This is a genomic window from Promicromonospora kroppenstedtii (genome assembly GCF_044389675.1).
GTDB classification, from domain to species: domain Bacteria; phylum Actinomycetota; class Actinomycetes; order Actinomycetales; family Cellulomonadaceae; genus Promicromonospora; species Promicromonospora kroppenstedtii.
The window spans coordinates 1-95007 of sequence record NZ_JBIRYI010000011.1; the positions used below are offsets into that span (position 1 = coordinate 1).

Annotated in this window: 91 protein-coding genes and 1 tRNA gene; 44 read left to right on the plus strand and 48 right to left on the minus strand. The window is 72.3% G+C overall.

The annotated features are described in order from the left end of the window. Positions 1-171 precede the first annotated feature (171 nt). The gene (locus ACH47X_RS17795; protein WP_397405863.1) at positions 172-1209 is read right to left on the minus strand and encodes a 4-hydroxy-3-methylbut-2-enyl diphosphate reductase; all 1038 of its coding nucleotides are present in this window, start codon (positions 1207-1209) and stop codon (positions 172-174) included. A gap of 63 nt (positions 1210-1272) precedes the next feature. Between ACH47X_RS17795 and xseA the strand changes: the two genes are divergently transcribed. After that, positions 1273-2535, plus strand: a complete 1263-nt coding sequence (gene xseA, locus ACH47X_RS17800; RefSeq protein WP_397405864.1) for an exodeoxyribonuclease VII large subunit — start codon at positions 1273-1275, stop codon at positions 2533-2535. On the opposite strand, the gene ACH47X_RS17805 is transcribed toward xseA, so the two are convergent. Beyond that, positions 2516-3499 (minus strand): helix-turn-helix transcriptional regulator, encoded by a 984-nt coding sequence (locus ACH47X_RS17805; protein WP_397405865.1) that lies wholly within the window; start codon positions 3497-3499, stop codon positions 2516-2518. The two genes, xseA and ACH47X_RS17805, sit on opposite strands and share 20 nt — an antisense overlap. Positions 3500-3556: 57 nt before the next feature. Between ACH47X_RS17805 and ACH47X_RS17810 the strand changes: the two genes are divergently transcribed. Together ACH47X_RS17810 and ACH47X_RS17815 are read left to right on the plus strand one after the other, a co-directional pair. Continuing rightward, on the plus strand, positions 3557-4693 hold the full coding sequence (locus ACH47X_RS17810; protein ID WP_397405866.1) for an epoxide hydrolase family protein: 1137 nt from the start codon (positions 3557-3559) through the stop codon (positions 4691-4693). Positions 4694-4763: 70 nt separating this feature from the next. Beyond that, a complete protein-coding gene (locus tag ACH47X_RS17815) occupies positions 4764-5906 on the plus strand; it encodes an epoxide hydrolase family protein (RefSeq protein ID WP_397405867.1) in 1143 nt (380 codons plus the stop codon). 2 nt (positions 5907-5908) lie between these two features. Here the strand turns inward: ACH47X_RS17815 and ACH47X_RS17820 are convergent, their stop codons facing one another. Continuing rightward, entirely contained in the window at positions 5909-6658 is a 750-nt protein-coding gene (locus tag ACH47X_RS17820) for a methyltransferase domain-containing protein (protein WP_397405868.1), read from the minus strand. 151 nt (positions 6659-6809) lie between these two features. On the opposite strand from ACH47X_RS17820, the gene sigJ reads away from it, so the two are divergent. Further along, a complete protein-coding gene (gene sigJ, locus ACH47X_RS17825; RefSeq protein ID WP_397405869.1) occupies positions 6810-7769 on the plus strand; it encodes an RNA polymerase sigma factor SigJ in 960 nt (319 codons plus the stop codon). Here the strand turns inward: sigJ and ACH47X_RS17830 are convergent. After that, a complete protein-coding gene (locus ACH47X_RS17830; RefSeq protein ID WP_397405870.1) occupies positions 7735-8481 on the minus strand; it encodes an SDR family oxidoreductase in 747 nt (248 codons plus the stop codon). The genes sigJ and ACH47X_RS17830 overlap by 35 nt on opposite strands. Before the next feature lie 131 nt (positions 8482-8612). Here ACH47X_RS17830 and ACH47X_RS17835 point away from each other — a divergent pair, with 131 nt between their 5' ends. Next, a complete protein-coding gene (locus ACH47X_RS17835) occupies positions 8613-9254 on the plus strand; it encodes an HAD family hydrolase (RefSeq protein WP_397405871.1) in 642 nt (213 codons plus the stop codon). Here the strand turns inward: ACH47X_RS17835 and ACH47X_RS17840 are convergent. Continuing rightward, complete coding sequence (locus ACH47X_RS17840; protein ID WP_036970338.1) at positions 9251-10870, minus strand: ABC-F family ATP-binding cassette domain-containing protein; 1620 nt, start codon at positions 10868-10870, stop codon at positions 9251-9253. The genes ACH47X_RS17835 and ACH47X_RS17840 overlap by 4 nt on opposite strands. A gap of 126 nt (positions 10871-10996) precedes the next feature. On the opposite strand from ACH47X_RS17840, the gene ACH47X_RS17845 reads away from it, so the two are divergent. From ACH47X_RS17845 to ACH47X_RS17860, 4 genes are all read left to right on the plus strand, one after another. After that, entirely contained in the window at positions 10997-11260 is a 264-nt protein-coding gene (locus ACH47X_RS17845) for an exodeoxyribonuclease VII small subunit (protein ID WP_377250284.1), read from the plus strand. Next, entirely contained in the window at positions 11257-12189 is a 933-nt protein-coding gene (locus ACH47X_RS17850) for a PfkB family carbohydrate kinase (protein ID WP_397405872.1), read from the plus strand. The genes ACH47X_RS17845 and ACH47X_RS17850 overlap by 4 nt, the downstream gene beginning before the upstream one ends. Further along, complete coding sequence (locus ACH47X_RS17855; protein ID WP_397405873.1) at positions 12186-12848, plus strand: carbonic anhydrase; 663 nt, start codon at positions 12186-12188, stop codon at positions 12846-12848. Before ACH47X_RS17850 ends, ACH47X_RS17855 begins: the two co-directional genes overlap by 4 nt. Positions 12849-12937: 89 nt before the next feature. Beyond that, on the plus strand, positions 12938-14383 hold the full coding sequence (locus ACH47X_RS17860; protein WP_397405874.1) for a class II fumarate hydratase: 1446 nt from the start codon (positions 12938-12940) through the stop codon (positions 14381-14383). Positions 14384-14467: 84 nt separating this feature from the next. Here ACH47X_RS17860 and ACH47X_RS17865 read toward each other — a convergent pair whose 3' ends face one another. Next, positions 14468-15235, minus strand: coding sequence for a GOLPH3/VPS74 family protein (locus ACH47X_RS17865; RefSeq protein ID WP_397405875.1), 768 nt, complete (start codon positions 15233-15235; stop codon positions 14468-14470). Positions 15236-15506: 271 nt separating this feature from the next. Then, positions 15507-16766 carry a PhoH family protein gene (locus ACH47X_RS17870; RefSeq protein ID WP_397406051.1) on the minus strand — a complete coding sequence of 420 codons (1260 nt, stop codon included), beginning with the start codon at positions 16764-16766 and terminating at the stop codon, positions 15507-15509. A 504-nt stretch (positions 16767-17270) separates the two neighbouring features. On the opposite strand from ACH47X_RS17870, the gene ACH47X_RS17875 reads away from it, so the two are divergent. Together ACH47X_RS17875 and nhaA are read left to right on the plus strand one after the other, a co-directional pair. Continuing rightward, complete coding sequence (locus tag ACH47X_RS17875; RefSeq protein ID WP_397405876.1) at positions 17271-17828, plus strand: DUF1697 domain-containing protein; 558 nt, start codon at positions 17271-17273, stop codon at positions 17826-17828. A gap of 312 nt (positions 17829-18140) precedes the next feature. Next, complete coding sequence (nhaA, locus tag ACH47X_RS17880; protein WP_397405877.1) at positions 18141-19436, plus strand: Na+/H+ antiporter NhaA; 1296 nt, start codon at positions 18141-18143, stop codon at positions 19434-19436. 68 nt (positions 19437-19504) lie between these two features. Here nhaA and ACH47X_RS17885 read toward each other — a convergent pair whose 3' ends face one another. The 5 genes from ACH47X_RS17885 to ACH47X_RS17905 all read right to left on the minus strand — a co-directional run bounded on the left by ACH47X_RS17885 (position 19505) and on the right by ACH47X_RS17905 (position 24534). Then, the gene (locus ACH47X_RS17885; protein WP_397405878.1) at positions 19505-20770 is read right to left on the minus strand and encodes an acetyl-CoA C-acyltransferase; all 1266 of its coding nucleotides are present in this window, start codon (positions 20768-20770) and stop codon (positions 19505-19507) included. A gap of 86 nt (positions 20771-20856) precedes the next feature. Continuing rightward, on the minus strand, positions 20857-21507 hold the full coding sequence (locus ACH47X_RS17890; protein WP_397405879.1) for a CoA transferase subunit B: 651 nt from the start codon (positions 21505-21507) through the stop codon (positions 20857-20859). Positions 21508-21510: 3 nt separating this feature from the next. Then, the gene (locus ACH47X_RS17895; protein ID WP_397405880.1) at positions 21511-22323 is read right to left on the minus strand and encodes a CoA transferase subunit A; all 813 of its coding nucleotides are present in this window, start codon (positions 22321-22323) and stop codon (positions 21511-21513) included. Between the two features lie 82 nt (positions 22324-22405). After that, positions 22406-23173 carry a 3-hydroxybutyrate dehydrogenase gene (locus ACH47X_RS17900; protein WP_397405881.1) on the minus strand — a complete coding sequence of 256 codons (768 nt, stop codon included), beginning with the start codon at positions 23171-23173 and terminating at the stop codon, positions 22406-22408. After that, on the minus strand, positions 23170-24534 hold the full coding sequence (locus tag ACH47X_RS17905) for an MFS transporter (RefSeq protein ID WP_397405882.1): 1365 nt from the start codon (positions 24532-24534) through the stop codon (positions 23170-23172). The genes ACH47X_RS17900 and ACH47X_RS17905 overlap by 4 nt, the downstream gene beginning before the upstream one ends. Positions 24535-24700: 166 nt before the next feature. Between ACH47X_RS17905 and ACH47X_RS17910 the strand changes: the two genes are divergently transcribed. Then, positions 24701-25630: a LysR family transcriptional regulator gene (locus tag ACH47X_RS17910; RefSeq protein WP_397405883.1), complete on the plus strand. Its 930-nt coding sequence runs from the start codon at positions 24701-24703 to the stop codon at positions 25628-25630. A gap of 24 nt (positions 25631-25654) precedes the next feature. Here the strand turns inward: ACH47X_RS17910 and ACH47X_RS17915 are convergent, their stop codons facing one another. Genes ACH47X_RS17915 through ACH47X_RS17950 form a run of 8 tightly spaced genes read right to left on the minus strand, consistent with a single transcriptional unit; the run spans position 25655 to position 33489 of the window. Next, on the minus strand, positions 25655-26623 hold the full coding sequence (locus ACH47X_RS17915; RefSeq protein WP_397405884.1) for an alpha/beta fold hydrolase: 969 nt from the start codon (positions 26621-26623) through the stop codon (positions 25655-25657). Beyond that, a complete protein-coding gene (locus ACH47X_RS17920) occupies positions 26620-27237 on the minus strand; it encodes a TetR/AcrR family transcriptional regulator (RefSeq protein ID WP_397406052.1) in 618 nt (205 codons plus the stop codon). Before ACH47X_RS17920 ends, ACH47X_RS17915 begins: the two co-directional genes overlap by 4 nt. Positions 27238-27254: 17 nt before the next feature. After that, complete coding sequence (locus ACH47X_RS17925; RefSeq protein WP_397405885.1) at positions 27255-28805, minus strand: class I adenylate-forming enzyme family protein; 1551 nt, start codon at positions 28803-28805, stop codon at positions 27255-27257. Beyond that, positions 28802-29893, minus strand: a complete 1092-nt coding sequence (locus ACH47X_RS17930) for a branched-chain amino acid ABC transporter permease (RefSeq protein WP_397405886.1) — start codon at positions 29891-29893, stop codon at positions 28802-28804. The genes ACH47X_RS17925 and ACH47X_RS17930 overlap by 4 nt, the downstream gene beginning before the upstream one ends. After that, entirely contained in the window at positions 29890-30765 is an 876-nt protein-coding gene (locus ACH47X_RS17935; RefSeq protein WP_397405887.1) for a branched-chain amino acid ABC transporter permease, read from the minus strand. The genes ACH47X_RS17930 and ACH47X_RS17935 overlap by 4 nt, the downstream gene beginning before the upstream one ends. After that, complete coding sequence (locus ACH47X_RS17940) at positions 30762-31517, minus strand: ABC transporter ATP-binding protein (protein ID WP_397405888.1); 756 nt, start codon at positions 31515-31517, stop codon at positions 30762-30764. Before ACH47X_RS17940 ends, ACH47X_RS17935 begins: the two co-directional genes overlap by 4 nt. After that, a complete protein-coding gene (locus ACH47X_RS17945; RefSeq protein ID WP_397405889.1) occupies positions 31514-32287 on the minus strand; it encodes an ABC transporter ATP-binding protein in 774 nt (257 codons plus the stop codon). The genes ACH47X_RS17940 and ACH47X_RS17945 overlap by 4 nt, the downstream gene beginning before the upstream one ends. Then, positions 32287-33489, minus strand: a complete 1203-nt coding sequence (locus ACH47X_RS17950) for a substrate-binding domain-containing protein (protein ID WP_397405890.1) — start codon at positions 33487-33489, stop codon at positions 32287-32289. Before ACH47X_RS17950 ends, ACH47X_RS17945 begins: the two co-directional genes overlap by 1 nt. A gap of 247 nt (positions 33490-33736) precedes the next feature. Between ACH47X_RS17950 and ACH47X_RS17955 the strand changes: the two genes are divergently transcribed. Beyond that, positions 33737-34981 carry an extracellular catalytic domain type 1 short-chain-length polyhydroxyalkanoate depolymerase gene (locus ACH47X_RS17955; RefSeq protein WP_397405891.1) on the plus strand — a complete coding sequence of 415 codons (1245 nt, stop codon included), beginning with the start codon at positions 33737-33739 and terminating at the stop codon, positions 34979-34981. A 31-nt stretch (positions 34982-35012) separates the two neighbouring features. Here ACH47X_RS17955 and ACH47X_RS17960 read toward each other — a convergent pair whose 3' ends face one another. Then, the gene (locus ACH47X_RS17960) at positions 35013-36545 is read right to left on the minus strand and encodes a helix-turn-helix domain-containing protein (protein WP_397405892.1); all 1533 of its coding nucleotides are present in this window, start codon (positions 36543-36545) and stop codon (positions 35013-35015) included. A gap of 156 nt (positions 36546-36701) precedes the next feature. On the opposite strand from ACH47X_RS17960, the gene aceA reads away from it, so the two are divergent. The 4 genes from aceA (at position 36702) to ACH47X_RS17980 (ending at position 42795) form a co-directional block, all read left to right on the plus strand. Then, positions 36702-38060, plus strand: a complete 1359-nt coding sequence (gene aceA / locus ACH47X_RS17965) for an isocitrate lyase (RefSeq protein WP_397405893.1) — start codon at positions 36702-36704, stop codon at positions 38058-38060. Beyond that, entirely contained in the window at positions 38060-39937 is a 1878-nt protein-coding gene (gene aceB, locus ACH47X_RS17970; protein ID WP_397405894.1) for a malate synthase A, read from the plus strand. The genes aceA and aceB overlap by 1 nt, the downstream gene beginning before the upstream one ends. 331 nt (positions 39938-40268) lie before the next feature. After that, positions 40269-41984 carry a D-alanyl-D-alanine carboxypeptidase family protein gene (locus ACH47X_RS17975; protein ID WP_397405895.1) on the plus strand — a complete coding sequence of 572 codons (1716 nt, stop codon included), beginning with the start codon at positions 40269-40271 and terminating at the stop codon, positions 41982-41984. Between the two features lie 61 nt (positions 41985-42045). Continuing rightward, positions 42046-42795 (plus strand): hypothetical protein, encoded by a 750-nt coding sequence (locus ACH47X_RS17980; RefSeq protein WP_397405896.1) that lies wholly within the window; start codon positions 42046-42048, stop codon positions 42793-42795. A 58-nt stretch (positions 42796-42853) separates the two neighbouring features. Here the strand turns inward: ACH47X_RS17980 and lysA are convergent, their stop codons facing one another. Together lysA and argS are read right to left on the minus strand one after the other, a co-directional pair. After that, on the minus strand, positions 42854-44215 hold the full coding sequence (lysA, locus tag ACH47X_RS17985; protein ID WP_397405897.1) for a diaminopimelate decarboxylase: 1362 nt from the start codon (positions 44213-44215) through the stop codon (positions 42854-42856). Then, positions 44212-45873 (minus strand): arginine--tRNA ligase, encoded by a 1662-nt coding sequence (gene argS / locus ACH47X_RS17990; RefSeq protein WP_397405898.1) that lies wholly within the window; start codon positions 45871-45873, stop codon positions 44212-44214. The genes lysA and argS overlap by 4 nt, the downstream gene beginning before the upstream one ends. Positions 45874-46178: 305 nt before the next feature. On the opposite strand from argS, the gene ACH47X_RS17995 reads away from it, so the two are divergent. Further along, positions 46179-46251 (plus strand) — tRNA-Arg (locus ACH47X_RS17995). 94 nt (positions 46252-46345) lie between these two features. On the opposite strand, the gene ACH47X_RS18000 is transcribed toward ACH47X_RS17995, so the two are convergent. The 3 genes from ACH47X_RS18000 to ACH47X_RS18010 form a co-directional block, all read right to left on the minus strand. After that, positions 46346-46549, minus strand: a complete 204-nt coding sequence (locus ACH47X_RS18000) for a site-specific integrase (protein ID WP_397405899.1) — start codon at positions 46547-46549, stop codon at positions 46346-46348. A gap of 790 nt (positions 46550-47339) precedes the next feature. Then, a complete protein-coding gene (locus tag ACH47X_RS18005) occupies positions 47340-48176 on the minus strand; it encodes an SDR family NAD(P)-dependent oxidoreductase (protein WP_397405900.1) in 837 nt (278 codons plus the stop codon). 53 nt (positions 48177-48229) lie between these two features. Continuing rightward, the gene (locus tag ACH47X_RS18010; RefSeq protein ID WP_397405901.1) at positions 48230-49681 is read right to left on the minus strand and encodes an MFS transporter; all 1452 of its coding nucleotides are present in this window, start codon (positions 49679-49681) and stop codon (positions 48230-48232) included. A gap of 104 nt (positions 49682-49785) precedes the next feature. Here ACH47X_RS18010 and ACH47X_RS18015 point away from each other — a divergent pair, with 104 nt between their 5' ends. From ACH47X_RS18015 to ACH47X_RS18035, 5 genes are all read left to right on the plus strand, one after another. After that, positions 49786-50352, plus strand: a complete 567-nt coding sequence (locus tag ACH47X_RS18015) for a TetR family transcriptional regulator (protein ID WP_397405902.1) — start codon at positions 49786-49788, stop codon at positions 50350-50352. 259 nt (positions 50353-50611) lie between these two features. Beyond that, positions 50612-51682, plus strand: coding sequence for a TerC/Alx family metal homeostasis membrane protein (locus ACH47X_RS18020; RefSeq protein ID WP_397405903.1), 1071 nt, complete (start codon positions 50612-50614; stop codon positions 51680-51682). A gap of 137 nt (positions 51683-51819) precedes the next feature. Beyond that, a complete protein-coding gene (locus tag ACH47X_RS18025; protein WP_397405904.1) occupies positions 51820-52635 on the plus strand; it encodes a TSUP family transporter in 816 nt (271 codons plus the stop codon). 50 nt (positions 52636-52685) lie between these two features. Next, positions 52686-53246 carry an STM3941 family protein gene (locus ACH47X_RS18030; protein ID WP_397405905.1) on the plus strand — a complete coding sequence of 187 codons (561 nt, stop codon included), beginning with the start codon at positions 52686-52688 and terminating at the stop codon, positions 53244-53246. A gap of 53 nt (positions 53247-53299) precedes the next feature. Further along, positions 53300-53965 (plus strand): CYTH domain-containing protein, encoded by a 666-nt coding sequence (locus ACH47X_RS18035; protein WP_397405906.1) that lies wholly within the window; start codon positions 53300-53302, stop codon positions 53963-53965. Here ACH47X_RS18035 and ACH47X_RS18040 read toward each other — a convergent pair. From ACH47X_RS18040 to ACH47X_RS18050, 3 genes are all read right to left on the minus strand, one after another. Continuing rightward, positions 53962-54828 (minus strand): M15 family metallopeptidase, encoded by an 867-nt coding sequence (locus tag ACH47X_RS18040; protein WP_397405907.1) that lies wholly within the window; start codon positions 54826-54828, stop codon positions 53962-53964. The genes ACH47X_RS18035 and ACH47X_RS18040 overlap by 4 nt on opposite strands. Before the next feature lie 131 nt (positions 54829-54959). Further along, positions 54960-56006: a hemolysin family protein gene (locus tag ACH47X_RS18045; RefSeq protein ID WP_397405908.1), complete on the minus strand. Its 1047-nt coding sequence runs from the start codon at positions 56004-56006 to the stop codon at positions 54960-54962. Beyond that, positions 56003-57484, minus strand: a complete 1482-nt coding sequence (locus ACH47X_RS18050) for a hemolysin family protein (protein WP_397405909.1) — start codon at positions 57482-57484, stop codon at positions 56003-56005. The genes ACH47X_RS18045 and ACH47X_RS18050 overlap by 4 nt, the downstream gene beginning before the upstream one ends. Positions 57485-57657: 173 nt before the next feature. On the opposite strand from ACH47X_RS18050, the gene ACH47X_RS18055 reads away from it, so the two are divergent. The 4 genes from ACH47X_RS18055 to ACH47X_RS18070 all read left to right on the plus strand — a co-directional run bounded on the left by ACH47X_RS18055 (position 57658) and on the right by ACH47X_RS18070 (position 64688). After that, a complete protein-coding gene (locus ACH47X_RS18055; protein WP_084468210.1) occupies positions 57658-58431 on the plus strand; it encodes a response regulator transcription factor in 774 nt (257 codons plus the stop codon). 13 nt (positions 58432-58444) lie between these two features. Then, complete coding sequence (locus ACH47X_RS18060; protein ID WP_397405910.1) at positions 58445-59680, plus strand: sensor histidine kinase; 1236 nt, start codon at positions 58445-58447, stop codon at positions 59678-59680. Between the two features lie 386 nt (positions 59681-60066). After that, entirely contained in the window at positions 60067-63891 is a 3825-nt protein-coding gene (locus ACH47X_RS18065; RefSeq protein WP_397405911.1) for a multifunctional oxoglutarate decarboxylase/oxoglutarate dehydrogenase thiamine pyrophosphate-binding subunit/dihydrolipoyllysine-residue succinyltransferase subunit, read from the plus strand. 89 nt (positions 63892-63980) lie between these two features. Continuing rightward, positions 63981-64688 (plus strand): VOC family protein, encoded by a 708-nt coding sequence (locus tag ACH47X_RS18070; RefSeq protein ID WP_397405912.1) that lies wholly within the window; start codon positions 63981-63983, stop codon positions 64686-64688. 19 nt (positions 64689-64707) lie between these two features. On the opposite strand, the gene ACH47X_RS18075 is transcribed toward ACH47X_RS18070, so the two are convergent. Next, complete coding sequence (locus tag ACH47X_RS18075; protein ID WP_397405913.1) at positions 64708-65703, minus strand: aldo/keto reductase; 996 nt, start codon at positions 65701-65703, stop codon at positions 64708-64710. A 174-nt stretch (positions 65704-65877) separates the two neighbouring features. Between ACH47X_RS18075 and ACH47X_RS18080 the strand changes: the two genes are divergently transcribed. Next, positions 65878-66816, plus strand: a complete 939-nt coding sequence (locus ACH47X_RS18080; RefSeq protein ID WP_397405914.1) for an aldose 1-epimerase family protein — start codon at positions 65878-65880, stop codon at positions 66814-66816. A 141-nt stretch (positions 66817-66957) separates the two neighbouring features. Further along, positions 66958-67551: a GDSL-type esterase/lipase family protein gene (locus tag ACH47X_RS18085; RefSeq protein WP_084800748.1), complete on the plus strand. Its 594-nt coding sequence runs from the start codon at positions 66958-66960 to the stop codon at positions 67549-67551. A 248-nt stretch (positions 67552-67799) separates the two neighbouring features. On the opposite strand, the gene ACH47X_RS18090 is transcribed toward ACH47X_RS18085, so the two are convergent. From ACH47X_RS18090 to ACH47X_RS18100, 3 genes are read right to left on the minus strand one after another with little or no spacing between them, the layout of a single operon-like run. Next, the gene (locus tag ACH47X_RS18090; protein WP_051433448.1) at positions 67800-68597 is read right to left on the minus strand and encodes a DUF4097 family beta strand repeat-containing protein; all 798 of its coding nucleotides are present in this window, start codon (positions 68595-68597) and stop codon (positions 67800-67802) included. A 56-nt stretch (positions 68598-68653) separates the two neighbouring features. Continuing rightward, complete coding sequence (locus ACH47X_RS18095; protein WP_397405915.1) at positions 68654-69316, minus strand: PadR family transcriptional regulator; 663 nt, start codon at positions 69314-69316, stop codon at positions 68654-68656. Then, positions 69316-70185 carry a DUF4097 family beta strand repeat-containing protein gene (locus tag ACH47X_RS18100; protein WP_397405916.1) on the minus strand — a complete coding sequence of 290 codons (870 nt, stop codon included), beginning with the start codon at positions 70183-70185 and terminating at the stop codon, positions 69316-69318. The genes ACH47X_RS18095 and ACH47X_RS18100 overlap by 1 nt, the downstream gene beginning before the upstream one ends. 158 nt (positions 70186-70343) lie before the next feature. Between ACH47X_RS18100 and ACH47X_RS18105 the strand changes: the two genes are divergently transcribed. Further along, complete coding sequence (locus tag ACH47X_RS18105; RefSeq protein ID WP_156968370.1) at positions 70344-70418, plus strand: 50S ribosomal protein bL37; 75 nt, start codon at positions 70344-70346, stop codon at positions 70416-70418. Positions 70419-70497: 79 nt separating this feature from the next. Here the strand turns inward: ACH47X_RS18105 and rsrA are convergent, their stop codons facing one another. Then, complete coding sequence (gene rsrA, locus ACH47X_RS18110; RefSeq protein WP_020016497.1) at positions 70498-70779, minus strand: mycothiol system anti-sigma-R factor; 282 nt, start codon at positions 70777-70779, stop codon at positions 70498-70500. Next, positions 70776-71510, minus strand: a complete 735-nt coding sequence (locus ACH47X_RS18115) for a sigma-70 family RNA polymerase sigma factor (RefSeq protein ID WP_397406053.1) — start codon at positions 71508-71510, stop codon at positions 70776-70778. The genes rsrA and ACH47X_RS18115 overlap by 4 nt, the downstream gene beginning before the upstream one ends. A 399-nt stretch (positions 71511-71909) precedes the next feature. Between ACH47X_RS18115 and ACH47X_RS18120 the strand changes: the two genes are divergently transcribed. The 4 genes from ACH47X_RS18120 to ACH47X_RS18135 all read left to right on the plus strand — a co-directional run bounded on the left by ACH47X_RS18120 (position 71910) and on the right by ACH47X_RS18135 (position 75450). After that, positions 71910-72383, plus strand: coding sequence for a DoxX family membrane protein (locus ACH47X_RS18120; RefSeq protein ID WP_036970428.1), 474 nt, complete (start codon positions 71910-71912; stop codon positions 72381-72383). A gap of 93 nt (positions 72384-72476) precedes the next feature. Further along, entirely contained in the window at positions 72477-73802 is a 1326-nt protein-coding gene (gene aroA, locus ACH47X_RS18125) for a 3-phosphoshikimate 1-carboxyvinyltransferase (RefSeq protein ID WP_397405917.1), read from the plus strand. Beyond that, positions 73802-74932, plus strand: a complete 1131-nt coding sequence (locus ACH47X_RS18130) for a ribosome small subunit-dependent GTPase A (RefSeq protein ID WP_397405918.1) — start codon at positions 73802-73804, stop codon at positions 74930-74932. Before aroA ends, ACH47X_RS18130 begins: the two co-directional genes overlap by 1 nt. A gap of 2 nt (positions 74933-74934) precedes the next feature. Then, positions 74935-75450, plus strand: a complete 516-nt coding sequence (locus ACH47X_RS18135) for an endonuclease V (RefSeq protein ID WP_397405919.1) — start codon at positions 74935-74937, stop codon at positions 75448-75450. A 22-nt stretch (positions 75451-75472) separates the two neighbouring features. Here ACH47X_RS18135 and ACH47X_RS18140 read toward each other — a convergent pair whose 3' ends face one another. Next, on the minus strand, positions 75473-75901 hold the full coding sequence (locus ACH47X_RS18140) for a VOC family protein (RefSeq protein WP_397405920.1): 429 nt from the start codon (positions 75899-75901) through the stop codon (positions 75473-75475). Between the two features lie 65 nt (positions 75902-75966). Further along, the gene (locus ACH47X_RS18145; RefSeq protein WP_397405921.1) at positions 75967-76599 is read right to left on the minus strand and encodes a DUF6928 family protein; all 633 of its coding nucleotides are present in this window, start codon (positions 76597-76599) and stop codon (positions 75967-75969) included. A gap of 128 nt (positions 76600-76727) precedes the next feature. Here ACH47X_RS18145 and ACH47X_RS18150 point away from each other — a divergent pair, with 128 nt between their 5' ends. Further along, a complete protein-coding gene (locus ACH47X_RS18150; protein ID WP_397405922.1) occupies positions 76728-77282 on the plus strand; it encodes a DUF6912 family protein in 555 nt (184 codons plus the stop codon). A gap of 86 nt (positions 77283-77368) precedes the next feature. Here the strand turns inward: ACH47X_RS18150 and hisN are convergent, their stop codons facing one another. The 3 genes from hisN to ACH47X_RS18165 all read right to left on the minus strand — a co-directional run bounded on the left by hisN (position 77369) and on the right by ACH47X_RS18165 (position 80263). Next, entirely contained in the window at positions 77369-78169 is an 801-nt protein-coding gene (gene hisN / locus ACH47X_RS18155; RefSeq protein WP_397405923.1) for a histidinol-phosphatase, read from the minus strand. Positions 78170-78287: 118 nt separating this feature from the next. Further along, complete coding sequence (locus ACH47X_RS18160; protein ID WP_397405924.1) at positions 78288-79577, minus strand: hypothetical protein; 1290 nt, start codon at positions 79575-79577, stop codon at positions 78288-78290. Then, positions 79574-80263: a hypothetical protein gene (locus ACH47X_RS18165; protein WP_397405925.1), complete on the minus strand. Its 690-nt coding sequence runs from the start codon at positions 80261-80263 to the stop codon at positions 79574-79576. Before ACH47X_RS18165 ends, ACH47X_RS18160 begins: the two co-directional genes overlap by 4 nt. Before the next feature lie 195 nt (positions 80264-80458). Here ACH47X_RS18165 and ACH47X_RS18170 point away from each other — a divergent pair, with 195 nt between their 5' ends. After that, positions 80459-80677 carry a helix-turn-helix transcriptional regulator gene (locus ACH47X_RS18170; RefSeq protein ID WP_020016485.1) on the plus strand — a complete coding sequence of 73 codons (219 nt, stop codon included), beginning with the start codon at positions 80459-80461 and terminating at the stop codon, positions 80675-80677. 86 nt (positions 80678-80763) lie between these two features. Here ACH47X_RS18170 and ACH47X_RS18175 read toward each other — a convergent pair whose 3' ends face one another. Continuing rightward, positions 80764-81318: a hypothetical protein gene (locus tag ACH47X_RS18175; protein WP_397405926.1), complete on the minus strand. Its 555-nt coding sequence runs from the start codon at positions 81316-81318 to the stop codon at positions 80764-80766. Between the two features lie 270 nt (positions 81319-81588). Between ACH47X_RS18175 and ACH47X_RS18180 the strand changes: the two genes are divergently transcribed. Together ACH47X_RS18180 and ACH47X_RS18185 are read left to right on the plus strand one after the other, a co-directional pair. After that, complete coding sequence (locus tag ACH47X_RS18180) at positions 81589-82323, plus strand: hypothetical protein (protein WP_397405927.1); 735 nt, start codon at positions 81589-81591, stop codon at positions 82321-82323. A gap of 92 nt (positions 82324-82415) precedes the next feature. Then, the gene (locus ACH47X_RS18185) at positions 82416-83084 is read left to right on the plus strand and encodes an Rv3235 family protein (protein ID WP_397405928.1); all 669 of its coding nucleotides are present in this window, start codon (positions 82416-82418) and stop codon (positions 83082-83084) included. A gap of 9 nt (positions 83085-83093) precedes the next feature. Here ACH47X_RS18185 and ACH47X_RS18190 read toward each other — a convergent pair whose 3' ends face one another. Then, a complete protein-coding gene (locus ACH47X_RS18190) occupies positions 83094-83732 on the minus strand; it encodes a nucleoside/nucleotide kinase family protein (protein WP_397405929.1) in 639 nt (212 codons plus the stop codon). Then, a complete protein-coding gene (locus ACH47X_RS18195) occupies positions 83723-84607 on the minus strand; it encodes a PfkB family carbohydrate kinase (protein ID WP_397405930.1) in 885 nt (294 codons plus the stop codon). The genes ACH47X_RS18190 and ACH47X_RS18195 overlap by 10 nt, the downstream gene beginning before the upstream one ends. 54 nt (positions 84608-84661) lie before the next feature. Between ACH47X_RS18195 and ACH47X_RS18200 the strand changes: the two genes are divergently transcribed. Then, entirely contained in the window at positions 84662-85279 is a 618-nt protein-coding gene (locus ACH47X_RS18200) for a DinB family protein (protein WP_397405931.1), read from the plus strand. Here ACH47X_RS18200 and ACH47X_RS18205 read toward each other — a convergent pair. Then, positions 85243-86046: a MerR family transcriptional regulator gene (locus ACH47X_RS18205; RefSeq protein ID WP_397405932.1), complete on the minus strand. Its 804-nt coding sequence runs from the start codon at positions 86044-86046 to the stop codon at positions 85243-85245. The genes ACH47X_RS18200 and ACH47X_RS18205 overlap by 37 nt on opposite strands. Before the next feature lie 117 nt (positions 86047-86163). Here ACH47X_RS18205 and ACH47X_RS18210 point away from each other — a divergent pair, with 117 nt between their 5' ends. Further along, entirely contained in the window at positions 86164-86577 is a 414-nt protein-coding gene (locus tag ACH47X_RS18210; RefSeq protein WP_397405933.1) for a hypothetical protein, read from the plus strand. Positions 86578-86594: 17 nt separating this feature from the next. Here the strand turns inward: ACH47X_RS18210 and ACH47X_RS18215 are convergent, their stop codons facing one another. Beyond that, a complete protein-coding gene (locus tag ACH47X_RS18215) occupies positions 86595-87002 on the minus strand; it encodes a DUF779 domain-containing protein (RefSeq protein ID WP_397405934.1) in 408 nt (135 codons plus the stop codon). 95 nt (positions 87003-87097) lie between these two features. Next, complete coding sequence (exaC, locus tag ACH47X_RS18220) at positions 87098-88621, minus strand: acetaldehyde dehydrogenase ExaC (RefSeq protein ID WP_397405935.1); 1524 nt, start codon at positions 88619-88621, stop codon at positions 87098-87100. A 236-nt stretch (positions 88622-88857) separates the two neighbouring features. Here exaC and ACH47X_RS18225 point away from each other — a divergent pair, with 236 nt between their 5' ends. Continuing rightward, positions 88858-90474 carry a vWA domain-containing protein gene (locus ACH47X_RS18225; RefSeq protein ID WP_397405936.1) on the plus strand — a complete coding sequence of 539 codons (1617 nt, stop codon included), beginning with the start codon at positions 88858-88860 and terminating at the stop codon, positions 90472-90474. 272 nt (positions 90475-90746) lie between these two features. Here the strand turns inward: ACH47X_RS18225 and ACH47X_RS18230 are convergent, their stop codons facing one another. Next, complete coding sequence (locus ACH47X_RS18230) at positions 90747-91376, minus strand: hypothetical protein (RefSeq protein ID WP_397405937.1); 630 nt, start codon at positions 91374-91376, stop codon at positions 90747-90749. A 289-nt stretch (positions 91377-91665) separates the two neighbouring features. Between ACH47X_RS18230 and ACH47X_RS18235 the strand changes: the two genes are divergently transcribed. Continuing rightward, positions 91666-92967, plus strand: coding sequence for a transcriptional regulator (locus ACH47X_RS18235; RefSeq protein ID WP_397405938.1), 1302 nt, complete (start codon positions 91666-91668; stop codon positions 92965-92967). 75 nt (positions 92968-93042) lie between these two features. Then, entirely contained in the window at positions 93043-93936 is an 894-nt protein-coding gene (locus ACH47X_RS18240) for a sulfurtransferase (RefSeq protein ID WP_397405939.1), read from the plus strand. 74 nt (positions 93937-94010) lie between these two features. On the opposite strand, the gene ACH47X_RS18245 is transcribed toward ACH47X_RS18240, so the two are convergent. Further along, positions 94011-94322, minus strand: coding sequence for a DUF3175 domain-containing protein (locus tag ACH47X_RS18245; protein WP_397405940.1), 312 nt, complete (start codon positions 94320-94322; stop codon positions 94011-94013). A gap of 102 nt (positions 94323-94424) precedes the next feature. Between ACH47X_RS18245 and ACH47X_RS18250 the strand changes: the two genes are divergently transcribed. Then, positions 94425-94880, plus strand: coding sequence for a SufE family protein (locus tag ACH47X_RS18250; protein ID WP_397405941.1), 456 nt, complete (start codon positions 94425-94427; stop codon positions 94878-94880). Positions 94881-95007 lie beyond the last annotated feature (127 nt).

Consider the following 95007-nt stretch of genomic DNA (forward strand, 5'->3'; position numbering starts at 1 on the left):
AGTACTAGACACGGGGGCAGTGATCTCCCCGCGCCGCGGCGGGGCGGACCGGGCCCGGGCCCAGCGGGTGGGGTCCCAGGTCAGGCGGTCGGCAACCCGGGTTGCCGACCACCTGACGTTCTACCGACCACCCGACGTGCCGACCACCCGCACACAGCCGGGCAGCACCCCTCAGGCCTGCGGGAGCTCCTTGCGGGACTCGCGGCGGGGGCGCTTGGGCTCCTCGCCCGCGGCCTTGAGGCCGGCGCGCAGCTCGCGGGGCAGCGAGAACATGAGGTCCTCGGTCGCCGTCCGCACCTCGTGGACGGTGCCGAAGCCGTGGTCGGCGAGGTGCGCGATGACGTCCTGCACCAGGATCTCGGGCACGGACGCACCGGAGGTCACGCCGACCGTGGTGACGCCCTCCAGCCACTCGTCCTTGATCTCGACCTTGCGGTCCACGCGGTAGGACGCCTTGGCGCCGGCCTGCAGCGCGACCTCGACCAGCCGCACCGAGTTGGACGAGTTGGCGGAGCCGACCACGATGACGAGGTCGCACTCGGGCGCCAGCTTCTTCACCGCGACCTGGCGGTTCTGGGTGGCGTAGCAGATGTCGTCGCTGGGCGGGTCCTGCAGGGACGGGAACTTCTCGCGCAGCCGGCGGACGGTCTCCATGGTCTCGTCGACCGAGAGCGTGGTCTGCGAGATCCACACGACCTTGTCGGGGTCACGGACCACGACCTGGTCGACCTCGTCGGGCGAGTTGACGATCTGCACGTGCTCGGGCGCCTCACCGGCGGTGCCCTCGACCTCCTCGTGACCGGTGTGCCCGATCAGCAGGATGTCGTAGTCGTCCTTGGCGAACCGCACGGCCTCCTTGTGCACCTTGGTGACCAGGGGGCAGGTCGCGTCGATCGTGTCGAGGCTGCGCGCCACGGCCGAGGCGCGCACGGCGGGCGACACACCGTGCGCGGAGAACACGAGCCGGCTGCCCTCGGGCACCTCGTCGGTCTCGTTGACGAAGATGGCGCCGCGCTCGCGCAGCGTCTCCACCACGTGCTTGTTGTGGACGATCTCCTTGCGCACGTACACGGGTGCGCCGTAGGTCTCCAGTGCCTTCTCGACGGCGACCACCGCGCGGTCCACGCCGGCGCAATAACCGCGGGGTGCAGCCAGCAGGACGCGCTTCGTCTGGGTCCGGGCAGGGCGCTCAGGGCTCGTGACACTCACAGGTGCAGTCTAGGGGCGGTGTAAGGAGGGCTTGTGTCGGTGGTGGGTGGCAGGGTTGGACACGTGACGGAACCCACCCAGCAGACCCTCCCGGCCGAGCTGCCCGCCAAGGCGCTCGACACCACCCCCACGAGCCCCTGGCCGGTCCGGGTGCTGTCGGAGAAGATCAAGGGCTACATCGACCGGATGCCGCCGGTCTGGGTCGAGGGGCAGGTGGTGCAGTTCAACATGCGCCCCGGTTCCGGCATGCAGTGGCTGACCCTCCGGGACACCGACGCCGACGCGTCCCTGCCCGTGACGATCTTCTCGCGGGTCCTCGGCACCCTGGCGCAGCCCCCGGCCGAGGGCGACCACGTGGTGGTGCACGCCAAGCCCGTCTTCTGGACCAAGCGCGGCACGCTGCAGATGCAGGCCAACGAGATCAAGGCCGTCGGCGTGGGCGAGCTGCTGGCCCGGATCGAGGCCCTGAAGAAGGTGCTGGCGGCCGAGGGCCTGTTCGACGCCTCCCGCAAGCGGAGCCTCCCGTTCCTTCCCGCCGTGGTCGGGCTGGTCTGCGGGCGCGAGTCCAAGGCGGAGCACGACGTCGTCGTCAACGCCCGGGCCCGCTGGCCCCAGGTCCGGTTCGAGATCCGCGAGGTCGCGGTGCAGGGCGTCAACGCGGTGCGCGAGGTGTCGGCCGCCGTCGCCGAGCTCGACCAGGACCCGCGCGTCGAGGTCATCGTCGTGGCCCGCGGCGGCGGCTCGGTCGAGGACCTGCTGCCGTTCAGCAACGAGTCGCTGGTGCGCGCCGTCGCGCAGACCCGCACTCCCCTGGTCAGCGCGATCGGCCACGAGACGGACGCGCCGCTGCTCGACCTGGTCGCCGACTACCGCGCCTCGACCCCCACCGACGCCGCCAAGCGGATCGTCCCCGACGTCTCCGAGGAGCGGCTCCGCCTCACCCAGGCACGCAGCCGGATGCGCGGCGCCGTCGCCGCCATGCTGGACCGCGAGCAGCGAGGGCTCGACGGCGTCCGCTCCCGTCCCGTGCTCGCGATGCCGCAGACCATGCTGGAGTCGCGTGAGCGCGACGTCCGGCAGTCGATCCGGCACGGCCGGCACGCGCTGGACGCCCTGCTGCTGCGGGCCGGCGGCGAGATCGGCCGGCTCGCGGCCCAGGTACGGGCGCTGTCGCCGGCCTCGACACTGGAGCGCGGCTACGCCGTCGTGCAGCGCGCGGACGGCCACGTGGTCCGCCACCCCGACGACGTCGCGGTGGGCGACGGCCTGCACGTGCGCCTCGCCGAGGGTGCGTTGGACGCGGAAGTCACAGCGACGAGGCCCTAGGACCGGACGCACTGCCCGTGGCGCGGCGGAATCGCGTCGCGAGGCGGTCGAACGCGGTCGCGAGCTCGCGCCCCTCGATCACCTCGATGTCGACATCGAGCTGTGCCATCCACAGTGCGATCTGGTCCGGGTCGTCGAACCGCAGCCCGACTCGGCAGGTGGCCCCGTCGACCACCTCGATGTCCACCGGGACCGAAGCCTTTGCGGCAATCTCTGCGGCGGGAGCGTGCACGAGCACCTGGGCGCGCTTCGTCGCTGCACCCCTGGTCACCCGTCCGACGACGTACTCGACGGCCTCGGCCGCGGGGATCACGCGCGGGCGGAACCGCGCACCCGTGGGTCCGTGCGGAACCATGCGGTCGACACGGAAGACCCGCCAGTCGGCCCGATCGAGGTCCCATGCGAGCAGATACCAGAGCGGTCCCCAGCTGACCAGCCGCTGCGGTTCGGTGTGGCGCGCCGCTTCGCCGGACCCGGGCTTCGTGTATCCGAACCGGAGCCGTTCGTGGCCGCGGATCGCGGCGGCGACCGTACCGAGAACCGAGAGATCGAGCGGCGGTTCGGCCCCCGACACAGCGCTGGTGGCCTCGCGCACCGCCTCCACGCGTCGACGGAGGCGCGAGGGCAGCACCTGCTCCAGCTTTGCGAGCGCCGTGAGCGACGTCTCCTCGACACCGAGCCCCCGGGCCGCCACCGCACCCAGTCCGACTGCGACGGCGACGGCCTCCTCGTCATCGAGCAGCAGCGGGGGCATCGCCGTCCCCGCGACGAGCCGGTACCCACCAGCCACGCCGGGGCGAGCGTCCACGGGGTAACCGAGCGACCGCAGCTTGCCGATGTCAGCGCGAACGGTCCTCGTGCTGACACCGAGACGCCCGGCGAGCTGTGAACTCGTCCAGTCGCGCCTGAGCTGAAGCAAGGACAGCAGCTCGAGCAGGCGGGCCGAGGTCTCCAGCATGTTCATGATCATTCCAGCAATCGCGGAAGCTAACCTGCCGCATTATCAGGGAATCTGGGCGGCATGAACGAGAACACCGCCCTTGCACCGTTCCGCATCGCCATTCCTCAGGCCGACGTCGACGAGCTGCGCGACCGGCTGGCGCACACACGCTGGCCGGTCCCCGTGCCCGGCCGGGCCGACCACACCGACTTCGACCGGGGTACCCCCGTGGGCTACCTGCAGGAGCTCACGGAGTACTGGCGCGACGGGTTCGAGTGGCGTGCACAGGAAGCAAGGCTCAACGAGTTCGAACAGTTCACGACGGTCATCGATGGTCAGACGTTCCACCTGGTCCACGCGCGATCGGCGAATGACCGGGCCATACCGTTGATCCTGAGCAACGGCTGGCCAGGCTCGTTCGTCGAGTACCAGGAGCTCGTCCCGCTGCTGACCGACGAGTTCCACGTGGTCATCCCGTCGCTGCCCGGTCTCGGGTTCTCCACCCCGCTGTCAGGAACCGGCTGGCAGCTGGAACGAACGGCGGACGCCTATGCCGAGATCATGACGCGCCTCGGCTACGAGCGGTTCGCGGCCCACGGCACCGACATCGGCGCGGGCACCACCTCACGGCTCGCGGCGGTCTACCCGGAGCGTGTCCTCGGAATGCATCTGGGCGTTGACCGAGGGTGGCTCGGGTTGGTCGGCGACATGTTGCCCTACCCCGAGGGCCTGTCCGGGGACGAGAGCACCCAGCTCGAGGAACTGCGCGCGGAGAGCGCCGCCGACCGGGGGTACGTCGGGATGCACAACCACCGGCCGGACACGATCGGTGCGGTGCTCACCGACACGCCGGTCGGTCAGCTGGCGTGGATCGCGGAGAAGTTCAAGCGCCGGACCGCTGACGGCTACCGCAAGCCTGGCGTCGACCGGGACCAGCTCCTCACCAACATCAGCCTGTACTGGTTCACACGCAGTGGCGCGTCGATCGCGCAGTTCTACTACGAGTCGGAGCACTCCGGGGCGGGCATGTCCATGGCTCCCGGAGTACCGTCGGGATGGGCGCTGTTCGACGCCGATCCGCTCGTGCGCCGCGCGATGGACCCGCTGCGTGCGGTCGGTCACTGGAGCGAGTTCGCCGAGGGCGGTCACTTCCCGGCGATGGAGGAGCCGAAGCTGCTCGCAGACGACCTCCACGCCTTCTTCCGCGAGGTCTGCTGAACCGGGTCGGCAGCCGGCGGCCAACAGTAGAGGCCAGAACCTGTCCGCATCACCCGGAAAGGTGGATGTCATGACCGAGAACACCGCACTCACGCCGTTCCGTATCGACATCCCGCAGGCCGACCTCGACGACCTGCACGACCGGCTCGACCGCACGCGCCGGCCGCTTCCCGTCCCCGGCCGCGACGACCGGACGGACTTCAGCCGCGGCATCCCGCAGGCCTACCTGAACGAGCTCGCCGACTACTGGCGCCACGGGTTCGACTGGCGCGCCCAGGAGGCCGCGCTCAACACGTACGAGCAGGTCACCACGGTTGTGGACGGGCAGACGTTCCACGTGGTGCACGTGCGGTCGGCGAACCCGGAGGCCACGCCGATCATCCTGAGCCACGGCTGGCCCGGCTCGTTCGTCGAGTACCAGCGCCTGATCCCGCTGCTCACCGACCGGTTCCACGTGGTGGTCCCGTCCCTGCCGGGCTTCGGGTTCTCGACGCCGCTGTCGGGCACCGGCTGGGAGGTCGCCCGCACCACGGCGGCGTACGCCGAGATCATGACCCGGCTCGGCTACGAGCGGTTCGCCGCCCACGGCACCGACATCGGCGCGGGCACCACCGGCCGCCTCGCGGCGCTCTACCCCGAGCGGGTCATCGGCACCCACGTGGGCAGCGACGGCCGCTCGCTCGGCATGGTGGGCGACAAGTTCCCGTACCCCGAGGGCCTGACGGAGGACGAGATCGCGCAGATCGAGGCGGTCCGCGCCAAGGACACGGCCGAGCGCGGCTACTTCGAGATGCAGAACCACCGCCCCGACACCATCGGCGCGGCCCTGACCGACTCCCCCGTGGGCCAGCTCGCGTGGATCGCCGAGAAGTTCCAGACCTGGACCAACCCCGCCCGCGCCACGCCCGACGAGGCCGTGGACCGCGATCAGCTGCTGACCAACGTCAGCCTCTACTGGTTCACCCGCAGCGGCGCCTCCAGCGCGCAGTTCTACTACGAGGCCGAGCACTCGGGCCTGGACTGGGTCGCGCCCTCGGGCGTGCCCGCGGGCTGGGCCGTGTTCGACACCCACCCGCTCATGCGCCGCGCGCTGGACCCGTGGAACGCCATGAACCACTGGAGCGAGTTCACGGAGGGCGGGCACTTCCCGGCGATGGAGGAGCCGGAGCTCCTGGCCGGGGACATCCGCACCTTCTTCGACGGCCTCGCCTGAGCTCACACCCGGCGGGCCACGAACACCCACTCCAGCCCGGGCCGGTCCGGCGCGTCCAGCACCTCGTCGACCACGAACCCGGCGTCCGCCAGCGACGCCTCGATCTCGTCGCGCTCCCGGAACCGCAGCGTCGAGACCGAGGTGACCACGTCGCCGTCGGGCAGCAGGCCGGGCGGGAACCGGTAGGTCCCCTGGAAGGTGACCAGGGGGAGCGCTACCTCCAGCAGGTCGTTCCACGTCTCGACGCGTCCGATCCCGGGGATGTCGCGGGACGCCGACCGGCTCTCGCGGGTCCAGCCGAGCCAGGCCTGACGGGCCGGCACCCGGGTCTCGAACACGAGGACGCCGCCGGGCCGGAGCGCGTCGTGCACCGCCGCGAGCGCCCCGGCCCAGTCGTCGTCGCCGGTGAAGACCTGGGCGACGTTGCCGGTCATCGTCGCGAGGTCGGCGGCGAGGCCGAGCCCGGCGGCGGCGTCGGCCCCGCCCTCGACCCAGGTGACGGCGTCGGCCCCGGGCTTGCTGCGGGCCACCTCGAGCGACGCGGCGGCGGGGTCGATGCCGGTCACGTCCAGCCCGCGGGCGGCGAGCAGGAGGGCGAGCACCCCGGTGCCGCAGCCGACGTCGAGCACGGTGCGGGCGCCGAACCGCTCGGCGAGGCCGACGTAGAGGTCGAGGTCGCCGCGGTCGTCGTCGAAGGCGTCGTAGAGCCGCGCGAGCCGGGGGTCCACGAAGATCGGGTCGGGTGTGGTCATGGCAACATGTTCACCCGACTTCCGGGCCACCCCAAGGACATTTCGTCGCGTACGGTCAGGTGAGATCGGAAGGCGAGGCCGGACGAGTCAGCGGCCGCTCCGACGGCTCCGGCTCCTTCCGGGATCCTTGCACCACCCCAGGGAGAGCACCATGACAGGCGATGTGGACACCACGCTCGACGACGCCGCGGAGGTCTTCGCGACGGCCAGGAAACGGCTGTTCGGCATCGCCTACCGCATGCTCGGCTCCGCGGCGGAGGCCGAGGACGTGGTGCAGGAGACCTGGGTGCGGTGGCAGACGACGGACCGCTCGGTGGTGCTGAACCCGCAGGCCTTCCTGACGACGGCGGCGACCCGGCTGGCGATCAACGTGCTGCAGAGCGCGCGGTCGCGACGTGAGACGTACATCGGCCCGTGGCTGCCCGAGCCGGTGGACACGAGCGACGACCCGACGCTCGGCGCGGAGCGGGCCGAGGCGCTGGACGTCGCCGTGCTGGTGCTGCTCGAGAAGCTCACGCCGACCGAGCGCGCGGCGTACGTGCTGCGCGAGGCGTTCGACTACGGGTACCCGGAGATCGCGCAGATCGTGGGTGTCTCCCCCACGGCCACCCGGCAGCTCGTGAGCCGGGCCCGCAAGCACCTGGCCTCGGAGCGGCGCAACGAGGTGAGCACGACGGCGCGCCAGGACCTCCTGGCGGCGTTCCTCGCGGCGGCGCGGGCCGGCGACGTCGCCCGGCTGGAGCGCCTGTTCGCGGAGGACGTCGTGACGCGCGCGGACAGCAACGGCCGGGCCAAGCACGTCGCCCGGGTCGTGGTCCAGGGCCGGAACAAGGTGGCCCGCGTCCTGTCGTCGTTCGCGGAGACGTTCTGGGCGGGCATCACCACGCGCCCCGTCGAGGTCAACGGCGCGGAGGGCTTCGCGATGGAGCGGGACGGCGAGCTCGTCGGTGTCCTGTCCGTCGTGGTCTCCGACCAGGGCCTGCACGAGCTCATGTGGCAGATGAACCCGGAGAAGACGGAGCCGCTCCGGCGGGCCTGGGCGAACCAGGCCGCGCCGGAGGCCGGCGCCGGGGAGGCTACGCCTGAGCCGCCCGCCACTGCTCGTAGCTGACCTCGCCCAGCAGGGGCTCGCCGCCGCTGGGGACGAGCTCGGCGTCCTTGAGCGCCGCGCCGAAGTAGGTCGCGCTCGGGTCGGCGACCACCTCGCGGGTGTCGCCCTTCGAGGCGAGGTGCTTGCGCACGATCTCGTCGAAGCCGAAGGTCTCCGGCCCGGCGATCTCGATGGTCGTGCCGAGCGGCGTCCCGGCGGCGGTCCGGCCGACGAACCTGGCGACGTCCGCCGAGGCGATCGGCTGGAAGCGGACCGGGGCGATGTGCACGACGCCGTCGACGGTCGCCGTGTCGGCGATCGAGGCGAGGAACTCGAAGAACTGGGTGGACCGGACGATCGACCAGCCCGAGCCGGAGGCCTTGACCAGGTCCTCCTGCACGACCTTGGCGCGCATGTAGCCGGAGTCGATGCCGTCGGCGCCCACGATCGAGAGGATCACGTGGTGCTGCACGCCGGCCTTCTTCTCCGCCTCGAGCAGGTTCGTCGTCGAGGTCCGGAAGAAGTTGGTGACGTCCTCCTCCGCGAACGAGGGCGAGTTGCTGAGGTCGATGACGACCTGCGCGCCCTCGAGCACCTCGGCGAGACCCTCGCCGGTCAGGGTGTTCACGCCGGTCTGCGGCGCGGCGGCCACTGCCTCGTGCCCGTGCTCGGTCAGGTTGTGGACGACCTGGCTGCCGACGAGGCCGGTGCCGCCGATGACCACGATCTTCATGGTGTGCTCCTTTGGTTCGCATCGCACGCGCGACGGACCCGTTCGGCCCGTCATGCTCTCGACCGGGAGCACCCTCGATCTGTGACAACCCCGTGGGACGGCGCTCCGGGCGGGGTTGCTACGGTTCGCACGTGGCGACCATCCGACATCTCCTGTTCGATGCCGACGGCGTGCTCCAGCAGGTCCGCGGCGGCTTCTACACCGCGGCGGAGGCGCTGCTGGGCGAGCACGCGCGCGCCGTGCTGGACGAGGCGTCCCGACGCGAGCGGTCGTTCCTGGCCGGCGACGAGGACTTCCTGCCGGTGATCGCCGAGGTGCTGCGCGAGCAGGGTCTCGACGTCGCGGCGGCCGATCTGTACGCGGCGGTGTGGCAGAACACCGAGCCGTCGGCGGCGTCGTTCGACCTGGTCCGGAGGTTGCGCGCGGCCGGCTACGGGGTGCACCTCGGGACCAACCAGGTGCACCGGCGGGCCGAGCACATGCGCCGGACGCTCGGGTACGACGACGTGTTCGACGTGAGCCTGTACTCGTGCGAGCTCGGCGTCGCGAAGCCGGACCCGGCCTTCTTCGAGAAGGCGGCCACCCGGATCGGGGCCGAGCCCGCCGAGATCCTGTTCGTCGACGACCATCCCGCCAACGTGGCCGGCGCCCGGTCCACGGGCATGGCCGCCGTGCACTGGTGCCTCGACGAGGGCCACGAGGCGCTCGTGGAACGCCTCGCCGAGCACGGCGTGCGCGCGGCCGGCCAGCGCCCGGCCGGCGCGGCCGGTTAGCGCTCCCGCTCGACCCGGCGCTCGTCCCAGACGGGTTCCGGGGTCTCGCGTACCACGCCGTCGGACCCGAAGACGAGGTACCGGTCGAACGACCGCGCGAACCAGCGGTCGTGCGTCACGGCCAGGACGGTCCCGTCGAACGACTCCAGGCCCTCCTGGAGCGCCTCGGCCGACTCGAGGTCGAGGTTGTCGGTCGGCTCGTCGAGCAGCAGCGCGGTCGACCCGGCGAGCTCCAGCAGCAGGATCTGGAACCGGGCCTGCTGGCCGCCGGACAGGCGGTCGAACGGCCTGTCCGCCTGCTCGGTGAGCTCGTACCGGCGCAGCCGGGCCATCGCCTTGCCCTTGTCCTGGGCGTGGTCCTCCCACAGGATGTCGAGCAGCGCGCGCCCGAAGAGCTCGGGGTGCGCGTGCGTCTGCGCGAAGTGGCCCGCGACCACGCGAGCGCCGAGCTTCCACGAACCGCTGTGCGCGACGGAGCCGCCCGCGAGCAGCCGCAGGAAGTGCGACTTGCCCGAGCCGTTCGAGCCGAGCACCGCGACGCGCTCGCCGTAGAAGACCTCCAGGTCGAACGGCTTCATGAGCCCCGTGAGCTCCAGCCCCTCGCAGGTCACGGCCCGCAGGCCGGTGCGCCCCCCGCGCAGGTGCATCGTGATGTCCTGCTCGCGCGGCGGCTCGGGCGGCGGGCCGACCTCCTCGAACTTGCGCAGGCGGGTCTGCGCCGCGCGGTAGCGCGAGGCCATGTCGGGGCTGCTCGCGGCCTGGTTGCGCAGGGTCAGCACCAGCTTCTTGAGCTGGGCGTGCTTCTCGTCCCAGCGCCGGCGCAGCTCCTCGAACCGCGCGAACCGCTCGCGCCGCGCGTCGTGGAACGTCGCGAACCCGCCGCCGTGCACCCAGGCGTCCGCGCCCGCGGGGCCGGGCTCCAGCGACACGATGCGGTCGGCGGCGCGCGAGAGCAGCTCACGGTCGTGGGACACGAACAGGACCGTCTTCTTGGTGGCCTGGAGCTGCTCCTCCAGCCAACGCTTGCCGGGCACGTCCAGGTAGTTGTCCGGCTCGTCGAGCAGCAGCACCTCGTCGGTGCCGCGCAGCAGCGCCTCCAGCACGAGCCGCTTCTGCTCGCCGCCCGACATGGTGCGCACCTCACGGAACTGCGCGCGGTCGTACGGCACGCCGAGCGCCGCCATGGTGCACACGTCCCACAGCGTCTCGGCCTCGTACCCGCGCACCTCGGCCCAGTCGGACAGCGCCTGGGCGTAGGCCATCTGCGCGGCCTCGTCGTCGACGGTGAGCATCGCGTGCTCCGCCTCGTCGACGCGGCGCGCCACCTCGCGCAGCCGGGGCTCGGAGACGGAGACCAGCAGGTCGCGCACCGTGGTCTCGTCCCGCACCGAGCCGACGAACTGGCGCATGACGCCGAGCCCGCCGCTCACCACGACCGAGCCTCCGTGCGGCACGAGCTCGCCCGTGATCAGGCGCAGCAGCGTGGTCTTGCCCGCTCCGTTGGGGCCGACGATCGCCGTGGCGCTGCCCTCGCCCACACGGAACGAGACGTCCCCCAGGAGGGTCCGGCCATCAGGCAGGTGGTACTCGACGTGCGCGACTTCTAGATGGCCCATGGGTCACCATGGTCCGATGCCGGACCGGTCCGGACCAAACTGATTCCGCGCCGCCCGTGGGAGCCGCCCGTCGAACCTGTGGACAGCGGACCACGGATGTCGGCGGTGTGCTGTTGACTGTTCCCCGTGAGTACAGATGCTGTGACGGATGCTGGAGCCGAACCCGACGTCGCCTCGCTGAGCTACGAGCAGGCGCGTGACGAGCTGGTGCAGGTCGTCGGCCGCCTGGAGGCGGGCGGTGAGCCGCTGGAGGCGTCGCTCGCGCTCTGGGAGCGCGGCGAGGCCCTGGCCGCGCGCTGCCAGGAGTGGCTGGACGGCGCCCGCGAGCGCCTCGCGGCCGCCCAGAACGCGTCGACGACGACGCCCGACTCACCGGAGGAGGCCGAATGAGCGCGCACGTGCTCGCCGTGGGCGAGGCCCTCGTGGACGAGGTGCACCGGCCCGACGGCTCGGCCGCCGAGCACCCGGGCGGCAGTGTCGCCAACGTGGCCCTGACCCTGGGCCGCCTGGAGCGGGAGGTCCGGCTCGCCACGTGGCTCGCCGCCGACGCGCGGGGCGACCTGGTCCGGGGCTGGCTCGCCGAGTCGGCGGTCGCCCTGGTCAAGGGGAGCGACGGCGCGGAGCGCACGAGCGTCGCGGTCGCCACGCTGGACGACGCCGGGTCGGCCACCTACGACTTCGACCTCACCTGGGAGGTCCCCGCGGGGGCCCTGCCGGACGCCGCCGAGGCCGCGGACGCCCCGCTCGCCGTCCACACCGGCTCGATCGCGGCGATGCTCGAACCGGGCGCCACGCAGGTCCGCCAGGTGCTGGAGACCGCGCGCGGCACATCGACCACGACGTACGACCCGAACGCCCGGCCGGCGATCATGGGCGAGCCGCAGGAGGTGCGGCCGCGCGTCGAGGCACTCGTGCGGCTCTCCGACGTGGTCAAGGTGAGCGACGAGGACCTGGCCTGGCTCTACCCCGGCACCGACCCGGTGGCCGTGGCCCGCGACTGGCAGCGTGGCACGCCCGCGCTCGTGGTGGTCACGTTCGGCGGCAAGGGTGCGGTCGCCGTGTCCGACGCCGGCGAGGTCGAGGCCACCGCCCCGCGCGTCGACGTGGTCGACACCGTGGGCGCCGGCGACTCGTTCATGGGCGCCCTGATCGACGGCCTCTGGGAGCACGACCTGCTGGGCGCCGCCCGGCGGGACGCCCTGAACGCCGTCAGCACGGCCACGGTGCAGCACGTGCTGGACCGCTGCGTCGCCGTCGCCGCCATCACTGTTTCCCGGGCGGGTGCCAACCCGCCGCATCGTCAGGAGGTCGGCCTGTGAGCACCAACGAGATCACCGCACCGCTGAGCCCGCGCGACGCCTGGACGCGGCTGCGCGAGGGCAACGACCGGTTCGTCGCCGACACGCCGGCGCACCCGTCGCAGAACGCGGACCGGCGGCGCGAGCTGCAGGCCGCACAGCACCCGCACACCGTGATCTTCGGCTGCTCGGACTCCCGGGTCGCCGCGGAGATCATCTTCGACCAGGGCCTGGGCGACGTGTTCGTGGTCCGCACCGCGGGCCACGTCGTGGACACGACGGTGGTCGGGTCGATCGAGTACGGCGTGGAGGTGCTCGGCGCGTCGCTCGTCGTGGTGCTGGGACACGACTCCTGCGGGGCCGTCGCCGCCGCCGCGCACACCCTGGCCACGGGCGAGCAGCCGCCGGGCTTCGTGCGCGCCGTCGTGGACCGGGTCATCCCGTCGATCGCGAGCATCACCTCGGGCGACCCGGCCCAGGCCATGGCCGCGCTGTCCGACCAGAACGTGCTGCGCCGCGAGCACGTGAAGCACACCGTCGACATGCTCCACGGCTACTCGGCCGCGCTCGCCGACGCCGTCAAGGAGGGCAGGTGCGCCGTGGTCGGCCTGGAGTACGACCTGGCCGAGGGCAGCGCGCGCATGGTGAACGTGATCGGCGAGGTGGGCGAGCTGCCCTGACCGCCGGGTGACCGGGGGCTCGGGGCCGGGGTGACACGAGTCACGCGCTGGGACGCGTCACCCGCCCGAGCCTGCGGCACGATAGACCCATGACTGCTGACACCGTCGTCTCGTCGGGCTCGTCCGAGCCCGGCGACACCAACGCCGCATACCGCATCGAGCACGACACCATGGGCGAGGTCCGGGTCCCCGCGAACGCCCTGTACCGTGCGCAGACGCAGCGTGCCGTGGAGAACTTCCCGATCTCCGGCACCCCGCTGGAGCGGGGCCACATCGAGGCCCTCGCCCGCGTGAAGAAGGCCGCCGCGACCGCGAACGCGGAGCTGGGGGTGCTCGACCAGGACATCGCCGACGCCATCGTCGCCGCGGCCGACGAGGTCGCCTCCGGCAAGCACGACGGCCACTTCCCGATCGACGTCTACCAGACCGGTTCGGGCACGTCGTCGAACATGAACACCAACGAGGTGCTGGCGACGCTGGCCACGGCCTCGCTCGGCAAGGACGTGCACCCGAACGACCACGTCAACGCCTCGCAGTCCTCCAACGACGTCTTCCCCACCTCCGTGCACGTCGCGGCGACGTCGGGCGTCGTCAACGACCTGATCCCCGCGCTGAACCACCTGGCCGAGGCGCTGCAGGCGAAGTCGGACGAGTTCGCGACCGTGGTGAAGTCCGGCCGCACGCACCTCATGGACGCCACCCCGGTCACCCTCGGCCAGGAGTTCGGCGGGTACGCCGCCGCGATCCGCTACGGCGTCGAGCGGCTGCAGGCCGCGCTGCCCCGCGCGGCCGAGGTCCCGCTGGGCGGCACCGCCGTGGGCACCGGCATCAACACGCCCGCCGGCTTCCCGCAGCGGGTCATCGCGCTGCTCGCGCAGGACACGGGCCTGCCGCTGACCGAGGCGCGCGACCACTTCGAGGCGCAGTCCGCGCGGGACGGCCTGGTCGAGCTGTCGGGCGCGCTGCGCACCATCGCCGTCTCCGTGACGAAGATCTGCAACGACCTGCGCTGGATGGGCTCCGGCCCCAACACGGGCCTGGGCGAGATCGCGCTGCCCGACCTGCAGCCGGGCTCCTCGATCATGCCGGGCAAGGTCAACCCGGTCATCCCCGAGGCCGTCCTCATGGTCTGCGCGCGCGTGATCGGCAACGACGCCACCGTCGCGTGGGCCGGCGCGAGCGGCTCGTTCGAGCTGAACGTGCAGATCCCGGTGATCGCGCAGGGTGTGCTGGAGTCGATCCGCCTGCTGTCGAACTCGTCGCGCGTGCTCGCGGACAAGACGATCGTCGGCATCACCGCGAACGTCGACCGCGCCCGCGCGCTGGCCGAGTCGTCGCCGTCGATCGTCACGCCGCTCAACCGCACCATCGGCTACGAGGCCGCGGCCAAGGTCGCCAAGCACGCGGTCAAGGAGGGCATCACGGTGCGTCAGGCCGTGCTCGACCTCGGCTTCGTCGAGCGCGGCGAGGTCACCGAGGAGCAGCTCGACACGGCGCTCGACGTCCTGTCGATGACGCGCCCGCCCCGGGGCTGACACCGGGTACGTAGCCCTCCGTGGCCGACGAGAAGGGCCGCTTCCTCCAGGAGGAAGCGGCCCCTTTCGTGGTGCGGGGGGTCGTCAGGCGACCGGGGTGCCCTCGCCCGCCGGGAGCGCGGCCGCGGTGGCCTCCGCGTTCTCCTTGGTGTTCGCGATGATGACAGCGGCGGCGACCGCGGCACCGACCGTGGCGACGGCCGCGACCGAGGCCGCAATGGCGACCTGCGTGGCGACGGTGGCGACGCCCCACTCGCTGCCGGCGATCTCCTCGGCGCGGTCCTGGGCGGCCTTGCGCTGCTCCTTGCCGACCACGCCGGCGATCAGGCCGGAGCCGTGCAGCAGGGAGATGAGGGTGGCGGTGCGCTCGTCGGGCTCGGCGCCCTCGACGAGGACCTTGACGAGGTTCGCGCGCAGCGCGGTCTCGTGGCTCGAGTCGGGGGCCGGCCAGCGGGTGATGGGGAGCATGCGGAAGAGCTTGGTCTCCTCCTTCTCCAGGATGCCCCGCTCGACGAGCGCGGCCAGGAGGTTCTCCTCGGCGTCCTTGGAGATCGCCTCGACGACCTTGCGGGCCGGGGCGTCGGGCGTGGCGAGCACGGACTGCAGCGCGGCGTCGAGGGCGACGTGGCCCGTGGGGGCGTTGTCGGTGACGATGATCGTGGCGTCACCGGCCTTCTCACGCTCCTCCTTGGTGGCGCCGGCCTCCGGAGCACCCCGCAGCAGGGTCTTGCGGGCGTCGGAAAGGTCGGCGAGGAGCGCACCGGCGAGGCGAACACCCAGGTTGTCGACGTTGGCGAGCTTGCCCGTCTCGTCGTCGACGGCAAGCAGCAGGAAGTCTTCGGCAATAAGCATGAGGCGATGCTATATCCGACAAGCGAGACAAGCCCGGATTCAACCAATGGACGAGAACCACGCGTTTAGCCTCGACTATGGTTAGCCTTACCTAAGGTGCTATCCTTCGGATGCACGCAGGGGGAGGCGGACTGCCGGACATGCGGGGCTGGGGGGTTCCGTCCGGCCGGTCCGCCCTCCCCAGTGCCAGAAGTTCAGCAGGAACCAGAAGCCCAGGTCATTTGCGGTGACCTGGGCTTCTGGCATGTCGGCGGGCGCGACCCGCGGGGCGTCAGACCTCCAGGCGCTCCAGCATGTCGGTCACCAGCGCCGCCACCGGCGAACGCTCCGACCGGGTCAGGGTCACGTGCGCGAACAACGGGTGGCCCTTGAGCGCCTCGATCACGGCCGCGACGCCGTCGTGCCGCCCCACCCGCAGGTTGTCGCGCTGGGCGACGTCGTGGGTGAGCACCACACGCGAGCTCTGGCCGATGCGGGAGAGCACCGTGAGCAGCACGTTCCGCTCCAGGGACTGCGCCTCGTCGACGATCACGAACGAGTCGTGCAGCGAGCGCCCGCGGATGTGCGTGAGCGGCAGCACCTCGAGCATGTCGCGGGCGATGACCTCCTCGACGACGTCGGGCGAGACGAGTGCCCCGAGCGTGTCGTAGACGGCCTGCGACCAGGGGTTCATCTTCTCGGACTCGGAACCGGGCAGGTAGCCCAGCTCCTGCCCGCCCACCGCGTACAGCGGCCGGAAGACGAGCACCTTGCGGTGCTGCTGCCGCTCGAGCACGGACTCCAGGCCGGCGCACAGGGCGAGCGCCGACTTGCCGGTGCCGGCCCGGCCACCGAGGGAGACGATCCCGATCTCCTCGTCGAGCAGCAGGTCGATCGCGACGCGCTGCTCGGCCGAGCGACCGTGCACGCCGAACACCTCCTGGTCGCCGCGGACGAGCCGCACCCGCTTGTCCGCCGTGACCCGGCCCAGCGCGGAGCCGCTCGGGGAGTGCACCACCATGCCCGTGTGCACCAGCAGCGGGGAGGCCGCCTCGACCGTGGCCGGGTCCAGGGCCGCGATCTCGACGGAGTCGTTCTCCCAGAGGGAGCCCATCTGCTCGTCCGACAGGTCGATCTCGCGCATGCCGGTCCAGCCGGAGTCCACCGCGAGCTCGGCCCGGTACTCCTCGGCCTGGAGACCGACGGCAGAGGCCTTCACCCGCATCGGGAGGTCCTTGGAGACGACGGTGACGATGCTGCCCTCGGCCGCCAGGTTGGCGGCCACGGCCAGGATCCGCGTGTCGTTGTCGCCCAGCCGGAAGCCGGCGGGCAGGACCGAGGGGTCGATGTGGTTGAGCTCCACCCGGAGCGTGCCGCCCGTGTCCCCCACGGGCACCGGCGAGTCGAGCCGGCCGTGCTGCACGCGCAGCTCGTCCAGCATCCGCAGGGCGCTCCGGGCGAAGTACCCGAGCTCGGCGTGGTGGCGCTTGGCCTCCAGCTCCGTGACGACCACGATCGGGAGTACGACGTCGTGCTCCGCGAACCGCAACATCGCCTTCGGGTCACTCAACAGCACTGACGTGTCGATGACGAAGGTCCTGCGTTCGTCACCTGCCGGGCCGGGGGCGGCGTCGGCACTCTGGTCGGACTGACGGGTGGTGTGTGCGGAATGGCTCACTGCGGTTCTCCCTCCGGCGCCGAAACGCCGTGACAGCCTCGTCGCTACCTGGCGGGTACCGCCCGCCGGCGGAACCGACCCGGTCGAACCGGGGCTGGTGGATGGGCCGAGCGACCGACTCGGTGCGCCGCGGCGTGGCGCAGAGCCGGGGCCGGCCCTTCTCCACGGAGCGAGCACTCCATAGGTTGGCCTCCCGAAGGGGCGACTGGGTGCCGTCCCTGAGGTGGAAACTACGCGCACTGCCATCCCGTGACCAGACCCACGCCCCGGCGGGTCGCAAGTTGTCACGAACTGTTCACATGGTGGCAATAGCTTGATTTTTAGCTAAAGACACGGCAAAACTCGCAGAGAGGCACGCCCAGGCGGCAGGATGGTCGCATGGCTTACTTCGCCGTCCTGCTCCGCGCCGTGAACATCGGACCCGGCTTGCGCGTGACGTCCGCCGACCTGCGCGGCGCCGCCGACGACGCGGGTCTCGCCGACGCCCGCACGCTGCTCAACAGCGGCAACCTCGTGGTCACACCGGGCAGCTCCGGCGCGAGCCGGGCCGACGACGTCGCGCGCCTGGTGCAGGAGAAGCTCACGGCCCGGATCGGCCAGGAGGTGAGCGCCGTCGGGCTGAGCGCCGAGCGGCTGGACGCGATCGCCGCGGCCAACCCCTTCCCCGCCGCCGCGAAGGACGACCCGTCCCACCTGCAGATACACGTGCCGTTCGGCGACCTGGACGAGGCGGGTATCGCCAGGCTCGACCTGGCCAGCCCTGGCCGGGAGATGCTCGCGACCGCCGCCGGCGTGCTGTACGTGCACTACGTGGACGGGATCGGCCGGTCGAAGCTGACCCCGAAGGCCATCGACCGCGCCGTCGGGGCGCCGACGACCGCGCGCAACTGGAACACGGTCACCAAGCTGCGCGCGGCCTGCAAGCAGCCCGCTTAGTGCTCCGTCGCGCGGGTGTGGGCATCACCACCTGGTCCGTGATCCGCAGATCGCGGCATGCGTCACCGTCGCTCCTGAGGTTCTGTTCGGACCACGAGTTCCTGCCCGCGGGAACGGGCTTGAAACGTTGGAACATCGTGGCTCGAACAGAACCTCGGAGTCGGCCGGCGGCCCGCACCGGTGCCGGCGCCCCGGACGCCCCCCACAGCGGCCCGGGTAGGGTAGGGCCAAGGGAGTGCCGGGAAGTCTGGTCGGCGTGGACCGGGTCGACCGGTCCGTGTCAGACGACCCCGCAGCACGAGAGGACGACCGTTGATCGGTAACGCCCGCACCCCCACCACCCGGATCCGACGCCTACGGGCCTGGCTGTCCCGCGAGACCACCGGCGGGGCGCTCCTGATCGGAGCCGCGTTCCTCGCCCTGCTGTGGGCCAACTCCCCGTGGCGCTCCTCCTACCAGGCCTTGTCCGACGCCGTCGTCGGGCCCGCCGCGATCGGGCCGCTGCCGGTGCACCTGGACCTCAGCCTCGCCACCTGGGCCGCGGACGGGCTGCTCGCGATCTTCTTCTTCGTCGTGGGCGTGGAGCTCAAGCAGGAGTTCGTGGCCGGGAGCCTGCGCAACCCGAAGGAAGCGGGCGTCCCCATGATCGCCGCCGTGGGCGGCATGGCCGTGCCCGCGCTGATCTACGTCGGCACCGTCCTGGTCCTCGGCGAGCCCAGCGCGCTGCACGGCTGGGCCATCCCCACAGCCACCGACATCGCGTTCGCCGTGGGTGTGCTGGCGATCTTCGGTCGCGGCCTGCCCGCCGCGATCCGCACGTTCCTGCTCACCCTCGCCGTGGTGGACGACCTGCTCGCGATCGTCGTCATCGCGATCTTCTACACGAGCGAGATCCACTGGCTGCCGCTGCTCGGCACGCTCGTCTGCGCCGGCCTGTTCGGCTGGCACGTGCGCAGCCGCCGCCCGCGGTGGTTCGTGCTGCTGCCGCTCGCGGTCGTGGCCTGGGCCCTGATGCACGCGTCCGGCGTGCACGCCACCATCGCGGGCGTGCTGCTGGGCTTCACCGTCCCCGCGGTCGCGATGCACGGTGAGACCACGTCACGCACCACTCAGTACGAGCACCGGGTCAAGCCGCTCTCGTCCGGCTTCGCGCTGCCCGTGTTCGCCTTCTTCGCCGCCGGGGTCACCCTGGTCGGCGGCGCCGGCCCGGGTGCGGTGCTCGGCCAGCCGGTGGTCGTCGCTATCGCCGCCGGGCTGATCATCGGCAAGCTCGTGGGGGTGCTGGGCATGACGGCCCTGGTCACCCGGGTCACGCCACTGCGGCTGCCCGACGGCATAGGCGTGCGCGACCTGCTGCCGGTGGGGCTGCTGGCCGGCATCGGGTTCACCGTGTCGCTGCTGATCAGCGAGCTGTCGTTCGGCGACTCCGAGCACACCGACGGCGCCAAGATCGCGATCCTCGGCGCGTCCGTGCTCGCGGCGGTCCTCGGCGGCGCCGCACTGCGGTACGACGCGCGGCAGGCGCGGACCACCGACATGAACCTGGACGGCCGCCCGGACGACATCCGCGACTACATCGGCGACGAGAAGGACCGCGAGACGCACTGACGCCCCCGCCGAAGCAGAGCTCTGGCGCACCATGCGGTGCGCCAGAGCTCTGTCCCGCCCGAGTTCTCCTACGGCGCGACCTCCAGCAGCAGCGCCTCGCCCTGGCCGCCGCCGCCGCACAGGCCGACGGCGGCGCGGCCTCCGCCGCGCCGGGCCAGCTCGTGCGCCGCGTGCACCGCGATACGCGCGCCGGACGCCCCCACAGGGTGCCCCAGCGCGATGCCGCCGCCGTGCACATTGACGATGTCGAGCGGCACGCCCAGCTCCTTCGCGGACACCCCGACCACCACGGCGAAGGCCTCGTTGATCTCCACGAGATCGAGGTCGGACGCCGACCAGCCCTCGCGCTCCAGCGCCTGCGTGATCGCCCGGGCCGGCTGGGAGTGCAGCGAGTTGTCCGGCCCGGCCACCTGGCCGTGCGAGCGGACCGTCGCGAGCACGGGCACGCCGGCCGCCTCGGCCCGGGCGCGCGTGGTGAGCACGAGCGCCGCGGCGCCGTCGGAGATCTGCGACGAGTTGCCCGCCGTCAGTGTCCCGTCGCTCTTGAACGCGGGGCGCAGCCGCGCGAGCGACTCGGGCGTCGTGTCGGGCCGGACACCCTCGTCGGTGCGCACCTCGACGGGGTCGCCGCGGCGCTGCGGCACCGAGACCGGCGCCAGCTCAGCCTCGAACACGCCGTCCTTGGCCGCGGCAGCGGCCCGCTGGTGCGACGCCGCCGCGATCTCGTCCTGCTCCTCGCGCGACACGAACACGTCGCCGGAGTTGTGCTCCTCGGTCGAGATGCCCATCGAGACGTCGTCGAACGCGTCGGTGAGGGCGTCGTGCGCCACGGAGTCGGCCAGCTCGGCCGAGCCGTAACCGAACCCGGACCGCGCGCCGGCCAGGATGTGCGGGGCGTTGGTCATCGACTCCTGCCCGCCCACCAGCACCACGGCCGCCTCGCCCGTGCGCAGCAGCCGGGCGCCGTCGATGATCGACGTCAGCCCGGACAGACAGACCTTGTTCACCGTCACGGCCTGGACCGCCCAGGACACGCCGGCGGCCACCGCCGTCTGCCGCGCGGGGTTCTGTCCCGCGCCGGCCTGGATCACCTGGCCGAAGACCACCTTGTCGACGTCGGCCGCGAGCGCCCCCGCGCCCTCCAGCGCCTTGCGCGCCGCGACGGCGCCCAGGTCGACGGCGCTCAGCGCGGACAACGAACCCTTCAACCGACCCTGCGGCGTCCGCGCCGCCGAGACGATCACCACGTCGTCGGCGCTGTGTGTCGCGCCCGAACCGGTGGCGCCCGGACCGGTGCTCGTGGCACCCGTCGGAGCTGCAAATGCGTCACTCATGAGACCTCCTTTGGCCGTTCTTCCCAGCGTATCCCCCGGATTCACCGGCGAGCCCAGCGGTCGCGCGGGCTCGACGGTCACGCGGCTCAGCCCGCGGAACCGACCAGCTCGACGGCGAGCTCCGGCTCGGTCTTCTCGACGACCTCCTCGGCCGTCACCCCTGGTGCGAGCTCCCGCAGCACCAGCCCGGACGGCGTCACGTCGAGCACCGCCAGGTCGGTGATGATGCGGTTCACCACGCCCTTGCCGGTCAGCGGCAGCGAGCACTCGCGCAGGATCTTCGGCGACCCGTCGCGCGCCACGTGCTCCATCAGCACGATCACGCGGCCCGCCCCGTGCACGAGGTCCATCGCCCCGCCCATGCCCTTGACCATCTTGCCGGGGATCATCCAGTTGGCCAGGTCTCCCGTGGCGGAGACCTGCATGCCGCCGAGGATCGCGGCGTCGATCTTGCCGCCGCGGATCATGCCGAACGACATGGCGGAGTCGAAGATCGACGAGCCGGGCAGCAGCGTGACGGTCTCCTTGCCCGCGTTGATCAGGTCCGGGTCGACGGCGTCCTCGGTGGGGTACGGGCCCACGCCGAGGATCCCGTTCTCGGACTGCAGCACCAGGTGCCGGTCGGCCGGCACGTAGTTCGGCACGAGCGTCGGCAGCCCGATGCCCAGGTTCACGTACATGCCGTCGGCCAGCTCGCGCGCGGCGCGCGCGGCCATCTCCTGTCGCGTCAGTGCCATGGTTCAGCCCTCCTTGCCCGACGGCGTGCCCGACGACGCGGGCTCCGTCACCGTGCGCCGCTCGATCCGCTTCTCGATGTCCGTGCCGACGTGCACCAGCCGGTGCACGTACACGCCCGGCAGGTGCACGCTGTCCGGGTCGATCTCCCCCGGCTCGACGAGCTCCTCGACCTGGGCGATGCAGACCCGCCCCGCCATCGCGGCCAGAGGCGAGAAGTTGCGCGCCGACCTGTTGAACACGAGGTTGCCGTGCCGGTCGCCCCGCAGGGCGTGCACCAGCGCGAAGTCGGTGCTGATGGCCTCCTCCAGCACGTACTCGGCGTCGGAGTCCCCGAAGGTGCGGACCTCCTTGGCCGGCGACGCGATCGCGACGCCGCCCGCGCCGTCGTACTTGCGGGGCAGGCCGCCGTCGGCCACCTGGGTGCCCACGCCCGTGCGCGTGAAGAAGGCCGCGATGCCCGCGCCGCCGGCGCGGAGCTTCTCGGCGAGCGTGCCCTGCGGGGTGAGCTCCAGCTCGAGCTCGCCCGAGAGGAACTGGCGCTCGAACTCCTTGTTCTCGCCCACGTACGAGCTGGTCATCTTGGCGATGCGCTGCGCGTTGAGCAGCACGCCGAGGCCCCAGTCGTCCACGCCGCAGTTGTTGCTGACCACCGAGAGGCCCGTGGTGCCCTGCGCCAGCAGTGCCTCGATCAGCGCGATCGGGTTGCCGCACAGCCCGAACCCGCCCACGGCCAGCGAGGCGCCGTCGGGGATGTCCGCGACCGCCTCGGCCGCACTGGCGACCACCTTGTCGAACCCGGTACGTGCTCCAGTCATCATCGACTCCTCCATCACGTCAGTCCTGGCAGGTCATGCCATGTGCCAGTGTCACACTCCCGGCGCGCCGCCGGGCAGCAGCTCACCGCGCGCTCCAGCCGCCGTCGACGGCCCACGAGGCGCCGGACACCATGGCGGCGTCCGGCCCCGTGAGCCAGCCCACCAGCGCGGCGACCTCGTGCGGCTCCACGAGCCGCTTGACCGCGGACTCCGCGAGCATGACCTCGGCCATCACCTCGGACTCCGGGATCCCGTGCACCCTGGCCTGCTCGGCGATCTGCTTCTCCACCAGTGGAGTGCGCACGTAGCCGGGGTTGACGCACACGCTGGTCACGCCGTGCTCGCCGCCCTCCAGGGCCGTCACCTTCGACAGCCCTTCCAGCCCGTGCTTGGCCGCGACGTACGCCGACTTGAACGGCGAGGCCACCAGCCCGTGCACCGACGAGATGTTGACCACCCGCCCCCAGCCCCGGGCGTACATGCCGGGCAGGGCGGCGCGGACCAGCAGGAACGGCGCCTCCAGCATGATCCGCTGGACCAGCCGGAAGTCGTCCGGCACGAAGTCCTGGATGGGGCTGACCCGCTGGATGCCCGCGTTGTTCACCAGCACGTCCGTGTCCAGCCGCAGGTCGTCGAGCGCGCGGGTGTCGGACAGGTCGACCACCCACGCCTCGCCGCCCACCTCCTCGGCGACGGCCTTGGCGCCGTCGCCGTCCACGTCCGCGACGGTCACGTGCGCGCCGCGCGCGGCCAGCTCACGGGCGCACGCGGCACCGATGCCGCTGGCGCCGCCCGTCACCAGCGCCCGGCGGCCGTCGAGCGTGCGGCCGCCCTCCGGTCCCGAGCTCACGAGCGGCCCCCGGCGAGCGCCCGCTCGCGGGCCTGGTCCTCGGCGTCGAGCGCGTGCAGGGACGCGCCCTTGGTCTCGCGCAGCGCGACCGCCGCGACCAGGGTGATGAGGGCGGCGACAGCCATGTAGACGGCGGTGGGCCACCAGGAGCCGGTGTTCTTGAGCCAGGTGGTGGCGAGGATCGGCGCGAGCGAGCCCGCGACGATGGAGGTCACCTGGTAGCTGATCGAGACGCCGGAGTAGCGCATCCGGGTCGGGAACATCTCGGCCATGATCGCGGGCTGCACGGCGTACATCAGCGCGTGGAACAGCAGGCCGGCCATGAGCACGGCCAGGATGACCCAGACGTTCTTGCTGTCCATCGCCGGGAAGGCGAACCAGCACCAGGTCGCGCCGAGCACGGCGCCCGTGATGTACAGGGGCTTGCGGCCCACGCGGTCGGCGAGCCGGCCGACGGCGAGGATCACCACGAAGTGGAACGCGTGCGCGGCCGCGACCACGCCGAGGATGCGCGTGGTGTCCATGCCGAGCGCCGTGCCGAGGTAGACGATCGAGAAGCTGACCACCAGGTAGTACAGGATGTTCTCCGCGAACCGCAGGCCCATGCCGGTGAGCACGCCGCGCGGGTAGCGCTTGATCACCTCGAGCACGCCGTAGGCCTTCTCGCCCTCCTGGATCTCGGCCTTCGCCTCCTCGTAGATGGGGGCGTCCGAGACACGGGTGCGCACGTAGTAGCCCACGACGATGACGACGGCCGACAGCCAGAACGCCACGCGCCAGCCCCAGGCGAGGAACGCCTCGTCGGTCAGCGTGGCCGACATCGTGTAGAGCACGACGGTCGCGAGCAGGTTGCCCGCGGGGACGCCGGCCTGCGGCCACGCCGTCCAGCGGGCCCGCTCGTCGTCGCGGCTGTGCTCCGCGACGAGCAGGACGGCGCCGCCCCACTCACCGCCGAGCGCCACGCCCTGGACGAAGCGCAGGATCACGAGCAGCGCCGGGGCAAGGAAGCCGACCTGCTGGAACGTGGGCAGGCAGCCCATGAGCACGGTCGCCACACCGATCAGCACGATCGTGAACTGCAGCGTGTACTTGCGCCCGAGCTTGTCGCCCAGGTGGCCGAAGATGATGCCGCCCAGCGGCCGGGCGAGGAAGCCGACGGCGTAGGTCACGAACGCGGCGATGATCGCGTCGTAGGCGTTGCCCGTCTCGGGCATGAGCACCTTGTTGAACACGAGCGCGGCGGCGGTCGCGTAGAGGAAGAAGTCGTACCACTCGACGACGGTGCCGGCCATCGAGGCGGCGACGATGCGTCTGATCAGCGACCGGTCGTCCGGTGCGTGGGTGCGTGGCTGTGCGGACATGCTGCTGCTCCTAGGTGTCGACTCTGACACGGGGTGCGGCCTGGAGCGCGGTCCGCGCCGTCGGCCACCTGTGACCCGCCCGAGTGTTCCCGGCGAGCGGTGTGCGCAGCAATGACGAAGTGGGCAGAGGCGGTGTGCACGAATGCACACTTGGTACGGTCGCGGCATGTCAGCCCGCAACGACCCGCCGGCCGGCCAGGTGGCCGACCAGCTTCTGGTGCTGCTGGCCGTGGCCCGCACCGGCCGCTACACGACGGCGGCCCGCGCGCTCGGGGTCAACCACACCACCGTGGCGCGCAACATCACGGCGCTGGAGCGGGCCCTCGGTGGGCGCCTCCTGGTCAAGGGCGCCGACGGCTGGGAGCTGACGACGCTCGGCCGGCGAGCGGCGCGAGCGGGCGAGGCCGTGTCGGACGCCGTGGACCGGCTCGTCGGGGGCGACACCGTGGCCGACCCGGTCACCGGCGTCGTGCGCATGACGGCGACCGACGGCTTCAGCGCCTACGTGGCCTCCCCCGCGATCGCCCGGCTGCGCGGCGCGCACCCGGAGCTGTCGGTCGAGCTCGTGACGGTCACGCGCGTGGCGACGCACCACCGCTCGGGGGTCGACGTCGACGTCGTGGTCGGCGAGCCGAACGTGCAGCGGGCCAAGGCCGTGCGCCTGGGCGAGTACGTGCTCGGCATGTACGGCTCCCGGGACTACCTGGCCCGGCACGGCACGCCCACCACGGTGGAGGAGATGTCGCGGCACGGCCTCGTCTACTTCGTCGACTCGATGCTCCAGGTCAACGACCTCGACGCGCCCCGCCGCCTGGTGCCCGGCATGCCGGACGCGCTGGCCTCGACGAACGTGTTCGTGCACGTCGAGGCCACGCGCGCGGGCGCGGGGCTCGGGTTCCTGCCGTGCTTCATGGCGGACCGGCACGACGACCTGGTGCGGCTCCTGCCCGACGAGGTCACCGAGCGCCTGCCCTACTGGGCGGTGATCCGCACCGAGTCGTGGCGCCGGCCGGCCGTCACGGCGGTGGTGCAGGTGCTGATCGACGAGATGAACCGGCAGCGGGACCGGATGCTGGGCGTGCGCCCGGAGGCCTGACGACGGCGGGCCCGGCTCACGCGGTCAGCCGACGGCGGCCACCACTGCCGCCACGCCAGGCTCCGCCATGATGACCGTGTAGTGGTTCACGCCGGCCACCTCGCTCGCTGCCAGCCCGGGCAGCCGCCCCGACCACTCGGCGACGGTCTCCGCCGGGTACATCCCGCCCGGCTGGTCGAGCAGCCCGCGCGGTGCCCGCAGGAACGTGATCGGCAGCCCGGTCTCGGCGGCCCAGGCCAGCGCGCCGGGCAGCGCGTCACCGCGGGCGGAGTCGGCCGAGTCGGCGGCGACGGCGTCGGGCGACGTCGCCGGCCGGAGCACCGGCCCGCCGTCGGAGCCCTCGGCCGGCGGGAACTCCGCCAGGTCGTAGTCCACGTACTGCTCCACCACGGGCGTCCACTCGCTGAACGCGGGATGCGCCCGCCAGAACTCGCGGTACGCCTCGCGGCTCGGGAACTCCTGGCTCAGCCGCTCGATCGCGGGCCCGAGCAGGGCCCGCACCAGCTCATCGGGGGTCGCGCCCGTGGGCACGCCCGGCGGGAGCGGGATCGGCAGCCCGCCGTCGACGAGCACGAGCCGCCCCACCAGGTCCGGGTGGCGGTGGGTCAGCACGAGCGACACGAACCCGCCCATCGAGTGCCCCACGACGACCGCCGGCCCGTCGGCGAGCGCCCGGATCACGGCGGCGACGTCGTCGGCGTGGGCCGCCATGCCGTACGGACCCGGCAGGTCGTTGCTGCGGCCACGGCCGCGCAGGTCGGGCGCGATCACGCGGCGTCCCGGCAGCGCCTCGACCACGGCCGGCCAGGCCCGGTGCGAGGCGGTGATGCCGTGCACCAGCACCACGGCGGGCACCGTGGCGCCGTCGGCGCCGGGCGCGGCGGGCGCCGTCGGCTCCCAGACACCAACCCGCAGCGTGCCGCCCGACACCGCGACGTCGTGCGTGGCGTAGGTGTGCGAGCCGGTCCCCTCGACCTGGTCGACGATGCTCATGAACGCCCCTCCTCCTCGGTCCTGCCGGGCGCCAGCGCCCGCTCGATGAACGTCATCGCCTGGTCGAACACCTCGGGCGGGACGGCCGACGTCGGGCCGCCCGGCTCGACGTCGGGCCCCCACAGGACCCAGCGCATCCCGACGATCTCGCCGATGCCCATCAGTGCCCACGCGGCCACCTCCGGGTCGATGTCGCCGACCTCCCCCGCCGCCTGCGCCTTGGCGAGGCCGTCGCGGTAGCCCTCGACGATCCGCGTGTAGTGCAGGCGCAGCGCGCCCGGCGACACGAACTCGGCCTGCCGCACGATCCGGTACAGCGCCGGGTGCTCGGCGGTGAACTCGAAGAACGCGCGGAAGCCCGCCCGCTCGGCCTCGATGCGGGAGCCGGCCTGCGAGGACGCCTCGATCATGGCGTGCCGCACGCGCCGGTTCAGGTCCTCGACCACCTCGTCGAAGACCTCGATCTTCGAGGTGAAGTACAGGTAGAACGTGCCCTGCCCCACGCCGGCCGCCTCGGTGATCTTCACGATCGAGGCGTCGTGGAAGCCGAGCTCGGCGAACACCCGCTCGGCGGCGACGAGGATGCGCGCGCGGGTGCGCTCCCCCTTGGTCATGGGCTGAGAGATGGTGCTCACCGGGCCTCCTCGGCAGGGCGTACGTGGAGCGCGGAGCGCACCACCTTGTTCAGGGACGAGCGTGGCAGGTCGGGCACGAGATCGAAGTGCCGGGGCACCTTGAACCCCGCCAGCTCACGGCGGCAGAACGCCGCCAGGTCCTCCGCGTCGGTCAGCTGCCCGCCGCGCGGCACCACGAACGCGTGGCCCACCTCGCCCCAGCGGTCGTCGGGCACGCCGACGACGGCGGCGTCCGCAACGGCGGGGTGCCGCCGCAGCGCCGCCTCCACCTCGGCCGGCGTGACGTTCTCGCCGCCCGTGATGAACACGTCCTTGAGCCGGTCCACCACGCGGTAGTACCCGTCGGCATCGCGTTCCACCAGGTCACCGGTGCGCAGCCAGCCGCGCGCAAACGACGCCGCCGTGGCCTCCGGCTCCCGGAAGTAGCCCGCGAACACGCTCGGGCCGCGCACCAGCAGCTCGCCCGTGGCGGTGCCCGCGAGGTGCTCACCGGTGACCGGGTCGGCCACCGCGACCTCGACGTGCGGGTAGGGCACGCCGGCGGAGCCCACGCGGTCGCGCGCCACGTCGTCGGGCAGGCAGAGCACGTTGGGGCCGGCCTCGGTCAGGCCATAGCCCTGCGTGAGGGCCACCCCGCGCCGGTGCCAGGCGCGCAGCAGCGGCTCCGGCATGGGTGCGCCGCCGACGACGGCGTGCCGCAGCGAGCTGAGGTCGGCCGCCGCGAACCCGGGGTGCTCGGCGAGCAGCAGGTAGTTGGTGGGCACGCCCATCATGGTCGTGACCCGCCGGTCGGCGACCAGGCGCAGCACGCGCTCCGGCTCGAACGTGCGCTCCAGCACCACGGTCGCGCCCGTCCACCAGGCCAGCAGCGGCTGGATGTTCCAGCCGCCCACGTGGAACTGCGGCAGCACCGAGAGCACGACGTCCGTGCTGTTCAGCTCCACCGTCCGGGACAGCGACAGGTTGTTCCAGAAGCAGTTCGCGTGCGTGAGCAGCGCGCCGCGCGAGGTGCCGCCCGTGCCCGACGTGAACACCAGCAGCAGCGGGTCGTCGTCGCGCACCTCGCGGCCGGGGCCGCCACCGGCCGCCGCCGAGAGGTCGGCGCGACGGCGCGTGGGCGGCGGCACGCGCGCCTCCACGCCGTGCGGCCCCAGCGCCGTGCGCGAAGGCGGCAGCGGCAGGCGTTCGAGCGCGGCGTCCGCGAGGGTGCCGCACTCCTCCTCGACCAGCACGAGCGCGGGGTCGGCCTGGTCGAGCTGGGCCGCGAGCTCGTGCGGCGACAGCCGCCACGACAGCGGCGCGAGCACCACCCCGGCCTTGGCGCAGGCGAAGAACAGCACCACCTGGTCGGAGCTGTTCCCGGTGACGGTCGCGATCCGGTCGCCCACCCCGTAGCCCGCGTCCCGCAGCCGGGCCGCCAGGGCCGTGGCCCGGGTCTCCAGGGCGCGGTAGGTCAGGGTGACGCCGCGGTCGTCGACGGCGACGCGGTCGGGCGTCGCCAGGGCGCGGTCGCGCGGCCACCGCCCGAGGGTGTGCAGGTCGCTCATGCCACTGCCCCCTCAGGGGCGGGCACGCCGGACGCGGGACCGCTCCCGTCCTGGTCGCTCCCGGGCCGACGGCGGGCGGCGAGCCGCGCGGCCGCGCCCGCCAGTCCGCCCGGTAGGAACAGCACGACCAGCACGAAGCACGTGCCGAGCAGGAACATCGGCTCCGACAGCGGGATGCGCAGCACCGCGGGCAGCCCGGCCACGGCCTCGGAGTGCGCGAGCTCGGCGAGCCGCTGGTCCAGCAGCGTGTACAGCACGGCCCCGACGACGGCGCCCCAGCGCGAGCCGACCCCGCCGAGGACCACCATGACCAGGAGCGTGAGCGTGAAGTCGGCGGTCGACGTCGCCGGCGAGGCGCCGGACTGGAGCAGCAGGTACGCCATCCCGACGACGGTAGCGAGCGACGCGGCCAGCACGAACACCACGAGCTTGGTCAGGTAGGGGCGGCCGCCGATGATGCGCACCCGCACCTCGTTCTCGCGCACGGCGGCGGCCACGTGCCCGGCTCGGCTGCGCTCGATCCACAGCACCACCAGGTAGACGAACAGCAGCACGACGAGCGCCAGCCAGTACAGGTTGCGCGTGTTGACCACGCCGACCAGTGCTGCCGGGACGCCGTCGGTGGCGAGCGCGAGGCCCTCCTCGCCGCCGGTCAGGTCGCCCTGGTCGCGGCGGACCAGCACGTTGCCCGCCTGGGCGAACGCGAGGGTGACCATCGCGAACGAGATGCCGGTGACGCGCAGCGAGATGGCGCCGACGACGAACGCGAGGGCCACGCCGCCCACGAGCACGAGCGCGGCGGCGGGCAGGAGCGGCACGTCGGTGCGGTCCAGCACGATGGCCAGGCCGTAGATGCCCGCGGCGAAGTACAGGGCATGCCCGAAGCTCATCAGCCCCGCGACCCCGAACAGCAGGTGGTACGAGAGCGCGAGCGCCGCCGTCAGCCAGCACAGGGCCAGGAGCTGGAGCGTCCCCGGCTCGTACGTGTACCCCGGCAGGACGCCCGGGACCGGGATCGCGAGCAGTGGCAGGCACCCCAGGAGCACCAGGAGCGCGAGGCCGCCGAGGCGGGTGGTGACGCGGTTCATGCGGGCCTCCCCATCAGTCCGGACGGGCGCACGAGCAGCACGAGCGCCAGGAGCAGGACGACGATCAGGTCGCCGGTGTTGTTCAGGTAGAAGTTGGCGAGCTGCTGGAGCACCGCGACGACGACGGACGCCACCGCCGCCCCGGTCAGCGAGCCCATGCCGCCGATCACCGTGACGATGAATGCGAAGATCAGCAGGCTCGCGCCCATGTGCGGCGACACGTAGTTCAGCGACTGCGTGGCGAGCACACCGCCCAGTCCCGCCGCAGCCCCGCCGACGGCGAACACGAGCGTGAACGCCTGGCGCACGTCGATGCCGAGCGCCGTCACCATGGCCCGGTTCTCCACGCCCGCGCGGATGATCAGGCCGTACCGGGTGTACCGCAGGAACGCGACGATGCCGCCGAGCACCGCGGCCGCGGCGAGCACGTTGAGGAACGCGGTGTTCGGCACGTGCGCGCCCAGCACGTCGGTGGTCGAGGCGAGCCAGTCGGTGCGCGTGACGTTGCGGGGGTTGGGACCCCAGATGCCCTCGAACAGCGCGACCGTGGCGAGCGAGAGCCCGACGGTGACGAGCACCTGCTCGATGTGCCGGTTGTACAGGGGCCGGATGAGGCCGAGCTCCGTGGCGGTCGCCGCGGCGGCGCCGGTCAGCGCGCCCACGAGGAGGCCCAGGAGCAGGCCGCCCCACGTGCCGGCCCCCACGAGGTTGCCGGCCGCGAGCCCGACGAACGCGCCGAGCGTGAGGAACGACCCGTGCGCGAAGTTCAGCACGCCCATCAGGCCGTAGATCAGGGACAGCCCGGAGGCCACGAGGAAGTAGAGCCCGCCGAGGCCGAGGCCTGTGGCGAGCAGGAGGATCAGGGTGCTCATCGGCCGACCTCCGCCTCGTCGCCGGCCGAACCCGCCGAGACCCCCAGGAGCCGCTGGACCAGGTCCGGATCGTCCAGCAGCTCCCGCGCCGGTCCCGTGTGCACCACGCGTCCGGCGTCGATCACGACGACGCGCTCGGCGAGCCGCTCGACCACCTGGAGGTTCTGCTCGACGAGCAGCACGGGCACCGTCCGCGCGGCCGTCGCCAGCGTCTCCGCGACCTCCGTCACGATGCGCGGGGCGAGCCCCTTGGTGGGCTCGTCGACGAGCAGGATGCGGTTGTCGTTGAGCAGCGCGCGAGCCAGGGAGACCATCTGCTGCTGTCCGCCCGAGAGCGTGCCCGCGCGCTGGCCGGCCCGCTTGACCAGGTCCGGGAACAGCGCGTCGACCAGCTCGCGACGTTCCGGCGTCGTGCCGTGCGCCGTCGCGCCGGACCGTTCCGCGAGCCGCAGGTTCTCGGCCACGGTCAGGCCCGCGAACACCTCGCGGTCCTCCGGCACGTAGCCGACGCCGCGGCGGACGATGCGGTCCGTGCGCTCGCCGTCCACGCGGACGCCGTCGAGCAGCACCTCGCCCGACCGCTCGACCAGGCCGAGGATCGCGCGCAGCGTGGACGTCTTGCCCACGCCGTTGCGCCCCAGCACGGCCGTGACGCCCGACGCCGGGACCTCGAACGACACGTCGTGCACCACCTCCTGGCCGGCGATCCGGGCGGACAGCCCGCGCACCTCCAGCACATTCGGCCCGCTCATGCTGCACTCCCTGCCGTCGTGCCCAGGTAGGCCGACTGCACCGTCTCGTCCGTCATGACCCGCTCCGGGACGTCGCAGGTCAGCAGCTCGCCGTGGTGCAGCACCGCGACGCGGTCGGCGAGGCCGAGCACCACGTCCATGTGGTGCTCCACCATGAGCACGGTCCGCCCGGACGCGTTGATCGACCGGATCACCTCGACCAGGCCGGCCACGTCGCCCGTGGCCACGCCCGCCATCGGCTCGTCCAGCAGCACCACCGAGGAGTCCATCGCGAGCAGCACGGCGATCTCCAGCTTGCGCTTGTCACCGTGCGAGAGGTCGCCGGCCGCGGCGTCGGTCCGGTGGGTCAGGCCCACCGTGACCAGGTGCTCGGCCGCTTCTGCCGACGCCGCGTCACCGCGCCGGGGAAAGCTCAGTACCGAGAGGCTGCCGCCGAGGCGGCGCTGGGTGGCGAGCCGGACGTTCTCCGCGACCGAGAGCCGCGGGAACAGGCTGGACGTCTGGAAGGTCCGGCCGAGGCCGGCCCTCGCCCGTACCGCGACGGACGCCGCGGTCACGTCCCGGCCGTCCAGCAGCACGCGGCCGCTCGTAGGCCGGTACAGGCCGCTGATCAGGTTGAACAGCGTGGTCTTGCCGGCGCCGTTGGGGCCGATCACGCCCACCAGCTCGCCGCGGCCCACCCGGAGGTCCACCCCGGAGAGGATCCGCGCCCCGCCGATCGTCAGCCCGAGCCCCGCGGTCTCCAGGACCGGCTCGCCACCCCTTGCCACTACTCGGTCACCTCCGCCGGCGCTACCGACTCGCCGTCGATGACCTCGACCAGCTCGGGCGTCCAGGTGTCGCCGTCCTTGACGAGCTTCGCCTGGTACATCGGCTGGATCAGGGCGTGGTCGGTGGCCCGCACCGTGGTCTCGCCCTTGGGGCCCTCGAAGGTGTACCCCTCCAGGGCGTCGACCATGGCCTCGACGTCGCCGGCACCCTCCTCGACCGCGTGCACGATCATCTGCGCAGCCACGAATCCGTCCGGCGTGAACAGGTCGGGCGTGCCGCCGGCCGCCTCGACGGCGTCGAGCATCGCGGTCTCGGTCTCGGTGCCGGCCGCGCCCGGGAAGTAGTGGTTGAGGAAGCTGACCTTCTCGGCCGCGTCCCCGTAGGCGCCGTAGGTGGCCACGTCGCCCAGGCCGGTGACGACGGTGGTCTCGTCGAGCACACCCTGCTGGTCCAGGCCCTGCCACATGGCGCCCGTCGTCGCGCCCGCCCAGGCCACGAAGACCATGTCGGCTCCTGCGTCGAGCACCTTCTTGGCGAACGGCGTGAACTCCGTGGCGTCCTCGGGGACCAGCACCGAGGAGACCTCGGCGCCCTGGCCGCCCAGCACGCCCTCGACGGCGGCCAGATTGCCCTGCCCGAACGCGTTGTCCTGCGCGAACACCACGACCTTGGCGCCCTTCGGGTCCACGAACGTGCCCGCGGCGGCGACGTCCTGCAGGGACTGCCGGCCGCTGCGGAACGTGTACCGGTTGAGGCCGGTGAGGGTGTCCACGGCCGCCGGGCCGGACACGTACAGGACCTTGTTCTGCTCGGCCTGCTCGGCCAGGGGCAGCGCCACGCCGGAGACGACGGTGCCGCCCAGGATCTGGTAGCCCTTGCCGATCAGGTCCTTGGCCTGCGACACGGCCTTCTCGGGGTCGCCGGCGTCGTCGTGGAAGGTCACGTTGAGCTCGTGGCCGGCCACGGTCCCGGTGCCGTCGGTGGCGTGGTCGATGCCCGCCTCGAAACCTTGCTTGTAGGCCGCGCCGTAGGCGGCGAGCGGCCCGGACTCCGAGTACACGATGCCGACGTCGATCGGCGCGGCGTTCTCGTCGTCGCCGCTGCCGCCCGTGCTGCTCGCGCCGGTCGGCGCGCACGCCGCGAGCGCCAGGCCCGTCACCGCAGCGGCGGCGACGGCCATGAGGGACTTCCTCGTCCGCATGACTCTGCCCTTCTTCGGGTAGTCGTCGCCGCTCGTGAGGTACGGGCTCCTTCGCCCAAACCTGAGAGGCGATTCAGGTTGCGGAGATAGTGGCCGAGACGGACATCTCGTGTCAACCCACCCAGCCCGGAACCCAGAGGGTGAACTGTTGACAGGTGATTCAGGTCGCACCTAATGTCCCCAGATGTCCGGCTGACCCCGCGCATCGGAGCGCCTCGGGCGGCACGACCTCAACGTGGAGGTTCGAATGACACACCCATCCCCGCGGCCTCGTCGCCGCCTGTTCGCACTGCTCGCGGCCGTCGTCGCGATCGCACTGACCCCGCCTGCGGTGGCGGCCGTGGCCGCCGTAGCACAACCGACGGCCGGCGCCTGGTCGTCCCGCACGGCGGGCGGCATGACCACCCAGCTCTACGTGCCGACGTCGGCCCCCGAGCTGGCAGCCGGGCGGGCGCTGATGATCAACCTGCACGGGTGCGTGCAGACCGCGACCAACCTGAAGAACGGTGGCAACTGGGCGGCGACCGCCGACGAGCGCGGCATGGTCGTGGCCGTGCCCGCCGCGCCGAACGGCGGCGTCCTGCTCGGCTGCTGGGACTACTACGACACGTCCCACTCGCGGGCCAACCCGGCGCGGCACGACGACAACCTGCTCCAGCTCGTCGACGACCTGCTCGGGGACGCCTCGCTCGGCATCGACCCCAACCAGGTCTACCTGACCGGGCTGTCGTCCGGGGGCGGCGAGACCATGGTGATGGGCTGCCTGGCCCCCGACGTGTTCGCGGGGATCGGCATCAACGCGGGCCCGACGGCCGGCACGACGTCGGGCCAGATCGGCTCCGTGGCGACCACGAAGGCACAGGCCACGACGGTCTGCCGCAACTTCGCGTCGACCGGGTCGCCCGGCTTCGGCACGCAGGTGACGTCGGTGGTCTACGGGTCGTCCGACACCACCGTGGCGACCGGGTACAACACCCTGAACGCGCAGGTCATGGCCGGTATCTACGGGGCGTCGACCCAGTCGTCGTTCTCCCTGGCGGGCCTGCCCGGCACCAACACCGCGGGCACCGGCACCCTGTGGTCCGACGCCGCGGGGCCGCGCGTCTCGCTGATCGCCAACTCGAACGTCGGCCACGCGTGGCCGGCCGGTGGCGGGCCGGGGGGCTCGTACATCTCGACGAGCTCGGTGAACTACCCGGCCTACGTGACTGACTTCTTCTTCGACAACAACCGTCGCGTGGACCGGTCCGCCGAACCGACGGACCCGCCCACCGACCCGCCGACGGACCCGCCCACCGAACCGGCCCTGTTCTGCGGTGCGGCCACGAACGCGCAGCACCAGGCCGCGGGGCGCGCGACGTCGTACGGCATCGACCCGTACAACCCGTTCTACGCCGTCGGGTCCCTGGACTACCTGGGTCAGGGCAACACCACGGTGACCACGCTGCGCGAGACGTCCGAGGGGGTGTTCGACCTGGTCACGGGCTGCTGATGTCGTCGATGCCCTCGAGAGCTCGCCGCGCTCAGCCCTCGGGAGCGTGCCGCTCCAGGAACCGGTAGACCTCCGTGGTCTCCACGCCCGGGTAGGCACCCGAGGGCATCGCGGCGAGCATCGACGCGTGCGGCCGCGCCGAGGGCCAGGCGAAGTCGCCCCACTTCACCGACAGGTCCTCGGGCGGACGCCGGCAGCACGACTCGTCGGGGCACCGTGACGCCGACCGCACCGTGGTCTCGCGCCCGGAGAACCACTTGACGTCCGCGAACGGCACGCCCACCGACACGGAGAACGCGCCGTCGGACGTGTTCTCCACGCGCGAGGTGCACCAGTAGGTGCCGGACGGCGTGTCCGTGTACTGCGCGTACGGGTTGAACCGGTCCTCGACGTCGAACACCCGGCGCGCCGTCCACTGCTTGCACACGTGCTGGCCCTCGACCGCGCCCAGGGCGTCCGACGGGAACCGCACGCCGTCGTTCTCGTACGCCTTGTGCAGGATCCCCGACTCGTGCACCTTCATGAAGTGCACCGGGATGCCGAGGTGCCGCGTGGCGAGGTTGGTGAACCGGTGCGCGGCGGTCTCGAAGGACACCCCGAACGCGTCGCGGAGGTCCTCGATCGCAATGGCCCGCTCGTCCTTGGCGTCGCGCAGGAACTTCACGCCCGGCTTCTCCGGCACCATCAGGGCGGCCGCCAGGTAGTTCGCCTCGACGCGCTGCCGGAGGAACTCGCCGTAGTGCCCCGGCTCGGTGTGGTCCAGCACGTGCGAGGCGAGGGCCTGGAGCAGCGCGGACCGGGTGTTCGACCGGCCGCGGAACCCCTTGGACGGCAGGTAGAGGCGCCGGTTGCGGGTGTCGATGACGGACCGCGTCGAGTGCGGCAGGTCGCTCACGTAGTGCAGCGTGAAGCCCAGGTGCGCGGCGATCTCGGCCGCCATGCGCTGCGGCAGCGGCCCGGTGGTGTGCCCGACGTCGGCCAGCAGGCCCTTGGCGACCTGCTCGAGCTCGGGCAGGTAGTTGTCCTTGGCGCGCATCTCGTCGCGGAGCTCGCCGTTGGCCCGCCGCGCCTCCTCGGGGGTGGCCGCGCGCTCGGTGTGCAGGCGCTCCAGCTCCCGGTGCAGGGCCAGGATCGTCGCGAGCGCGTCGTGGGGCAGCGACTTGCCGATGCGCACCCCGTCGATGCCGAGCGAGGCGAACAGCGGCCCGCGCTGCACGCGCTCCAGCTCGATCTCCAGCGCGTCCCGCTCCGACGGCGGCTCGGGCGACAGCAGGTCGTCCACGCCCGTGCCGAGAGCGCGGGCGATGGCCTGCAGCTGCGAGAACTTGGGCTCCCGCTTGCCGTTCTCCAGCGTGCTGATCTGGGACGGGGCGCGGTCGATGGCGGCGGCGAGGTCCTCGAGCGTCATGCCCTTGCTGGTCCGCAGATAGCGGATGCGGCGGCCGATCGTGAGGGCGTCCGGCTCGGTGTCCGACGTCGTCGTCGAAGCGTTTTGACCACTCTGGGTGGAACGCGAGGAAGTCGCATTTCGCGCGGTTCTGCGATTTTCGGTGCTTCCTGCCATGCCCGAGGGTGACATAGGCAAAGGCTTCCGATCAACAGAAGAACTGGAAATCTTCTGCGCGGATCTGCTTGAGAAGGGGGTCGCGGAGGGCAGATGGTCGTTACACGTCACCGGCAGACGCGGTGGCAACGTTCCGTCCCGAGAAGGAGACCCGCCATGAGCGCACCCACGATCGACCCCACGTCCGAGGCGACCACGTCCACGACGACCGCGGTGCCGGCGCAGGCCTCCGTGCGCGCCGGGGACCAGCTCCAGACCGCCGAGGAGCTGCGCCAGGCCTGGGCGTCCGACCCCCGCTGGGCCGGCATCGAGCGCAGCTTCACGGCGGAGGACGTCGTCGCGCTGCGCGGCTCGGTCGGCGAGGAGAGCACGCTGGCCCGCCGCGGCGCCGAGCGCCTGTGGCGCGAGCTCCACGAGGAGGACTACATCAACGCCCTCGGCGCGCTGACCGGCAACCAGGCCGTGCAGCAGGTCAAGGCGGGCCTGCGAGCCATCTACCTCTCCGGCTGGCAGGTCGCCGGCGACGCGAACCTCTCGGGGCAGACCTACCCCGACCAGTCGCTCTACCCGGCCAACTCCGTGCCGGCCGTGGTCCGCCGCATCAACAACGCGCTGCTGCGCGCCGACCAGATCGACGTGTCGGAGAACGGCACCCCCACCCGCGACTGGCTCGCCCCGATCGTGGCCGACGCCGAGGCCGGCTTCGGCGGCCCGCTCAACGCGTACGAGCTGATGAAGTCGATGATCCAGTCGGGCGCCGCGGGCGTGCACTGGGAGGACCAGCTCGCCTCGGAGAAGAAGTGCGGCCACCTCGGCGGCAAGGTGCTCATCCCCACCCAGCAGCACGTGCGCACGCTCAACGCGGCCCGGCTCGCGGCCGATGTCGCCGACGTGCCGTCGATCGTGATCGCCCGGACCGACGCCGAGGCGGCGACCCTGATCACCTCGGACGTCGACGAGCGCGACCGCCCGTTCATCACCGGGGAGCGCACGAACGAGGGCTTCTACAAGGTGACCAACGGCATCGAGCCGTGCATCGCCCGCGCCAAGGCCTACGCGCCCTACTCCGACCTGATCTGGATGGAGACCGGCACCCCGGACCTGGAGCTGGCCCGCAAGTTCGCCGAGGCCGTCAAGGCCGACTTCCCCGACCAGATGTTGAGCTACAACTGCTCGCCGTCGTTCAACTGGAAGAAGCACCTCGACGACGACACGATCGCCAAGTTCCAGCGCGAGCTCGGCGCCATGGGCTTCAAGTTCCAGTTCATCACCCTGGCCGGCTTCCACGCCCTGAACTACTCGATGTTCGACCTGGCCCACGGCTACGCCCGCGAGCAGATGTCGGCCTACGTGAAGCTGCAGGAGCTGGAGTTCGCCGCCGAGGAGCGCGGCTACACCGCCACGCGACACCAGCGCGAGGTCGGCACGGGGTACTTCGACCGCGTCGCCACCGCGCTCAACCCGGACTCGGCGACCACCGCGCTGGCCGGCTCGACCGAGGCGGCGCAGTTCTGATGACCGCGACCATCGACACCCGCGCCCACGGCACCAGCCCCTACGACGCCGATGCCGGCCTGGCCGGGATCGGCACCCCGCCGGCCGCCGCCCGGACGATGGCCGCCCACGCGACCACGACGCCGTCTACCCCCGCTCCCCCGCCTGCGCCGGTCCCCGCCCCCGCACCCCCGAGCGCGTCCCCCCGCACACTGCCGAACGGCGGCGTGGGCGCCTCGGGAAGCGGCACCCGCCGAGGCGTGATCACCGTGACCGCCGCCGTCGGGCCGCGCTACGGCGAGATCCTGACGCCGGAGGCCCTGGCGTTCCTCGCCCTGCTGCACGACCGGTTCGACGCCCGCCGCGACGAGCTGATCGCGCAGCGCCAGCTGCGCCGGCAGGACATCGCGGACGGCGCCGACCCCGACTTCCGGGCCTCCACCCGGCCGGTGCGGGACGACCCGCACTGGCGGGTCGCCGGGTCGCGCAACGCGCCCGGGCTGGAGGACCGGCGCGTCGAGATCACGGGTCCCACCGACCCGAAGATGACGATCAACGCGCTCAACTCCGGGGCCCGGTGCTGGCTGGCCGACGCCGAGGACGCGTCCAGCCCTACGTGGCCCAACGTGATCGAGGGCCAGCTCGCGCTGCACGACGCGATCCGCGGCACGCTCGCCTTCACCAACGAGGCGGGCAAGGAGTACACGCTGCGTTCGCCGGACATCGCGGACCTGCCGACCATCGTGTTCCGGCCCCGCGGCTGGCACCTGGACGAGGCGCACCTGCGTTACACGGACGCGAACGGCATCACGTCGAGCGCGCTCGGCAGCCTGGTGGACTTCGGCCTGTACTTCTTCCACAACGCCGCCGAGCTCGTCGCGCGCGGCCGCGGACCGTACTTCTACCTGCCCAAGCTGGAGGGTTACCGGGAGGCGCGGCTCTGGAACGAGGTGTTCGAGGTGGCGCAGGACGCCCTCGGCATCCCGCGCGGGACCGTGCGCGCCACGGTGCTCATCGAGACGCTGCCCGCGGCGTTCGAGATGGAGGAGATCCTCTACGAGCTGCGCGACCACTGCGCGGGGCTGAACGCCGGCCGCTGGGACTACCTGTTCTCGGTGATCAAGTGCTTCCGCACCCGCGGGGAGTCGTACGTGCTGCCGGACCGCGCCCAGGTGACCATGACGGCGCCGTTCATGCGGGCCTACACCGAGCTGCTCGTGGCGACCTGCCACAAGCGCGGGGCGCACGCGATCGGCGGCATGAGCGCGTTCATCCCGGACCGCCGCGACCCGGAGGTCACCGAGACCGCGTTCGCCAAGGTCAGCGCCGACAAGCGGCGCGAGGCCGGCGACGGCTTCGACGGCACCTGGGTGGCCCACCCCGATCTCATCCCGGTGGCCCGGGCCGAGTTCGACGCCGTGCTCGGCGACGCGCCCAACCAGGTCTCCCGCCTGCGCGACGACGTCGTGGTGGGGCAGCACGACCTGCTCGACGTCGCCTCGGCGCGCCGCTCCGGGGCGACCGTGACCTCGGCCGGCCTGCGGTCGAACGTCTCGGTGGCCGTGCGCTACCTCGACGCGTGGCTCCGCGGTACCGGAGCCGCCGCGCTGGACAGCCTCATGGAGGACGCCGCCACCGCGGAGATCTCGCGGTCGCAGGTGTGGCAGTGGATCGCGTCGGGCACCTTGACCGACGACGACCAGCAGCCCGTGACCCGCGAGCGTGTCGAGGCGATCCTGCTCGACGTCGTGGCGTCGCTGCCCCACGGCCACGGCAACCGGATCGACGACGCGGCGGAGATCTTCCGCGCCGTCGCCCTCGAGGACGACTTCCCGGCGTTCCTCACGAACCCCGCGTACCAGGGGTACCTGGTGGGCTCGGCGGTCGACCGGCCGTAAGGCCCCGATCACCACCCACCGGCCACCGGGCTGGGACGCCCCGCTGTCGGGCGTCCCTTCCACCGCCCGACGCCGCGCCCGGTCGCCGCTCTCTCGGCGCCCCGCCACCCCTGGGGTGCGACCGGCGCGGCGTCGGGCTCTTGTGCGCGGGCGCAAGCCCTCGCGCGGGCGGCAAGCGCGACATTCCGGTTGTTGAATGCGCCGTCAGTAGCGCTACCCTGGGCGTTCTTGGACGGACGGCACCGGGGCCACATCAGCGCCGGTGCCCAGACCGGTCGGCGGCGGACGCGGTCCGCGACAGCCGATGTCATACGCAAGGGGGCGTTGACCAGTGACGGACGAGCCGAACGGTGCGAGGCTTGGCGAGACCAGCGATCCAGGGTCGGCGAGCGGTCGTGGAACCGCGACCGGCGCCGCCTTCTTCCGCGATCGCGGCCGGGCCGCGCGCCGCACCCTGACCGGCCGTCGGGCGCGCAACGCGTGGACCGGCGCCGTCGCGCTGGCGATGACCTGCGGCGTGCTCGTCAGCGCGTCGGCGAGCGTGCCGTCGTCGCACCTCCTGACGGACGGCTCCCCCACCTCCGCCGCGCGGCCGGCCGCGGCGCGCACCGTCGAGGTCGGCGCGGTGGAGCGGCGCCCGGACGCAGCCCCCGAGACCACCGCACCGGACGGCGTCACCGTGAGCCAGGTCCTCGCCGTCCTGGACCGGGCCGAGTCGATGCTGCGGCAGAGCTCCGAACCCAGCCCCGCCGTCGCGCAGGCCGCCGCGGAGCTCGGCATGCTCTACACGACGTACCAGGCGCAGCAGCTCGCGCTGACAGAGGCCGACCAGCCGCTGCGGGTCGAGTCCGCCCCGACGGCGGGCGAGCCGCGCACGCCCGCGCCGTCCGAACCGATCGGCGCCACGCAGGTCTCCCGGATTGTTGGCGGTGGCACCCACGGGAGCCCTGCCCCCGACTGGGGCACGCCGGAGGACCTCCCGGCCGCAGAGGTCGTGCCCGAGGAGGTCGGCGAGTACGTCACCTTCGACGAGGTGGCCGTCGCGGCGATGCGGCTCGCGAACATGCTCGACCCGTCCTCGCCCACCGCGCTCATCGAGACGCTGCCGGACACGGGGACCTCCCTGCGCCGGAACCTGCTGGACACCGTGGCGGCCTACGGCGACTCCACCGCCGGGTACGCCAACGGCCGCATCCCCGCCGACGTGCTGTGCGCGCTGCCCTTCGCGCCGGGGCACCTGCTGCGCTGCGACGCCGCCGAGCGCCTGACGGCGCTGAGCGCCCGGTTCGAGAAGGAGTTCGGCCACCCGATCCCGCTCACGGACTCGTACCGGTCCTTCGAGACGCAGGTGGCGGTCCGGAGCGCCAAACCGCACCTGGCCGCGATCCCCGGCACGTCCAACCACGGCTGGGGCCTCGCGGTCGACCTCGGCAACCCGATCGCCGGCGGCGGCTCCGACGAGTACGTCTGGCTGCGGCTGCACGCGCCCGACTACGGCTGGGACAACCCCTCCTGGGCACAGCTCGGCGGCGCCAAGCCCGAGCCCTGGCACTTCGAGTTCTTCGCGGCGGGCTCGATCCCCAACCGGGCCATCGACCCGTCCGACGTCGGCTCGTGGACGACGGTGGCGAGCACCGACCCCGCGAACCCGGGAGTCCGGCCTGCCGGGGACTCGGGTGACAGGGAGCAATCCTCGTCCGACGACGGGGCGGGGTCCGGCTCCGGCGGCTCCGGCTCGGGCGGCTCCGGTAGGGGCGGCTCCGGCACGGGCGGTGGAGCAGACGCGGGGTCCGGCTCCGGCGGCGGCTCGTCGGCGGGCTCCGGCGGCAAGACCCCGGCAGCGCCCGACAAGCCGGCGCCTGCAGAGCCGTCGGAACCGCCCGCACAGGCGGAACCGGACGCCCCGGCCGAGACCGGCCTGGTCGAGGACGTCGTGGGCGGCACGCTCGACCTGGTGGGCGGCACCGTCGACGGCGTGGTCGGCGGGGTCGTCGGCGGCCTGCTGGGCGGCAACAGCACGGCTGGCAGCGAGAACCCGACCGGGTGAACTTCTCGCAGCAGTTCCGTTGTGGCGGTTTTGGGTGCTTTTAGCCGGATACGGTGCCCGCATGTCCGACGACGAGGGCGCACGTCGCGCTCCAGAACCGAATCCGACCACTGAGCCAGCTCCGGCTCTGGTCGCACCGAACGGCGCGGTCGCCGACGCCGCGAGCGAGGGCGCGAGCGAAGGCGCGACGGCGGCCGGACCGGCGTCGAGCGACGCGGACGCACCGGCGGCCGGCCAGGTCGCGACCGGCACGAGCGCGGGACCGCCCGCCGCCGGACCGGCCGAGTCCGTCGGCTCGGCCCCGCAGATCCCGCCGGCCCTCGTGGCGTTCCTCAAGGAGCACGCCGTCACCCTCGTGCTGATCGTGCTGCTGATCGCCGCCGTGGTGTGGGGCGCGCTCGGCGTCGTCTCGACCAACGAGTGGAAGGCGCGCGCCGCGGGCTTCGCGTCGGACCTGGCGAGCGCGAAGCAGACCATCGCCGAGGCCCACGCGACGATCGACGACCTGGAGATCGCCAAGGAGCGCGCCGAGACCACCGCGACGGCGTGCGTCGGTGCGATCGGCGACGCGGACGCGATGCTGGAGGTGTCGGCCAAGATGGACGACAAGACGGTCGTCTACCTGGAGGGGCTGAACGACTTCATGGCCGCGGTCGCCGCGGGCAACATGTCGACGGCGGAGACCATCGGCGCCGAGATCGACGCGCTGGGCGCGCAGCTCGACGACCTGAGCCAGCAGATCGAGGGGCACATCGACGACTACGAGGACTCCTCTGCCGGCTGCCACGTCGACGCCGCCCAGGACATCTGACAGCAGGACGACGGGCGGGCGGGCGACCTCGGTCACCCGCCCGCCGTCCTGTTGTCCGTCAGCCCTGGTCGAGGCCCAGCAGGTCGTCCTCGGTCTCGCGGCGGACCAGCACCCGCGAGGCGCCGTCGGCCACCGCGAGCACCGGCGGGCGGGGCAGCATGTTGTAGTTCGACGCCATCGAGCGCCCGTAGGCGCCGGTCGCGGCGACGGCGAGCAGGTCGCCCGCGCGCACGTCCGCCGGGAGCTGCACCTCGTGCACCACGATGTCGCCCGACTCGCAGTGCTTGCCCACCACGCGCGCCAGCACCGTCTCGGCCGAGGACGAGCGGCCCACGATCTCGGCGTGGTACGCCGCCCCGTACAGGGCGGGGCGGATGTTGTCGCTCATGCCGCCGTCGACCGACACGTAGGTGCGCGTGAAGTCGGCGCCGCCGTCCGCCGAGACGGTGACGGGCTTGACCGTGCCGACCGTGTACAGCGTGAGGCCCGCGGGCCCGACGATCGCCCGGCCGGGCTCGATCGAGAACCGCGGCAGGCTCGTGCCGAGCTCCTGGCACACGCCGGACACCGACTGCGCGATGTCCTTGGCCACCCGCTCGGGATCGAGCGCGACGTCGCCGGGCAGGTAGGCGATGCCGTAGCCGCCGCCGAGGTCGACCTCGTCGACGAGCACGCCCGACCGCTCGGACAGGTCGACCCGCAGGCGCAGCACCACGCGCGCGGCGGCCTCGAAACCGTCCGGGTCGAGGATCTGCGAGCCGATGTGCGAGTGGATGCCGAGCAGCCTCAGCTCGGGGTGCTCGAGCACCTCCAGCAGCGCGGCCATCGCGGGGCTCTCCGCCCCGTCCGCCGCGTTGACCGACAGCCCGAACTTCTGGTCCTCGTGAGCCGTGGCGATGTACTCGTGCCCGCCGGCGTGCACACCCGTGGTCACGCGGACCATCACCGGGGCCACGACGCCGCGCTCCCCCGCGAGGCGCGCGACCCGCTCGATCTCGACCAGCGAGTCCACGATGATGCGGCCCACCCCGGCGTCCAGGGCGCGCAGGATCTCGGCGTCGGACTTGTTGTTGCCGTGCAGGCCGATCTCGGCGCCCGGCACCTCGGCCCGCAGCGCAACGGCGAGCTCGCCGCTCGAGGCCGTGTCGACGCGCAGCCCCTCCTCGCGCGCCCAGCGCGCGACGGCCACGGTGAGCAGCGCCTTCCCGGCGTAGTACACGTCCACGCCCGCGCCGACGGCGCCGAAGGCGGCCTCGAACGCCGTGCGGTAGGCACGGGCACGCGTCCGGAAGTCGGCCTCGTCCAGCACGTAGGCCGGCGTCCCGTGCTCCGCCACGAGGTCGCGGACGTCCACGCCCGCAACGGCCAGCGCGCCGTCGGGCAGCCGGCCGACGCCCGTGGACCAGGGCGCGCCGGTCACATCCGCTCCGGAGCGCTCACGCCCAGCAGGTCGAGGCCGTTGGCCAGGACCGTGCGGACGGCGTCGTTCAGCCACAGACGAGCCCGGTGGGCGTCCGTGACCTCCTCGTCGGGGTACGGGGTGACGCGCAGCTTCTCGTCGTCGTTGTACCAGGAGTGGAAGTCGCCGGCGAGGGCCTCCAGGTAGCGGGCCACGCGGTGCGGCTCGCGCAGCTCGGCGGCCTGCGCCACGATCCGCGGGAACTCGGTCAGCCGCCCGATCAGCGCACCCTCCGAGGCGTGCGAGAGCTGCGCCGGGTCGAACCCGTCGGCACGGGCCACGCCGCGCTCGACGGCCTTGGTGCCGATCTGCACCGTGCGGCTGTGCGCGTACTGCACGTAGAAGACCGGGTTGTCGTTGGTCTGCTTGAGCATGTCCTCGCCCTGCAGCTCCAGCGGCGTATCCGCGGGGTAGCGCGCGAGGGAGTAGCGGACGGCGTCGCTGCCGATCCAGTCGACGAGGTCGCGCAGCTCGATGATGTTGCCGGCGCGCTTGGACAGCTTGGCGCCGCCGACGTTGACGAGCTGGCCGATCAGCACCTCGATGTTGGTCTCCGGGTCGTCCCCGGCGCAGGCCGCGATGGCCTTGAGGCGGTTGATGTAGCCGTGGTGGTCGGCGCCGAGCAGGTAGATCTTGCCCGGGAACCCGCGGTCCTTCTTGGACAGGTAGTACGCGGCGTCGGCGGCGAAGTAGGTGGGCTCGCCGTTCGCCCGGATCATCACGCGGTCCTTGTCATCCGTGAAGTCCGTGGTGCGCAGCCAGACCGCGCCCTCCTGGTCGAAGACGTGCCCCTGCTCGCGCAGCCGGGCCACCGCCTTCTCGACGGCGCCCGAGCTGTGCAGGTCGCGCTCGGAGAACCAGACGTCGAAGTGCACGCCGAAGTTCTCGAGCACCTCGCGGATCTCGGCGAGCTGGTGCGCGTAGCCCGACTCCCGGGCGACCGCGACGGCCTCGTCGTGCGGCAGCTCCGGCAGCTCGGGGTGGTCCGCCAGGACCTTGGTCGCGAGCTCCTTGACGTACTCGCCGCGGTAGCCGCCCTCGGGCACCTCGCCCTCGGTGGCGCGCGCCAGCACCGACTCCCCGAAGCGGTCCATCTGGGCGCCCGCGTCGTTGATGTAGTACTCGGCGGTCACGTCGGCGCCTGCCGCGCGCAGGATGCGCGCCAGCGAGTCGCCCAGCGCGGCCCAGCGGGTGTGCCCGATGTGCAGCGGACCGGTCGGGTTGGCGCTGATGTACTCCAGGTTGATCACCTGGCCGGCCAGGGCCTCGCCCCGGCCGTACGCGGCACCGGTCTCGACGATGGTGCGCGCGAGCTCGCCCGCGGCGGCGGCGTCGAGCGTGATGTTCAGGAAGCCCGGTCCGGCGACGCCGACCGACTTGATGCCCGGCGTCGCGCCGAGGCGGGCCGCGAGGTCCTCCGCGAGCGCCCGCGGCGTGGTGCCCGCCTTCTTCGCGAGCTGGAGGGCGACGTTCGTGGCCCAGTCCCCGTGCTCTCGCTGCCTCGGTCGCTCCACGTGGACCGACGCCGGGACGGCGTCGGCGGGCAGGGCGAGCGTGCCGTCGGCGACGGCCGCTGCGAGGGCAGCGCTGAGTGTTTCTGAGAGCTCCGTGGGGGTCACGGATCGATTCTATCGGCCGGGCCGGATCCCCTGTCTCGTTGTCCACAGGCACCGGACGGCGGTGGCGCGCCCTGTTTCAGGAACATCATCGCCGCCCGGCCGGACCGTCGGTCGGTGCCACACGGACGCGTTCGGACGGCGGACGGTTGCCAAGCGCGTGGCACCGATCGCGCCGGGTCTCCGCGTCGCACGGTGTCACGCGGCGCGACGGTGCGGGTCACAGGCCCGGATGCACGCGCGGGGCCGCTTACCTGGTAGTCTCGCTTCGGCCGTTACGGGAGCAACGCATCCCAGCCAGCGGCCACGCGCCTGTAGCTCAGTGGATAGAGCGTCTGCCTCCGGAGCAGAAGGTCGGGGGTTCGAATCCCTTCAGGCGCACAACGCCCCTCACCAGGCATTACACCAGGTGAGGGGCTCTTTCGTGCCCAGGCCTTGAGGGCTGTTCCCCGCCAGTTTCCCCGCCACGGGATGCTCACCGGCCACGTGCCGCGTACGTGTTGAGCGCCGCCGCAGCGAGGTTCAGCGCGTCGTCGTGAGGTCGGGTGTAGAGGTTAGTCACCCGCAGGTCGCTGTGCCCCGCGATGTCCCGCACCACATGGAGCTTCACGCCTGCCTCCAGCAGGTTGGTCAGTGCCGTTGCCCGGAGGTCGTGGATCCGGAACCCGACGAAGCCCATGCGGGCGACCCGCTTGGACCATCCGACCTTTCTCGCCAGGGTGTTAGGTCCCGCCGGCCACCTGCACCACTCCACCGACACTCGATGAGCGGGACCTGTTGCACTGCCGGCAGAACCGACGTCCGAGACGTGCCCCGCGCCAACGGATGACGGAGGAACAGGGACCCCGAAGCAGGAGCATGTCGGGTCACAGACCCGCAGGGTCGACCGCCCCGTCAGCTCACTACTCGTATGGCCCCTCAACCGCCAGAGGGAAGCCCGGCTGTAGCGCTGCGACCAGGCAGGCATGGTGAGCCCCGATGACTTGGAAGGCCTCCGCGTGATCCCAAGACAGATCAAGGCGGACGTACCTCGGGTCGTCGTCGGTCGGCTCACCGCAGAAGCCACAGCGATATCGGTCCTCGTTGCCCACTGACAGATGATCCCGCCTTCCCCGCCAACCTCCCCGCCAAACAGCTCCGACCGCTCGCGCGAGGACCACTTTCCCGGGCGTTCCGGGGCAAGCGACCCGCAGAAACATGCCGATCGACCATGAGCCGAAGTTCTCCGGAGCAGAAGGTCGGGGGTTCGAATCCCTTCAGGCGCACAGACAGCAACAGGCCGTGACCAACGCAAACGCTGGTCACGGCCTGTTGCTTTCCCCGCTCTTGCGGCCTCCTGTCGGCTACTGCTGGCCTAACGGCCGGGGTACGCCACAGCCAGAGGAGCAGATCAAGGGCGAAGCAGCCGGCTGGGCGCCCCGCGCACCGGCGGTGGACGTCGCTGTGCTGCCCGCCAGCGGCCGAACCGCTCAGACCGGATAGTCGACGCCCCCAGCCGTCTCCGCATTGGCGGCGACGTCCTCCTGCAGCCGCTCGACGGCGCGCGTGATGTTCGCCAGCGCGTCGCTGCCGAGGATCAGACGACGCCGTGGGTGCGCCGCCGTGACCTCGGCATAGACGGCCGCGGCGGACGCCGTCGCGTCCCCGGGGAACAGGAGCGTGGCCGCGTCCGGCAGGGCCACCGCGTCCAGGAACGGACGGACGGCGGGCTCGTAGTCCGCGATCCGTGCGCCCGACGTCCTGGTGCGGCCGATGATCCCGGTGCGGATCGAACCGGGCTCGACCAACAGCGTGGTGATGCCGAGGTGGGCCACCTCGCCCGCCAGTGCGTCGGTGATGCCCTCCAGCGCGAACTTGCTCGCCGAGTAGTAGCCGTTCACCGGGAGGCTGGCGATCCCGTCCATCGACGAGATGTTGACGATGGTGCCGGCTCGCTGGTCGCGGAGGGTCGGCAGGACCGCACGCATCATGCCCACCGCCCCGAAGAAGTTGACCTCGAACACCGCGCGGTAGTCGGCCTCGTCCTGCTCCTCGACCGCTCCGATGAAGTCGATGCCCGCGTTGTTGACGAGCACGTCGATCCGCCCGAACCGCTGCCGGGTCGCCTCGACCAGCCGCGCGCGGGCATCGGCGTCGGTAATGTCGGCGGTGACCGGGAGCAGACTCTCCGGGTAGCGCTCGGCCAGGTCGCTCAGGGGGCCGACGTCGAGCGCGGCGGCCGCGACGTCGTGCCCCTCGGCGAGGACGTGTTCGGCGAGCAGGCGGCCGAGTCCGGTTGCCGCTCCGGTGATGATCCACGTGGACATGGTGGTTCCTTTCGATGGGTTCGAGACAGGTGGTCGGACGAGGCGCTGGCGGCTCAGACGGCCGACGGCGCGGCGCTCAGCAGAGCCGCTCGCCTCCGGGAGCGGCGGTTCGCGACCAGGATCCCGACGGCGACGACGACGGCACCCACGTAGAAGAGCGTGGAGACCTGGAACACCGCGGCGTAGCCCTCGGCCTGGACCGCCGGGTCGGGATCCGTCCCGTGGCCGACGGCCGAGGCGAAGATGACGGTCAGGATCGCGAGCCCGATCGAGCCACCGATCTGGTGCGCCGTGTTGACGAGGCCCGAGGCCGCACCGGCGTCGGACTGCCCGACGTCGGCCATGCCGAGCTCGGTGAACAGGATGATCGCGATGCCCTGACCCACGCCGAGCACGAGCAGCGGGAGCACGATCTGCGGGAAGTAAGGAGTGGTCGCGTCGAGCCGGCTCAGCCAGGCCATACCGACGGTCGCGAGCACCAGGGAGGCGACCAGCAGGGTCGACTTGTTCATCCGCGCGCCGAGGAAGCGGACGACGTACACCATCGCGAAGAACATCGCGGTGGTCGGGATGTACGCGAAGCCGGTCTCCAGCGGGCTCAGGCCCAGCACGTTCTGCAGGTACTGCGACAGGAAGTAGAACATCGAGAACATCGCGCCGACGATGAGGACGCGGCCGACATACGCTCCGGACCGCTGCACGCTGGCGAACAGCCGCAGCGGGACGATCGGCTGGGCCGCCCGGCGCTCGACCAGCACGAAGGCGACCACGAGGACCACGGCCGCGACGAGCGGGACGATCGTGAACGGGCTGGACCATCCGGCCTCGGCCGCCTCGACCAGGCCGTAGACCAGCGCGGACATGCCGAGGGTGATGGTGAGCGCACCGGGCACGTCGATCCGGCCGGACTGCCGCCCGCCCTCGGGCAGCACACGAGGCGCGAGTGCGACGACGAGCGCGCCGATCGGCACGTTGATGAGCAGGCCCCAGCGCCACGACCAGAACTGGGTGAAGACCCCGCCGACGATGATGCCCACGCTCGCGCCGGCGCCGATCACCGCGCTGTAGACCGCGATGGCACGGGCGCGTTCCTCGGGCGCCGGGAAGCTGGAGACCAGGAGCGCGAGCGTGGCCGGGATCGCGAAGGCCGAGGCCAGGCCCTGCACCGCGCGGGCCACGATCAGCAGCTCTGCCGTCTGCGCGACGCCGGCGAGGAGCGACGCGAGGGTGAAGACGACGACGCCGGCGACGAACACGCGGCGACGGCCGAACAGGTCGCCGGCGCGAGCGCCGAGGAGCAGCAGGCCGCCGAACACGAGGACGTAGCTGTTCTGGATCCACGAGAGCCCCGAGTCGGTGAAGCCGAGCTCCTGCTGGATGTGGGGCAGCGCCGTGGTCACGATCGAGGCGTCGAGCGTCATCATGAGCTGGCAGCCGAGGATGACGGCCAGGACGACGCCCCTTCGATCTGCGCCCGGACGGGCCGGGCTGGTTGTAGCGGACATGAGAGCAGCTCTCCGATCTGGAAGTAACTAACAAGTTTGTTACCTCAGTGAAGCACGGTCCGGCGGTGCTTGCAACTAACTAGTTATTCACTAGGATGGACGGCATGGTCAGAGACTCCGACGCGACCCGCGCCCGCATCCTCGACGCCGCGGAGGCCGAGTTCGCCGCGTACGGCATCGCGGGAGCACGGGTCGACCGCATCGCCGAGAACGCGCCCGCGAACAAGGCGCTCATCTACAAGCACTTCGGCAGCAAGGACGAGCTGTTCGACACCGTCTTCGCGCAGCGGGTGCTCGCGTTCGTGGACAAGGTCGACTTCGACGCGACCGACCTGCCCGCCTACGCGGGCCGCGGGTTCGACCTCTACGAGGCCAACCCGACCACGCTGCGGCTCACCACCTGGTACCAGCTGGAACGCCCGCAAGGGCAGCTCGACGCGATCATGGCGTCCAACGCCGCGAAGCTGAAGGCCATCAAGGAAGCCCAGGACGCCGGCCTGCTGACGAGTGCCTACGCACCCCTGGAGCTGCTCACCGAGGTTCGAGCGCTCATGATGAGCTGGCACCTGCACACGCCGGAGCTCGCGATGGTCCGCCAGCCGGCCCGGGCCCGCAGGCGCGAGGTCGTCGTCGAGAGCGTGCGCCGTCTCGTCCAGGGCGACCACCGCTGAAGCGGGGCCAGGGCCCCACCGGTCGCACGTCACGCCCCGACCAGAGACCGTAGGCAGACGCCGGACCCATGCCGTAGACTCCCTGCCGCGGGGGGAGTACTTCCCAACACCGTCCCGGTCATTACGGCACTGCTACCAGTGCCTCGGGCGGCGGCCTTGCCCAGCAAGGCGAAGGAGACCTCGGAGCCGACCTATCTTTGGAGACTCCTTGCTCGCCTCGCTGACGAGTTCTGCTGCCCCTGCCTCCGCGCTGACGACCGTGGCCACACCCATGATGTGGGCCCTGACGATCCTCGCCGTGATCGTCCTGATCGTCGTCGACTTCCTCATCACCCGGCGCCCCCACGAGGTCTCGATGCGCGAGGCCCTGGGCTGGAGCGCCTTCTACATCGCCCTCCCGCTCGCGTTCGGCGGCTGGATCTGGGCCACCTTCGGCTCGTCGATCGGCGTGCAGTACCTGACCGGGTACCTCGTCGAGAAGTCGCTCTCCGTGGACAACCTCTTCGTGTTCATGCTGCTGCTCAGCGCCTTCGCGGTGCCCGCGGCCCTGCAGCAGCGCGTCCTCCTGCTCGGCATCGTCGGTGCACTGGTGCTCCGCGGCGTCTTCATCGCCGTCGGCGCCGCCGTCCTCGCCAACCTGAGCTGGGCCTTCCTGCTGTTCGGGGCGATCCTGCTGGCCACGGCGGTCAAGATCCTCCGCGACCAGATCAAGGGCGACGACCACGCGATCGAGGTCTCCGAGCTGCGGTCGGTGAAGCTGATCCGCCGCTTCATGCCCGTCACGGACGACTACCGCGGCCCCGCGCTGTCGGTCCGCGAGGGCGGCAAGCGGATGCTCACCCCCCTGGCGGTCGTGGTCGTCGCGATCTTCGCCGCCGACGTCGTCTTCGCGGTGGACTCCGTCCCCGCCGTCTACGGCATCACCAGCGACCCGTACCTCGTGTTCGCGACCAACGCCTTCGCCCTGCTCGGCCTGCGCGCCCTGTACTTCGTGCTGCAGACCGCCCTGAGCAAGCTGGTGCACCTGGGCTACGGCCTCGCGACGATCCTCGCCTTCATCGGCGTGAAGCTCGTGCTGCACTGGGCCCACGGCATCTGGGCCGGCGTGCCCGAGATCCCGACCGTCGCCTCGCTGGGCGTGATCATCGCCGTCCTCGTGATCGTCACCTTCACCAGCCTCCATGCGACCCGCAACGACGACGAGGGCAAGGCCACCGAGCACGCCGCCACGGGCGACGCGTCGGGCACCCCGGCCGTCGAAGCGGCGGACGGCGAGAAGTCCGACCAGGACCGCGACGAGTCGAGCGCGACCCGCCCCGGAGCACACTGACCCGCTCCACCCCGGTACGTGTCAGCCGTACAGGTCACCAGGGTGACCCTGTACGGCTGACGCATGTGTGAGGGTCTGACAGCGCGACGGGCAGGATCGGCAGACCGGCGTCGTTCCGCCGTAGAGTCCTCCCCGCTATGGACGCATCGGCCCTCACGCTCACCGTCGTCGTCGGCGGCACGATCGCCGCCCTGCTCATGGGCCTGTCCAAGACGGGACTGCCCCCGCTGGGCGCGCTCGGCGCGGCGATCATCGCCTCGGTGCTCCCGCCGGTCCAGGCGGCCGGCGTCGCCCTGCCGCTGCTCATCGTGGGCGACCTGGTCGCCGTCAGCACCTACGGCAGGGACGTCCGCTGGCGCATCCTGCGCGGCCTGCTGCCCAGCGTGACGGTCGGGCTGCTGGTCGGATTCGCGGCACTGAGCTGGGCCCCGCCCGACGTCAGCGCCCGGATCGTCGGCGCACTGCTCCTGCTCGCAGGGCTCGGCGACCTGGTCCGGCAGCTCGCCGCGCGGCGCGCCCGACGCCGCCCCCCGCGCCCGGCGGACGCCGAGACCGTACCCGCGGGCGCGACACCCGACACACCACGCGCCACCCTCGGCGAGCGCCTCGCCCGCGCCGCCCTCGGCGCCACCGCCGGCGTCTCCACGATGATCGCGAACGCCGGCGGACCGCCCATGAGCCTCTACCTGCTCCGGACCGGCGTCTCGCGAGCCGGGCTGCTCGGCACGGTCGCGCTGTTCTTCCTCACCGTCAACGTGGCCAAGCTGCCGTTCAGCGCGAGCCTTGGCCTCGTCTCGGCCGGCTCGCTGCTGGTCTCCCTCGCCCTGCTGCCCGGCATGGTCGCGGGCCTGCTCCTCGGCCGGTTCGTGGCCCACCGCATCTCGGGCCCGGTGTTCAGCACGGCCGTGCTGATCGCGACGGCCCTGGCAGGCGCCCGCCTCCTGCTCGGCTGAAGCCATATCCGGGCTACCGATTCGGCCCCTCGTGCGGATAGTGTCCCGGTATGCCCGACGAGTCCGTCGACTTCTACCCGTCCCGCGCGCACGTCATCACGCTCGCCCTCGGCACCCTCGCGCTGGTGGTGCTCTGCGCCGTCGCCGCCCGGCTCGGCTTCGACGCCGCCCAGATCAGCGGATCGCCGGCCGCGCTGGCCGTCGTGTCGGTGAGCGCCATGGGCGTCCTGGTCTTCACCGGGCTGGGCCTCATCGTGCTGCGCCGCCTGCTGCTGCCCACCTGGCCCGTACTCACGCTCGACGACGACGGCCTCACCGACTGGCTGCCCAACCTCGGCGTCGAGCAGGTGCTCTGGACCGAGGTCACGGGCGTGCGCGAGGCCCGGCTGGCGTTCCGGCGCGTGCTCGCCGTCGACGTCGCCGACCCGCGGGCCGTCGTCGTGCGGCAGCGGACGTTCGTCCGTCGCATCGCGGCGTCGCTGAACACGGCCCTCGTCGGCACGCCCGTGGTCCTCAAGCCGGGGAGCATCGACACCCGTCCGGAGGAGCTGTCGGCCGCTCTGACCGGGTTCGTCACCGACCGGGCGCCCCTCGCCGGGCCGGTTGCGTAGACTTCTAGGACCATCCGCCGAGAAACACCTGCCGAGCAGCGCGAGGGATCCTCATGAGCGACGACCTCTTCGACGAGCCGCCCGCCGCCGAGCCCGACCGCGGCTACGCCGACTTCGAGTTCGAGCGCCGCTTCTTCGTGCGTGACCTACCGGCCGAGCTCAAGGACGCCCCGGCCCTCATCGTCCAGTCCTACTTCCTGGCCGACGACGGCTACGCGCTGCGCGTCCGGGTCCAGGCGGGCGACGTCGACGCCGACCTCACGGCCGACACCGATCCGGCCGAGCTGCTCCGGTCGCACGTCGCGGACATCGACTTCGCCGCCGTCACGGTGAAGGGCCCGGCCGTCGGGGGTACCCGCTACGAGGCGGAGCGCGAGCTGGACCCGAGCATCGGCGTCGAGCTGGTCCGCCGCGGCGGCGCGCCGGTCGTCAAGGTGCGCTACGCCGCGTGGCTCGGGGCCGACGGCTGGTCCATCGACGTGTTCGGCGGGGCCAACCACCCGCTGGTGGTGGCCGAGTGCGAGCGCTCCGGCCCGGTAACAGGCCTGCAGATCCCGGACTTCTGCGTCACGGAGATCACCGACGACCGCCGGTTCTCGAACGAGTACCTGGCCACGGAGCCGTACAGCGCGTGGGCTCGGTCGTTCGCCGCGGAGCTGGCGAGCCAGGGGCCCGCCTTCCGCCAGGACTTCGGGCCGAACACCCACCTGCGGCTCTAGCCGCGCCACTCGCCCTTCTCGACGACGCCCGACACGAACTCCCAGTGCCACGGCTCGTACTTGCTGCCGCCGAGCTGTGCCCACGCCGGGTTCTGCCAGCCGTAGGACGGCGCGTTGGCCCAGAGCCACGAGAAGACGTCGCTGTCGCCCGTCTCCTTGGTGCACAGATCGATCGCCAGGCCCCAGCCGTGCATGGACGTGCCCGGGGAGGCGGCGTAGAAACCACGCGACGCCTTCATCTCGTACTGCGTGTTCAGGTCGCGGTAGCTGGCCACCAGGCACAGCTCGCGCCCGAACGACGCACGGAACGCCTCGTTGAGCGCGCTGAGCGACATCGCGGCGTCGGGCCGGAGGTACTCCCCGTCCTGCCACAGCTCGCACAGCGAGTGGTCCGCGAGCCCACCGTTGGTGCCGTCCACGGGTGCGTTGACGTCGCAGTTCGGCAGGGGGCTGCGGTCGAGCGAGCGGCTGGCGGCCGACACGGGGCGGGTGAGTGCCTCAGCGCGGACCACGGCGGCCGAGGTCTCCGGGCGCTCGACGGGCTGCGTCACGAGGTCCAGTACCGACGGCCCGGTGGGCGGAGCCTCGACGTCGAACGGCGACTCACCGGGTTGTTCGGCGGCCTGCACGAACGGCGCCGCGATGGTCGCGGCGGCGAGCGTGCCGACCACGGCGGCCCTGGAGATCATTCGCTGTCCCGCGGGGACCGACGACGTGGGACGCGAGGCCTTGGGGACCGCTCCGGTGACCAACCGGTCGAACGACGTCATCTTGCGCATCGCCTGCGTCTGCTGCTCCGCCTCACGGCGCGCGCGGCGCGTCATGAGGGCGGGCTGCGTGCTCGTCACAGCCGTGGACTCCACTGGCCCTCCGTCTTCATGTGTCCGCGGCCCCCTCGCGCTCCGTTATGTGCACGTGACATTAGACCCGGGTCGGCCAGGCTGCCAACCCCGGCCCGTTGGTCGTCCGGCGCCGGACGACCAACAGGCACTGGTCAGCGGCGCTGCATGGCGTCACGCACCTCGCCGACGAGCTCCTCGAGGATGTCCTCCAGGAAGACCACGCCGAGGACCGCGCCGTCCGCCCCCTCCACGCGCGCCAGGTGCGAGCCCGAGCGCTGCATGACCCGCAGCGCGTCCTCCACCTCGTCGTCGGGCGCGACGGCCGCCAGGGCGCGCACGCGCCATACGGCGACCGGCTCGAACCGCGCGGGCCCGGTCGCGTACAGCACGTCCTTGAGGTGCAGGTAGCCGACGAGCTCGTCGCCCTCCTCGCGCCGTGTCACCACGGGGAACCGGCTGAAGCCGTGCTTGGACACGAGCCGCTCGACGTCGTCGGGCGTGCTGGTCTCGTCGACGGCGACCAGGCCGCCGACCGGCACCATGACGTCGCGCGCGGTGCGGTTGGAGAACTCGATGGCGCCCGTCAGGAGGCCCTGCTCGTCGCGCAGCACGCCCTCGGCCTGCGAGTGCTCCACGATGGACTGGACCTCCTCGGCCGTGAAGGCCGACGCGACCTCGTCCTTGGGCTCGACGCCGGCGAGCCGCACCGCGTGGTTCGCGATCCAGTTCAGGCCGACGATGATGGGCCGTAGCACCCGGCCGAGGAGCACCAGGGGCGGCCCGAACCACATGACTGCCCTGTCCGGGCCGGAGACGGCCAGGTTCTTCGGCACCATCTCGCCGAGCACGACGTGCAGGTACACGACGAGCGACAGCGCGATGACCAGGGCGATCGGGTGCGTGAGCTCCTCGCTCACGCCCAGGCTGTGCAGCGGCCCCTCCAGCAGGTGCGCGATGGCGGGCTCCGCCACGATGCCCAGACCCGTGGAGCAGACGGTCACGCCGAGCTGCGCGCACGCGAGCATGAGCGACACGTGCTCCATCGCCCACAGCACGGTGATCGCGCGCCGGTCCCCGGCCGCGGCGAGCGGCTCGATGGCGCTGCGGCGCGCCGAGATGACGGCGAACTCGGCGCCCACGAAGAACGCGTTCCCCGCGAGCAGCACGAGGCCGATGACGAGTGCGGTGGTGGTGCTCATCGGGTCGCGCCCTTCTCGGAACCGTTGCGGCCGGCCCCGGAGTCGTCGGCCCCCGGGTCGGGGTCGTCGGGCAGCGGGCGTACCCGGAGGCGCTCGACACGCCGTCCGTCCATGGCCTCGACACGCAGGCTGACCCGCGCGTGCGGACCGTGCAGGCCCGCCTGCCCCACCGTGACCTCGTCGCCGACCCCGGGCATCCGGCCCAGCTCCGCCATCACGAGGCCGCCGAGCGTCTCGTAGGCGGCACCCTCCGGGACCTCGATCGTCGTGTACTCGGCGAGCTCGTCCGGGCGGAGCACGCCGGGCACGATCCACGATCCGTCGGCGGCGCGCGACGCGCCGGCCCGCCGGGGGTCGTGCTCGTCGGCGACGTCGCCCACCAGCTCCTCGACGACGTCCTCCAGCGTGACGACGCCGGACGTGCCGCCGTACTCGTCCACCACGACGGCCATCTGCAGACCGAAGCCGCGCAGCTCGACGAGCAGCGGGCCCAGGCGCACCGTCTCGGGGACGCGGGGCGCGTCGACCATGAGCGCGGCCGCGGGCACCTCGCCCCGGCGGTCGTGCGGCACGCCGACGGCGCGGCGCAGGTGCACCAGGCCGACGATGTCGTCGCGGTCCTCCCCGATCACGGGGAACCGCGAGTGCCCGGTGCGCCGGGCGAGCGCGACGACGTCCTCCGCCGTGGCGTCCCGGTCGATGACGGACATGCGCAGACGGTCGGTCATCACGTCGCGCGCGCTGAGCGTGTCCAGCTCGATCGAGTTGGTCAGCAGCGTGGCCACCGACTCCTGGAGCGTGCCCTCCTCGGCGGAGCGGCGCACCAGCGAGGCCAGCTCGGAGGCCGAGCGCGCGCCCGACAGCTCCTCACGGGGCTCGACGCCCAGGCGGCGCAGCAGCGCGTTGGCCGAGCCGTTGAGCACCGCGATGAGCGGCTTGAAGGTGATGGTGAACACCCGCTGGACCGGCACCACCAGGCGCGCGGTGGCCAGCGGGGCGGACAGCGCGAAGTTCTTGGGGATCAGCTCGCCGCACACCATGGAGAAGGCGTTCACCAGGATGAGGGCCAGGACGCCGGCGAGCCCGGCGGAGACCGCCGTCGGCACGGACGTGTTGCCGAACGCGGCGGAGATCAGGGAGTTCAGGGCCGGCTGGGCGGTGTAGCCGAGCAGGATGGTGGTCAGCGTGATGCCGACCTGGGCCGAGCTCAGCTCCGTGGAGAGGTGGCGCAGCGCGGTGCGGACGCTGCGGTCCCGCAGGCCGTTGCCGAAGACCGGCTGGGCGCCGGACGCGGACCGCGCGCCGGGATCAGAGGAGGAAGCAGACCGGGAACCGCCGGGTCTGTCTCCCTCCGAGTCGTCGGAGTCGCCGATCACGGCGGGGTCGATGGTGACGAGGGAGAACTCCCCCGCCACGAATACTGCTGTGCCTGCCGTGAGAAGAACGCCGACGGCGACCATGATCCATTCGCCGGTCATCTCACGCTCCGGAGGGCACCGCGGGGGTCCTGATTCATCCAGGTTTCTCGGTGGGGATATCGCTCGATCATCGTGCGATAGATCGTAGCGGGAACAGTGCAGACAGCGCCCAGGAGTCCGACTCTCAGGCTGGCTTCAGTGTCTTATCAGGCAGGTACGGGCATGATTGACCTATGTCATCTGGTACTCCCCAGCCGTCTGGGGCCCCGCAGCAGCCCGGCACGGCGTCGGCCGCCGCCTCGACCGGTCAGCAGTCCGCGACCGTGCTCGTGGTGGAGGACGAGCCCACGATCGCCACCGCGATCGCCCAGCGGTTGTCCGCCGAGGGCTGGCGTGTCGAGGTGGCGCGCGACGGCCTGTCCGGCGTCGACGCCGCCTCCAGGCTGCGCCCCGACCTCGTCGTGCTCGACGTGATGCTCCCGGGCATCGACGGGCTCGAGGTCACGCGACGCATCCAGGCCGAGAACCCGGTCCCGATCCTCATGCTCACCGCACGGGACGACGAGACCGACATGCTGGTCGGCCTGGGCGTGGGCGCGGACGACTACATGACCAAGCCCTTCTCCATGCGCGAGCTGGTGGCCCGCATCAAGGCCCTGCTGCGGCGGGTCGACCGCGCGGCGCAGGCCGCGGCGACCACGCCCGCGGACCCGCCCATGATGATGGGCGACGTCACGGTGGACCGCGCGCAGCGCCGCGTCTACCGCGGCGGCGAGGAGGTGCACCTGACCCCGACGGAGTTCGAGCTGCTCGTCATGCTCGCCGGCTCTCCCAAGACGGTGCTGACGCGCGAGCGCCTGCTCGCCGAGGTCTGGGACTGGGCCGACGCCAGCGGCACGCGCACCGTCGACTCCCACATCAAGGCCCTGCGCCGCAAGCTCGGCCCGGACCTGATCCGCACGGTGCACGGCGTCGGCTACGCGTTCGAGCCGCCGGCCAACCAGTAGCGCTGGTGCCCCGATGAGACCGCACGTGCCCCGCGTCCCCGACGTGCGGCCGCTCGACCCCCTGCGCTCGCTGAAGATCAAGCTCGGCGTGCTGGTCGCCGCCACCGTCACGGCGGCGGTGCTGATCACCTGGCTCGGCCTGCAGGCATCGCTGGGGCCGAGCCGCACCTTCCCGCTCGCGATCATCCTGTCGCTGCTCGTCACCCAGATCCTGGCCCGCGGCATGACGTCGCCGCTGCGCGAGATCACGGAGGCCGTCCAGGCCATGGCCGACGGCGACTACACGCGGCGGGTGCGCGCCACGAGCAGCGACGAGGTGGGGCAGCTCGCGCACGCCTTCAACCGCATGGCCGAGGACCTGGCCTCCGTGGAGCAGACGCGGCGCGACCTCATCGCGAACGTGTCGCACGAGCTGCGCACGCCCGTCGCGGCGCTCCAGGCACAGCTGGAGAACATGGTCGACGGCGTGGTGGAGCCCACCCCGGCCGCGCTGGAGCAGGCGCACGCGCAGACCGAACGCCTGACGCGGCTCGTCACCTACCTGCTGGACCTCTCCCGGATCGAGGCCGGCGCCTCGGCCCTGAACATCGGCGAGATCGCCGTCGGGGACTTCCTCGAGCACTGCGCCGAGGACCTCCAGATGGTCGACGCCGCCAAGGACCTGCACTACGTCATCGACGTCACCCCGGAGGACCTGACGATCGAGGGCGACGCCGAGCGCCTGCACCAGGTGGTCATCAACCTGCTGCAGAACGCCATCCGCCACTCGCCGCAGGGCGGCGTCGTCCGCCTGGACGCGTACCCCGTGGACGGCACGGAGGGGTCCGACATCGTGCTGGAGGTCAGCGACGAGGGGCCCGGCATCGCCGCCGCCGACCGCGAGCGGATCTTCCAGCGCTTCGTGCGCGGCACCGGGTCGACCGGCGCACCGCGCGGCGACGGGGGCCGCGGCGACGGGGGCCGGAGCGTCAGCCGCCGGGGCGGCCGGAACCGGGGCGACAAGGGCCGTGCCCCCGCGACCGACGAGTCTCTCGCGGACACGATGGGCGGCGCCGGCGGGACGGTCGGCTCCGGCACCGTCGGGTCGAGCGGCGGCACCGGCATCGGCCTCGCGATCGTCCGCTGGGCGGTCGAGCTGCACGGCGGCCACGTGCAGGTCGTGGACTCCGAGCGGGGCGCGACGATGCGCGTCACCCTCCCCGCGCGAGCGCACCCGGCACCGGGTGTGAGCACGACGCACACGGTCTGACCTCGTCCTGCGCCGCGGGCGTCGTCCGGTGGGCGGCGTCTGGTGAGAAACCCAGCAGCCTAGGGCTGCGAGCGGTCGAAACGTGAGACGGAGTCCCGTGATTTCTGTCACAGACGCCAAAGATTGTCCGTGCGGGGCGAAACCCCGTAACACCATGTTGGGGACTTCCAGGCCGAACGTTGCCCTGGTTTTGCTCTGTGTGCGAGAAACATGACGAACCTACTTCTTTGACACCGGACCCGCCCGCAACACCCGCGTGATCACGCCCCCCGCGGGGCGCGAAGGGCCTACCCTTGGAGGGTCCGAAAACCATTCGGGCTGTGCGCGCTGTGACCCCTGTACGGCGCGCGACGAACGCAACTGTGGTGAAGGTGGGCGATCCGCGCGTGTCCCCTAAGGCTGGTTCAGAGTCGATCAGCGTGGCGAGCTCGTCATTCGGAGCCAACGAATGGCTTGTGGACGAGCTCTACCAGCAGTACCTGAAGGACAAGAACGCGGTTGACCCCGCGTGGTGGGACTTCTTCGCCGACTACACGCCGGGCGAGAACGGTTCCGCCAAGGAGGGCGCACCGACCGCCCCCGCTTCAGCCCCGACACCCGCCGCAGCGGCTCCGGCCGCGCCCGCGACGGCCGCCCCCGCTGCGGCGCCCGCGACGGCCGCGCCGAAGGCTCCTGCCCAGCAGAGCGCCGGCCCGGTCACGGGTGGCACCGCGGCCGCGGAGGCCGGACAGCCCGTGCGGGAGAAGTCCCTGCCGGCCGACCCCAAGGTCAACCCGGCCAACCCGATCGCCACGCCGCCCACCACCCACTACGCGGACACGTTCGAGCGCCCCGTGGCGCACCCGGACGCCGTCGACGACATCCAGAAGCTGCGCGGCCCCGCCGCGCGCGTGGTCACGAACATGGAGGCCTCGCTCGAGGTCCCCACCGCCACCTCGGTGCGCGCCGTGCCCGCCAAGCTGATGGTCGACAACCGCATCGTCATCAACAACCACCTCAAGCGCGGCCGGGGCGGCAAGATCTCGTTCACGCACCTCATCGGCTTCGCGCTGGTCGAGGCCCTGGCGGACATGCCCGTCATGAACGCGCACTACGAGCCGGTCGACGGCAAGCCGGGCGTGAACCAGCCGGCGCACGTGGGCTTCGGCCTCGCGATCGACCTGGCCAAGCCGGACGGCTCCCGCCAGCTCCTGGTGCCGAGCATCAAGAAGGCCGAGGAGCTCGACTTCGCCGAGTTCTGGGCGGCCTACGAGGAGCTGGTCCGCAAGGCCCGCAACAACAAGCTGGGCGTGCCGGACTTCCAGGGCACCACCATCTCGCTGACCAACCCGGGCGGCATCGGCACGGTGCACTCGGTACCGCGCCTCATGCAGGGCCAGGGCACCATCATCGGCGTCGGCGCCATGGACTACCCGGCGGAGTTCGCCGGCGCGTCCGAGGAGCAGCTCGCCCGGATGGGCATCTCGAAGGTCATGACGGTCACCTCGACCTACGACCACCGGATCATCCAGGGCGCGCAGTCCGGCGAGTTCCTGAAGATCATCTCGAACAAGCTGCTCGGCCTGGACGGCTTCTACGACCGCGTGTTCGCGGCGCTGCGCGTCCCGTACGAGCCCGTGCGCTGGGTCCGTGACAACACGGTCGACGCCGACGTCGAGGCCGCCAAGCCGGCCAAGATCGCCGAGGTCGTGCAGGCGTACCGCTCGCGCGGTCACCTGATGGCGGACACCGACCCGCTGGCCTACCGCCAGCGCAAGCACCCCGACCTGGACATCCAGACCCACGGCCTGACGCTGTGGGACCTGGACCGCACCTTCCCGACGGCGGGCTTCGGCCCCAAGCCGAAGGCGACGCTGCGCGACATCCTCGGCCTGCTGCGTGACTCGTACTGCCGCACCATCGGCATCGAGTACATGCACATCTCCGACCCGGGTCAGCGCAAGTGGCTCCAGGAGCGCCTGGAGGCCGGCTACGCCAAGACGCCACGCGAGGACCAGCTGCGCATCCTGCGCCGTCTCAACTCCGCCGAGGCGTTCGAGACGTTCCTGCAGACCAAGTTCGTGGGGCAGAAGCGCTTCTCGCTGGAGGGCGGCGAATCCCTGATCCCGCTGCTCGACGCGATCCTGTCGCGCGCCGCCGAGGGCGGTCTCGACGAGGTCGGCATCGGCATGGCCCACCGCGGCCGCCTCAACGTGCTGGCGAACATCGCGGGCAAGAGCTACGGCCAGATCTTCAAGGAGTTCGAGGGCCAGCTCGACCCCAAGAGCGTGCAGGGCTCGGGTGACGTCAAGTACCACCTCGGCACCGAGGGCACGTTCACCTCGGAGTCCGGCGCCACCACGCGCGTCTACCTCGCGGCCAACCCGTCGCACCTGGAGGCCGTGGACCCGGTGCTCGAGGGCATCGTCCGCGCCAAGCAGGACCGCATCGACCTGGGTGGCGACGGCTTCTCCGTGCTGCCGATCCTGGTGCACGGCGACGCGGCCTTCGCGGGCCAGGGCGTCGTGCCCGAGGTGCTGAACCTGTCGCAGCTGCGCGGGTACCGCACCGGCGGCACCATCCACGTGGTCGTCAACAACCAGGTGGGCTTCACCACCGGCCCGACGGCGTCCCGCTCGACCACCTACGCGACCGACGTCGCCAAGGGCTACCAGGTCCCCGTCCTGCACGTGAACGGCGACGACCCGGAGGCCGTGGTCCGGACGGCGGAGCTCGCCTTCGCCTTCCGCGAGCAGTTCGGCAAGGACGTCATCATCGACCTCATCTGCTACCGCCGCCGCGGGCACAACGAGGGCGACGACCCGTCGATGACGCAGCCGCTCATGTACAACCTCATCGAGACCAAGCGCTCGGTGCGCAAGCTGTACACCGAGAACCTGGTCGCGCGCGGTGACATCACCGTCGAGGAGGCCGAGCACGCGCTGCAGGACTACCAGTCCCAGCTCGAGCGGGTCTTCACCGAGACCAAGTCCGGTTTCACGCCCGCCCCGGAGACGGAGCACCTCGCCGGCCTGGAGCGTCCCGAGTCGCAGCGTGAGGACGCCGGCACGATGGTCGGCTGGCAGACGGCGATCTCGCACGACGCCCTGCAGCGGGTCGGCGACGTGCACATGTCGCCGCCCGAGGGCTTCACCGTGCACCCGAAGCTCGCGCAGCTCCTGGAGAAGCGCCAGCTCATGGCCAAGGAAGGCGGCATCGACTGGGGCTTCGGCGAGCTCGCGGCCTTCGGCTCGCTGCTCGCGGAGGGCACCCCGGTGCGCCTCGCCGGCCAGGACTCGCGCCGTGGCACGTTCGTGCAGCGGCACGCGGTGCTCCACGACCGGGAGACCGGCGCCGAGTGGACCCCGCTGCTGTACCTGTCGGGCGACCAGGCCAAGTTCTGGGTCTACGACTCCTCGCTGTCGGAGTACGCGGCGCTCGGCTTCGAGTACGGCTACTCGGTCGAGCGTCCGGACGCCCTCGTGCTCTGGGAGGCGCAGTTCGGCGACTTCGTCAACGGCGCCCAGACGGTGATCGACGAGTTCATCTCGTCCGCCGAGCAGAAGTGGGGTCAGTCGTCGTCGGTGGTCATGCTGCTGCCGCACGGCTACGAGGGCCAGGGGCCCGACCACTCGTCGGCCCGCATCGAGCGGTTCCTGCAGCTCGGCGCCGAGGACAACATCACCATCGCGCAGCCGTCCACGCCGGCGTCGTACTTCCACCTGCTGCGCCGGCAGGCCTACGCCCGGCCGCGCCGTCCGCTGGTGGTGTTCACGCCCAAGCAGCTGCTCCGGCTCAAGGCGGCGGCGTCCGCGGTGGAGGACTTCACCGCGGGCACGTTCCAGGAGGTCATCCCGGACGCGACGGCGGACACCGCCAAGGTCGACCGCGTGCTCCTGTGCACTGGTCGTGTGTACTACGACCTGCTCGCCGAGCGCACCAAGCGCGGCGACGAGGGCGTGGCGATCGTTCGCCTGGAGCAGCTCTACCCGTTCCCGGAGGCGCAGATCCGCGCGGAGATCGCCAAGTACGGCGACGCCGAGGTGGTCTGGGTGCAGGACGAGCCGCAGAACCAGGGCGCGTGGGGCTTCATCCACCTGGCGCTGCCGATGGACGTCCCGTACGTCAAGGTGGTCTCCCGCCCGGCGTCGGCCTCCACGGCCGCCGGTACGGCCAAGCTGCACCAGGCGCAGCAGAAGACGCTGCTGGAGCAGGCCTTCACGCGCGGCTGACACAGCGCAGACCAGGAGGGCGTCCCGTACGGGGCGCCCTCCTTCGTCGTTTCCGGGCCGACGGCGCCCGGCAGCCGTACGCTGGCGTGATGCCGGACGCCACCTTCAAGGACCTGGTCATCGACGCCACGAGCGGATCCGAGCTCGCCTCCTTCTGGTCGGCTGCCCTCGGCCTCCGGTCGGAGCCGGCCGGCGACTCCGCCGCCGACTTCCTGCTGGTGGACGACGTGGCCGAGCACCGGGTCTGGATCAACGAGGTACCCGAACCCCGCACCGTGAAGCAGCGCGTGCACCTCGACCTGCACGCCACCGTCGACGAGCTGACGCAGCTGGGCGCCTCGGTGGCCGCGGAGTACCCGGACATCGAACAGGACGACTGGAGCGTGCTGCGCGATCCCGAGGGCGGTGAGCTCTGCGCGTTCCCGCAGCAAGCCGCGACGGTGGGCCGCTACCGCCTCCACGCGCTGGTCGTGGACGCCGCGGACCCGGCGGCGGTGAGCGGCTGGTGGGGCGAACGGCTCGGGCTGGAGCCGAAGCGGTTCTCCGAACGGCCGTGGTACAGGCTGGAGTCCGGTGCGGGCCTGCCCGCGCAGATGCTCTTCATCCCCGTCCCGGAGCCGAAGACCGTGAAGAACCGCATCCACTGGGACGTGTGGGGTGAGACGGAGCGGCTCCTCGCGGCCAGGGCGACGTTGCTCACCAGCCGCGAGGACTCACCGGACCCGCACGTCTTCTGGGACGTGCTGGCCGACCCGGAGGGCAACGAGTTCTGCGTCTTCCGCCCGGACCAGCCCTGAGCCGGGCCGGTCCGGAGCGTCACCACTTGTCGTGGACGTGCTCCTTGATCAGCTCGTCGTAGATCTCGCGCACGCCCGACATGAACAGCGGGCCGAGCGTGGCGGCGTCACCGGCGGCCGCGTTGGCGCGGGCCTGCTCGACGTTGCGCGCGCCCGGGATGACGGACGAGACGCCCGGCCGCTGCCAGGTCCAGGCGATAGCGGCCTGGGCCGGGGTGAGGGTCTCCCCCACGATGTCGCGGGCCAGCTCGGTGAACCTGGCCGCGGCCTCGAGGCCCACCTCGTAGGGCACGCCGGAGAACGTCTCACCGACGTCGAACGCGGCCCCGTCCCGGTTGAACGTGCGGTGGTCGTTCTCGGCGAACACCGTGTCCTTGGTGTACTTGCCCGACAGCAGGCCCGACGCGAGCGGCACGCGCGCGATGATGCCCACCCCGGCGGCCGACGCCGCGGGCAGCACCTCGTCCAGCGGCTTGAGCCGGAACGCGTTCAGGATGATCTGCACGGAGGCCACGTTGGGGCGCGCGATGGCCTCCATGGCCTCCGAGACCTTCTCGACGCTGACGCCGTAGGCGGCGATGACGCCGTCCGACACGAGCTCGTCGAGCGCGTCGTACACGGCGTCCGTGGAGTAGACGGCGGTGGGCGGGCAGTGCAGCTGCACCAGGTCCAGCCGGTCGACACCGAGGTTCTGCCGGGACCGGTCGGTCCACTCGCGGAAGTTCTGGAGCACGTAGTTCTCCGGCACCTGGTCCATGCGCCGGCCCATCTTGGTGGCGACGGTGATCCCGGCGTCGGCGTGCTCCTTGAGGAAGCTACCGATCACCTGCTCACTGCGGCCGTCGCCATAGACGTCCGCGGTGTCGAAGAAGGTCACCCCGGCCTCGAGCGAGGCCTCCAGAACGGCACGGGCATCGCTCTCGCTGACGTCGCCCCAGTCGGCGCCGAGCTGCCAGGTGCCCAGGCCCACGGCCGATACGAGGCGACCGGTCCGTCCGAGTACCTGCTGTTCCATCGTTCCTCCTGCTGCTGGGGCGGGCTGAGCTGCCCGCGCGGCCCGACGTCGGGCCCAGTTCATCGGTGGGTTGCTTCTGGCCTTCTGCCACCCGACCGTCTAGCCTGCTCTTCTAGTCTGCTGTCTCACGCTACGTGTCGCAGGCGTAATTTGCCCTACGGTTACGGTGTGAGTGTGACGACAGAAATTCCTCCGGTTGCTGCCGCAAGGCCCCATCCTTCCGGGGACCAGTTCCGCATCAGCCACGCGGGTCACCGCGCCACCGTCACCCAGGTGGGTGCGGCGCTGCGAGAGTACTCGGTGGACGGCCGCGATGTCGTGGTTCCGTTCGGCGCGGACGAGATCAACCCCGTGTTCAACTGCGCGGTCCTGATCCCCTGGCCCAACCGGCTCCGTGACGGCGCCTACGAGTACGGCGGCGTGACCCACCAGCTCCCCGTGACCGAGCCGGCCCGCAACACCGCGCTGCACGGCCTGGCGGCATTCGACCGCTGGTCCGTGGTGGAGCACACAGGTTCCGCCGTCACGCTCGAGCTCGAGCTCGTGGCCCGGCCCGGCTACCCGTTCCAGCTCGTCGCGCAGATGCGGTACGCCCTGTCCGACGCCGGTCTCGAGATCACTCTCGACGTCACCAACGTGGGTGCGGACACCGCACCCTACGGCTGCGGGTTCCACCCGTGGCTGTCCACGGGCGGCGCCGACCTGGACGAGTGCACCCTGCGGCTCGACGCCGCGACCCGCGTCACGACCGACGAGCGGCTCCTGCCGACCGGCACCGAGCCGGCGTCGGGCATGTTCGACCTGCGCGAGGCACGCAGCGCGGCGGGCGTGGACCTCGACGACGCGTACGTGGACGTCATCCGGGACGCCGACGGTCTGTCCTGGGCCCACCTGACCGGACCGGACGGGAGGACGGCCGCGGTCTGGATGGACGAGTCGCAGGACGTGTGGCAGGTCTGCACGGGCGACCACATCGAGCCCGCCCGCCGCCGCATGGGGCTCGCCGCCGAGCCCATGAGCTGCGTCGCCGACGCCTTCCGCACCGGTGAGCGGCTCGTGCACCTGGCCCCGGGCCAGCACCACGGCGTCCGCTGGGGGATGACCCTGCTCTGACCGTCCCGCGTTGTCGCGACGCGGCATGCGGCCGTCGGCGCGTTGTCACCGATCGGCCGCGTTCCGTGCACCACAATGGGGAACCGGCCGTCCGCCAGGCTGCCGGGAACAGGCAAGGAGAGTCCGTTGCAGGATCGCGAGGTGCGTATCTGCGTCGTCGGTGACGAGCTGGCCACGGGTGTCGGAGACGCCCGTGCGCTCGGCTGGACCGGACGCGTCGTCGCGCGCACCCACTTTGCCCGTCCCGCCATGCTGTTCACCCTCGCGGTCCCCGGCGAGAACAGCACGCAGCTGGGCGCCCGCTGGGAGGCCGAGACCGCCGCGCGGTTCGGCCCGGACTCCGAGGTCGAGAACCGCCTGGTGGTCGCCCTGGGGCGGCACGACGTCGCCGCGGGACTCACCGTCGCGCGCTCGCGCCTGAACCTGGCGAACATCCTCGACGTCGCGGACGCGAACCGTACGGCCGCGTTCGTCGTCGGACCGCCGCCCGGCGCGCCCGCGGAGGGCGACCGGATCGCGGAGCTCTCCGACGCCTTCGCCGACGTCGCCAGCCGGCGCCGGGTGCCGTACGTCGACACGTACACGCCGCTGGCGCAGCACGAGCAGTGGCTCGCGGACCTGGCCCAGGGCGGGGGCACCTATCCCGGCCAGGCCGGGTACGGGCTCATGGCGTGGCTCGTGCTGCACACGGGCTGGCACAGCTGGCTGGGGCTGCCCCAGGACGAGGTCGCCTGAGCCGGAGGTGCAGCGCAGGGTGGGGGCCGAGGAACGAGGCACCCGCCCGGAGCGGAGCCGCAGGCTCAGGCGACAACGAGCAGAGCCTGAGCCGGAGGCGCAGCGCAGGGTGGGGGCCGAGGAACGAGGCACCCGCCCGGAGCGGAGCCGCAAGCTCAGGCGACAACGAGCAGAGCCTGAGCCGGAGGTGCATACGGAAGCCCGGGTCACCAAAGTGACCCGGGCTCCCTGTACTACGGCGACAGGTGTCAGCCGCGGGTGATCGTGGCCGTTCCCGAGACCGTGTTGGTCGAGATGTAGGCCGCGGCGCCCGGCTCCGCGTGGTCGACGACGACGGTGCGCTGCGCGCTCGACGTCGCCTGCGCGCCGTCGATCACGACCTTGCCCGTGACGCTGCGCGCGCGGAGGTTGACCGGCGCGCCGGCGTCGAGCTGGACCGCCGCGGCACCGGAGACCGTCTTGGCGTTGACGAGCGGCGTGGTGCCGACGGCGGTGACGTCGACGGCGCCGGACACGGTCTGGACCGAGACGCGGCCCAGGGCACCCACGAGCGACACGGCGCCGGACACGGTGGTGGCCGACGCGTCGCCGTTGTGCTCGGCGATGCTCACGGCGCCCGTGCCGGACTTGGTGGTTACCGAACCGCTCGTCCCGGTCACGGTGATGGCGCCGCCCGCGGTCTTGACGTTCACGCCGGCCTGCGCGCCGGTCACCACGACCTCGGCGCCCACGGTCGCGACGTCGACCACGGACGTGGCCGGCACCGTGATCCGCACGACGGCGGCGTCCTGGTCCTTGAGGCCGCGGAACCGGTCGACGAAGCCCTCCAGGCCCGGGAAGTCGTAGGCGACCCGCAGGTTGCCGTGCTCCGCGAGGATCTGCAGCGGCCGTGTCGAGACCTCCAGGACCTCCACGACGGCGCCGGACGTGCGGTTCGGGTCGGCCACGATCTCGGCGCGGCCGTTCGTCAGTCGGACGGTCAGAGTCGTGGCGCCGCCGACCTCGATGGTCTGCGGTGCGGCCACGCTCCAGGACTCGGTGGTCATCGCTGTGCTCCGTTCATGGGGAGGGGTCATCGGGAGGTTCTTGGGGACTGCTCTGGTCACTGCGAGCTCGTGCGGTGCGGGGCGGTGCTCGTGCTGCTGGGCAGCGTCCCACGGATCGCGGACCGCGCCGAGTCGAGGACGGTGCGCAGCGTCTCGACCGTCAGCGCCGACACCGTACCGGCGACGTCGGCCTCTCGCAGGTCGGCCAGCACGTCGTTGCGGAACCGCTGCAGCGCCGCTTCGGCGTCGTGCCGCAGCGAGTTGGACTGGGTGCGCCGCGGGTCCGGCGCCGTGCCGGGACCCGGTCGCGGCCGGGAGCGGACCTCCTGCGCCGCGGCCGCGAGCTCGGCCCGCAGGCCGCGCATCGTGTCACGGATGTCGGCCCGGACGCCGTCCGCGAGGGTGCGGACGGTCTCGGCGACGTTCTGCTCCAGGCGCTTGACGTCGTCGAGGCGGGAGTCGATCTCGGCCCGGCCGGCGGGGGTGAGCTCGTACGTGCCCTTGCGGCCGGCACCGGACGGTCCCGGTGCGGACCGGCGTACCAGCCCCTCCTCCTCCAGCCTGGTCAGGCGGGGGTAGATGGTCCCGGCACTGGGCCGGTAGGTGCCGCCGAAGCGCTGGGTGAGCTCGGTGATGAGCTCGTACCCGTGTCGTGGCCCGTCCAGGAGCAGCACCAGGAGGTACAGGCGCAGCTCGCCGTGGGCGAAGACAGGTGGCATCACAGCTCCACGGGCGAGTGGTCCGCGGGGGCGTCCTGGACGTCGACGGGCGCGTCCTGCGGTCCGCCCACGACGGTGACCTCGCCGGAGACGCTGGTGGCGCGCAGGCGGGTGGTCCACGGACGGTCGGGCCGCGCCTCGGGCTGCCCGGAGGAGAACGTGGCGCCGCCCCCGCCGCTGAACTGCGCACCGGCCACCGTGACCCGCCCGCTGACGCTCTGCGCCGACACCGCCACGGCGCCGTCGTCCGGGACGCGCAGCAGCATGTTGCCGGACACCGAGTTGACCTTGACCGACCGCGGCTGGGTGGCCAGGTCGATCGTCACGTCGCCGGAGACCGAGGTGGACGTGACCGAGTCGGCGGACCCGCTCATCACGACGTCGGCGGACACGGTATTGCTCGTGATGTCGCCCACGTGGTCACGCACCGTCACCTCGCCGGAGACCGTGTTCAGCTTGAGGTCGCCGGCCGTGCGCGAGACCAGCAGCGACCCCGAGACGGTGGAGGCGGACGCGGCCGCCGTCGTGCCGGCCAGGAGGCACTCGCCGCGCACCGTGCCCAGCCGGACGGCGGTCTCCGCGGGCACCGCGACGTGGATGTCGGCACGCGCCTTGCCGCCGAAGTCGACGAACCGCCTCATGAACGAGCCCCAGCCGGACAGGCCGCTCTCGTGCTCGATGACCAGGCGGTCGCCCTCCAGGCGAACCTCCAGGGAGCGCCCCTCCACGGAGTGCACCTCGACGCGGACGACGGGCTCGTCGTGCGCGACGACGTCGAGCCGGCCGTCGATGACGTGGGCGTCCACGGTGCTCACACCGCTCAGCTCGATGGTCTGCGGACCGGTGACGGTCCAGCTGTCCGTGCTCATGGGTGCCTCCGGTGCTCGGCCTCGCAGGACGCGATATATCGCGTTGACCCGAGACACGATATATCGCGTTACCCGACGGGGCAACCCCTTGCGGCCTGACAACCTCCCGATCTGTGGGACCATTGATCATTCAGTCCGTCACCTGTCAGGAGACACCCATGAGCAAGCGCGGTCGCAAGCGCCGTAGCCGCAAGGGCTCGGCCGCCAACCACGGCAAGCGTCCCAACGCCTGAGCCGTTGTTGAGGCGAACAGCCTGAGCATGCGAAAGGGCCGGAACCCCGCGGGGTTCCGGCCCTTCGTCATGCCCGGCGTCAGGCGGTCTCGACGACCGTCATCACCGTGAGCTGCTCGTGGATCCGCACTCGCAGCGTGTCCGGCGCGCGCTCGCTGCACGACCGCTTCACGAGCTGCTTCACGAGATCCTCGACGCTCAGCTCGGCCAGGCACGGCGAGCAATGAGCGACGTGCGCGCGCATGCGCTGCTCGTCGTCCGGCGTCATCTCGGAGTCCAGGTACTCGTACAGGTGCGTCAGTGCGTGCTCGCACTCGGACTCCCCCGCCGTGTCGTGCGGGACGGGCTCGATGTTGTTCACTGCGCACCTCCGGGCGCCTGGCTGACGAGACCTCGCTGAGCGGCGTAGTCGGCGAGGAGCTCACGCAGCTGCCGGCGTCCGCGGTGGAGCCGGGACATGACCGTCCCGATCGGAGTCCCCATGATCTCCGCGATCTCCTTGTAGGGGAAGCCTTCGACGTCGGCGTAGTAGACCACCATCCGACGGTCCTCCGGGAGCTCGGCGAGCGCCCGCTTCACATCACTGTCCGGCAGCCGGTCCAGCGCCTCGGCCTCGGCCGAGCGCAGGCCGCGCGACGTGTGCGACGCCGCGCGCGCGATCTGCCAGTCCTCGACGTCCTCCGCCTGGGACTGCTGCGGCTCGCGCTGCTTCTTGCGGTAGCTGTTGATGAACGTGTTCGTGAGGATCCGGTACAGCCAGGCCTTCAGGTTGGTGCCCGGCCGGTACTGGTGGAATGCCGCGAACGCCTTGGCGAACGTCTCCTGCACCAGGTCCTCGGCGTCGGCGGGGTTGCGCGTCATGCGCAGCGCCGCGGAGTAGAGCTGGTCCAGGTACTGCAGTGCGTCCCGCTCGAAGCGCGCGGCGCGGGCCGTCGCGTCCTCCTCCTGCGGGGACCGCTCGGTGCCCTCGGTCTCGCCGGCGGGCTCCATGTCGGCCTCGACGGCCGCGATCTCACCGGGGCGCACCTCGGCATCGGCGCGGCCGGCATCGCCGCCTGCGCCCTGGTTCTGCTCACGGGAAGTCTCAGTCATCGCCCTTGAGCCTAGCCGCGTCGGCCAGCCCGTGTTCGCCGGGACCGCGCCGAACGCGCCCTGGGTACCCCCGGACCGTACGCCCGCCGGAGCCTTCGCCGCGTCGGCGCCGGGGTCCAGCAGGTGCGCCGGGACCGCGCCGAACATCACGGCGCCGCTCTGACCTGCGGTCATCGGTACCGCCGTCGCGTCGGACGCGCCGCTGGTCGCAGGGCCCGTTGTCGTGCTCGTCACCATGCCCATCACCGTGTCGTTCACCGCATCCTTCTCGAGGCATTGCTCCACGTGGGGTTCAACCAGCGGCCGGGGCACCGAATTCCCGGTGCGGGCTCAGGCTCCTGGTGGCCACCCTGCCGCGATCCTGCTGCATCCGGCGCCGGCATCTGCCAAGGTGGACGCATGCTGCTTCGACACATCGCGCGACCGCTGCTGGCCTCCTCGTTCATCTACGACGGCGTGCGGGCCGCCCGGAAGCCGAGCGAGCACGTGGCCGCCGCCCGGTCGGGATCCGCACTGGCGACCAAGGCGCTGGGGGCAGAGCCGCTCAGCGAGAAGCAGGTCACGACGCTCGTGCGCGCGCACGGCGTCGCGACCGCGACGGCAGGCACGCTGCTGGCGCTGGGCAAGGCGCCACGCGCGTCCGCTCTCGCGCTCGCGCTGCTGACGCTGCCGCTCGCCCTGGTGAACCAGCCGTTCACCGCGCCCAAGGAGGAGCGTCCGGCCCGCACGGACCGGTTCCTGCACAACCTCGCCTCCGTCGGTGCCGCCCTCATCGCGGGCGCGGACCTCGAGGGCAGGCCGGGGCTGTCGTGGCGGGTCCAGCAGGCACGAGCGGCGCGCGCGGACGCGAAGGCTGCCGCGGCCGAGGACTGAGCCCGTCCGCTCGTCCGCCGGGGCGAGCGCGAGCGCGGTGACCGTGGCTGATACGGGCCGCCGCGCGCGGCCGCTCCGCGATAATCTCGCCACATGACTTCTTCGACCACCGCGCCCGCACCGACCTGGGAGGCGCCGCTCGCCGGCGCACCGCTCGACGCGACGGTCGAGGTACCCGGCAGCAAGTCACTCACGAACCGGTTGCTGGTGCTCGCCGCCCTCGCGGACGCCCCCGGCACCCTGCGCGGCGCGCTGCGCAGCCGCGACGCCGACCTGATGATCGACGCCCTGCGCGCGCTCGGGGCGGGCATCGAGGAGGGCGACCACCCCAGCACGCTGCACGTGACGCCCGGCCCGGTGACCGGCGGCACCGAGATCGACACCGGCCTGGCCGGCACGGTCATGCGGTTCCTGCCGCCCGTCGCGGCCCTCGCCGACGGCCCGGTCCGGTTCGACGGCGACGCCGCGGCCCGGCTGCGGCCGATGCTGCCGGTACTCGCGGCGCTGCGGACGCTCGGCATCACGGTGCACGACCCGGAGGGCTCGAGCGACTCCGCCGAGCTGCCGAGCTACCTCCCCTTCACGGTCGAGGGCCGCGGTGGCGTCCCGGGGGGCTCGGTCGACGTCGACGCCTCGGAGTCGTCGCAGTTCGTGTCCGGGCTGCTGCTGGCCGCCGCACGCTTCGAGCGCGGCCTCACCCTGCGGCACATCGGCGCCACCCTGCCGAGCCTGCCCCACATCGAGATGACGGTCGCCACGCTGCGCGACGTCGGCGTCGTGGTCGACGACTCGCGGGACGGCATCTGGGCCGTGCGCCCCGGACCCATCACGGGCCGCGACGCGCGCGTCGAGCCCGACCTGTCCAACGCGGCACCGTTCCTCGCGTCCGCCCTGGTCGCGGGCGGCACGGTCCGCGTGCCGGGCTGGCCCACCCTGACCACGCAGCCCGGCGCCATGGTGCCCGAGCTGCTGGAGCGCATGGGCGGCACGTTCACCCTGGCCGACGGCGTGCTGAGCGTCACCGGCACGGGCGAGATCCACGGGATCGACGTCGACCTGCACGCGGGCGGCGAGCTCGCGCCCACGTTCGCGGCGCTGGCCGCACTGGCGGACTCGCCCTCCCGGCTGCGCGGGATCGCGCACCTGCGCGGCCACGAGACCGACCGCCTGGCCGCGCTCGCGCGCGAGATCACCCGCCTCGGCGGGCAGGCGGAGGAGACCCGGGACGGCCTGGTCATCACGCCGCGCCCGCTCCACGGCGACGTCGTGCGCACCTACGGCGACCACCGCATGGCGACGTCGGCGGCGCTGCTCGGCCTGCGGGTCCCCGGGGTGCTGATCGAGGACGTCGCCACCACCGCCAAGACCCTGCCCGACTTCACGGGCATGTGGCTGGGCATGCTGGGCACGGCCGCCTGATGGGCCGCCGCGACCTCGACGAGTCGGACTTCCGCTCCCGCCCGTCCAAGCGCGGCTCCCGGCCCCGGACCAAGCAACGACCCGAGCACACGGATGCCGTGACCGGCCTGGTCACCGGCGTCGACCGGGGGCGGTACACGCTCCTGGTCGGCGGCGCGGCGTCCGATCTCACGGACGAGACCGTCGTGACCGCGATGAAGGCGCGCGAGCTCACGCGCACGCGCGTCGTGGTCGGCGACCGCGTGGACGTCGTCGGCGACACCTCCGGCGAGGACGGCTCGCTCGCCCGGATCGTGCGGATCCAGGAGCGCACCTCGACGCTGCGCCGCACCGCGGACGACACCGACCCGTACGAGCGGATCGTCGTCGCCAACGCGGACCAGCTCGTCATCGTCACGGCGCTGGCCCAGCCCGAGCCGCGCACCGGCATGATCGACCGCTGCGTCGTCGCCGCGTACGACGCCGGGATGTCGGTGCTGCTGTGCCTCACCAAGGCCGACCTGGCCTCCCCCGACGAGCTGCGCGCCCTCTACGAGCCGCTCGGCGTCGAGGTCGTGGTGACGCGGCGGACGCCCGCGGACGACGGCACCGGGATCACGCTCGCGCCCGACTCCGTCGAGGAGGTGCGCGGCCGGCTCCGCGGCCTGGTGTCGGTCCTGGTGGGGCACTCCGGGGTCGGCAAGTCCACCCTGATCAACGCGCTGGTGCCCGACGCCAAGCGTGCCACCGGCGTGGTCAACGACGTGACGGGTCGCGGCCGGCACACCTCGACGTCGGCGGTGGCACTGCGGCTGCCCGTGGGGGAGGTGGATGCTCCTGATGCCGGGCCCGACGTCGACGGCGCGCCCGCCGCTGACGGCGCGGGGTTCGACGGCTGGGTGATCGACACCCCGGGCGTGCGCTCGTTCGGTCTGGCGCACGTCGAGGTGGCGCACCTGCTGCACGCGTTCGAGGACCTGGACGAGGTCGCGCAGGACTGCCCGCGCGGCTGCACGCACCTCGCGGACGCCCCCGACTGCGCGCTCGACGACTGGATCGAGGCCTCCCCCGAGGACGAGCGGCCGGCCCGCGCGGCCCGGCTCGCGTCGTTCCGGCGCCTGCTGTCGTCCCGCACGGGCTCGGACGCCTGAGCATGGCCGGTGCCACCCCGCGTTACGGCGCGGTGGACGTGCAGTACCTGGACGACGGCGGGGCGCGCGCCGCGCTGGTCGTCGCCGAAGACCCGGGCTTCGCGGCGCTCGTCGAGGAGCGCACTGTGCGCGTGGAGCGTGTGGCGGAGTACCGGCCCGGCCGGTTCTACGAGCGTGAGCTGCCGCCGCTGCGGGAAGTCCTGGGTAGCGTGGCACCGCTGGACCTGCTGATCGTGGACGGGTACGTGGACCTCGACCCTGCCGGCAGCCCGGGCCTGGGCGCCCACGTGGCCGACTCCGGGCTCGCCCCGGTGGTGCTCGGCGTCGCCAAGACGCGGTTCCGGACGGCCTCCCACGCCGCCGAGGTGCTGCGCGGGCAGTCCGCCCGGCCCCTGTACGTGACGGCTTCGGGCATGGCGCTGGATGCCGCGGCAGACCTGGTCCGCGAGATGGCCGGCGACGCCCGGTTCCCCGCCGCACTGCGACGCGTGGACCGGCTGGCCCGCGGAACCGGGTAAGCGCACTCCGCGGCGGACCGGCTCACGGCTGCAGGAACATCCAGCGATGGCCCTCCAGGTCCTCCGCGCGGTAGGAGCGGCCGTAGGGCGCCTCCTCGATCTTCGAGAGGACCCCTGCTCCAGCGGCCTGCGCCTTGGCGAAGTGTGCCTCGACGTCGGCCACGTGGACCAGCACGCCGTCGATCACCCAGGGCGTCGACAGCCAGGCGTCCGCCGCCCGGCAGTGCTTGCGGTGCGCGGTCGGCCCCTCGTAGGACGCGAGCTCGGAGAGCATCACGCGCCCGCCGCCGGCGTCGAGCTCGCCGTGGGAGAGATGTCCGTCGTCGTCCAGCCAGCGTTCGGCCTCGCTGAAGCCGAACACCTCGATGAGCCAGTCCATGGCGGAGACGCCGTCCTGGTAGGACAGCATGGGGACCACTCCGGAGGGACCGGGAGTAGTGGGTTCGGGCATGACAACCTCCTCGCTCTCGAACAAATGTACGAGCGATTCGGCAATCTGTCGAGCGCTGGGCGCGGTTACACCACCTGGAAGCCGTACAGCTCCACGGCCCACGGGTCGAGCCGTCCGGCGGACGGGCCCCCGTCGTCAGCCCCCTCGCCGCTGAACCCGAAGAACTCGCGCAGGGCGTGGTCGCCCAGGTCGAGCGGGTGGAAGGGCAGCGGGTAGCCCTCGAGCGACGCCGGGTGCCGCCCCGCCCAGAACGGCTCCTCGAACGCGAGACGCTCCCCCGTGTCCTCCAGCACCCCGTCGTCCGGCGAGAGGCTCAGCGACCGCACGAGCACGCCGTCGCGCCACACCGCGAAGGCGAACCAGTCCACCGCGCTGTGCATCGCGTGCAGGTAGAGCGTGCGGCCCATGCTCGCGTCCACCAGGTGGGCCGGGAGCTGGGAGGGGCGGTCGAGCATGAGGGCCTGGTCGCACAGCACGTCCACCTCGGGCGTCGAGAGCGCGCACGCACGGCCCTCGGGCGGGAACACGGCGTCGCCGAGATCCCAGGGCTCCTCACCGTCCGGGCGGATGCGGGCCGGCGGCCACAGCAGGGCGAGCAGCTCAGCCGCACTCGCCTCGTCGGCGAAGTCGGCCGCTCCCGTCAGACCCGCGGCCACGTCCCCGTCCGCGTACACCAGCATCGCGGTCTTGGCGCCCATCTCGTCTCCTGCCCTCGGCTGCTACCACTACCCGTGGCGTCCCGCCCCGACGCCGGACACGAGAGTACGGGGGCTGGGTGACACCGCCACTCCACTCACGAGGGGTCGACACACGGCAGACTGAGCACATGCGCATCTACGTGCCCGCCACGCTCGACGAGCTCGACGCCGTCTCCCACTCCTCCGACGCCGCCCGCTGGACACTGGCCCCGCGCCGCGCGCACGCCGTGACGAAGGAGCTGGAGGCCGCCCTGCCCGACGAGGACGCCGAAGGCCTCGAGTACGTCGCGGCCCTCAACGCGGCCGACGACTCCCTGGCGCTCATCGCGGGCCGCCCCGACGCGCCGCACCAGCGCGTGATCATCACGGTGGAGGTCCCGGACGCGGCGGTGGGCCCCGTCGTCCCGGGCGACGAGGACGAGGACGAGCCGGTGGCCTCCGAGGTGCAGGTGACCGGCACCGTCGAGCAGGTTGCGATCGTCTGCGTGCACGTGGACGAGGCAGAGGCCGCCGCGGACATCGCGGACGTGCTCACCGCCGCCGACGAGGAGAGCGACGCCGAGACGACGGCGGAGGTCGGCGAGGAGTCGGACACCGCACTGGACGAGGCGCTGCAGCGCGTCACCGACCGCGACCTGCTCTGGTACGACTGGAGCGAGATCAAGGACGTCCCTCGGGCCTGACGACGCGGGCCGCGTGGACGACGCGCGGAAGGCAGAGCGCCTGAGCCGTTCTCCCGCCTCGGCCCCTGACCTGGGGCGGGCCGACGTCAGCCCAGGAAGCCGAGCGCTTCCTCGTGCAGCTTGCCGTTGGTGGCGACCGCGTTCCCGCCCCACGGGCCGGGCGCGCCGTCGAGCGAGGTGAACGTGCCGCCCGCCTCGGTCACGATCGGCACCAGTGCGGCCATGTCGTACACCTCGAGCTCGGGCTCCGCGGCGATGTCGACTGCGCCGTCGGCCACGAGCATGTACGACCAGAAGTCGCCGTAGCCGCGGGTGCGCGCGCACGCCCGGGTGAGGTCGAGGAACCCGTCGAGCTTGCCGCGCTCCTCCCAGCCGCCGAGCGACGCGTAGCTGAACGACGCATCGGCGACGCGGGAGATGCCGGACACCGACATCCGCGACGCGGAGGCCAGCGACTTGCCGGTCCACGCGCCCGAGCCCTTCGCCGCCCACCAGCGGCGGCTCAGGGCGGGGGCGCTGACCAGGCCCACGACCACCTCGTCACCGTCGGCCAGCGCGATGAGCGTGGCCCAGACGGGTACGCCACGCACGAAGTTCTTGGTGCCGTCGATCGGGTCGACGATCCAGCGCCGGGCGCCGCTGCCCGCGGAGCCGTACTCCTCGCCGACGATCGCGTCACGGGTCCGCGCGCGGGCGAGCTGGCCGCGGATGAAGTCCTCCGCCGCACGGTCGGCGTCGGAGACGGGCGTCAGGTCCGGCTTGGTCTCCACCTTCAGGTCCAGCGCCCGGAAGCGGGACATGGTGATGGAGTCGACCTGGTCGGCGATCACGTGCGCCAGACGCAGGTCGTCGGCGTAGTTGTCCTTCGTCACGGCGGCCACGGGCACAACCTAGCGTTGGATGGCAGTCTTCCGCCGCCGAGCCGCGCCGGACGGGCGGATTGTTACCCAGGAGGTGCCCCGCGTGGCCCGACCGCGCCTCGGATCGTGCCCTCGGACCGCTCCCTCAGACCGGGGCCGGCACCAGTTCCCGCACTCGGTCCGCGAGGGCCTCGAACGCGGCCCGCGCAGGCGAGGCCGGCGCACACTCGGCCAGCACGCGCCCCGCGAGCAGGGCTGCGTCGAGCCCGGCCGGGTCGTCCGGCACGACGTGCGCGTCGCCCACTCCCCCGTAGCGCGCCAGCGCGTCGCGCACCTGGGCCTCCGCCCTGCGCCCGACGGCGGCCGCCCGCACCCTGTTCACCACGACCACGCGCGCCGCGGGCACGGGTACCGCGGCGTCCCGCAGGTCCTCCAGGCCCCGCACCAGCCGCTGCAGCCCCACGGGATCGGCCGCGCCGACGACCACGACGACGTCCGCGGCCTGCAGGGCGCTCAGGGTCGCGCCGTTGCGCTGCGGCGCCCGGGTGTCGTACATGAGGAGCTCGTCGGCCTCGAGCACCGGACCGCAGTCGACCACGGTCCAGGCCGCCAGCTCGCGGCAGCGCTGGAACACGAGGTCGAGCGAGCTGGCGGGCAGCTCCGGCCATCGCGAGGCGCGGGTGATGCCCGTGAGCACCCGCACGCCCGGCAGCACCACCGGGCTGTGCCCGGCGAGCGTCACGACGTCGAGGTTGCCCTGCCCGGCGGCGCGAGCGGCGGCGGCCAGGCCGGGCGCGTCGTCCAGCAGCCCCAGGCGGGAGGTCACCGACGACGCGTACGTGTCGGCGTCGGCGAGGAGGACGGTGCTCGAGCCGTGCGGCGGGGGCACGGGGCGCGACCTGCGCAGCAGGCCGGTGCGCCGGGGCGCGGCGGCGCCCACCCCCGCGAGGGCGGCCGCGAGCTCGATGGCGGTGGTGGTGCGGCCGGGCGAGCCCGCCGGACCCCAGACCGCGACGATCGCGCCCGGCCGGTCGGACCCGCGGTCGGCCGGGGCCGGCACCACGGGGGCAGCCGGGTCCGGGCCGTCGCCCCGGACCGCGGCGACCAGGTTCTCGGCGTCCCCGCCCGCCACGACGACGTCGGCGCCCAACCATGCGAGCCGCGCGGCGGACAGGGCAGCGTCCTGGACCACCACGACGCGCAGGCCCGCGCCGCGCAGCCGCGCCACGGCGTCGCGGTCCAGGCCGGGCAGGTCCCCCGAGACGACGGCGACGGTGCCCGCGCCCGCCTCGGCCGCCGCCAGGAGCTCGGTGAGCTCCGCGAGGCGACGAGCCACGGTCACCTGCGACTGCGCGCCGAGCACGGTCACCGCCGCGGCCTCCTCCTCGGGTGCCTGGACCGCGACGAGCACGGTGACGTTCCGCTCCTCGCTCATCGGACGCCGCCCGCCACGGGCACGACGGCGACGGTGCCCGCGTCCGACAGCGCGGCCAGCACCGTCGGCAGCGTGTCGCCCGGGACCAGCACGTGCAGCGTGACGGTGCCGTCCACGACGATGGCGCCGTCGTCGGCGTCCACCTGCTCGACCACCACGTCCTTCGCGAGCGTGCGCGGTTCCGGCCGGTCCGCGCCCGCTTCACGCGTGACGGGCAGGTCGGGCACGAACCACAGGTCCACGACGGCACCGGCCCTGATCCGGTCCGACAGCCCGGAGGCGACCGGGACCGCGACCGAGCGCACGTCGGCGTCCGTGCCGAGAGCCGTCAGCGGCACCAGCTCGCCGTCGTCGACCACCCGGAGCACCATCAGGTCCGCGGGCAGCGGCTCGTCGGCGGGCAGATAGCGGCCCGTCCCGGCGCCGAGCCGGACGTCGGCGGCGCGCACCGAACCGGCCGTGAGGGGCTCACCGGGCGTGAGTGCGCCGTCGGCCACGAAGACCGGTACCGTGCGGCTCGCGGCCGAGACCACCCAGGACCCGAGGGCGATGGACAGCGCGACGATGACGAGACCGGTCACGAGCCGCGGGTCGCGCCAGCCGGGCCTGCGGAGCCGGCCGGCGGCCGGCTCGGGGAGATCCAGGCCCTGGGCAGCGGTCGCCGGGGCGGCCGGGGCATACGTCATCTCGGTCCTTCCGCGTACTTTGGTGGACTTTGTGTGGGGCGTCGAGTACAAGTTGAACCGCGAACCGGCACAGAATGGCGCACAGCCTGCGCAGAGCGCCGGAACCATAGTGATCGAACGTCGCCGATCCGGCATCAGATAAACACTTCTTGTGGATAACCCCCTCATGTCGGTGTCTCGTGCCACACTGTTCCCATGGAAAAGCGCTTTCTCTCTCTGGCTGATGTGGTCGAGACACTGAACATCTCGATGGCCCAGGGCTACGCACTGGTTCGTACCGGCGACCTTCCCGCCATCCAGGTGGGCCCCAAGAAGGTCTGGCGCGTCGAGGCAGCGGAGCTCGAGTCGTACATCGAGCGTATGTACGCAAAGAGCCGTGAGCGGCTCAAGGGTTCTGCCGCAGCGGACGGCTGAATGGCCGCATCGCACACCGACGGGACCGGCGCACTCCAACGGGGTGACACCGGTCCCGCTCTCCATTTACGGCCTATACCGATCGGTTAGGGCGACTCGCTCACGACCAGCAGCGCCGTGAACGGAACCAGCCGGGTTCCGCGGCCGTCGAGCAGGTCGATGTCCAGATGGTCCCGGCCCACTCGCGCGACCCGTCCGCCGTACGCCCCGCGGAGCGTGCGCACGACGACGCGGGCCCGGTCCCGCTGCAGGCTCCGCAGCACCGGACCCAGGCCGAGGGCGTCCCGACGCGAGGTGGCCGACGCCGCCTGCCGGGCCAGGCCGTGGGCGGCCGCGACGGCGGCCAGCGGTACCAGGTGCTGGCTCAGCGGCTCCGGCCGCACCCCACGCAGCAGCAGCCACTCGTCCGCCGCCTCCACGACGACGCCGCGCAACGGGGCGCCGTCGAGCAGCTCCAGCGTGACCACCCCGCCGACGACGGCGCGGAACCGGTCGGCGAGCGTCATCGTCGCGTGCTCGGCCCGCGTCAGCTCGGACACGAGCGCGTCGGCCTCGGCCGCCGACTGCGCGCGGGCCTGCGCCTCCAGGTCATCGAAGAGCGCCTCCCAGCGGGTGGGACCGACCGGCTGCGCTGATGTCATGAGGACACCTTGCGCTATCCACAGGCATCCTGCTCTCCGGTGGACACGCCCCCGGCATGGATGTTGAATAACCATCGCCGGACGACATCAACTGATATCAAAATCGGCACACTGGGTCATCACCGCCGAAGTTCGACCACCGCAGGGGGAACCATGACGACGTACGCCCGCGACCACATGTCGGCTGCTGGCAGGCGCACGCCTCGTGCGTCCGACAGGACGCCAGGAGCGCCGCCGAACAGGGCCAGCTGCACCAGGCCGCAAGAGGTCGTGGGCACGAGGCGCGGGCTCCTCGGGCTGCTGGGGCTGGGCCTCGCGCTCGTCGCGGCAGCCGGCCTGCTCGGTGTGCGCACATGGCAGGTCGGCGCGGGCCTCGGTTCGGCGTACTTCCCGGTCGAGGACATCGTCGAGCTCGCCGCGGTCGCTGTCGGTACGGTGGTGGCGGGCTGGACGGGCGGGCACGCGCTCCTCGCCCTGGCCTGTGTGCTCGCGGACCGCCGGGGCAGACGCTGGACGGCGGCCGAGCGCGCGGTGGCCCGGCATGCGCCTGCGGTGGTGCGGCGGCTGGCCCGTGCGGCGGCCGGGGCGGGGCTCGGCCTCGCGCTCACGACCCCGGCGGCGCTGGCCCTACCCCACGCGGGCCCCCAGACCGGCGAGGCCCGTGCCGCCGACGCCGGGCCGGCCGTGGTGCTCGACCTCGGCTGGCGGCCGACGGACGGGCTGCAGGCCCACGGCCCGGAGCAGTCGTCGCTGGTCAACCGCGGCACGCGGCCGGGTACGGGACCGGAAGCACTCGTGGTGGTGGAGGCCGGCGACACGCTGTGGTCGATCGCCGCGGACGGGCTCGCCCGTGCCGCCGACGGCACCCGCAGCACCCGCCGCGCCGCAGCACCGTCCGACACCGAGACCGCACAGGCCGTCGTGCGGTGGCACGACACCAATCGCGACGTGGTGGGCGCCGACCCGGACCTGATCCGGCCGGGCATGGTGCTGCACCAGCCCTGACGGCACTGCTCCCACGACCCGCTGCGCGGCGGAGCACCGGTGAGCACGACCGCACCCGCGTCCCCAGCAAGCCCGCTCCCAGGAGGCCCCGTATGACCACGCTCGACACCTCGCCAGGCGCCGGAACAGGCGCCGGAGCCCGGAGCCGTCCCGCCGCGCCGTCGAAGCCCGCGGCGGCAGCGTCCGCTCCAGCAGCCGCACAGAAGCGCGCGTCGACCGCCACGCCGGCCCAGGACCCGGCCCGGTCGCGCCTGCCGGTCCGACGCACCACGGTGCCGCCGTCCGGGCCGGTCACCGGGCCGGGGATCGGCCGGCGGCTGCGGCGCATGCGGATCGGTGGCACACCGTACCCCGAGCTGCAGAACGCGACGGCGGCCCTCGAGGCACTGTCGGGCCGCCCGGCGCCGGAGCCCGACCCGGACCTGCCGGACCCCACCGCGCAGGTCTGCCGTGTGGTGCGTGCGGCGGTCGAGGTGCTGCGTGGGGAGCGGCCGGCGGCCCAGCTCGCGCGCTGGGTGACGCCGCAGGTCTACGACCAGCTTCTGGAGCGAGGGCGGCTCATGCGGGAGGCCCGGCAGGTGCGCCCGCCTCGGCCCAGGGCGCACCCGGCCGCGGTGCGGCGTGTGCGGATGGTCCGGCTGGGCGCCACGTCGGCCGAGGCCACGGTGATCCTGCACGACGAGGGGCGGGTACGCGCCGCGGCCGTGCGGCTGGAGGCCCGGCGCGGGGTGTGGCGCGTCGCGGTCCTGGAGATCGGCTGAGCCGGGGCCCTACACCCACTCCACGACGAGGTCGGCCGCGTCACGGGTCGCGGCTATGAGGTCCGCGTTGCGCTGGTCGCTGCCGCGCGCCCAGGCCTCGGCGTCGGAGAGCGGCTTGCCGAAGGCGTGGTGGCGCGCGACGAGGCGCCGCAGGCGCTCGGCGTCGGGCAGCTCGATGTACCAGACCTGGGCCATCCGCGAACGGGCCGCAGGCCAGGCGCCTGTGGTGGCCAGCAGGTAGTTGCCCTCGGTGATCACCAGGGGCTCGTCGGTGACGGCGGTACCGGCCGCGATCGGTTCTTCGATCGCGCGCCGGAACTCCGGCGCGTAGACGGGCGGGCTGCCGGGTCTCCGGCCGGCGATGCGGTCGATCAGGGCGGCGTACCCGGCGTCGTCGAACGTGTCGATCGCGCCCTTGCGGTCGCGGCTGCCGTGGGCCTTCAGCACCTGGTCGGACAGGTGAAAGCCGTCCATCCCGACGACCACGGCCGCACCGGGTGCCAGGCCGTCGGCAAGGGCGGCGGCGAGCGTCGACTTGCCGGCGCCGGGCGGTCCGGTGATCCCGAGCACGGCCGCGGCACCCGCGCCGCGGGCCTCGGCGGCGATGTCGGCGGCGCGCTCGACGAGCTCGGCCGTCGTCAGGCGCACGGCACGTACTCCAGCCAGGACCGCGGGCCGATGTGCTGCACCCGGATGGAGGCGACCCGCACGCCCTCCTCGACGGCGGCCTCCAGCCCGGCACCCTGGGCGAGGGCGACGGACAGGGCACCGTGGAACGCGTCGCCCGCGCCGAGGGTGTCACGGACGACGACCTCGGGCACGTCGGTGGAACCCTGCCGCCCGTCCTTGTCGCACCAGGTCACCGGGTCAGGCCCGTGCGTGGTGACAACGGCACGCGACTGGGCGGCGTCCTCGGGCGCGCGGAAGTCGGCCGACCGGGCAGCGACGTCCGCGGAGCCGAGCAGGTCGGCGAAGACCGGGCGCCAGCGCCCGGCGTCCAGCACGACCAGGGGGCGGGGCTCGAGGGCCAGTGCGTAGGCGAGCACGCTGCGCGCGAGGTCGGGGTGGTGCCCGTCGAGCAGCACCACGTCGGGCCGCGGCAGGGTGTCGAGCTCGGCGGCCGTGACGTCCAGGCCGTTCGTGAGCGTGGCGTCCGGTGAGACGACCGACCGGTCGCCGGTCTCGTCGTCGACCATCACGGCCGAGACGGCGACGGGGATCTCGCGCCCCTGTGCGGTGTCGTGGATCTCGACCCCGTGGTGCTCCAGGTCGCCCCGGGCCGCCGAGCCGACGGGCCCGGTCCCCATCGCGCTGATCAGGAGCGCGCGCGCCCCGAGCGTCGCGGCGATGACGGCCGCGTTGGCCGCGGGGCCGCCCGCGGAGACGTCCTGGCGGACGGCCGTGACCTTCTCGTTCCGGCCCGGGCGGACGGCGCTGCGGTGGATCACATCGAGCGTCGTCAGACCCGCGAACCAGCAGGTCACGGGCGGTTTTGGAGGAGCTTCGGCGGGGGTGTCGCGCATGGGCAGAGGCTACCTTTGAAACTGGGTGTCAGAGACCGAGCGTAGTGTCCGAGCATGACGACGACGGAGCCGACCATACCGCCCGGACCAGCGACGACCGTGTGGCGCGACCTTCTCCTGGACCAGCTGAGCTTCTACTGGGACTTCCACCTCTGGCCCCGGCTGGAGGGCCTCACGGACGCCGAGTACCTGTGGGAGCCCGCCTCGCCGGCGTGGAGCGTGCGCCCCGGGCCGGACGGGGAGCCCCGGCTCGAGCAGGAGGTGCCCGAGCCGGAGGTCCCACCGGTGACGACCATCGCGTGGCGCATGGTGCACGTGGGCCGGGACGTCTTCGGGCGACGCGCCCGCGCCCTGTTCGGCCCGACCGCCGCGCCGCCCGACGCCGACATGTTCGACCCACGGCACTGGCCCGAGGCCCCGATCACGGCCGACGCCGGCCTGGCCATGCTCGAGGAGGGCTACCGGTCCTGGCAGGCCGGCATCGCGGCGCTGGACGACGAGTCGCTCCAGCAGCCCATCGGCCCCAAGGGCGTCGGGTACGCCGACTTCCCGATGGCGGCGCTGGTCACCCACCTCAGCCGCGAGGCCATGGCGCACGGGGGCGAGATCTGCCTCCTGCGCGACCTCTACCGGGCTCAGCTCGCACCCTCCGGGCCGACGCCGGCCGGGTAGGCCCGCGCCGCGAAGACCCGCAGGGTCTCGCGCACGAACCGGGCACCCTCGGTGCCGCCGTAGTTCGCGGCGAACCGGTCGTCCGCGACGTACATGTCGGCCAGCCCCAGCAGGTACCCGCGGTCGGGCAGTCGCTGCCCGGCGCCGGGCGTGCCCGGCACCCCGGCGAGCCAGTCGGCGTGCCGTGCGGCGAGCGCCTGCGCCTCGTCCGAGGCCGGGTCGGTGCCGGCCAGCGCGGCATCGGCCCAGTCCCGGCTCAGCGCCTCGACGCGGCCCTTCCACTCCCGCTGCTCCTGTTCGCTGAGGCCGCGCCACCAGGTGTCGCTCCGCCGGTAGGCGTCGCTCCCCCAGCGCTCGGTGACCTCCTGCTCGTACCGGGTGTGGTCGAAGCCGTCGAGCATGTCCTTGGCCATGATGTGTCCCTCCGTGGTGTCGGGGTCCTTCTCGAGCGCCGCGACGGTCCGTTCGACCGACGCGATCTGCCGGGCGATCCGGCCTTGCTCCTCCCGGAGCGACACGAGGTGCGTGCGCAGGGCCTGCGCCTCGTCCCGCTGGGTGTCGAGCACCTCGGCGATGTCGCCGAGGCCGAGCCCGAGATCACGCAGCAGCAGGATCCGTTGCAACCGCACCAAAGCGGTGCGGTCGTAGCGGCGCGGCCCGCCGTCCGTCGTGCGGACGGCGGGCAGCAGCCCGACGGCGTCGTAGTGCCGCAGCGTCCGGCTGGTGACGCCGGTCAGCCGCGCGATCTCCTGGATGGACCATTGCATGTTCCTCACCGTAGAGGTTGACGTCGCGTCAACTTCAAGCCCTCATCTCGATCCGCCAAGAATCTTCATCTGTGGATAACCAGCATCGAACAGCCCCCGGTGCCAACACTGGTGCTCATGACAGCACTGAGCGAGTTCACTCCCGACCATCCCCTGGCGGACGACGATGCCCTCCTCGCGTTCGCCCGGTTCGTGCACGGCGACATCCGGCCGCGCCGCCGCACCCTCTGGTTCGTGCTGCTGGACGGCGAGCGCCGACCGCTGCCGGTCATCGTCCCCGTGGACCTGGTGCCGGACGAGCCCGAGGTGCTCGCGGTGAACGACCTGGGCCAGGTGTGGCACGACATCCTCCAGGGCGAACCGGGCGCGTCGGTGTTCGTGATGCTGGAACGGCCCGGCACCGCCGCGGCCTCGATCACCGACCACGCCTGGTTCGTGGCCCTGCGGGACACCGCGGCCAGGCACGGCCTCACGCTCGCCGCGTTTTTCCTGGCAACGGCTGACGACGTCGCCAGGCTGGACCAGCCTTGAGCTCCGCGCCCGCCGGGTCAGTCCCGCAGGAGCGCCCACTCGTCATCGGTGAACAGCCGCGACCGGATGAGGAACCGCACCCCCTCGGGCGCCTCGACGCTGAAGCCGGCGCCACGGCCCGGCACCACGTCGATCGTCAGGTGGGTGTGCTTCCAGTACTCGAACTGGCTGCGGCTCATCCAGACCGGAACCGTGAACGAGTCGATCGCGAGGTCACCGAGATGCACGTCGGCGTCCCCGGTGATGAAGTCGCCGTCCGGGTAGCACATGGGCGACGAGCCGTCGCAGCAGCCGCCGGACTGGTGGAACATCAGGTCGCCGTGCTTGTCCCGCAGCCGCACCAGCAGCGCGGCGGCGTCGTCGGTCACGGCCACCCGTGCGGGCGGCGAGCCGGCCGCCTGGCCCGGGCGAACGTCGTCGGACATGGAACCTCCCTGAGCTCGGAGCTGGATCCGGACCGCCGGGCGGGAGGCGAGGGACGTACCGGCCCCCGGCCTCCCGCTCGGCGTGCGCCGCCGGCCTAGAAGAAGCCCAGCTTGTTCGGCGAGTAGCTGACCAGCAGGTTCTTGGTCTGCTGGTAGTGGTCGAGCATCATCCTGTGGTTCTCGCGACCCACGCCCGAGCCCTTGTAGCCGCCGAACGCCGCCGCGGCCGGGTACGCGTGGTAGTTGTTCGTCCACACCCGGCCCGCCTCGATCGCGCGCCCCGCCCGGTAGGCGTCGGAGCCCGACCTGCTCCATACGCCCGCGCCCAGGCCGTACAGCGTGTCGTTGGCGATCTTGATGGCGTCGTCGAAGTCCGCGAACTCCGTCACCGCCACGACCGGCCCGAAGATCTCCTCCTGGAAGATCCGCATCTCGTTCTTGCCCTCGAAGATCGTGGGTGTCACGTAGTAGCCGCCCGCGAGGTCACCCTCCAGCTCCGCCCGGTGCCCGCCCGTGAGCACCTTGGCACCCTCGGCCCGGCCGATGTCGAAGTAGCTGAGGATCTTCTCGAGCTGGTCGTTGCTGGCCTGCGCGCCGATCATCGTGTCGGTGTCCAGCGGGTTGCCCTGCTTGATCGCCTCGGTGCGTGCCACGGCGTCGGCCAGGAAGTCGCGGTAGATGTCGCTCTGGATGAGCGCGCGCGACGGGCACGTGCACACCTCACCCTGGTTGAGGGCGAACATCGTGAAGCCCTCCAGGGCCTTGTCGTAGAAGTCGTCGTGCGCCGCGGCGACGTCGCTGAAGAACAGGTTCGGCGACTTGCCGCCCAGCTCCAGCGTCACCGGGATGATGTTCTGCGACGCGTACTGCATGATCAGGCGCCCCGTCGTGGTCTCGCCCGTGAACGCGATCTTGCGGATCCGCGACGAGCTCGCCAGCGGCTTACCCGCCTCCGCGCCGAAGCCGTTGACCACGTTCACCACGCCCGGCGGCAGCAGGTCCGCGATGAGCTCCATCAGGAACAGGATCGACGTCGGCGTCTGCTCGGCCGGCTTGAGCACCACGGCGTTGCCCGCCGCGAGCGCCGGCGCCAGCTTCCACACCGCCATCAGGATCGGGAAGTTCCACGGGATGATCTGCCCCACAACGCCCAGCGGCTCGTGGAAGTGGTACGCGATCGTGTCGCCGTCGATCTCGCTGATCGAGCCCTCCTGGGCCCGGATCGCGCCCGCGAAGTAGCGGAAGTGGTCGATGGCCAGCGGCATGTCCGCGTTCAGGGTCTCGCGGACCGGCTTGCCGTTCTCCCAGGTCTCGACGACCGCGAGCTCCTCGAGGTGCTCCTCCATGCGGTCGGCGATCTTGTTCAGGATGATCGCGCGCTCGGTGACCGAGGTGCGCCCCCAGGCCGGCGCGGCGCCGTGCGCGGCGTCGAGGGCCCGGTCGATGTCGTCGGCGTCGCCGCGTGCGACCTCGGTGAACGTCCGTCCGGTCACGGGGCTGGGGTTCTCGAAGTACTGCCCGTTGGCCGGGGGTACGTACTCGCCCCCGATCCAGTGGTCGTACCGGGGCCGGAAGCTCGCGATGGCACCTTCGGTACCTGGGGCTGCGTACACGGTCATGGTCTGCCTCCTCGCAGGGTCTCGCGCCCACCCCCGGGATGCCCGACGGCGGAGCCACGCCCCGGGCGCACCGGTGCACCCGAGTGCGGTGAGGTTAGGCAGCGGGGCGTTGCATCGGGGTTGCAACCCGACCGTGACCTCACGACGGCAAGCACGACGCGGGTCGGCACATATGGACAGATGAGGACAGATCGCCGGACCGACGCCGCGCGACGAGCCGAACCCGAGGAGAGGCCATGCACCCTGTCACCCGCCGCACGTCCCCCGCGCTCCCCCTGACCGTTCCCCTGGCCGCCGCCCTGACCGTGGTGCTGGCGCTCGCGGGCTGCACCGCGGGGAGCGACGAGTCGGGGACCGCCGCGCAGACGGCGAACCTGCCGGCCCCCGACATGGCACCCGCCCCGGAACTCCTGAACGGCGAGGCACCAGGCGCCGAGCGGCTCGTGCCGCCCGGACCAGGCGGGGAGCCGTCCGCCCCAGGGGACGGTGAGGAGTACGACGACTCCCCCGAGTCACCGTTCCTCGACGTCGCCACGAGCCCGCTGTCCACGTTCTCGGCCGACGTCGACACGGCGTCGTACTCGAACCTGCGCCGTCAGGTGAACCAGGGCGAGGCGCCGCAGGGCGTGCGCATCGAGGAGCTGGTCAACTACTTCGACTACGGGTACCCGGCGCCCGGCGCCGGTGCCGAGCACCCGTTCTCGGTGACGACGCAGGTCGCGGCCGCCCCGTGGAACCCGGAGCACCAGCTCGCGATGGTCGGCGTGCAGGCCACGGAAGCCCTTCCGGCGTCGGAGGGCAACAACATCGTGTTCCTGCTGGACGTGTCCGGGTCGATGGACGAGCCGAACAAGCTGCCACTGCTCGCGGAGTCGTTCGCGCTGCTGGTGGAGCAGCTCGACGGGGACGACAGGGTCTCCATCGTGACGTACGCGGGCGACAACCGCGTGGTCGCCGACTCCGTGCCGGGCTCGGAGCACGGCGTGCTGGTGGACCACCTGCGCTCGCTGCGGGCCGGCGGGTCCACGGGCGGCGCGGCCGGCCTGACCACGGCGTACGAGCTGGCCGAGAAGAACTTCGTGCGTGGCGGGAACAACCGGGTGATCCTGGCGACCGACGGCGACTTCAACGTGGGCCCGTCCACGCCCGAGGAGCTGACGGACCTGATCGAGGCGGAGCGGGACTCCGGGGTGTACGTGTCCGTGCTGGGCTTCGGCATGTACAACCTGAAGGACAGCACGATGGAGGCCATCGCCGACCACGGGAACGGCAACTACGCGTACATCGACACCCTGGCCGAGGCTCGCAAGGTGCTCGTGGACGAGTTCGGCTCGACGATGTTCGTGGTGGCCCAGGACCTGAAGCTGCAGGTCGAGCTGAACCCCGCCACGGTGAGCTCGTACCGGCTGATCGGGTACGACAACCGGCGGCTGGCGGACGAGGACTTCGACGACGACACCAAGGACGCGGGCGACGTCGGCGCAGGGCACTCGGTGACGGCGTTCTACGAGCTGGTCCCCGCCGGCACCGCGGCGGGCTCGGGCGGCGACGTCGGCGGCGACCTCATGAGCGTGCACGTGCGCTACAAGACGCCGGACGGCGGGGTGACCGGCGCGAGCACCGAGGTCGACTTCCCGGTCGGCGCCGATGCGTTCACGCGCACCCCGACGGCGGACTTCGCCTTCGCCTCCGCCGTCGCGGAGCTCGGGCTGATCGCCACGGGATCGGAGTACCGGGGCCAGGCCAACCTCGACGCCGTCCGGCAGCGGGCTGCGGGCGCGCTGGGCGCCGACCCGTACGGCCTGCGGGCCGAGTTCGTCGACCTCGTCGAGGCCTACTCGGCCTTGGGGTGAACTCGATGCGGGCGAATACACGCGCGGCGCCCATTCGGCGCGGCATATCGAAAGTCATCCGGAATGCGCCGCAAGTAGTTTACCGACCATGGACCGAGCGGGAACTTTCATCCGGACGCGGTCAATGCATATGGGGATACCTGCCCCGGACGGGTCGGCGGTTATGCGGCCGATTGCCGTTCTCGGCGCGATTCGGCCCCCGAGTTCGTTCTCGAGGCGGACCGAGCGCTCCCGGCAACCAGCGGGTCGCGGTGCTGAAGGAAGGAGTGCTGTCAGGAGGCGTCGCGCGCGGTGAGGATCGTACGGTTGCCGACGGGGTCGCGGGAGTCCAGGGAGCGCTGGGCGCCCTGCGACTGCTGGACCATGTCGACGGCGACCCGCAGGTCCTCCGCCGCCCAGTCGAGCGAGCTCTCCATGTGGGTGGCCTGCGCGAGCAGCGTGCGGGCCTGCGTCACCGACGTCGGCGGGGCGTCGGTCAGGCGCTGGGCCACCGCCTGGCGCGCGTCGGCGAGCGCCTCGGCGAGCACGTCGCGCGTGGCCGGGTCCGCGACCTGGCCCTCCGAGTGCTCGTAGACCCGCTCGGCCGTCTCCATGACGGCGGCGAGGTCGTGCGACCGGGCCGAGGTGCTGGTGACCTGGGTGTCGATCTGGGCGGTCAGCGTGACGATCCGGCCGGTCTCCTCCGCGCGGGCCGACATGGCCCACAGCGTGACGGCGACGGCCACGACGGTGACGATCGCGGCGCCGAACGTCCAGCGCCAGCGGCCACGGGCGCCGGCCAGGTCGGGGCCGGCGCCAGCCTCGTACGGCGGTGTGGGCGTGTCGAGCGCCGGCAGCTTCGCCGGGTCGACGGGCAGTTGCTGGCGCGGACTGTCTCCGGCCTGTTCATCAGTCTCAGACATCTGCGATTCCGGTCTAGCTAAAGCGATGGTGTTCAACTCTTCCCCCAAAGAGAGTCTTCGTGAAAACTATCTGTCGGACGCGAAGCCCGTTTAACTACCGGTGCTAATGACGCTAAGACTACTTTTCCAGTCCCGCCTGTCGAGAGCGTGATGCCACTTCGATCTGTGGAAAACCGCTCTGAGACGGTGGACAACTTGGGGATCACGGTGGACAACCTGTTGATGAACTTGGTCCGATGCCTACACTGGCGTGGTTCGACGACGGCGTCGGGACAACGTCAGGGGCAGCATGCAGCAGGTGCCACACCGCGACGCGCGCTGGGTCCGCGCCGCCTATGAGAGCTTCGTCGGTTCTGCCGGCTCCCAGGAGCCCGACGGGATCGACCCGGTCGTGGCGGCGTCGTGGTTACGGAGCCTGCGCAACGGTGTGGATCCCGACCGGCCGAGCGCGGTCCCGGTGGCGGCGACGGACGACCTCGACGACTACCGCAGCTCCCACCCGCTGGCCGTCGCCATGCCCCTGGTACGCGACCTCGTCGGCGGCGCGACCGGCGACGGCCTGGTGGTCGCGGTCTCGGACGACGTCGGCCGGCTCCTGTGGGTCGAGGGGCGCGGCCAGGTGCGCTCCGCCGTCGACGGCGTCGGGTTCGTCGAGGGCGCCGTCTGGCGCGAGGAGTCGGTGGGCACGAACGCGCCCGGTACCGCTCTCGCGACCCGCCGTCCCGTCCAGGTGCTCGGGGCCGAGCACTTCGCGCGGCCGGTCCAGCGGCTGAGCTGCACCGCGGCCCCGGTGCACGACGCGGCCGGCGGCATCATCGGCGTGCTCGACCTGACCGGCGGCAACGCCGCCGGATCCCATGTGGCCCTCGCGCTCGTGCGCGCCACGGTCGCCATGGTCGAGCGCGAGCTCGCCCTCCGTGCCACGGGCGATCGGGCGGCCGGAGGCGCGCCCTGGGCAGACCGCCCCGCCGACCCGGACCTGGGTGGCGGGATCCCGGGCGGTGCCGCCGAGCGCGCGCCCGACCTGCGCCTGCTCGGGGCACCCACGCTGCGTGGCCGCCGGCTCTCGCTGCGGCACGCCGAGATCATGCTGCTCCTGGCCGAGCACCCGCGCGGGCTGAGCGCCGAGGAGCTGGCCGTGCTGCTGCACCCAGGCGACCTGTCCCTGGTGACGGTCCGCGCGGAGATCTCCCGCCTGCGTCGCGTGGCCGACGGCGTGCTCGGCGGCCCGCTGCTCGCCGGCTCGCGCCCCTACCGGCTCGCCCGCCCGGTGCGGTCCGACGTCGACACGGTGCGCGCCCGGCTGCGGCGGGGCGACGTCCGTGGCGCGCTGTCGGCGTACCCGGAGCCGCTGCTGCGGCGCTCGGCCGCGCCGGGCGTGGAGCGGCTGCGCGAGGAGCTGGAGGCGGAGGTCCGCGGGGCGGTGCACACCTGCGACGACGTGGCCGCCGTCGAGCAGTGGACCGCGCGCGACGAGGGCACCGACGACCACGTCGCCTGGACGCGCCTCGCGCGGCTGGCCGAACCGGGTGGGCCGCAGGCCGCGCGGGCGCGGGCGCACCTGGGGGTGCTGGAGCGAAGGCTCGCCTGAGCCGGCTCGCCGGGATCATCCACGGCCCGCACCGCGTTACTGGACTCGACAGTGCACGCCCATCGAGGAGGAACCATGCCCGCTCCCATCGACCCGTCGGACAAGATCGCGCAGTACGCCCACCCCGAACGGCTCGTGAGCACGGCGTGGCTGGCCGAGCACCTCAAGGACCCGGGCATCGTCGTCGTCGAGTCGGACGAGGACGTGCTGCTGTACGAGACCGGGCACATCCCCGGCGCGGTGAAGGTCGACTGGCACACCGAGCTGCAGCACCCGCAGGTCCGCGACTACCTGGACGGCGCCGCGTTCGCCGCCCTGATGAGCAGCAAGGGGATCACGCGCGACACCACCGTGGTGCTGTACGGCGACAAGAACAACTGGTGGGCCGCGTACACCGCGTGGGTGTTCACGCTGTTCGGCCACCAGGACGTACGGCTGCTCGACGGCGGCCGCGGGCTGTGGAGCGCCGAGGGCCGCGAGCTCACCACCGACGTCCCGGCGCCGGCCCCGGTCGAGTACCCCACGGTCGAGCGGGACGACACGACGGTCCGCGCCTTCCGCGAGGACGTGCTGGCGCACCTGGGCAACGGCCCGCTCGTCGACATCCGCTCCCCGCAGGAGTACACGGGCGAGCGCATCGCCATCCCGGACTACCCGGAGGAGGGCGTGCTGCGCGGCGGCCACATCCCCACGGCCCGCAACGTCCCGTGGGCCACGGCCGTGGCCGAGGACGGCACCTACAAGTCCCGTGCGGAGCTCGAGGCGATCTACACCGCGGGCCTGGGCCTCGACCCGGCCGACGCCGTGATCACCTACTGCCGCATCGGTGAGCGCTCCAGCCACACCTGGTTCGCGCTGACGTACTTGCTCGGGTACACCAACGTGCGCAACTACGACGGCTCCTGGACCGAGTGGGGCAACGCGGTGCGCGTCCCGGTCGCCACCGGCGCGGAGCCGGGCACGGTCTGAGCCGCTGAACGTGTCAGACGTACAGGTCACCCTGGTGATCCGTACGTCTGACACGTGCGGGAGGGGCGGACAGGTCAGTCGCGGCCGAACGCCTTGCGCAGCTCGTCCTTCGCGCGCTCCAGCACGTCACGCTGGCCGGCGTCGAGGTCCTTGCCCGCGCGGTTGACGTAGAAGGTCAGCATCGACATCGCCGACCGGTACGGGGAGCTCTTGCGCCGGTCGCTCGCCTCGGCCGAGCTCTTGAGGGACCGGGCGATGCGCGCCGGGTCGTCCCAGGTGAACACGCCCTCCTCCAGGTCAAGGGCGTCGCTGCCCTCGGTGACGCCCTGCGACCAGCGTTCCGGGTTGCCGCCGGCTCCCTCGTCGGAACCCTTCTTCTCGGCCATACGGCCACGTTACGACGCCGTCGGGCCACTCGCCCGGGCCGCGCCCAGCGGCTCGCCCACATGTCTGACACGGGTGAGGGCGGACGGTGAAAGGATGAACGGATGAGCACCAACGACCTCGAACTGCCCGAGGCCCTCTCCGAACTGCGGGACGCCTTCCTGGAGACGCCCGAGCGCGACCGCCTCCAGCTCCTGCTGGAGGTCTCGCGCGAGCTGCCCCCGCTGCCCGAGAAGTACGCGGACGCGCCCGAACGGCTGGAGCGGGTCCAGGAGTGCCAGTCCCCCGTCTACGCGTTCGCCGAGGTGGACGACGCCGGCGTGGTCACCTTCCACGCCAGCGCACCGGAGGAGGCGCCCACCACGCGCGGCTTCGCCTCGATCCTGGCGCAGGGCCTCACCGGGCTGACGGCGCAGCAGGTGCTGGACGTGCCCGAGGACTACCCGCTGCAGCTCGGCCTGACCAAGGTCGTCAGCCTGCTGCGCCTGAACGGCATGGCGGGCATGCTGACCCGCGCCAAGCGCCAGGTCCGCGAGCAGCTCGCGGCCGCGGAGGTCTGACGGGCGCGCCGCCGGCCGCGGCGTCGGCAGTTCGCACACGTGGCCGCAGCGGCGTGGGGGGGGGGGGGGGGGGGTGGGGGGGGGGACCGGGGGAGAACAATAAAAAAAAATACGACTGACACGAACG

Coding starts and splice junctions, on each gene's coding strand:
- ACH47X_RS18160 (WP_397405924.1), bottom strand. CDS start 79,577: ATGAGCGAGGAGCGGAACGTCACCGTGCTCGTCGCGGTCCAGGCACCC.
- ACH47X_RS17960 (WP_397405892.1), bottom strand. CDS start 36,545: ATGGCAGGAAGCACCGAAAATCGCAGAACCGCGCGAAATGCGACTTCC.
- ACH47X_RS18090 (WP_051433448.1), bottom strand. CDS start 68,597: ATGACCACCGAGTCCTGGAGCGTGGCCGCACCGCAGACCATCGAGGTC.
- ACH47X_RS18050 (WP_397405909.1), bottom strand. CDS start 57,484: ATGACCGGCGAATGGATCATGGTCGCCGTCGGCGTTCTTCTCACGGCA.
- ACH47X_RS18035 (WP_397405906.1), top strand. CDS start 53,300: ATGAGCGACGACCTCTTCGACGAGCCGCCCGCCGCCGAGCCCGACCGC.
- ACH47X_RS18025 (WP_397405904.1), top strand. CDS start 51,820: ATGGACGCATCGGCCCTCACGCTCACCGTCGTCGTCGGCGGCACGATC.
- ACH47X_RS18070 (WP_397405912.1), top strand. CDS start 63,981: ATGCCGGACGCCACCTTCAAGGACCTGGTCATCGACGCCACGAGCGGA.
- ACH47X_RS18145 (WP_397405921.1), bottom strand. CDS start 76,599: ATGGGCGCCAAGACCGCGATGCTGGTGTACGCGGACGGGGACGTGGCC.
- ACH47X_RS18235 (WP_397405938.1), top strand. CDS start 91,666: ATGCAGCAGGTGCCACACCGCGACGCGCGCTGGGTCCGCGCCGCCTAT.
- ACH47X_RS17915 (WP_397405884.1), bottom strand. CDS start 26,623: ATGAGCATCGTCGACCAGGTCGAGGGGACCGGCTCGCACACCTACGCC.
- ACH47X_RS17910 (WP_397405883.1), top strand. CDS start 24,701: ATGTCAGCCCGCAACGACCCGCCGGCCGGCCAGGTGGCCGACCAGCTT.
- ACH47X_RS18130 (WP_397405918.1), top strand. CDS start 73,802: ATGGGCCGCCGCGACCTCGACGAGTCGGACTTCCGCTCCCGCCCGTCC.
- ACH47X_RS17885 (WP_397405878.1), bottom strand. CDS start 20,770: ATGAGTGACGCATTTGCAGCTCCGACGGGTGCCACGAGCACCGGTCCG.
- ACH47X_RS17820 (WP_397405868.1), bottom strand. CDS start 6,658: ATGACCACACCCGACCCGATCTTCGTGGACCCCCGGCTCGCGCGGCTC.
- ACH47X_RS18140 (WP_397405920.1), bottom strand. CDS start 75,901: ATGCCCGAACCCACTACTCCCGGTCCCTCCGGAGTGGTCCCCATGCTG.
- ACH47X_RS18195 (WP_397405930.1), bottom strand. CDS start 84,607: ATGCGCGACACCCCCGCCGAAGCTCCTCCAAAACCGCCCGTGACCTGC.
- aroA (WP_397405917.1), top strand. CDS start 72,477: ATGACTTCTTCGACCACCGCGCCCGCACCGACCTGGGAGGCGCCGCTC.
- ACH47X_RS17950 (WP_397405890.1), bottom strand. CDS start 33,489: ATGCGGACGAGGAAGTCCCTCATGGCCGTCGCCGCCGCTGCGGTGACG.
- ACH47X_RS18010 (WP_397405901.1), bottom strand. CDS start 49,681: ATGTCCGCTACAACCAGCCCGGCCCGTCCGGGCGCAGATCGAAGGGGC.
- ACH47X_RS18250 (WP_397405941.1), top strand. CDS start 94,425: ATGAGCACCAACGACCTCGAACTGCCCGAGGCCCTCTCCGAACTGCGG.
- ACH47X_RS18150 (WP_397405922.1), top strand. CDS start 76,728: ATGCGCATCTACGTGCCCGCCACGCTCGACGAGCTCGACGCCGTCTCC.
- ACH47X_RS17875 (WP_397405876.1), top strand. CDS start 17,271: ATGGCTTACTTCGCCGTCCTGCTCCGCGCCGTGAACATCGGACCCGGC.
- ACH47X_RS17980 (WP_397405896.1), top strand. CDS start 42,046: ATGTCCGACGACGAGGGCGCACGTCGCGCTCCAGAACCGAATCCGACC.
- ACH47X_RS18185 (WP_397405928.1), top strand. CDS start 82,416: ATGACCACGCTCGACACCTCGCCAGGCGCCGGAACAGGCGCCGGAGCC.
- ACH47X_RS18200 (WP_397405931.1), top strand. CDS start 84,662: ATGACGACGACGGAGCCGACCATACCGCCCGGACCAGCGACGACCGTG.
- ACH47X_RS18135 (WP_397405919.1), top strand. CDS start 74,935: ATGGCCGGTGCCACCCCGCGTTACGGCGCGGTGGACGTGCAGTACCTG.
- ACH47X_RS17830 (WP_397405870.1), bottom strand. CDS start 8,481: ATGAAGATCGTGGTCATCGGCGGCACCGGCCTCGTCGGCAGCCAGGTC.
- ACH47X_RS17810 (WP_397405866.1), top strand. CDS start 3,557: ATGAACGAGAACACCGCCCTTGCACCGTTCCGCATCGCCATTCCTCAG.
- ACH47X_RS18060 (WP_397405910.1), top strand. CDS start 58,445: ATGAGACCGCACGTGCCCCGCGTCCCCGACGTGCGGCCGCTCGACCCC.
- ACH47X_RS17850 (WP_397405872.1), top strand. CDS start 11,257: ATGAGCGCGCACGTGCTCGCCGTGGGCGAGGCCCTCGTGGACGAGGTG.
- ACH47X_RS17805 (WP_397405865.1), bottom strand. CDS start 3,499: ATGAACATGCTGGAGACCTCGGCCCGCCTGCTCGAGCTGCTGTCCTTG.
- ACH47X_RS18015 (WP_397405902.1), top strand. CDS start 49,786: ATGGTCAGAGACTCCGACGCGACCCGCGCCCGCATCCTCGACGCCGCG.
- ACH47X_RS17890 (WP_397405879.1), bottom strand. CDS start 21,507: ATGGCACTGACGCGACAGGAGATGGCCGCGCGCGCCGCGCGCGAGCTG.
- ACH47X_RS18120 (WP_036970428.1), top strand. CDS start 71,910: ATGCTGCTTCGACACATCGCGCGACCGCTGCTGGCCTCCTCGTTCATC.
- ACH47X_RS18205 (WP_397405932.1), bottom strand. CDS start 86,046: ATGCAATGGTCCATCCAGGAGATCGCGCGGCTGACCGGCGTCACCAGC.
- ACH47X_RS17865 (WP_397405875.1), bottom strand. CDS start 15,235: ATGCTTATTGCCGAAGACTTCCTGCTGCTTGCCGTCGACGACGAGACG.
- ACH47X_RS17815 (WP_397405867.1), top strand. CDS start 4,764: ATGACCGAGAACACCGCACTCACGCCGTTCCGTATCGACATCCCGCAG.
- ACH47X_RS17940 (WP_397405888.1), bottom strand. CDS start 31,517: ATGAGCGGGCCGAATGTGCTGGAGGTGCGCGGGCTGTCCGCCCGGATC.
- ACH47X_RS18055 (WP_084468210.1), top strand. CDS start 57,658: ATGTCATCTGGTACTCCCCAGCCGTCTGGGGCCCCGCAGCAGCCCGGC.
- ACH47X_RS18230 (WP_397405937.1), bottom strand. CDS start 91,376: ATGTCTGAGACTGATGAACAGGCCGGAGACAGTCCGCGCCAGCAACTG.
- ACH47X_RS17840 (WP_036970338.1), bottom strand. CDS start 10,870: ATGGGCCATCTAGAAGTCGCGCACGTCGAGTACCACCTGCCTGATGGC.
- ACH47X_RS18005 (WP_397405900.1), bottom strand. CDS start 48,176: ATGTCCACGTGGATCATCACCGGAGCGGCAACCGGACTCGGCCGCCTG.
- ACH47X_RS17895 (WP_397405880.1), bottom strand. CDS start 22,323: ATGACTGGAGCACGTACCGGGTTCGACAAGGTGGTCGCCAGTGCGGCC.
- ACH47X_RS17935 (WP_397405887.1), bottom strand. CDS start 30,765: ATGAGCACCCTGATCCTCCTGCTCGCCACAGGCCTCGGCCTCGGCGGG.
- ACH47X_RS17955 (WP_397405891.1), top strand. CDS start 33,737: ATGACACACCCATCCCCGCGGCCTCGTCGCCGCCTGTTCGCACTGCTC.
- exaC (WP_397405935.1), bottom strand. CDS start 88,621: ATGACCGTGTACGCAGCCCCAGGTACCGAAGGTGCCATCGCGAGCTTC.
- ACH47X_RS17920 (WP_397406052.1), bottom strand. CDS start 27,237: ATGACCAAGGGGGAGCGCACCCGCGCGCGCATCCTCGTCGCCGCCGAG.
- ACH47X_RS17925 (WP_397405885.1), bottom strand. CDS start 28,805: ATGAGCGACCTGCACACCCTCGGGCGGTGGCCGCGCGACCGCGCCCTG.
- ACH47X_RS18100 (WP_397405916.1), bottom strand. CDS start 70,185: ATGAGCACGGACAGCTGGACCGTCACCGGTCCGCAGACCATCGAGCTG.
- ACH47X_RS18045 (WP_397405908.1), bottom strand. CDS start 56,006: ATGAGCACCACCACCGCACTCGTCATCGGCCTCGTGCTGCTCGCGGGG.
- ACH47X_RS18240 (WP_397405939.1), top strand. CDS start 93,043: ATGCCCGCTCCCATCGACCCGTCGGACAAGATCGCGCAGTACGCCCAC.
- ACH47X_RS17860 (WP_397405874.1), top strand. CDS start 12,938: ATGACTGCTGACACCGTCGTCTCGTCGGGCTCGTCCGAGCCCGGCGAC.
- ACH47X_RS18095 (WP_397405915.1), bottom strand. CDS start 69,316: ATGCCACCTGTCTTCGCCCACGGCGAGCTGCGCCTGTACCTCCTGGTG.
- ACH47X_RS18225 (WP_397405936.1), top strand. CDS start 88,858: ATGCACCCTGTCACCCGCCGCACGTCCCCCGCGCTCCCCCTGACCGTT.
- ACH47X_RS18000 (WP_397405899.1), bottom strand. CDS start 46,549: ATGGGCTTCGTCGGGTTCCGGATCCACGACCTCCGGGCAACGGCACTG.
- aceB (WP_397405894.1), top strand. CDS start 38,060: ATGACCGCGACCATCGACACCCGCGCCCACGGCACCAGCCCCTACGAC.
- aceA (WP_397405893.1), top strand. CDS start 36,702: ATGAGCGCACCCACGATCGACCCCACGTCCGAGGCGACCACGTCCACG.
- ACH47X_RS18245 (WP_397405940.1), bottom strand. CDS start 94,322: ATGGCCGAGAAGAAGGGTTCCGACGAGGGAGCCGGCGGCAACCCGGAA.
- ACH47X_RS17905 (WP_397405882.1), bottom strand. CDS start 24,534: ATGTCCGCACAGCCACGCACCCACGCACCGGACGACCGGTCGCTGATC.
- ACH47X_RS18115 (WP_397406053.1), bottom strand. CDS start 71,510: ATGACTGAGACTTCCCGTGAGCAGAACCAGGGCGCAGGCGGCGATGCC.
- ACH47X_RS18170 (WP_020016485.1), top strand. CDS start 80,459: ATGGAAAAGCGCTTTCTCTCTCTGGCTGATGTGGTCGAGACACTGAAC.
- ACH47X_RS18075 (WP_397405913.1), bottom strand. CDS start 65,703: ATGGAACAGCAGGTACTCGGACGGACCGGTCGCCTCGTATCGGCCGTG.
- ACH47X_RS18210 (WP_397405933.1), top strand. CDS start 86,164: ATGACAGCACTGAGCGAGTTCACTCCCGACCATCCCCTGGCGGACGAC.
- ACH47X_RS17930 (WP_397405886.1), bottom strand. CDS start 29,893: ATGAACCGCGTCACCACCCGCCTCGGCGGCCTCGCGCTCCTGGTGCTC.
- ACH47X_RS18175 (WP_397405926.1), bottom strand. CDS start 81,318: ATGACATCAGCGCAGCCGGTCGGTCCCACCCGCTGGGAGGCGCTCTTC.
- ACH47X_RS18215 (WP_397405934.1), bottom strand. CDS start 87,002: ATGTCCGACGACGTTCGCCCGGGCCAGGCGGCCGGCTCGCCGCCCGCA.
- ACH47X_RS17870 (WP_397406051.1), bottom strand. CDS start 16,766: ATGTTGCGGTTCGCGGAGCACGACGTCGTACTCCCGATCGTGGTCGTC.
- sigJ (WP_397405869.1), top strand. CDS start 6,810: ATGACAGGCGATGTGGACACCACGCTCGACGACGCCGCGGAGGTCTTC.
- ACH47X_RS18030 (WP_397405905.1), top strand. CDS start 52,686: ATGCCCGACGAGTCCGTCGACTTCTACCCGTCCCGCGCGCACGTCATC.
- ACH47X_RS18165 (WP_397405925.1), bottom strand. CDS start 80,263: ATGACGTATGCCCCGGCCGCCCCGGCGACCGCTGCCCAGGGCCTGGAT.